The 115,343-nt window shown below is 52.0% G+C and carries 108 protein-coding genes and 4 pseudogenes (1 of these 112 running past the window's edge); 61 read left to right on the top strand and 51 right to left on the bottom strand.

Going from position 1 to position 115,343, the window contains the following annotated elements:
• On the top strand, positions 1 to 336 hold the final stretch of the coding sequence (locus ACLJZ5_RS19500; protein ID WP_024797952.1) for a glycerol dehydrogenase. Its footprint begins 768 nt before the window's first position; the window shows 336 of its 1,104 coding nt (coding positions 769–1,104); its start codon lies off the left edge, out of view; it ends in the stop codon at positions 334 to 336.
• Positions 337 to 594: 258 nt separating this feature from the next.
• The gene (locus ACLJZ5_RS19495) at positions 595 to 1,218 is read left to right on the top strand and encodes a DUF1287 domain-containing protein (protein WP_000666692.1); all 624 of its coding nucleotides are present in this window, start codon (positions 595 to 597) and stop codon (positions 1,216 to 1,218) included.
• Positions 1,219 to 1,275: 57 nt separating this feature from the next.
• Here the strand turns inward: ACLJZ5_RS19495 and katG are convergent, their stop codons facing one another.
• From katG to ACLJZ5_RS19480, 3 genes are all read right to left on the bottom strand, one after another.
• Positions 1,276 to 3,456, bottom strand: a complete 2,181-nt coding sequence (gene katG, locus ACLJZ5_RS19490; RefSeq protein ID WP_024797951.1) for a catalase/peroxidase HPI — start codon at positions 3,454 to 3,456, stop codon at positions 1,276 to 1,278.
• 164 nt (positions 3,457 to 3,620) lie between these two features.
• Positions 3,621 to 4,511, bottom strand: a complete 891-nt coding sequence (gene metF / locus ACLJZ5_RS19485; protein WP_000007507.1) for a methylenetetrahydrofolate reductase — start codon at positions 4,509 to 4,511, stop codon at positions 3,621 to 3,623.
• 194 nt (positions 4,512 to 4,705) lie between these two features.
• Positions 4,706 to 6,262 (bottom strand): bifunctional metallophosphatase/5'-nucleotidase, encoded by a 1,557-nt coding sequence (locus ACLJZ5_RS19480; protein ID WP_024798544.1) that lies wholly within the window; start codon positions 6,260 to 6,262, stop codon positions 4,706 to 4,708.
• A gap of 135 nt (positions 6,263 to 6,397) precedes the next feature.
• Between ACLJZ5_RS19480 and ACLJZ5_RS19475 the strand changes: the two genes are divergently transcribed.
• The 3 genes from ACLJZ5_RS19475 (at position 6,398) to mscS (ending at position 9,615) form a co-directional block, all read left to right on the top strand.
• The gene (locus tag ACLJZ5_RS19475; protein ID WP_024798176.1) at positions 6,398 to 7,522 is read left to right on the top strand and encodes a hypothetical protein; all 1,125 of its coding nucleotides are present in this window, start codon (positions 6,398 to 6,400) and stop codon (positions 7,520 to 7,522) included.
• A gap of 234 nt (positions 7,523 to 7,756) precedes the next feature.
• Positions 7,757 to 8,755, top strand: a complete 999-nt coding sequence (locus tag ACLJZ5_RS19470; protein WP_000406813.1) for a hypothetical protein — start codon at positions 7,757 to 7,759, stop codon at positions 8,753 to 8,755.
• 2 nt (positions 8,756 to 8,757) lie between these two features.
• Positions 8,758 to 9,615 carry a small-conductance mechanosensitive channel MscS gene (mscS, locus tag ACLJZ5_RS19465; RefSeq protein WP_024798177.1) on the top strand — a complete coding sequence of 286 codons (858 nt, stop codon included), beginning with the start codon at positions 8,758 to 8,760 and terminating at the stop codon, positions 9,613 to 9,615.
• Positions 9,616 to 9,730: 115 nt separating this feature from the next.
• Here the strand turns inward: mscS and metL are convergent, their stop codons facing one another.
• Positions 9,731 to 12,163, bottom strand: coding sequence for a bifunctional aspartate kinase/homoserine dehydrogenase II (gene metL, locus ACLJZ5_RS19460; RefSeq protein WP_000110807.1), 2,433 nt, complete (start codon positions 12,161 to 12,163; stop codon positions 9,731 to 9,733).
• A 2-nt stretch (positions 12,164 to 12,165) separates the two neighbouring features.
• Positions 12,166 to 13,326, bottom strand: a complete 1,161-nt coding sequence (gene metB / locus ACLJZ5_RS19455; protein WP_000197213.1) for a cystathionine gamma-synthase — start codon at positions 13,324 to 13,326, stop codon at positions 12,166 to 12,168.
• 264 nt (positions 13,327 to 13,590) lie between these two features.
• On the opposite strand from metB, the gene metJ reads away from it, so the two are divergent.
• The 3 genes from metJ (at position 13,591) to ACLJZ5_RS19440 (ending at position 17,018) form a co-directional block, all read left to right on the top strand.
• The gene (gene metJ / locus ACLJZ5_RS19450; protein ID WP_000852811.1) at positions 13,591 to 13,908 is read left to right on the top strand and encodes a met regulon transcriptional regulator MetJ; all 318 of its coding nucleotides are present in this window, start codon (positions 13,591 to 13,593) and stop codon (positions 13,906 to 13,908) included.
• A gap of 456 nt (positions 13,909 to 14,364) precedes the next feature.
• Complete coding sequence (locus tag ACLJZ5_RS19445; protein ID WP_000899639.1) at positions 14,365 to 16,155, top strand: aryl-sulfate sulfotransferase; 1,791 nt, start codon at positions 14,365 to 14,367, stop codon at positions 16,153 to 16,155.
• Between the two features lie 200 nt (positions 16,156 to 16,355).
• Positions 16,356 to 17,018, top strand: a complete 663-nt coding sequence (locus ACLJZ5_RS19440) for a TIGR02117 family protein (protein WP_024798178.1) — start codon at positions 16,356 to 16,358, stop codon at positions 17,016 to 17,018.
• A gap of 44 nt (positions 17,019 to 17,062) precedes the next feature.
• Here the strand turns inward: ACLJZ5_RS19440 and rpmE are convergent, their stop codons facing one another.
• Positions 17,063 to 17,275: a 50S ribosomal protein L31 gene (rpmE, locus tag ACLJZ5_RS19435; protein ID WP_000715284.1), complete on the bottom strand. Its 213-nt coding sequence runs from the start codon at positions 17,273 to 17,275 to the stop codon at positions 17,063 to 17,065.
• 203 nt (positions 17,276 to 17,478) lie between these two features.
• Between rpmE and priA the strand changes: the two genes are divergently transcribed.
• The 7 genes from priA to rraA all read left to right on the top strand — a co-directional run bounded on the left by priA (position 17,479) and on the right by rraA (position 25,465).
• Positions 17,479 to 19,677: a primosomal protein N' gene (gene priA, locus ACLJZ5_RS19430; protein WP_000109397.1), complete on the top strand. Its 2,199-nt coding sequence runs from the start codon at positions 17,479 to 17,481 to the stop codon at positions 19,675 to 19,677.
• 154 nt (positions 19,678 to 19,831) lie between these two features.
• Positions 19,832 to 20,857: a DNA-binding transcriptional regulator CytR gene (gene cytR, locus ACLJZ5_RS19425; RefSeq protein WP_000841339.1), complete on the top strand. Its 1,026-nt coding sequence runs from the start codon at positions 19,832 to 19,834 to the stop codon at positions 20,855 to 20,857.
• A 93-nt stretch (positions 20,858 to 20,950) separates the two neighbouring features.
• Positions 20,951 to 21,928 carry a cell division protein FtsN gene (ftsN, locus tag ACLJZ5_RS19420; RefSeq protein ID WP_000068809.1) on the top strand — a complete coding sequence of 326 codons (978 nt, stop codon included), beginning with the start codon at positions 20,951 to 20,953 and terminating at the stop codon, positions 21,926 to 21,928.
• A 91-nt stretch (positions 21,929 to 22,019) separates the two neighbouring features.
• Positions 22,020 to 22,550 (top strand): ATP-dependent protease subunit HslV, encoded by a 531-nt coding sequence (gene hslV, locus ACLJZ5_RS19415; RefSeq protein ID WP_000208240.1) that lies wholly within the window; start codon positions 22,020 to 22,022, stop codon positions 22,548 to 22,550.
• A gap of 9 nt (positions 22,551 to 22,559) precedes the next feature.
• On the top strand, positions 22,560 to 23,891 hold the full coding sequence (gene hslU / locus ACLJZ5_RS19410; RefSeq protein WP_001293360.1) for an HslU--HslV peptidase ATPase subunit: 1,332 nt from the start codon (positions 22,560 to 22,562) through the stop codon (positions 23,889 to 23,891).
• A 66-nt stretch (positions 23,892 to 23,957) separates the two neighbouring features.
• Positions 23,958 to 24,887 (top strand): 1,4-dihydroxy-2-naphthoate polyprenyltransferase, encoded by a 930-nt coding sequence (gene menA / locus ACLJZ5_RS19405; RefSeq protein ID WP_000139639.1) that lies wholly within the window; start codon positions 23,958 to 23,960, stop codon positions 24,885 to 24,887.
• Positions 24,888 to 24,979: 92 nt separating this feature from the next.
• Positions 24,980 to 25,465: a ribonuclease E activity regulator RraA gene (gene rraA / locus ACLJZ5_RS19400; protein WP_000872918.1), complete on the top strand. Its 486-nt coding sequence runs from the start codon at positions 24,980 to 24,982 to the stop codon at positions 25,463 to 25,465.
• A gap of 221 nt (positions 25,466 to 25,686) precedes the next feature.
• Here the strand turns inward: rraA and zapB are convergent, their stop codons facing one another.
• Positions 25,687 to 25,926 carry a septal ring assembly protein ZapB gene (gene zapB / locus ACLJZ5_RS19395; protein WP_000051370.1) on the bottom strand — a complete coding sequence of 80 codons (240 nt, stop codon included), beginning with the start codon at positions 25,924 to 25,926 and terminating at the stop codon, positions 25,687 to 25,689.
• A 398-nt stretch (positions 25,927 to 26,324) separates the two neighbouring features.
• Here zapB and ACLJZ5_RS19390 point away from each other — a divergent pair, with 398 nt between their 5' ends.
• The 4 genes from ACLJZ5_RS19390 (at position 26,325) to fpr (ending at position 30,664) form a co-directional block, all read left to right on the top strand.
• Positions 26,325 to 27,170: an MIP/aquaporin family protein gene (locus ACLJZ5_RS19390; RefSeq protein WP_000084285.1), complete on the top strand. Its 846-nt coding sequence runs from the start codon at positions 26,325 to 26,327 to the stop codon at positions 27,168 to 27,170.
• A gap of 20 nt (positions 27,171 to 27,190) precedes the next feature.
• Positions 27,191 to 28,699, top strand: a complete 1,509-nt coding sequence (gene glpK / locus ACLJZ5_RS19385; RefSeq protein WP_000136809.1) for a glycerol kinase GlpK — start codon at positions 27,191 to 27,193, stop codon at positions 28,697 to 28,699.
• A 111-nt stretch (positions 28,700 to 28,810) separates the two neighbouring features.
• Positions 28,811 to 29,821, top strand: coding sequence for a class II fructose-bisphosphatase (gene glpX / locus ACLJZ5_RS19380; RefSeq protein ID WP_001250624.1), 1,011 nt, complete (start codon positions 28,811 to 28,813; stop codon positions 29,819 to 29,821).
• 96 nt (positions 29,822 to 29,917) lie between these two features.
• The gene (gene fpr, locus ACLJZ5_RS19375) at positions 29,918 to 30,664 is read left to right on the top strand and encodes a ferredoxin--NADP(+) reductase (protein ID WP_000796289.1); all 747 of its coding nucleotides are present in this window, start codon (positions 29,918 to 29,920) and stop codon (positions 30,662 to 30,664) included.
• 109 nt (positions 30,665 to 30,773) lie between these two features.
• Here fpr and ACLJZ5_RS19370 read toward each other — a convergent pair whose 3' ends face one another.
• Positions 30,774 to 31,202 carry a DUF805 domain-containing protein gene (locus ACLJZ5_RS19370; RefSeq protein ID WP_000155238.1) on the bottom strand — a complete coding sequence of 143 codons (429 nt, stop codon included), beginning with the start codon at positions 31,200 to 31,202 and terminating at the stop codon, positions 30,774 to 30,776.
• Positions 31,203 to 31,302: 100 nt separating this feature from the next.
• Here ACLJZ5_RS19370 and ACLJZ5_RS19365 point away from each other — a divergent pair, with 100 nt between their 5' ends.
• Positions 31,303 to 31,899 carry a YiiQ family protein gene (locus ACLJZ5_RS19365; protein WP_000802241.1) on the top strand — a complete coding sequence of 199 codons (597 nt, stop codon included), beginning with the start codon at positions 31,303 to 31,305 and terminating at the stop codon, positions 31,897 to 31,899.
• Positions 31,900 to 32,011: 112 nt separating this feature from the next.
• Entirely contained in the window at positions 32,012 to 32,779 is a 768-nt protein-coding gene (gene tpiA, locus ACLJZ5_RS19360; protein ID WP_001216335.1) for a triose-phosphate isomerase, read from the top strand.
• 91 nt (positions 32,780 to 32,870) lie between these two features.
• Here the strand turns inward: tpiA and ACLJZ5_RS19355 are convergent, their stop codons facing one another.
• From ACLJZ5_RS19355 to lsrA, 7 genes are all read right to left on the bottom strand, one after another.
• Positions 32,871 to 33,635 carry an epimerase gene (locus tag ACLJZ5_RS19355; RefSeq protein WP_024798179.1) on the bottom strand — a complete coding sequence of 255 codons (765 nt, stop codon included), beginning with the start codon at positions 33,633 to 33,635 and terminating at the stop codon, positions 32,871 to 32,873.
• A gap of 9 nt (positions 33,636 to 33,644) precedes the next feature.
• The gene (lsrG, locus tag ACLJZ5_RS19350) at positions 33,645 to 33,935 is read right to left on the bottom strand and encodes a (4S)-4-hydroxy-5-phosphonooxypentane-2,3-dione isomerase (RefSeq protein ID WP_001543603.1); all 291 of its coding nucleotides are present in this window, start codon (positions 33,933 to 33,935) and stop codon (positions 33,645 to 33,647) included.
• An 82-nt stretch (positions 33,936 to 34,017) separates the two neighbouring features.
• Positions 34,018 to 34,893: a 3-hydroxy-5-phosphonooxypentane-2,4-dione thiolase gene (gene lsrF / locus ACLJZ5_RS19345; RefSeq protein ID WP_000774150.1), complete on the bottom strand. Its 876-nt coding sequence runs from the start codon at positions 34,891 to 34,893 to the stop codon at positions 34,018 to 34,020.
• A 28-nt stretch (positions 34,894 to 34,921) separates the two neighbouring features.
• Positions 34,922 to 35,944, bottom strand: a complete 1,023-nt coding sequence (gene lsrB / locus ACLJZ5_RS19340; protein WP_000090737.1) for an autoinducer 2 ABC transporter substrate-binding protein LsrB — start codon at positions 35,942 to 35,944, stop codon at positions 34,922 to 34,924.
• Between the two features lie 28 nt (positions 35,945 to 35,972).
• The gene (lsrD, locus tag ACLJZ5_RS19335) at positions 35,973 to 36,974 is read right to left on the bottom strand and encodes an autoinducer 2 ABC transporter permease LsrD (protein WP_000981826.1); all 1,002 of its coding nucleotides are present in this window, start codon (positions 36,972 to 36,974) and stop codon (positions 35,973 to 35,975) included.
• Entirely contained in the window at positions 36,971 to 38,014 is a 1,044-nt protein-coding gene (gene lsrC / locus ACLJZ5_RS19330) for an autoinducer 2 ABC transporter permease LsrC (protein WP_024798211.1), read from the bottom strand. The genes lsrD and lsrC overlap by 4 nt, the downstream gene beginning before the upstream one ends.
• A complete protein-coding gene (lsrA, locus tag ACLJZ5_RS19325; protein WP_001167248.1) occupies positions 38,008 to 39,543 on the bottom strand; it encodes an autoinducer 2 ABC transporter ATP-binding protein LsrA in 1,536 nt (511 codons plus the stop codon). The genes lsrC and lsrA overlap by 7 nt, the downstream gene beginning before the upstream one ends.
• Before the next feature lie 255 nt (positions 39,544 to 39,798).
• Here lsrA and lsrR point away from each other — a divergent pair, with 255 nt between their 5' ends.
• The 3 genes from lsrR (at position 39,799) to ACLJZ5_RS19310 (ending at position 42,801) form a co-directional block, all read left to right on the top strand.
• Entirely contained in the window at positions 39,799 to 40,758 is a 960-nt protein-coding gene (gene lsrR, locus ACLJZ5_RS19320) for a transcriptional regulator LsrR (protein ID WP_001283049.1), read from the top strand.
• Between the two features lie 86 nt (positions 40,759 to 40,844).
• On the top strand, positions 40,845 to 42,437 hold the full coding sequence (gene lsrK / locus ACLJZ5_RS19315; protein ID WP_000113084.1) for an autoinducer-2 kinase: 1,593 nt from the start codon (positions 40,845 to 40,847) through the stop codon (positions 42,435 to 42,437).
• A 13-nt stretch (positions 42,438 to 42,450) separates the two neighbouring features.
• Positions 42,451 to 42,801: a cupin domain-containing protein gene (locus tag ACLJZ5_RS19310; RefSeq protein WP_001173083.1), complete on the top strand. Its 351-nt coding sequence runs from the start codon at positions 42,451 to 42,453 to the stop codon at positions 42,799 to 42,801.
• An 89-nt stretch (positions 42,802 to 42,890) separates the two neighbouring features.
• Here the strand turns inward: ACLJZ5_RS19310 and ACLJZ5_RS19305 are convergent.
• The 11 genes and pseudogenes from ACLJZ5_RS19305 to cpxP all read right to left on the bottom strand — a co-directional run.
• A pseudogene (locus tag ACLJZ5_RS19305) lies at positions 42,891 to 43,031 on the bottom strand (CDP-diacylglycerol diphosphatase); the annotation flags it as partial.
• 51 nt (positions 43,032 to 43,082) lie between these two features.
• Positions 43,083 to 43,208 (bottom strand): annotated as a pseudogene (locus ACLJZ5_RS19300) (hypothetical protein); the annotation flags it as partial.
• Positions 43,209 to 43,305: 97 nt separating this feature from the next.
• Positions 43,306 to 44,028: a GntR family transcriptional regulator gene (locus tag ACLJZ5_RS19295; RefSeq protein ID WP_001528882.1), complete on the bottom strand. Its 723-nt coding sequence runs from the start codon at positions 44,026 to 44,028 to the stop codon at positions 43,306 to 43,308.
• Between the two features lie 62 nt (positions 44,029 to 44,090).
• A complete protein-coding gene (locus ACLJZ5_RS19290) occupies positions 44,091 to 45,131 on the bottom strand; it encodes an ADP-ribosylglycohydrolase family protein (RefSeq protein WP_024798212.1) in 1,041 nt (346 codons plus the stop codon).
• A 9-nt stretch (positions 45,132 to 45,140) separates the two neighbouring features.
• Positions 45,141 to 46,100 (bottom strand): aminoimidazole riboside kinase, encoded by a 960-nt coding sequence (locus ACLJZ5_RS19285; RefSeq protein ID WP_024798213.1) that lies wholly within the window; start codon positions 46,098 to 46,100, stop codon positions 45,141 to 45,143.
• A 10-nt stretch (positions 46,101 to 46,110) separates the two neighbouring features.
• The gene (locus tag ACLJZ5_RS19280; protein WP_001609359.1) at positions 46,111 to 47,445 is read right to left on the bottom strand and encodes an MFS transporter; all 1,335 of its coding nucleotides are present in this window, start codon (positions 47,443 to 47,445) and stop codon (positions 46,111 to 46,113) included.
• Positions 47,446 to 47,707: 262 nt separating this feature from the next.
• Entirely contained in the window at positions 47,708 to 48,463 is a 756-nt protein-coding gene (locus ACLJZ5_RS19275; protein WP_000750756.1) for a CDP-diacylglycerol diphosphatase, read from the bottom strand.
• Between the two features lie 100 nt (positions 48,464 to 48,563).
• Positions 48,564 to 49,553, bottom strand: a complete 990-nt coding sequence (locus ACLJZ5_RS19270; protein ID WP_024798214.1) for a sulfate ABC transporter substrate-binding protein — start codon at positions 49,551 to 49,553, stop codon at positions 48,564 to 48,566.
• 203 nt (positions 49,554 to 49,756) lie between these two features.
• Complete coding sequence (gene pfkA, locus ACLJZ5_RS19265) at positions 49,757 to 50,719, bottom strand: 6-phosphofructokinase (RefSeq protein WP_000591793.1); 963 nt, start codon at positions 50,717 to 50,719, stop codon at positions 49,757 to 49,759.
• 184 nt (positions 50,720 to 50,903) lie between these two features.
• A complete protein-coding gene (gene fieF / locus ACLJZ5_RS19260) occupies positions 50,904 to 51,806 on the bottom strand; it encodes a CDF family cation-efflux transporter FieF (RefSeq protein ID WP_001077321.1) in 903 nt (300 codons plus the stop codon).
• Between the two features lie 147 nt (positions 51,807 to 51,953).
• Positions 51,954 to 52,454, bottom strand: coding sequence for a cell-envelope stress modulator CpxP (cpxP, locus tag ACLJZ5_RS19255; RefSeq protein ID WP_001233463.1), 501 nt, complete (start codon positions 52,452 to 52,454; stop codon positions 51,954 to 51,956).
• Between the two features lie 150 nt (positions 52,455 to 52,604).
• Here cpxP and cpxR point away from each other — a divergent pair, with 150 nt between their 5' ends.
• A complete protein-coding gene (cpxR, locus tag ACLJZ5_RS19250; protein WP_001033731.1) occupies positions 52,605 to 53,303 on the top strand; it encodes an envelope stress response regulator transcription factor CpxR in 699 nt (232 codons plus the stop codon).
• Complete coding sequence (gene cpxA / locus ACLJZ5_RS19245) at positions 53,300 to 54,673, top strand: envelope stress sensor histidine kinase CpxA (protein ID WP_000580402.1); 1,374 nt, start codon at positions 53,300 to 53,302, stop codon at positions 54,671 to 54,673. Before cpxR ends, cpxA begins: the two co-directional genes overlap by 4 nt.
• 50 nt (positions 54,674 to 54,723) lie before the next feature.
• On the opposite strand, the gene ACLJZ5_RS19240 is transcribed toward cpxA, so the two are convergent.
• The 3 genes from ACLJZ5_RS19240 to sodA all read right to left on the bottom strand — a co-directional run bounded on the left by ACLJZ5_RS19240 (position 54,724) and on the right by sodA (position 56,510).
• A complete protein-coding gene (locus tag ACLJZ5_RS19240; RefSeq protein ID WP_000133441.1) occupies positions 54,724 to 55,119 on the bottom strand; it encodes a nuclear transport factor 2 family protein in 396 nt (131 codons plus the stop codon).
• Positions 55,120 to 55,130: 11 nt separating this feature from the next.
• A complete protein-coding gene (gene yiiM, locus ACLJZ5_RS19235) occupies positions 55,131 to 55,820 on the bottom strand; it encodes a 6-hydroxyaminopurine reductase (RefSeq protein ID WP_000559227.1) in 690 nt (229 codons plus the stop codon).
• 69 nt (positions 55,821 to 55,889) lie between these two features.
• Entirely contained in the window at positions 55,890 to 56,510 is a 621-nt protein-coding gene (gene sodA, locus ACLJZ5_RS19230) for a superoxide dismutase [Mn] (RefSeq protein ID WP_000122632.1), read from the bottom strand.
• 328 nt (positions 56,511 to 56,838) lie between these two features.
• Between sodA and ACLJZ5_RS19225 the strand changes: the two genes are divergently transcribed.
• Genes ACLJZ5_RS19225 through ACLJZ5_RS19215 form a run of 3 tightly spaced genes read left to right on the top strand, consistent with a single transcriptional unit; the run spans position 56,839 to position 59,656 of the window.
• Entirely contained in the window at positions 56,839 to 57,822 is a 984-nt protein-coding gene (locus ACLJZ5_RS19225; protein ID WP_000812816.1) for a TRAP transporter substrate-binding protein, read from the top strand.
• 18 nt (positions 57,823 to 57,840) lie between these two features.
• Complete coding sequence (locus tag ACLJZ5_RS19220; protein WP_001091413.1) at positions 57,841 to 58,356, top strand: TRAP transporter small permease; 516 nt, start codon at positions 57,841 to 57,843, stop codon at positions 58,354 to 58,356.
• The gene (locus ACLJZ5_RS19215; protein ID WP_000566800.1) at positions 58,349 to 59,656 is read left to right on the top strand and encodes a TRAP transporter large permease; all 1,308 of its coding nucleotides are present in this window, start codon (positions 58,349 to 58,351) and stop codon (positions 59,654 to 59,656) included. Before ACLJZ5_RS19220 ends, ACLJZ5_RS19215 begins: the two co-directional genes overlap by 8 nt.
• Positions 59,657 to 59,813: 157 nt before the next feature.
• On the opposite strand, the gene ACLJZ5_RS19210 is transcribed toward ACLJZ5_RS19215, so the two are convergent.
• Positions 59,814 to 60,497 carry an oligogalacturonate-specific porin KdgM family protein gene (locus ACLJZ5_RS19210; RefSeq protein WP_077914075.1) on the bottom strand — a complete coding sequence of 228 codons (684 nt, stop codon included), beginning with the start codon at positions 60,495 to 60,497 and terminating at the stop codon, positions 59,814 to 59,816.
• Between the two features lie 618 nt (positions 60,498 to 61,115).
• Here ACLJZ5_RS19210 and rhaT point away from each other — a divergent pair.
• Complete coding sequence (rhaT, locus tag ACLJZ5_RS19205) at positions 61,116 to 62,150, top strand: L-rhamnose/proton symporter RhaT (RefSeq protein ID WP_000063541.1); 1,035 nt, start codon at positions 61,116 to 61,118, stop codon at positions 62,148 to 62,150.
• On the opposite strand, the gene rhaR is transcribed toward rhaT, so the two are convergent.
• Positions 62,147 to 62,995 carry an HTH-type transcriptional activator RhaR gene (gene rhaR / locus ACLJZ5_RS19200; RefSeq protein WP_000013292.1) on the bottom strand — a complete coding sequence of 283 codons (849 nt, stop codon included), beginning with the start codon at positions 62,993 to 62,995 and terminating at the stop codon, positions 62,147 to 62,149. The genes rhaT and rhaR overlap by 4 nt on opposite strands.
• Before the next feature lie 152 nt (positions 62,996 to 63,147).
• Positions 63,148 to 63,984, bottom strand: a complete 837-nt coding sequence (gene rhaS / locus ACLJZ5_RS19195; protein WP_024798216.1) for an HTH-type transcriptional activator RhaS — start codon at positions 63,982 to 63,984, stop codon at positions 63,148 to 63,150.
• Positions 63,985 to 64,271: 287 nt separating this feature from the next.
• Between rhaS and rhaB the strand changes: the two genes are divergently transcribed.
• The 5 genes from rhaB (at position 64,272) to rhaM (ending at position 69,553) form a co-directional block, all read left to right on the top strand.
• Positions 64,272 to 65,741, top strand: coding sequence for a rhamnulokinase (gene rhaB, locus ACLJZ5_RS19190; protein ID WP_024798217.1), 1,470 nt, complete (start codon positions 64,272 to 64,274; stop codon positions 65,739 to 65,741).
• The gene (gene rhaA / locus ACLJZ5_RS19185) at positions 65,738 to 66,997 is read left to right on the top strand and encodes an L-rhamnose isomerase (RefSeq protein WP_024798218.1); all 1,260 of its coding nucleotides are present in this window, start codon (positions 65,738 to 65,740) and stop codon (positions 66,995 to 66,997) included. Before rhaB ends, rhaA begins: the two co-directional genes overlap by 4 nt.
• Positions 66,998 to 67,139: 142 nt before the next feature.
• Entirely contained in the window at positions 67,140 to 67,967 is an 828-nt protein-coding gene (rhaD, locus tag ACLJZ5_RS19180; protein WP_024798219.1) for a rhamnulose-1-phosphate aldolase, read from the top strand.
• A gap of 126 nt (positions 67,968 to 68,093) precedes the next feature.
• Entirely contained in the window at positions 68,094 to 69,242 is a 1,149-nt protein-coding gene (gene fucO, locus ACLJZ5_RS19175; protein WP_024798631.1) for a lactaldehyde reductase, read from the top strand.
• Complete coding sequence (gene rhaM, locus ACLJZ5_RS19170) at positions 69,239 to 69,553, top strand: L-rhamnose mutarotase (RefSeq protein ID WP_000619478.1); 315 nt, start codon at positions 69,239 to 69,241, stop codon at positions 69,551 to 69,553. The genes fucO and rhaM overlap by 4 nt, the downstream gene beginning before the upstream one ends.
• A gap of 88 nt (positions 69,554 to 69,641) precedes the next feature.
• On the opposite strand, the gene ACLJZ5_RS19165 is transcribed toward rhaM, so the two are convergent.
• Complete coding sequence (locus ACLJZ5_RS19165) at positions 69,642 to 70,190, bottom strand: helix-turn-helix domain-containing protein (RefSeq protein WP_001517951.1); 549 nt, start codon at positions 70,188 to 70,190, stop codon at positions 69,642 to 69,644.
• Positions 70,191 to 70,290: 100 nt separating this feature from the next.
• Between ACLJZ5_RS19165 and ACLJZ5_RS19160 the strand changes: the two genes are divergently transcribed.
• Both ACLJZ5_RS19160 and ACLJZ5_RS19155 read left to right on the top strand, forming a co-directional pair.
• Positions 70,291 to 70,950, top strand: coding sequence for an AzlC family ABC transporter permease (locus tag ACLJZ5_RS19160; RefSeq protein WP_000683586.1), 660 nt, complete (start codon positions 70,291 to 70,293; stop codon positions 70,948 to 70,950).
• The gene (locus ACLJZ5_RS19155) at positions 70,950 to 71,273 is read left to right on the top strand and encodes an AzlD domain-containing protein (protein WP_000527677.1); all 324 of its coding nucleotides are present in this window, start codon (positions 70,950 to 70,952) and stop codon (positions 71,271 to 71,273) included. Before ACLJZ5_RS19160 ends, ACLJZ5_RS19155 begins: the two co-directional genes overlap by 1 nt.
• Positions 71,274 to 71,628: 355 nt before the next feature.
• On the opposite strand, the gene ACLJZ5_RS19150 is transcribed toward ACLJZ5_RS19155, so the two are convergent.
• Both ACLJZ5_RS19150 and fdhD read right to left on the bottom strand, forming a co-directional pair.
• A complete protein-coding gene (locus tag ACLJZ5_RS19150) occupies positions 71,629 to 72,729 on the bottom strand; it encodes a YiiG family protein (protein WP_000828043.1) in 1,101 nt (366 codons plus the stop codon).
• Between the two features lie 192 nt (positions 72,730 to 72,921).
• Positions 72,922 to 73,758, bottom strand: coding sequence for a formate dehydrogenase accessory sulfurtransferase FdhD (gene fdhD, locus ACLJZ5_RS19145; protein ID WP_024798221.1), 837 nt, complete (start codon positions 73,756 to 73,758; stop codon positions 72,922 to 72,924).
• Between the two features lie 194 nt (positions 73,759 to 73,952).
• On the opposite strand from fdhD, the gene fdnG reads away from it, so the two are divergent.
• From fdnG to fdhE, 4 genes are read left to right on the top strand one after another with little or no spacing between them, the layout of a single operon-like run.
• Entirely contained in the window at positions 73,953 to 77,003 is a 3,051-nt protein-coding gene (fdnG, locus tag ACLJZ5_RS19140; protein ID WP_077910732.1) for a formate dehydrogenase-N subunit alpha, read from the top strand.
• A 12-nt stretch (positions 77,004 to 77,015) separates the two neighbouring features.
• Complete coding sequence (gene fdxH / locus ACLJZ5_RS19135; protein ID WP_000331361.1) at positions 77,016 to 77,918, top strand: formate dehydrogenase subunit beta; 903 nt, start codon at positions 77,016 to 77,018, stop codon at positions 77,916 to 77,918.
• Positions 77,915 to 78,550: a formate dehydrogenase cytochrome b556 subunit gene (gene fdoI, locus ACLJZ5_RS19130; RefSeq protein WP_000829025.1), complete on the top strand. Its 636-nt coding sequence runs from the start codon at positions 77,915 to 77,917 to the stop codon at positions 78,548 to 78,550. Before fdxH ends, fdoI begins: the two co-directional genes overlap by 4 nt.
• Positions 78,547 to 79,476 carry a formate dehydrogenase accessory protein FdhE gene (fdhE, locus tag ACLJZ5_RS19125; protein WP_410959009.1) on the top strand — a complete coding sequence of 310 codons (930 nt, stop codon included), beginning with the start codon at positions 78,547 to 78,549 and terminating at the stop codon, positions 79,474 to 79,476. Before fdoI ends, fdhE begins: the two co-directional genes overlap by 4 nt.
• 46 nt (positions 79,477 to 79,522) lie before the next feature.
• On the opposite strand, the gene ACLJZ5_RS19120 is transcribed toward fdhE, so the two are convergent.
• Positions 79,523 to 79,813, bottom strand: coding sequence for a helix-turn-helix domain-containing protein (locus ACLJZ5_RS19120; protein ID WP_000362050.1), 291 nt, complete (start codon positions 79,811 to 79,813; stop codon positions 79,523 to 79,525).
• Positions 79,814 to 80,125, bottom strand: coding sequence for a cytotoxic translational repressor of toxin-antitoxin stability system (locus ACLJZ5_RS19115; protein WP_001159630.1), 312 nt, complete (start codon positions 80,123 to 80,125; stop codon positions 79,814 to 79,816). It lies immediately after the preceding gene.
• Positions 80,126 to 80,342: 217 nt separating this feature from the next.
• On the opposite strand from ACLJZ5_RS19115, the gene ACLJZ5_RS19110 reads away from it, so the two are divergent.
• Entirely contained in the window at positions 80,343 to 81,257 is a 915-nt protein-coding gene (locus tag ACLJZ5_RS19110) for an alpha/beta hydrolase (RefSeq protein WP_001651165.1), read from the top strand.
• A gap of 25 nt (positions 81,258 to 81,282) precedes the next feature.
• Here the strand turns inward: ACLJZ5_RS19110 and fabY are convergent, their stop codons facing one another.
• The 6 genes from fabY to ACLJZ5_RS19080 form a co-directional block, all read right to left on the bottom strand.
• Positions 81,283 to 82,224, bottom strand: a complete 942-nt coding sequence (gene fabY / locus ACLJZ5_RS19105; RefSeq protein ID WP_001518251.1) for a fatty acid biosynthesis protein FabY — start codon at positions 82,222 to 82,224, stop codon at positions 81,283 to 81,285.
• 44 nt (positions 82,225 to 82,268) lie between these two features.
• On the bottom strand, positions 82,269 to 82,706 hold the full coding sequence (gene dtd / locus ACLJZ5_RS19100; RefSeq protein WP_000560969.1) for a D-aminoacyl-tRNA deacylase: 438 nt from the start codon (positions 82,704 to 82,706) through the stop codon (positions 82,269 to 82,271).
• Positions 82,703 to 83,575: a virulence factor BrkB family protein gene (locus ACLJZ5_RS19095; RefSeq protein ID WP_000921423.1), complete on the bottom strand. Its 873-nt coding sequence runs from the start codon at positions 83,573 to 83,575 to the stop codon at positions 82,703 to 82,705. Before ACLJZ5_RS19095 ends, dtd begins: the two co-directional genes overlap by 4 nt.
• Positions 83,569 to 84,168 carry a glucose-1-phosphatase gene (gene yihX, locus ACLJZ5_RS19090; RefSeq protein ID WP_000965695.1) on the bottom strand — a complete coding sequence of 200 codons (600 nt, stop codon included), beginning with the start codon at positions 84,166 to 84,168 and terminating at the stop codon, positions 83,569 to 83,571. Before yihX ends, ACLJZ5_RS19095 begins: the two co-directional genes overlap by 7 nt.
• 190 nt (positions 84,169 to 84,358) lie before the next feature.
• Entirely contained in the window at positions 84,359 to 85,162 is an 804-nt protein-coding gene (locus ACLJZ5_RS19085; protein WP_000059693.1) for a DeoR/GlpR family DNA-binding transcription regulator, read from the bottom strand.
• Between the two features lie 33 nt (positions 85,163 to 85,195).
• Entirely contained in the window at positions 85,196 to 86,092 is an 897-nt protein-coding gene (locus tag ACLJZ5_RS19080) for a sugar kinase (protein ID WP_024798558.1), read from the bottom strand.
• 164 nt (positions 86,093 to 86,256) lie between these two features.
• On the opposite strand from ACLJZ5_RS19080, the gene yihU reads away from it, so the two are divergent.
• From yihU to ACLJZ5_RS19025, 11 genes and pseudogenes are all read left to right on the top strand, one after another.
• Complete coding sequence (yihU, locus tag ACLJZ5_RS19075; protein ID WP_024798130.1) at positions 86,257 to 87,153, top strand: sulfolactaldehyde 3-reductase; 897 nt, start codon at positions 86,257 to 86,259, stop codon at positions 87,151 to 87,153.
• A gap of 22 nt (positions 87,154 to 87,175) precedes the next feature.
• On the top strand, positions 87,176 to 88,054 hold the full coding sequence (gene yihT / locus ACLJZ5_RS19070; protein ID WP_001067412.1) for a sulfofructosephosphate aldolase: 879 nt from the start codon (positions 87,176 to 87,178) through the stop codon (positions 88,052 to 88,054).
• Positions 88,055 to 88,069: 15 nt separating this feature from the next.
• On the top strand, positions 88,070 to 89,311 hold the full coding sequence (gene yihS, locus ACLJZ5_RS19065; protein WP_000870940.1) for a sulfoquinovose isomerase: 1,242 nt from the start codon (positions 88,070 to 88,072) through the stop codon (positions 89,309 to 89,311).
• Positions 89,312 to 89,397: 86 nt separating this feature from the next.
• Complete coding sequence (locus tag ACLJZ5_RS19060; protein WP_049826038.1) at positions 89,398 to 90,285, top strand: aldose-1-epimerase; 888 nt, start codon at positions 89,398 to 89,400, stop codon at positions 90,283 to 90,285.
• A gap of 88 nt (positions 90,286 to 90,373) precedes the next feature.
• Positions 90,374 to 91,249: a sulfite exporter TauE/SafE family protein gene (locus ACLJZ5_RS19055; RefSeq protein ID WP_000345334.1), complete on the top strand. Its 876-nt coding sequence runs from the start codon at positions 90,374 to 90,376 to the stop codon at positions 91,247 to 91,249.
• Between the two features lie 123 nt (positions 91,250 to 91,372).
• Positions 91,373 to 93,409 carry an alpha-glucosidase gene (locus ACLJZ5_RS19050; protein WP_024798128.1) on the top strand — a complete coding sequence of 679 codons (2,037 nt, stop codon included), beginning with the start codon at positions 91,373 to 91,375 and terminating at the stop codon, positions 93,407 to 93,409.
• A 45-nt stretch (positions 93,410 to 93,454) separates the two neighbouring features.
• Positions 93,455 to 94,837 (top strand): MFS transporter, encoded by a 1,383-nt coding sequence (locus ACLJZ5_RS19045; RefSeq protein ID WP_000084233.1) that lies wholly within the window; start codon positions 93,455 to 93,457, stop codon positions 94,835 to 94,837.
• 45 nt (positions 94,838 to 94,882) lie between these two features.
• Positions 94,883 to 96,301 (top strand): MFS transporter, encoded by a 1,419-nt coding sequence (locus ACLJZ5_RS19040; RefSeq protein ID WP_001112785.1) that lies wholly within the window; start codon positions 94,883 to 94,885, stop codon positions 96,299 to 96,301.
• 67 nt (positions 96,302 to 96,368) lie between these two features.
• Positions 96,369 to 97,061: a porin OmpL gene (gene ompL / locus ACLJZ5_RS19035; protein ID WP_000838828.1), complete on the top strand. Its 693-nt coding sequence runs from the start codon at positions 96,369 to 96,371 to the stop codon at positions 97,059 to 97,061.
• 156 nt (positions 97,062 to 97,217) lie between these two features.
• Positions 97,218 to 97,325 (top strand): annotated as a pseudogene (locus ACLJZ5_RS19030) (cytoplasmic protein); the annotation flags it as partial.
• Positions 97,326 to 97,397 (top strand): annotated as a pseudogene (locus tag ACLJZ5_RS19025) (hypothetical protein); the annotation flags it as partial. It lies immediately after the preceding pseudogene.
• A 54-nt stretch (positions 97,398 to 97,451) separates the two neighbouring features.
• Here ACLJZ5_RS19025 and typA read toward each other — a convergent pair.
• Complete coding sequence (gene typA, locus ACLJZ5_RS19020; protein ID WP_000572060.1) at positions 97,452 to 99,275, bottom strand: ribosome-dependent GTPase TypA; 1,824 nt, start codon at positions 99,273 to 99,275, stop codon at positions 97,452 to 97,454.
• 375 nt (positions 99,276 to 99,650) lie between these two features.
• Here typA and glnA point away from each other — a divergent pair, with 375 nt between their 5' ends.
• From glnA to ACLJZ5_RS19000, 4 genes are all read left to right on the top strand, one after another.
• Positions 99,651 to 101,060 carry a glutamate--ammonia ligase gene (glnA, locus tag ACLJZ5_RS19015; protein ID WP_001271699.1) on the top strand — a complete coding sequence of 470 codons (1,410 nt, stop codon included), beginning with the start codon at positions 99,651 to 99,653 and terminating at the stop codon, positions 101,058 to 101,060.
• 274 nt (positions 101,061 to 101,334) lie between these two features.
• On the top strand, positions 101,335 to 102,384 hold the full coding sequence (glnL, locus tag ACLJZ5_RS19010) for a nitrogen regulation protein NR(II) (RefSeq protein WP_000146189.1): 1,050 nt from the start codon (positions 101,335 to 101,337) through the stop codon (positions 102,382 to 102,384).
• 8 nt (positions 102,385 to 102,392) lie between these two features.
• Complete coding sequence (glnG, locus tag ACLJZ5_RS19005) at positions 102,393 to 103,802, top strand: nitrogen regulation protein NR(I) (protein ID WP_001188782.1); 1,410 nt, start codon at positions 102,393 to 102,395, stop codon at positions 103,800 to 103,802.
• 112 nt (positions 103,803 to 103,914) lie between these two features.
• Positions 103,915 to 104,025 carry a YshB family small membrane protein gene (locus ACLJZ5_RS19000; protein WP_001578131.1) on the top strand — a complete coding sequence of 37 codons (111 nt, stop codon included), beginning with the start codon at positions 103,915 to 103,917 and terminating at the stop codon, positions 104,023 to 104,025.
• 89 nt (positions 104,026 to 104,114) lie between these two features.
• Here the strand turns inward: ACLJZ5_RS19000 and hemN are convergent, their stop codons facing one another.
• The 3 genes from hemN to ACLJZ5_RS18985 all read right to left on the bottom strand — a co-directional run bounded on the left by hemN (position 104,115) and on the right by ACLJZ5_RS18985 (position 106,535).
• Positions 104,115 to 105,488, bottom strand: a complete 1,374-nt coding sequence (hemN, locus tag ACLJZ5_RS18995) for an oxygen-independent coproporphyrinogen III oxidase (RefSeq protein ID WP_024798127.1) — start codon at positions 105,486 to 105,488, stop codon at positions 104,115 to 104,117.
• Between the two features lie 188 nt (positions 105,489 to 105,676).
• A complete protein-coding gene (yihI, locus tag ACLJZ5_RS18990) occupies positions 105,677 to 106,192 on the bottom strand; it encodes a Der GTPase-activating protein YihI (protein WP_000743292.1) in 516 nt (171 codons plus the stop codon).
• 118 nt (positions 106,193 to 106,310) lie between these two features.
• Positions 106,311 to 106,535: a hypothetical protein gene (locus tag ACLJZ5_RS18985; protein ID WP_001541209.1), complete on the bottom strand. Its 225-nt coding sequence runs from the start codon at positions 106,533 to 106,535 to the stop codon at positions 106,311 to 106,313.
• A 239-nt stretch (positions 106,536 to 106,774) separates the two neighbouring features.
• Between ACLJZ5_RS18985 and yihA the strand changes: the two genes are divergently transcribed.
• A complete protein-coding gene (gene yihA, locus ACLJZ5_RS18980; RefSeq protein ID WP_000183331.1) occupies positions 106,775 to 107,407 on the top strand; it encodes a ribosome biogenesis GTP-binding protein YihA/YsxC in 633 nt (210 codons plus the stop codon).
• 334 nt (positions 107,408 to 107,741) lie between these two features.
• On the opposite strand, the gene polA is transcribed toward yihA, so the two are convergent.
• A complete protein-coding gene (polA, locus tag ACLJZ5_RS18975) occupies positions 107,742 to 110,528 on the bottom strand; it encodes a DNA polymerase I (protein ID WP_024798126.1) in 2,787 nt (928 codons plus the stop codon).
• Positions 110,529 to 110,915: 387 nt separating this feature from the next.
• Here polA and ACLJZ5_RS18970 point away from each other — a divergent pair, with 387 nt between their 5' ends.
• Positions 110,916 to 111,824 (top strand): acyltransferase, encoded by a 909-nt coding sequence (locus ACLJZ5_RS18970; protein WP_000196900.1) that lies wholly within the window; start codon positions 110,916 to 110,918, stop codon positions 111,822 to 111,824.
• A gap of 12 nt (positions 111,825 to 111,836) precedes the next feature.
• On the opposite strand, the gene dsbA is transcribed toward ACLJZ5_RS18970, so the two are convergent.
• From dsbA to ACLJZ5_RS18955, 3 genes are all read right to left on the bottom strand, one after another.
• Entirely contained in the window at positions 111,837 to 112,460 is a 624-nt protein-coding gene (gene dsbA, locus ACLJZ5_RS18965; RefSeq protein ID WP_000725364.1) for a thiol:disulfide interchange protein DsbA, read from the bottom strand.
• Positions 112,461 to 112,476: 16 nt separating this feature from the next.
• Positions 112,477 to 113,463, bottom strand: coding sequence for a serine/threonine protein kinase (locus ACLJZ5_RS18960; protein WP_000999260.1), 987 nt, complete (start codon positions 113,461 to 113,463; stop codon positions 112,477 to 112,479).
• A 76-nt stretch (positions 113,464 to 113,539) separates the two neighbouring features.
• Positions 113,540 to 113,809, bottom strand: a complete 270-nt coding sequence (locus ACLJZ5_RS18955; RefSeq protein ID WP_000649858.1) for a YihD family protein — start codon at positions 113,807 to 113,809, stop codon at positions 113,540 to 113,542.
• Positions 113,810 to 113,878: 69 nt separating this feature from the next.
• Between ACLJZ5_RS18955 and mobA the strand changes: the two genes are divergently transcribed.
• Positions 113,879 to 114,463, top strand: coding sequence for a molybdenum cofactor guanylyltransferase MobA (gene mobA / locus ACLJZ5_RS18950; RefSeq protein ID WP_024798125.1), 585 nt, complete (start codon positions 113,879 to 113,881; stop codon positions 114,461 to 114,463).
• Positions 114,460 to 114,975, top strand: coding sequence for a molybdopterin-guanine dinucleotide biosynthesis protein MobB (gene mobB / locus ACLJZ5_RS18945; RefSeq protein ID WP_010989085.1), 516 nt, complete (start codon positions 114,460 to 114,462; stop codon positions 114,973 to 114,975). The genes mobA and mobB overlap by 4 nt, the downstream gene beginning before the upstream one ends.
• The last annotated feature ends 368 nt before the right edge of the window (positions 114,976 to 115,343 follow it).

Genomic DNA, 115,343 nt, shown 5'->3' with positions numbered 1-115,343 from the left:
CATAACGGTTTAACGGCGATTCCGGATGCGCACCACTATTATCACGGTGAGAAGGTCGCTTTCGGTACGCTGGCGCAACTGGTGCTGGAAAACGCGCCGGTCGAAGAAATCGAAACCGTTGCGGCGCTGTGCCATTCCGTTGGCCTGCCGATTACGCTGGCGCAACTGGATATTAAACAGGATATCCCGGCCAAAATGCGCACCGTCGCGGAAGCCTCCTGCGCAGAAGGTGAAACTATTCATAACATGCCTGGCGGCGCAACGCCGGATGAAGTGTACGCCGCGCTGCTGGTCGCCGACCAGTACGGTCAACGCTTCTTGCAGGAATGGGAATAAGGTCTGAGCAATACTCCTGACGATAGTCAGGAGTATTTCAGCTTGCTGACCCAACAGAATTCATTTGCCAAATATCGACACAGGCACCTTATCTGGCCTTGTTATCCAATCATCCAGGCCGGGTAAGCGAAGCGCCATCATCAGGTATTCCATAGCCTGGAATCAGTCCATTTTGTCCTGAAATAGACTTTTTTATCACGCACCATTCTCTCCGCGGAAAGTCAAATGACGTACTGACACACTTCACGGACGAAGAAGATGAAATTCGCACAGGCACTTATCGGTATTCTTGCTGCTTTTTTTATTAGCCATACCTCTCATCATTCGCCACGCTCTGATACCAGACCAATAACCGTTCAGGCGCAAACTAATGCTGCAATCGCCCAAAGTGCCGGGACGCAAATAGGTAAGACGCTATTTTATGATGCTGCCTATGTTCGTCTGGATTATCCGAATGGCGATCTTCCGCTGGAGCGTGGCGTATGTGCAGATGTCGTCATCCGCGCGCTGCGCAGTCAGCAGGTTGATTTACAGAAACGGGTACATGAAGACATGCAGGCGCATTTCTCTGCCTACCCGAATAACTGGAAGCTGAAACGCCCGGACAGCAATATCGACCATCGCCGCGTTCCGAATCTGGAAACCTGGTTCCAGCGTCAAAACAAAGCGTTGCCGGTGACAGATAAATATAGCGATTATCAACCGGGAGATATTGTCTCCTGGCGACTGGATAACGGCCTTGCGCATATTGGCGTGGTATCCCTGAACGTCACGCCTGAAGGGGTGCCGCTGGTTGTGCATAACATAGGCGCGGGAGCACAGGAGGAAGATGTATTATTTAACTGGAAAGTAACGGGGCATTTTCGTTATTTTTCGCATTAAACGCGGAAAAAGTCAGCGACTACCGAATAGCAGCCGCTGACGAATTAACCTATCAGATTATTGCAGATCGAAACGGTCCAGGTTCATCACTTTCACCCATGCCGCGACGAAGTCCTTCACAAACTTCTCGTGCGCATCGCTACACGCGTAAACTTCCGCCAGCGCGCGCAGTACGGAGTTGGAACCAAACACCAGATCGGCGCGGGTCGCCGTGTATTTCACCTCGCCAGTCAGACGATCCCGGCCTTCGAACAGCTCATTAGATTCGTCGGTCGGTTTCCACTCGTAACGCATATCCAGCAGATTAGCGAAGAAGTCTGTGCTGAGCACGCCCGGTCTGTCGGTAAAGACACCGTTCTGGCTGCCGTCAAAGTTGGTTCCCAGCACACGCATCCCGCCAACCAGTACCGTCATTTCCGGCGCGGTCAACGTTAACTGCTGCGCTTTATCAATCAACAGCGATTCGGTCGTCGACACATCCAGACGCGCACGATAGTTACGGAATCCATCGGCAATCGGTTCAAGCAGCGAGAACATCTCGATGTCGGTCTGATCCTGACGCGCATCCACCCGGCCCGGCGCAAAAGGTACGCTGATGCTGACACCCGCAGCAGCGGCCGCCTGCTCGATACCGACCACGCCCGCCAGCACAATAATATCGGCCAGCGAGGCTTTATTCGTCGTTTTCTGGAGCGCTTCTAATACCGGCAGAACGCGAGCCGCAACAGCGTTAACATCCCAGTCGCGCTGAGGCGCTAATGCCAGACGCGCGCCGTTAGCGCCGCCACGCTTATCGCCGCCGCGGAAAGTAGACGCGGATGCCCAGGCAACCGAAACCATCTCGCTAATAGAAAGCCCGGATGCAGCGATCGCCGCTTTCAGGTTGATAATGTCTTCCTGCGTTGGCTGGTAGAGCGGTTGCGGCAACGGATCTTGCCAGATCAGATCTTCTTTCGGCACTTCCGGTCCGATGTAACGCGCTTTTGGTCCCATATCTCTGTGCGTCAGTTTGAACCAGGCACGAGCAAAGGCTTCATTAAAGGCCTGCGGATCGTTAAGGAAACGGCGGGAAATCTTCTCGAACTCCGGATCAAAACGCAGCGTCAGATCGGTGACCAGCATGGTTGGCTTACGTTTTTTCGACGGATCGAACGGGTCCGGGATGATATCCGGCGCGTCTACCGCTTCAAACTGGATAGCGCCAGCCGGACTACGGGTTTGTACCCACTCATATTTGAACAGGTTCTCGAAGAAATAGTTGCTCCACTGGGTCGGCGTCTGCGTCCAGACCACTTCCAGCCCGGAGGTGATAGCATCCGCGCCAACGCCGCTACCATAGCTGCTGGCCCAACCTAAGCCCTGCGCTTCAATCGGCGCGGCTTCCGGATCGGCCCCTACATGGGATGCCGCTGCCGCGCCGTGGGTTTTACCGAGGGTATGCCCGCCAGCGATCAACGCCACGGTCTCTTCGTCGTTCATCCCCATATTGCCAAAGGTAGCGCGAATGGCGGCGGCGGCAGAAAGTGGTTCGCCACTGTGATCCGGCCCTTCCGGGTTAACGTAGATAAGGCCCATCTCGGTCGCGCCCAGCGGCGCTTTTGCCAGCGCTTCAGGGTGTCGGTGAGTCAACCAGGCTTTTTCATCGCCCCAGTTCACATCCAGATCCGGTTCCCAGACATCTTCACGCCCGGCGCCGAAACCGAAGGTACGGAAGCCGGAGTTTTCCAGCGCCACGTTACCCGCCAGAATAAACAGGTCGGCCCAGGAAATTTTCTGGCCATATTTCTGCTTAATCGGCCACAACAAACGACGCGCCTTATCCAGGCTGACGTTATCCGGCCAGGAGTTAAGCGGCGCAAAACGCTGTTGACCACGACCTGCGCCGCCACGACCATCAATAGAACGGTAGGTGCCAGCGCCATGCCAGGCCATACGAATAAACAAACCGACATAGCTGCCCCAGTCGGCGGGCCACCACGGTTGTGAATCGGTCAGCAGCGCCTTGAGATCCCCTTTCAGAGCGGAGTAGTCTAACTTGCTAAACTCTTTGCGGTAGTCAAAGTCTTCACCCAACGGATTAGAACGGTTGGAATGTTGATTCAAAAGATCCACGCGAAGTTGGTTCGGCCACCAGTCGCGGCTGGCTGTCCCTGCGCCTGCGCTTCGGTCATGCCCCCCATGATGGAAAGGACATTTTCCAGCGGATAACGTGTTATGGGTATCGTCGGTCGTGCTCATATCTCAGCTCCCTTTTAAAGTGTTACCGTTACGATATACACCAGGAGCAAATAGATATAGTTGAATTAATCCACAGATTCGATAGCTAATACCTTTTATATTTTTAGTTACAGAGATGTAGATCAATATGAGGTGTAATAAAGCTCCCGGCAGGGAGCTGGAGATTATAAACCGGGTCTTACGCCCAGCGTGTGGCAAATGGCATAACTCATTTCCGCACGATTCAACGTGTAGAAGTGGAAATCCTTCACTCCTTCGCGGCTTAAAATTTTCACCATGTCCATCGCAATGTTAGCGCCCACCAGCTTGCGGGTTTCTGCGTCATCATCCAGCCCCTCAAACATCAGTGACATCCAGGACGGAATGCGGACATTGGTCATATCGGCAAATTTTTTCGCCTGTTTAAAATTAGACACCGGTAAAATGCCGGGAATAATTTCTACGTCGATACCGGCGGAAACACAGCGGTCACGAAAACGCAGATAGCTTTCCACATCGAAGAAAAATTGGGTTATCGCGCGGTTAGCGCCAGCATCCACTTTACGCTTCAGATTAAGCAGATCGGCCTGCGCGCTTTTCGCTTCCGGATGTACCTCCGGATAGGCCGCTACTGAAATATCGAAATCGGCCACCTCTTTGAGCAAACCAACCAGATCGGCGGCGTACATCTCCGGCTTACCGCTGCCCGGCGGCAAATCGCCGCGCAAAGCAACAATGTGGCGGATACCGTTATTCCAGTAGTCGCGGGCGATGGTGCGCAGCTCATCGCGCGTGGCGTCAATACAGGTAAGGTGCGGCGCGGCCTCAAGCCCAGTACGCTCTTTAATGCCTTTAATAACGCTATGAGTGCGGTCACGTTCTCCAGAGTTGGCGCCATACGTTACCGAAACAAACTTCGGTTTCAGACTGCTCAGGCGATCGATGGAGTTCCACAGGGTTTGCTCCATTTCACTGGTGCGCGGCGGGAAAAATTCAAACGAAACGTTAATCTGACCCTGTACTTCCGCCAGGCTCTGATTCAGGGCTTCCCGCTGGTTGGCGTGAAAAAAGCTCATACCTTACCTCATCAATCGCATGTTATTATTTGTTGTGTTGTAAACATCTATCCGTTTAGACGTCCAGATGTAAAAATGACGGAAAAGCAGAAGGACGTCAACTGAAAAATCACGCCAAAGAATGAGGAATATTCAGCAAAGTTGAATTTTCTTCATGTCACGCCGCGACACTGAACGCGCCGCGGCAGGGGAAATTACTTCTTCACATCCGCAACGCGCATCCCTTTGAGCTGCTCATCCGTGATGGTGTTGCCCGCCTTAAAGTAATCAACTATCGCATTCGACACATAGTAGCCGCCGGAGGTATTCCGCGCCTGGCCTTCCGTGAACGCCGCAAAACCATCGCCGCCGTCGGCAAGGAAGCTGTTGGTGGCGATGTGATAAACCGCCGCATCGTCAATCGGTTTGCCATTGAGCGTCAGCACGGTAACCCGCTGGCCGACAGGTTTGCTGCTGTCATACTTCATCTCCAGCCCTTTAGACACCTGCAATACGCCGTTGCTTAATCCAGCGCCATGCTCCATCAGGCTGCGCAATTGTTTACCGGTTAAATCCATCGTGACCAGTTCATTAGGGAACGGGAAGGTACTGATTACCGCCCCCATCGTCACCGCGCCAGCCGGGATTTCGTTGCGGATACCACCAGAGTTAGTAAGCGCTAACTGGGTGTCTTTCCCCGCCGTAAAAAGCAGCGCATCCGCCGCCAGATTCCCCAGCGACGACGATTCGCCATACGCGCGGGTCAGCTCAACCGGCGATTGCGCCACCGTCTGCTGCACGACTTCATCCAGCTTTTTATTCCAACCGTCAATCACCTGCTTCGTTTGCGGATCGGGCTTCCACTCATCAGCAAAAATGGTCTTCAGCTCGAAGTTCTTTACGGTAAACTGATGCGGCTTTTCCTGGTAGTCCAGCACCAGTTTGCCGACATCAATGCCGCCACTGTCCGTTGAAAGAATCAGCGTATTGCCGACTTTAATCGGTTCCGGCGTACCGACATGCGCGTGGCCGGTAATCAAAATATCCAGCCCTTTGACCTGACTTGCGGTCTGAATATCTTTATCCAGCGCGCGTCGCACATCGGTATTCCCCATGCTGGACTGGCGGGCCGGGGTGCCTTCGTGGATCAGCGCGACGGTCAGATCGACTTTACCTTTAAGTTCATCAATGTAACGTTGCAGCCACTTAATCTCATCGCGTGCCTCAATGCCCACGCGCGTCGCGGCAGATACCGTATCATTAAAAGCAAAGACACCGTGTAAGCCGATTACGCCAATCTTGACGCCATCTTTTTCAACAATGGTGTACGGCTTATCCCAGAAGGATTTACTGCTGTCCTCATAAAAAATATTGCCCTGCACGATAGGGAATTTTGCCCGGCTCAGTTGCAACAATGTATTGTCCCAGCCATGATCGAACTCATGATTACCGATAGTGGCAGCGTCATACTGCATGGTATTCAAAATATCGATAATCGCTTTACCCTTCGTCAGGCTACTGATATACGGTCCGGTAAAGTAATCTCCGGCATCAAAAAACCACGTCGCCTTATTTTTAGCTTTTTCCTGCTTCACCAGCGTAGTGATATTGGCCCAACCGCCAATATCGCGTTTACCGTCAGCAATCCACGGCACTTTATAAGGCTCCACATGGGCGTGTAGATCGTTGGTGTAAATAATGGTGACATCTTTGGCGCAGGCCCAGAACGGCAGCGTGAACAAAATACCGGCAGCAAGCAGTTTTACTTTCATAAATAAGTCCCTTTCAGTCATATAAAGATTCGCTACGTTACGTTCTGAAAGGTTTTTTTATGTGAGAGTCCTCACACCCGCGTACCGTTTTATGAAGGCAGAATCAACGACCTGCCAAAATCGTTGGTAAAATGTATGCCGCCTCTGTTCACCATTAATGCCTGCAAAAGCGCTGGTTGTCGCAATCTTGGGCTGCCTGACTCGCCGGATTATGTGTGGCCGGACTATCGTCTGGGTTATCCGGCATTGCATTGTCGAGCCTGCGGCAGCTATCCGCCGCTCTTCAACGAGGGGGAATTTCGCCGCTGGGCGTCTGCTTATATCGCGCAATATGCCAAAGAGCATGGTCACTTTTGCCCCGACTGCTATCAAAAAACATGGATTCGTTATGGACGTAATCCCGGCGGAACGCAGCGACTTCAGTGCCAGTACTGTAAGAAGGTCTGGACGCCAAAACAGCACGCGCTGAATGCCGCCGAAACGCCGGAACAGATTTGCAGTATTCCGCTGCTCGTACCGTTTCAGGGAGCGAATGCCTTCCAACAATTGTACTTTTTATTCAGTTTTGACGCTGTTCGCGGCAATGTTCTTCACCTTTCCAGCAATTTCACGTTACTTTCTGCCGGAAAGAGTTTGCATTACCACTGGAAAGGAATTGCGCCGCCCGAGGGTGAGAATGGCGATATTATTCACCGTATCGCCATTAAAGAACGGCAATTTTTACAGCGCAGCCAGTTCGATGAGATTCAGTATGGCCCGGCGGCGCTTAAACGTAACGCGCAAGGGACAATACTTCGCCCGGTCATTACGGCGCATGGTCATTTTCGGGTGCTGAAAAACCGCTTTCCTGATGTCGCGACACACATCATTGCCCATGAGTGTTTTTTGCGCGGCGCGGTCATTACGGCATGGGCGGAGCGGTTTCGCCAGCGTCTCTCCTCGCTGTGGTTCGTTGAGGAAGAGATAAACGATGACGATTGCCGCGCAGAGTGGCAACTGTTAGGCAAAACATGGCAGGGATGGTGGCAAAATCAGTGGCAACTCTGGGGGCAAGGTCACAACCGCAAAATGGTCTGTTCGTTAACCGGTTCCCACTTAGAACAAGGTGTCGCCGTTAATCTGGCGGCCAGTCGCCGCTTTGTTACCTGGCTATGGCAACAACCTGAATTCCAGCAAAGCGCTCACTATTCCGCCAAACGCGTCACGCAAATTCTGTATTTGCTGACGGAAAAATATAACTCACAATGGAATCACATTTAACCCAATGATGTAATGCCACGCATAAAAAATCACAGATTATCATTCAGAAGGCGCTATAGATTTAATCACCTCACATCCTGCTTTTATACGCTGAAAAAGAATAGAACTATTTGATAAAATGGCCCTTCGTTTTAAGTTAAAATCGGCTATAAACGTTATTCACATAATCAATATTTATTATCAATTTAAATAGTTCTATACATTCTTATTTTCTATGGAAAACAAGGGATAAATATGGAAATTACTTTACCGTCAATGTCAGATAAAAAATGGACCTGCGCCGATCTCCTGAGTAGCTATCGATTCTGGGGGATCACTTTTTTCTTTTTGGTGCTCTCTTTTATCGGTTCGCTGGGATCGTCGTATGGTGTTTATTTTTGGAGTAAATCTCTGTCTATTCCAGCCGATCGTATTGGCGCCATTCTCGTTGGCGGCCAACTGGGATACCTCCTGGGTATGGTTGCCAGCTGGTTTGTCTGCCGTATAAAAAATTGTTACCCCTTCTACTTTGTTGCGCTCCTGTTAATCATTGGCGTGGTCTGTTCCTTCTGCATAAATGGCCCGTCTGACGTAGTCAGGCTTATCATAGCGCAGTTTTTAATTAATCTGGGTGTGGGGATCATAACGCTGTTAGTCCCCATGCTGCTTTTCAGCGCTATCGGCAGTGCTCAGACATTTGTTATTTTATTTAGCCTCTGCTTACTGTTCAAATTTATCATCGCTGGCTATCTGTCTATATTTATATACTCAATTCCTTATATAGGAATAATCGTAATTACTTTAGCGGTTATCGCGCTTTTGCTACTATTACCGCTCAAAAAAGAACTTTTCTATATTGCACCGCCCAAAAGGTTCTCATCAACCCAGCGACCTGAGTGCGCAGAACCCGTTGTCGTCGCATTATTGGCCTTTTTCATTCCATTTTATATTATTTATTGGTTCTTCAGAATTCACCGGGAAATGCAATTTGTGGCGCCTTCGCCCCGACTCATGACCGCATGTGGCGCGGGATGGCTGTCAGCAATTATGCCGTTTGGCACAGCCATATTGTGTCTGACGCTTAGCGATGAAATCCGCGCTCTGCTGGCGAATAAAAACGAAGATGGCGGAATACGAACCGGCTGGACACTATTCTGGGCGTTACTGCTACCACCCGTCGGCGCGGCGATTATCCAGGCAAAAATGAACCGTTTTATTACCGCTAATACCGCGGATACTGCTGACAGAGGATAAACATGGAAGGTTTTGAGTTATTTCCAAAAATTAAAGGCGCGATCAAATGGATGGCCGAGCACAGTGACTCGGTAATTCATTTTGGCTGGAATGTTGTTGCCGCCATCATTCTACTTTTCATCGGTAAGTTAATAGCTCGCTTACTATCGAGGGGGCTGGAAAAATTACTTCTCAGGCGGCAAGTGGATGCCACTATTGTCCACTTTTTCTCCGCGCTGGTTCGCTACATCACGATAGCTTTCACGGCAGTAGCCGCTCTTGGCCGTGTCGGTATAGAAACCTCCTCAATTATTGCCGTTATCGGCGCGGCGGGTTTAGCCATTGGTCTGGCGTTGCAAGGGTCACTTTCCAACTTTGCCGCAGGCGTACTGTTTGTCTCCCTGCGCCCTTTCCGCGCCGGGGAAATTGTACAAATTGGCCTGGTTATCGGCACAGTAGAAAAGGTCCATATTTTCTCCACCACTCTGCTCACTGCGGATAGCAAAGAAGTTGTCATCCCGAATGGTAAAATTATTGCTGATAATATTATCAACTATTCACGACACCCCTATCGACGTATTGATCTGATTATTGGCGTGGATTACCAAAGCCGTATTGCTGACGTAAAAAGCGTGATACATCGTATTATTGAACAAGATCATCGCATTGATAAAACCCGCGATATTACGGTCCGCCTGGGCGAACTTGCGCCCTCTAGCCTGAATTTCTATGTTCGCGTATGGGTGCCCAACGCTCAGTACTGGAGTACTTACTACGATCTTCTGGAAAATATCAAGGAAGCAATGGATGAAAACGGCATCAATATTCCTTACCCCCGGATGGATGTCCGGGTTGAGAATGTAAAAAGCATCACGCCATAATGTTTCGTCAGCAATCGGATAGCGCTTCGTATATCAGTATCTACAGAATGACTGCATAACGTATTGATGAGGGAGCGAAGCGCAACCTGGCGCTTCGCTCACGAACTTGCCTTTATTACAGCAACTGCGCCAGGCGGTTGATATCCGACTGAATCGCCCCGGCGGTCACATCGCGACCCGCGCCCGGCCCACGGATCACCAGCGGGTTATCGCGATACCAGCGGCTTTCAATAGCAAAGACATTATCGCACGGCAGCAGCGCCGCCAGCGGATGCTCCGGACGCACCGCTTCAACGCCGACGCGCGCTTTGCCATTGGCGTCGAAACGCGCCACGTAACGCAACACCAGCCCCAGTTCGCGGGCTGCCTCCAGACGCTGCACCATCTGTTCATTCAGCGCGTCGCCGTTTTCGAAAAAGTGATCGATAGACCCTTCTTCACAATGCGCCGGCACCAACGATTCTACACGCACCTGATCCGGCTCGATGTCGTATCCCGCCTCGCGCGCCAGAATCACCAGCTTACGCATGACATCTTTTCCGGAAAGATCGACGCGCGGATCGGGTTCCGTCAACCCCTGCTGCCAGGCCTGATCCACCAGATCGGTGAACGGCACCGTACCGTCAAATTGCAGGAACAGCCAGGATAGCGTCCCGGAGAAGATCCCGCTGATCGAGAGAATCGTATCGCCGCTGTCAATCAGATCCCGCACAGTGTGGTTGATCGGCAATCCCGCGCCCACGGTGGCGTTATACAGCCAGTAACGCCCGGTTTTTTCAAACGCGTCATGAATCTGGCGATACTTATCGCTGGCGCTTGCGCCCGCCAGTTTATTGGCGCTAATCACATGAAAACCGTGGCTGGCGAAATCAAGGTACTGATCGGCCAGTTGCTCGCTTGCTGTCACATCCAGCACCACTAAATCATCATACGGATGCGCACGCATCCACAGGAATAGCGACTCTTCGTCCTGCTCAACGGCTTCATCATCAAAGAATGCCAGCGCGCGGCTGGCGTCCAGCCCTTCATAATTCAACAGGCTACGGCGGCTATCCACCACGCCCGCCAGCACAAATTCAAAACCAGTACGCGCGGAAAGCGTGCTTTGTTCACGGGCAAATAGTTCCAGCCAACGGGAGCCGATGTTCCCCTTACCGAACAGCATCAGGCCAATGCGTTTTTCGGCGCGGAAAACAGACTGGTGCAGCCCCTGAATCAGGCTCTCAGTCGGGCCGGTACGCAGCACCGCCACCAGACTGATGCCCTCCTCCGACTGCCAGGTAAACTCCACTGGCTGACCTTTCAACTGCTGCCAGAAGCGATGGCAGTGTAGCGGATTGCGAGTAACGCCCGCACCGACCATCGCCACCAGCGCCAGCCCCTGCCGCAGGCGCAATTCGCCCGGCAGCCCGACATCGTCGAGGAGTTTCAGTACGCTATCCGCTACCTCGGCGGTATAGCAGAACTGTAATAACTGGCGATCGCGATGCACGCCCACCGCCAGCGGACGCACCTGCGCCCGTTTTAAAATGTGGTCGAGCTCTTTATGCGCCAGCCTGAAATCCTGGCTGGCAGGCACCTGAAACTCAATCAGACAGATATCATCGTGACTGGTCACGATACGCGCGCCCGTCCCGGAAGCCAGCACTCGTTCAATTCGGGTTGACCCTTGATCCGGCGTGTAGCTACAGCGCAACTGCAAATCGATATCGCTGCCGGACACTGGCTGTAGCGTACGGGCGTGCAGAACAGGCGCCGCCAGACGCGCCAGCTCGCTGGCTTCGTCCAGACGCAGCAACGGCAGCAGGCAGGCATCTTTCACTTTGCGCGGGTCGGCGCTATAAACGCCCGCGACATCGCTCCAGATGGTCACGCGGGAAACGCCCGCCAGCGCGCCGATTTGCGTGGCGGAATAGTCGGAACCGTTCCGGCCTAACAGGACTGTTTCGCCGTCGTGATTGCGGCTGATAAAGCCGGTCACGACCAGACGTTTGCCAGGATGCTGCGCCAGTAGCTGTTGCAATAAAGGATAAGATAGCCCTTCATCAACCTGCGGCTGTGCGGCGCGTTCGGCGCGTAAAAATGCGCGCGCGTCCAGCCAGGCGGCATCCAGACCCTGCTGATTCAGGACGGCGGACATCAATCTCGCCGACCAAATTTCGCCGTGTCCGACGATCTCAGCATAGACGGCATCCGTTACGCCGCCGTCGAGCAAGGCGGCAAGACGTTCCAGATCGCTGATAAAAGCGCTGGTTAAGTCATCTGCCGCGTCGGCGGGAAGCAGCCCGCTAATCAGATCGCACTGGTAGCGGCGTAACGTCTGTAATACCTGATGCGCAGAAAGGCGATCGGTCTGGCTTAACTTGAGCCAGCTAATCAACTGGTTGGTGGTACTGCCTGCGGCGGACACTACCATCATATCGTCAGGCTGCGAATACTCCGCCATAATGCCTGCGACACGCAGGTAACACTTCACATCCGCCAGACTACTGCCGCCAAATTTATGCAGTTGACGACCTTTCGCCCCTGCCTGCGCAATCACACTCATGTTTACCCCTTGTTTGCAGCCCGGAAGCCATTTTCCAGGTCGGCAATTAAATCTTCGCCATCTTCAATACCGGTGGAGATACGCAGTAGCGTTTCGGAGATCCCGGCGGCGGCACGCGCCTGCGGCGACATACCGGCATGCGTCATGGTGGCGGCGTGAGAGATCAAACTTTCCACTCCCCCTAAAGATTCCGCCAGCGTAAACAGCGACAGCCCGCCCAGAAAACGACGCAGCGTCTCCTCATCCCCATCCAGTTCAAAACTCAACATTGCGCCAAAGCCTTTTTGCTGGCGCGCGGCAATTTCATGCCCCTGATTTTCCGGCAGCGACGGGTGATACAGTTTTTTCACCAACGGCTGGGTTTGCAGATATTTCACAATCGCCTGCGCGTTGCGCTGCGCCAGCTCCATACGCGGCACCAGAGTTCGCAAACCGCGCAGCAGCAGATAGCTATCAAACGCCCCGCCGGTCACGCCAATATTATTCGCCCACCACGCCAGTTCAGTGACCATTTCCGGATCTTTAGCAATCACCACGCCGGCCACGACATCCGAATGACCGTTGAGATATTTCGTGCATGAATGCAACACCAGATCGGCACCCAACGCCAGCGGATTTTGCAGCGCCGGGCTTAAAAACGTGTTATCAACGACGCTCACTGCGCCCGCCTCGCGCGCCAGCCGACAGATTTTCGCAATATCCACCACGCGTAACAATGGATTACTTGGACTTTCTACCAGTACCAGCTTCGGTTTTTCTTCCAGCGCCGCCTGTAAGGCGCGTTCATCGCCCTGATCGACAAACCGCACACGATAACAGCCGCGTGTCGCCAGACTGTCAAACAGACGATAACTGCCGCCGTAGCAATCATGCGGCGCGACCAGCAGATCGCCCGGCTTGAGGAAAACGGTGGTGACCAGATGAATCGCCGACATGCCGGTATTCGTCAATACCGCGCCCGCGCCGCCTTCCAGTTCCGCTAATGCGCGCTGAACAACATCACGCGTGGGATTACCGCGGCGGGAATAATCATGCGCGCGCGGCTCATTGAAACCGGTAAAGTTATAGGTACTGGAGAGATGGATTGGCGGCACAACGCAGCCGTATTGTTCGTCATCGTTTAATCCGCTACGCACTGCGATAGTGGCCTGTTTACGCGTCATATGAAGATATTCCTGGCTGAGTCGGTGAAAGTCAGGCCACAGATTAACCACTACCACAATAGACGTCAATACATCTGGACATCTAAACTTCTTTGCGTATAGATTGAGCAAACCGCAAATAGCCGTTAAAATTATATGCATTAGCGCACATCTGCGACCGCTAACTTCGTGTCAGGGCCGCGCCACTACGGTAAACTACGCGCGATTATGGTCCGGGCTCAGGTTCAGACCTCAATATTAATGACGAAGAGGATTAAGTATCTCATGGCTGAATGGAGCGGCGAATATATCAGCCCATACGCTGAGCACGGTAAGAAGAGTGAGCAAGTCAAAAAAATTACGGTTTCCATTCCTCTGAAGGTGTTAAAAATCCTCACCGATGAACGTACGCGTCGTCAGGTGAACAACCTGCGCCACGCCACCAACAGCGAGCTGTTGTGTGAAGCATTTCTGCACGCCTTTACCGGGCAACCCTTGCCGGATGATGCCGATCTGCGAAAAGAGCGCAGCGATGAAATCCCGGAAGCGGCAAAAGAGATCATGCGTGAGATGGGGATTGACCCGGAAACGTGGGAATACTGATAGCAAAGCATGCGGTCAGAACGCCTCTGGCCGCGCTTTTTTAACGATTCCCCCTGTACACGGCTATCTCCGACATTTTTCTAAACGTTCATCTTCCACAATAGCCCTCGGTGGATAAATTTGTCAGACATGATAAGTTTCTCTTCGTTATTTTCCTGAAAAAAATTCCCGACATGCCATAACCGATATAATTTTATTATATTTAAACTTCCAATATTTATTTAATGTTTCACGTAGCAAAGCGTACATTAATAATAATACACCGCCATATATTTACTGAACAAATAGTATAACGATGAGTATTGTTAAAAAGACCATGGACACCTCATATTTGTGACCAACATCATTATTCCCCTCCGCGGATTGTTTTACTTTTTTAAATGTTTTTTCATCTCCAATAAATAAGAAGGTTAATATACATTCATTTTATCGATAATATCGAATGGGGAAATAAATATGTTATTTACAAGGAAAGTCTTACCTGTATTATGCTGCCTGTGTTTGAGCGGCAGCGTTTTGGCCTCAGGCGTTTTAGACCCAAACAGACCAATGGTCGCATCAGCAGATGTCATTCCAGTACATGAAGGGCCATTAGGTATGGTCGATGTCGCCCCCTACGGCGGCGTTTTCCCATTAACAGCAATCATTAATAAAGCCAATCATAATGTACAGGACGTGAAGGTTACCGTTTTAGGGAAAGGGGAAAAAGGCATCCCGATCAGTTATGATGTCGGCCCGCAGGCTATAAATACCCATGACGGCATACCTGTATTTGGCTTGTATCCAGATTATGTCAATAAAGTTAAAGTTGACTGGACTGAAGAAGGTAAAAAACAAACTTATACGTGGTCCATTTACGCCGCACCGGTATCATTACCCTCTACTACCGGACAAACTGCCGTTCTTCCTACAGTAGAACCGGTTAAAGTCGATAGCTCGCTTAAAAATCGCTTATATCTTTTTAACCATATAACAGGGATGCCAAGAGCCGGCCACATTATGCATGTCGCAGGCGGCGCGGCGAACTGGGATTATACCGGTATCAACTGGATTAGCGATACGAATGGCGATGTTCGCGGCTATATGAATATTGATAAATTCCGTAACCAGGATGATATAACGCGCTTTGGTTCCATGATGAGCTTCCATCAGGTTAACGATGGCAATCTTATTTTTGGCCAGGGTCAACGTTACTTTAAATATGATTTCTTAGGCCGCGTTATTTCCGATAAACGACTGCCAAAAGGATTTATTGATTTTTCGCACGCCATTACCGAAACGCCGAAAGGCACCTACCTGCTGCGTGTCGCAAAAGAAAATTATCCATTAAATGGTAAATACACCATCAATACGGTGCGTGATCATATTCTTGAAGTTGACCAGAACGGCGATACCGTCGATTACTGGGATCTGCCAAAAATCCTCGACCCCTATCGTGACGACGTTATTCTGGCGATGGATCAGGGAGCGGTATGTTTGAGCGTCGATGCCGAACATTCCGGTCAGGTCATGACCAAAGAGCAGCTTGCAAAACAACCCTTCGGCGATATCGCGGGCTCCGGCCCGGGCCGCAACTGGGCGCATGTTAACTCCGTCAGCTACGATCCTCGCGACGACAGCATTATCATTAGCTCGCGCCACCAGTCTGCCATCATCAAAATTGGCCGCGATAAAAAAGTGAAATGGATACTTTCCGATCCATCCGGCTGGAAAGGCGAACTGGCGAAAAAAGTGCTGAAACCCGTAGACAGCAACGGTAAACCACTAACCTGCGAAGCGCACCACTGCGACGGTGGATTTGACTGGACATGGACACAACATACCGGTTGGTTAGTGCCATCCAAAAGCACCGGAGGTAAAACCGTCGTGACCGCCTTTGATAACGGCGATGCGCGCGGCATGGAACAACCGGCCATGCCATCAATGAAATATTCCCGCGGCGTGGAATATCAGATTGACGAAAAAAATATGACGGTTTCCCAAATGTGGGAATATGGTAAAGAGCGCGGTTTTGACTGGTACAGCGCCATTACTTCCGTCACGGAATATCGCCCGGAAACCAAAACGATGTTCATGTACTCGGCTACAGCGGGAATGAGCGGTACAAAACCGATCGTTTCCGTTCTGGATGAAGTCAAAGACGGTACTCAGGATGTGATGCTGGAGCTAAAAGTACACAGTAACCGTGCCGGTATGCTGGGTTATCGGGCGCTGATTATCGATCCAGAGCAGATGTTTAAAAAATAAAGCGAGATAGTAAAAGTAAAACAGGCGGAAGCTAACTTCCGCCTGAATGGTTAAAACGTATTGTAGTTATGACATTCGCTTTATTACCCTCGAAGAGGAATGCAAAAATATCAATGAATTACCAATCCGGCACCGACCCGATAAGCGCAGCGTCATTAGACAAACGCCACAACATACCGCGCCTTTGCTGGTGATATGTCATGAAAAATCTCTTTATCGCCTGGTCAAGTTTACTGCTATATGGCTGCACAACCTTTCCACAAGCCGTAAAACCTACGACAGGCGGACAGCCCTCCCCGACGGAAATCTATATCGTCAGTCATGGCTGGCACACGGGAATTATTGCGCCGGCCCATGATGTTAATACCGTTTTGCCACAGCTTAAAAAACGGTTCGCTCAGGAGACGCAGTGGTATGAAATCGGCTGGGGCGATAAGGGCTTTTATCAGTCACAAGAAATAACCACCGCGCTTACGCTCCAGGCCATGTTCTGGTCATCCGGTGCGGTTATGCACATCGTCGCCTTTTCCGGTAAACCAGAACGCTATTTCGCCGGTAGCGAGATAAAATCACTGCTCCTGCACACAAACCAGCGTAACAGTCTGATGCGTTATCTGGGCCGCAGCTTTGCGCGTGACGAAGAGGGTAATCTGATTCCGTTAAAACAAGGAATTTACGGCGATAGCCAGTTTTACGCCGCGAATGGCCGCTACGGCATACTCAATACCTGCAATAAATGGACAGCGAAGGGGCTGGAAAGCGCGGGACTGACTATAAATCCTGCGTTAAAACTCACGGCAGGAAGCGTAATGAAAGCGATTACGGATCACAGAATGTGTCTGAACAAATACTGTTATCCCTAGAAAACAAAAAAAGCGCCCTGCGGCGCTTTTTTTCTGGCGGTAACTTATTTGCTGCCAGGGATGCTGAAGCGCTTGTTGAAGCGCTCAACACGACCACCGGTATCAACAACACGCTGCTTACCAGTGAAGAACGGGTGGCATTTGCCGCACACGTCCAGGTTCAGGTCGTGACCCACGGTAGAGTGGGTTTTGATAACATTACCGCAAGAACAGGTTGCAGTAATTTCTACGTAATTCGGGTGAATACCTTTTTTCATGGGGAACCTCAGTGTAAGGCCGCGTCGCTCTTCCAGCCCTAACGCCAGACACCACGCGAAGTTAATAGTAAAGGGTTTGATGCTCACAACACGCACCAAAGGCGGCGAATCATACAGAATTTGACCACCGTATGCAAACTGATCCGCGCTCCCTTATCGTAATGTGTATACTACCCGACGAAATTTCAAGTCAGGAAGATGCTATGTCCGTCGCGCACGTTGCCTTGCCCGTTCCGCTTCCCCGAACCTTTGATTACCTGCTGCCGGAAGGCGGGGTCGCCAAAGCCGGGTGCCGCGTGCGCGTGCCGTTCGGCAAGCAGCAAGAGCGCGTGGGCATTGTCGTCTCGGTTAGCGACCACAGCGAATTGCCGCTCGATGAATTAAAATCGGTCATTGAAATCCTGGATAACGAGCCAATCTTTTCTCCCTCCATCTGGCGCTTACTCCTCTGGGCGGCGGATTACTACCACCATCCCCTCGGCGACGTTCTGTTTCACGCTCTGCCGGTTTTACTGCGTCAGGGAAAACCAGCCAGCAACGCGCCCCTATGGTATTGGTTCGCCACCGAAGAGGGGCAAGCCGTCGACATCAACAGCCTGAAACGCTCCGCCAAACAACAACAGGCGCTGGCGGCGCTGCGGCAAGGAAAGATCTGGCGCTATCAGGTAGCCGAGCTTGATTTTACTGACGCCACGCTGCAAACGCTGCGGCGTAAGGGGCTTTGTGAGCTTGCCAGTGAAACGCCCGCGTTTACCGACTGGCGGGAGCGTTATGCCGTCGCAGGAGAGCGCCTGCGGCTGAATACCGAACAGGCGACAGCAGTCGGCGCGATTCACAGCGCGTCGGACGGTTTCTCCGCCTGGTTGCTGGCAGGCGTAACCGGTTCCGGCAAGACCGAAGTGTATCTGAGCGTGCTGGAAAACGTCCTCGCCCAGGGCAAACAGGCGCTGGTGATGGTGCCGGAAATCGGCCTGACGCCGCAAACGATCGCCCGTTTTCGCGAACGTTTTAACGCGCCGGTGGAAGTGCTGCATTCCGGGCTAAACGACAGCGAGCGTCTTTCGGCATGGCTGAAAGCGAAAAACGGCGAAGCGGCGATTGTCATCGGCACGCGTTCCTCGCTGTTTACGCCGTTTAAAAATCTTGGCGTAATTGTCATCGACGAAGAGCACGACAGCTCTTATAAACAGCAGGAAGGGTGGCGCTACCATGCCCGCGATTTGGCAGTGTATCGCGCCCATAGCGAGCAGATCCCGATTATTCTCGGCTCCGCCACCCCAGCCCTGGAAACGCTATGCAACGTGCGGCAGAAAAAATACCGGATGCTGCGTCTGACGCGGCGCGCAGGCAACGCCCGCCCAGCCCTGCAGCATGTGCTGGATTTAAAAGGCCAGCGTCTTCAGGCGGGACTGGCGCCCGCCCTTATCGCCCGTATGCGCCAACATCTCCAGGCCGACAATCAGGTAATTTTATTTCTTAACCGCCGGGGATTCGCGCCCGCGCTGCTTTGCCACGACTGCGGCTGGATTGCGGAGTGCCCGCGTTGCGATCACTACTACACGCTGCACCAGGCGCAGCATCATTTACGCTGTCATCACTGCGACAGCCAACGTCCGGTACCGCGTCAGTGCCCCTCCTGCGGCTCCACACATATGCTACCGGTTGGGTTAGGGACGGAACAGTTGGAGCAGGTGCTGGCGCCCTTCTTCCCCGGCGTGCCGATCTCACGAATCGACCGTGATACCACCAGTCGTAAAGGCGCGCTGGAGCAGCATCTGGCGGAAGTTCACCGCGGCGGAGCGCGCATTCTGATAGGCACACAAATGCTGGCGAAAGGCCATCACTTCCCGGACGTCACGCTGGTGGCGTTGCTGGACGTCGATGGTGCGCTTTTTTCCGCAGATTTTCGTTCGGCGGAACGCTTCGCCCAGCTCTATACTCAGGTTTCCGGCCGCGCCGGGCGCGCGGGCAAACAGGGCGAAGTGGTGCTCCAAACGCACCATCCTGAGCATCCCCTGCTGCAAACGTTACTGTATAAAGGCTATGATGCATTTGCGGAGCAGGCGCTGGCGGAACGGCAAACGCTCCAGCTTCCGCCGTGGACCAGCCACGTCATTATTCGCGCAGAGGATCACAACAATCAGCAGGCGCCCGTCTTTCTCCAGCAGTTGCGTAATCTGATTCAGGCCAGCCCGCTATCAGACGATAAGCTGTGGATCTTAGGTCCGGTTCCGGCCCTCGCGCCAAAACGCGGCGGCCGCTATCGCTGGCAAATTTTACTTCAGCATCCTTCACGGATTCGCCTGCAACACATCATCAGCGGCACGCTGGCGTTGATCAATACGCTCCCGGAAGCGCGGAAAGTTAAATGGGTTCTGGACGTCGATCCGATTGAAGGATAGTCCTCACGATGCGAGGCGGATCGTAAAATTAAAGATCCATCACACTTTTTATGAAAATTCTGTAACCGCTTCCACGCACTATCTGATAAAAATGTTTTCGATGAGTGTTACCAGGGATAGATCTGCGCCAGCAGTTCCCAGGCGAGGAGAAAGAGTGAAATCGAACAAGCAGGTTACTGCCGCTACGATGAAGGATGTTGCGTTGAAGGCGAAAGTCTCTACGGCAACCGTATCCCGCGCGTTAATGAACCCCGATAAAGTCTCCCAGTCGACCCGTAGCCGGGTTGAACAGGCCGCGCTTGAAGTGGGTTATTTCCCGCAGTCGATGGGGCGAAATGTAAAACGCAATGAATCCCGTACGATTCTGGTGATTGTCCCGGATATTTGCGATCCCTTCTTCAGTGAAATTATCCGCGGTATCGAAGTGACCGCGGCAGAACAGGGGTATCTGGTGCTGATTGGCGATTGCGCCCATCAAAACCAGAAAGAAAAAACCTTTCTTAATCTCATCATCACCAAACAGATCGACGGCATGGTACTTCTCAGTTCCCGACTGCCCTTTGACGCCAGCGTTGAGGAGCAGCGCAATTTGCCTCCGATGGTGATGTCGAATGAGTTTGCGCCGGAGCTTGAACTGCCGACGGTACATATCGATAACCTGACCGCCGCGTTCAATGCCATGAACTACCTGTTGGATTTGGGCCACAAGCGGATTGGCTGTATTGCGGGGCCGGAAGATATGCCGCTCTGTCACTATCGCTTACAAGGTTACGTACAGGCATTAAGACGCAGTGGCATTGTGGTCGATCCGCATTACATCGCCCGTGGCGACTTTACCTACGAAGCCGGGGCAAACGCATTAAAGCAGTTGCTTGAGCAACCGTTGCCGCCTACCGCCGTCTTTTGTCATAGCGACGTAATGGCGCTGGGCGCCCTCTCCTGGGCCAAGCGCCAGGGTCTGAAAGTGCCTGACGATCTGTCGATTATCGGCTTTGACAATATCGCGCTAGCCGAGTTTTGCGACCCTCCGTTGACAACCGTGGCGCAGCCGCGTTTTGACATTGGTCGCGAGGCGATGCTGCTGTTGCTCGATCAGATGCAGGGGCAAAATGTGAGCAGCGGCTCGCGTTTAATGGATTGCGAGCTGATTATTCGCGGTTCTACGCGCGCTTTACCCTAAAGTAAATAGCTTTAAGACTCACCTGTCTGGTCAAAGGCCCGCCGCTTCAGTAACATGACGGGCTGACGAACGAATAAATACAGCGAAACGATAGTGGCACAACGAGATTATGTACGTCGCGGCCAACCGGCTCCTTCGCGGCGCAAAAAGAGCACCTCACGGAACTCACGGAAGAAGCAAAGCAACATGCCTGCCGTCTCGCCGGCAATGGTCGCGATTGCGGCAGCCGTCCTTGTGACCTTTATCGGCGGTCTGTACTTCATTACTCACCATAAGAAAGAAGAGTCCGAAACGCTACAAAACCAGAAAGTCACCGGCAATGGGCTTCCGCCAAAACCGGAAGAGCGCTGGCGTTACATCAAAGAGCTGGAAAGTCGCCAGCCGGGCGTGCGCACGCCAACGGAACCGTCCGCCGGCGGCGAAGTCATGAATCCGAATCAGCTCACCAGCGAGCAGCGTCAACTCCTGGAGCAGATGCAGGCGGATATGCGTCAGCAGCCGACGCAACTTAACGAAGTGCCGTGGAACGAGCAGACGCCAGAACAACGCCAGCAAACGCTACAGCGCCAGCGTCAGGCGCAGCAGCAGCAGCAGTGGGCTCAAACGCAGCCTGTTCAGCAACCACGTACGCAGCCGCGGGTAAACGAGCAGCCGCAAACACGCACGGTACAGTCCGCCCCGGCGCAACCCGCGCGCCAAAGTCAGCCGCCGAAGCAGACGGCCTCGCAGCAACCTTATCAGGATTTGCTGCAAACGCCGGCGCATACCAGCGCGGCAGCGCCGAAAGCCGCACCAATTACGCGCGCGCCTGAAGCGCCGAAGGCGACAGCAGAGAAAAAAGATGAGCGTCGCTGGATGGTGCAATGTGGTTCATTCAAAGGCGCCGAGCAGGCAGAAAGCGTCCGCGCTCAGCTGGCGTTTGAAGGCTTTGACTCCAAAATTACCACCAATAACGGCTGGAATCGCGTGGTTATCGGGCCGGTGAAAGGTAAAGAAAATGCCGACAGCACCATTAACCGTCTGAAGATGGCGGGCCATACAAACTGCATTCGACTCGCCACCGGGGGTTGAAACCCTCAAAATCTCCCCCATCTATACTTGCATTATGCCCCGTACGCCGTACGGGGCCGCAATTCAGCATTAGTAACCAAGGGGTCTGCTCGTGACAACAATAGTAAGCGTACGCCGTAACGGCCACGTGGTAATCGCCGGTGATGGTCAGGCCACACTGGGTAACACAGTAATGAAAGGCAACGTGAAGAAAGTCCGCCGCCTCTACAACGACAAGGTCATTGCGGGCTTTGCGGGCGGTACTGCGGATGCATTCACGCTGTTCGAGCTGTTTGAACGTAAACTGGAAATGCATCAGGGGCACCTGGTCAAAGCCGCCGTTGAACTGGCGAAAGACTGGCGTACCGACCGTATGCTACGCAAACTGGAAGCGTTGCTGGCCGTCGCGGATGAAACCGCCTCGCTCATCATCACGGGTAACGGCGATGTCGTGCAACCTGAAAACGATTTAATTGCTATCGGCTCCGGCGGTCCTTATGCCCAGGCTGCCGCTCGCGCTCTGTTAGAAAATACCGAGCTCGGCGCGCGCGAAATTGCTGAAAAGGCGTTGGATATTGCAGGCGATATCTGCATTTACACCAACCATTTCCACACCATTGAAGAATTGACCGCCAAAGCGTAAGGACCTCTCATGTCTGAAATGACCCCACGCGAAATTGTCAGCGAACTGAACAAACACATTATCGGCCAGGATAACGCTAAGCGTTCCGTGGCGATTGCATTGCGTAACCGCTGGCGTCGTATGCAGCTTGATGAAGAGCTGCGCCACGAAGTAACGCCGAAAAATATTCTGATGATTGGCCCGACCGGCGTCGGTAAAACCGAAATCGCCCGTCGTCTGGCAAAACTCGCCAACGCGCCGTTCATTAAAGTTGAAGCCACCAAATTCACCGAAGTGGGCTATGTCGGGAAAGAAGTGGACTCTATCATCCGCGATCTGACCGATGCCGCTGTGAAAATGGTTCGCGTACAGGCTATCGAGAAAAACCGCTATCGTGCGGAAGAGTTGGCGGAAGAACGTATTCTCGACGTACTGATCCCACCCGCAAAAAATAACTGGGGCCAGGCCGAACAGCAGCAGGAGCCTTCTGCCGCCCGTCAAACGTTCCGCAAAAAACTGCGCGAAGGCCAGCTCGACGATAAAGAGATCGAGATTAACCTCGCCGCCGCGCCGATGGGCGTAGAGATTATGGCGCCTCCGGGCATGGAGGAAATGACCAGCCAGTTGCAGTCTATGTTCCAGAACCTGGGCGGTCAGAAACAGAAACCGCGTAAGCTGAAAATTAAAGACGCGATGAAACTGTTGGTTGAAGAAGAAGCTGCTAAGCTGGTCAACCCGGAAGAGCTGAAACAGGACGCTATCGACGCGGTTGAACAGCACGGCATCGTGTTTATCGATGAAATTGACAAAATTTGTAAGCGTGGCGAAACCTCCGGCCCGGATGTTTCACGCGAAGGCGTACAGCGCGACTTACTGCCGCTGGTAGAAGGCTGCACGGTTTCAACCAAACACGGGATGGTCAAAACGGATCATATTCTGTTTATCGCCTCTGGCGCGTTCCAGGTGGCGAAGCCGTCTGATCTGATCCCGGAACTGCAGGGCCGTCTGCCGATTCGCGTTGAACTTCAGGCGCTGACCACCAGCGATTTCGAACGCATTTTGACCGAGCCAAACGCGTCCGTCACCGTGCAGTATAAAGCGCTGATGGCAACTGAAGGCGTCAATATCGAGTTCACCGATTCCGGTATTAAACGTATTGCCGAAGCCGCCTGGCAGGTTAACGAAACCACCGAAAACATCGGCGCGCGCCGTCTGCATACCGTACTGGAGCGTCTGATGGAAGAAATTTCCTATAACGCCAGCGATCTGCACGGCCAAAACATCACAATTGATGCGGAATATGTGAGCAAACATCTGGATGCGCTGGTCGCAGATGAAGATCTAAGCCGTTTTATCTTATAATCGCGTCCAATGCATTTTCATCACTGTTGATGGGGCTGAAAAGCCCCATTTTTATTGGCGCTAAATATGACTGAACAACAACAAATTAGCCGCACCCAGGCCTGGCTGGAAAGCTTACGACCCAAAACCTTACCCCTCGCCTTCGCGGCGATTATCGTCGGTACGGCCCTGGCATGGTGGCAAGGCTATTTCGATCCTCTGGTCGCACTGCTGGCCCTTATCACCGCCGGGCTGCTGCAAATTTTATCCAACCTCGCCAACGATTACGGCGACGCTGTCAAAGGCAGTGATAAACCGGATCGCATCGGGCCGCTGCGGGGGATGCAAAAAGGCGTCATCACCCGGCAGGAGATGAAGCGGGCGTTAATCATTACCGTCGTGCTGATCTGTATCTCCGGACTGGCGCTGGTGGCGGTCGCGTGCCATACGTTAACCGATTTTGTCGGCTTCCTGATTTTGGGCGGGCTGTCGATTATCGCCGCCATCACCTACACCGTGGGTAATCGGCCCTACGGCTATATCGGGCTGGGTGATATCTCTGTCCTGGTATTCTTTGGCTGGCTAAGTGTCATGGGGAGCTGGTATCTCCAGGCGCATACGCTGATTCCGGCGCTAATTCTCCCGGCCACCGCCTGCGGTTTACTGGCGACGGCGGTGCTGAATATTAATAACCTGCGCGATATTAATAGCGACAGAGAGAACGGCAAAAATACCCTTGTGGTACGACTGGGCGATGTCAACGCGCGTCGTTATCACGCCTGCCTGTTGCTAGGTGCGCTGCTCTGTCTGGCGCTGTTTAATCTGCTCTCGCTACACAGTCCGTGGGGATGGTTGTTTATTCTGGCCGCACCATTGCTCATTAAACAAGCGCGCTACGTAATGCGCGAAAGGGAGCCTGCGGCAATGCGCCCGATGCTTGAACGTACCGTTAAAGGCGCGTTGTTAACCAACCTGTTATTTGTGATTGGGATACTCTTAAGTCAGTGGGCCGTTTAACTGACAAATATCAATTAACAATTGATGATTTTGCCAACAGTATACTTAGCGCGATATACTAAAAATTCTCGCAGCAACTGAACGTTAAGCCTATGAAATACGATACTTCCGAGCTTTGTGACATCTATCAGGAAGATGTCAACGTCGTGGAACCACTGTTCTCTAATTTTGGAGGGCGGTCGTCGTTTGGCGGACAAATCATCACGGTAAAATGTTTCGAGGACAACGGGTTGCTGTACGATCTGCTCGAACAAAATGGCCGTGGTCGGGTTCTGCTGGTCGATGGCGGCGGTTCTGTCCGCCGTGCATTAGTCGATGCGGAGCTGGCGCGTCTGGCCACGCAAAATGAATGGGAAGGGCTGGTTATCTATGGCGCGGTGCGTCAGGTGGACGATCTGGAAGAGCTGGATATCGGCATTCAGGCGATCGCCGCCATTCCGGTTGGCGCCGCAGGTGAAGGCATTGGGGAAAGCGATGTGCGCGTCAATTTCGGCGGCGTGACGTTCTTCTCCGGCGATCATCTCTATGCCGACAACACCGGGATTATCCTTTCCGAAGACCCGCTTGATATCGAGTGATCAAAAAAGGCGCCGTAAGGCGCCTTTTTTATGCGTTGTCGCTGATTGCCGGATAGCAGCTTACGCCTTATCCGGCCCACCGGTATCCGCATTCTAAATCCTCTATAGATTTCGCGTCAGGGCAAGGCGGCAAGTAAGTGAATCCCCAGGAGCATAGGCCACTATGTGACTGGGGTGAACGCACGCAGCCAACGCCGCCATAACGTGAAATATGACGAGGATTAGACTTCTTCCATACGACCAAGCAGCGCCTGCAAACGTTCCTGCCAGCCGCTCTGCTGTTCCTTCAGAGAATTATTTTCACGCTCGAGTTCTTCACGCTGATGCTGTGCAGACTGCACTTCCTGCGTCAGGCTGTTGTTCTTTTCTTTCAGCTCTTCAATTTCCATCTGTAACAGGGTGATGGTGTCAATCGCCTGCTGTACTTTTGCTTCCAGTTTCTCAAACACTTCTAAAGACATGATCTTACCTCTCCTGAATTGCAAGGCGACGCTTCACGTAAACGCGCACAATATATAGTGTCGATTGTATGAAGCCCCGCTCTCGCTGTCCAGCGACATACCGCGTAGATCGCGGTTTGCAGCAATTTTCATCCATCTCCTGGTAACATTCATTCAATAACTTAAAAGTGTTAACATATTGGTTAATGAAATGATTCAATTCACTCTCTTCTGCTGTCTCAAAATGCGCCTCATGGCGCGATAACGCTCATTTTATTGACGCAGTACACACATTTTGATTTCGATATTTCTCGTTTTTGCTCGTTAACGATAAATTAACAGTGTGCCTACAGGGCATCGTGGATGTCCATGACCTCCTCGCATACCAATAATCATTACATACTCTTCAGGATCCGATTATGAGTCAAACATCAACCTTAAAAGGCCAGTGCATTGCTGAATTCCTCGGTACCGGGTTGTTGATTTTTTTCGGTGTGGGTTGTGTCGCTGCGCTTAAAGTTGCCGGAGCTACTTTTGGACAGTGGGAAATCAGCGTCATCTGGGGTCTGGGGGTAGCGATGGCTATCTACCTGACGGCAGGTGTTTCTGGCGCACACCTGAACCCGGCAGTGACCATCGCACTCTGGCTATTTGCTTGTTTCGACAAACGTAAAGTTGTTCCTTTTATTATTTCTCAAGTTGCCGGCGCCTTTTGCGCAGCGGCGTTAGTTTACGGGCTTTATTACAATCTTTTTGTGGACTTCGAACAAACCCACCATATCGTCCGTGGCAGCGTTGAAAGTCTCGATCTCGCAGGCATTTTCTCAACTTACCCGAATCCTCATATCAATTTTGTGCAGGCCTTCGCGGTTGAAATGGTGATTACCGCTATTCTGATGGGGCTGATTCTGGCGCTGACCGACGACGGTAACGGCGTACCTCGCGGTCCGCTTGCGCCACTGCTCATTGGTTTACTGATCGCCGTTATCGGTGCCTCTATGGGGCCGTTGACCGGGTTTGCGATGAATCCGGCGCGTGACTTTGGCCCCAAAATGTTCGCCGGGCTTGCCGGTTGGGGTGAAATTGCATTTACCGGCGGTAGAGACATTCCTTACTTCCTGGTGCCGCTGTTTGGCCCCATCGTCGGCGCCATTCTGGGCGCGTTTGCTTATCGCAAATTTATTGGCCGTCATTTGCCGTGCGATACCTGCGTCGTGGAAGAGAAGGACTCCACCGCGACCACACAACAAAATGCTTCGCTGTAATCTGATTACGGGACAAAATTATGACTGAAAAAAAATATATCGTTGCGCTCGACCAGGGCACCACCAGCTCCCGCGCGGTCGTTATGGATCATGACGCGAATATCGTCAGCGTATCACAGCGCGAATTTGAGCAAATTTATCCTAAGCCAGGCTGGGTAGAACACGACCCGATGGAAATTTGGGCATCCCAAAGCTCAACGCTGGTAGAAGTGCTGGCCAAGGCCGATATCAGTTCCGATCAGATTGCCGCTATCGGTATCACCAACCAACGTGAAACCGCGATCGTCTGGGAACGTGAAACCGGCAAACCGATATACAACGCTATTGTCTGGCAGTGCCGTCGTACCGCCGATATTTGCGAACAGCTTAAACGCGACGGCCTGGAAGATTACATCCGCGACAATACCGGTCTGGTCGTCGACCCGTACTTCTCTGGCACTAAAGTGAAATGGATCCTTGACCATGTGGAAGGTTCGCGCGAACGCGCGAAGCGTGGCGAGCTGCTGTTCGGTACGGTGGATACCTGGCTTATCTGGAAGATGACGCAGGGCCGCGTCCACGTTACGGATTACACCAACGCCTCACGAACCATGCTGTTCAACATCCATGATTTGGACTGGGACGATAAGATGCTGGACGTGCTGGATATCCCACGCGCGATGCTGCCCCAGGTACGTAAGTCCTCCGAAGTCTACGGCCAGACCAATATTGGCGGTAAAGGCGGTACACGTATTCCTATCGCCGGGATTGCCGGGGATCAGCAGGCCGCGCTATTCGGCCAACTGTGCGTAAAGGAAGGAATGGCAAAGAATACCTACGGCACCGGCTGCTTTATGCTGATGAACACCGGCGAGAAAGCGGTAAAATCGGAAAACGGCCTGCTGACCACCATCGCCTGCGGCCCAAGCGGCGAAGTCAACTATGCGCTGGAAGGCGCGGTGTTTATGGCGGGAGCGTCCATTCAATGGCTGCGTGATGAAATGAAGCTCATCAGCGACGCGTTCGACTCCGAATATTTCGCCACGAAAGTGAAAGATACCAACGGTGTCTACGTGGTTCCAGCCTTCACCGGTCTGGGCGCGCCGTACTGGGATCCGTATGCCCGCGGCGCCATTTTTGGCCTGACCCGCGGCGTGAACTCCAATCACATTATCCGCGCGACGCTCGAATCCATCGCTTACCAGACCCGCGACGTACTGGAAGCGATGCAGGCCGACTCCGGTATCCGCCTGCACGCTCTGCGTGTGGACGGCGGCGCAGTGGCCAACAACTTCCTGATGCAGTTCCAGTCAGATATTCTCGGCACGCGGGTGGAACGCCCGGAAGTGCGCGAAGTGACCGCTCTGGGCGCCGCCTATCTGGCTGGTCTGGCCGTCGGTTACTGGCAGAACCTGGACGAGCTGCAGGAAAAAGCCGTCATTGAGCGAGAATTCCGCCCCGGCATTGAAACCACCGAGCGTAACTACCGTTACAGCGGCTGGAAGAAAGCGGTTAAACGCGCAATGGCGTGGGAAGAACACGACAAGTAAGGTCGCCATCCGGCAAAATCTTTGTGCGGGGGCAACTCCGCACACACATCAATTATTCCCTCCTTCCCCTGTGCTACACTGCGCGCCACTCCTTTTTGCTACGAGTTTTTTATGAGACGAGAACTTGCCATCGAATTTTCCCGTGTGACCGAAGCGGCAGCGCTGGCTGGCTACAAATGGCTGGGACGCGGCGATAAAAATACCGCGGACGGCGCGGCGGTCAACGCCATGCGTATCATGCTCAACCAGGTCAACATTGACGGCACCATCGTGATTGGCGAAGGCGAAATCGACGAGGCCCCGATGCTCTATATCGGCGAGAAAGTCGGTACCGGCCACGGCGATGCGGTAGATATCGCCGTCGATCCGATTGAGGGCACGCGCATGACGGCGATGGGTCAGGCGAACGCGCTGGCGGTGCTGGCGGTCGGCGATAAAGGCTGTTTCCTGAATGCGCCCGATATGTATATGGAAAAACTGATTGTCGGTCCGGGCGCCAAAGGGGCGATCGATCTCAATCTGCCGCTGGCGGATAACCTGCGCAACATCGCGGATGCGCTGGGTAAACCGCTTGGCGATCTGACCGTGACCATTCTGGCAAAACCGCGTCATGACGAGGTCATCGCAGAGATGGCCAAACTGGGCGTACGCGTGTTTGCCATTCCTGACGGCGACGTCGCGGCCTCAATTCTGACCTGTATGCCGGATAGCGAAGTCGACGTGCTGTACGGGATTGGCGGCGCACCAGAAGGCGTGGTATCCGCAGCGGTGATCCGCGCGCTGGACGGCGATATGCAGGGGCGTCTGCTGGCGCGCCATGATGTGAAAGGCGACAGCGAAGAAAACCGCCGCATTGGCGAACAGGAACTGGCGCGCTGCAAAGCAATGGGCATTGAAGCGGGCAAGGCGTTATGCCTGGGCGATATGGCGCGTAGCGATAACGTTATTTTCTCCGCGACCGGCATCACGAAAGGCGATCTGCTGGAAGGAATTAGCCGGAAAGGCCATATTGCCACGACGGAAACGCTGCTGATCCGCGGCAAATCACGCACCATCCGCCGCATTCAGTCTATCCACTATCTTGATCGTAAAGATCCGGATGTACAGGCGCATATCCTCTAGCGCATTTGTTAGTTAGAGCCTTCCAGCCTCGCGGGGCTGGAAATCTTTCTCCTGACGAACGAAGATAAGGTTAGCGATTCAGAACAGGAGAAAACCATGGCCGATTGGGTAACAGGTAAAGTCACTAAGGTGCAAAACTGGACTGACGCACTGTTCAGCCTGACCGTTCACGCCCCCATTAATCCTTTTACTGCAGGCCAATTTACCAAACTCGGACTGGAGATCGATGGCGAGCGCATTCAGCGCGCGTATTCCTATGTGAATGCGCCTGACAATCCGAATTTAGAGTTTTATCTGGTGACGGTGCCGCAAGGAAAGCTCAGCCCGCGGCTGGCGGCGCTAAAACCTGGCGATGAGGTGCAAGTGGTCAGCGACGCGTCGGGTTTCTTTGTACTGGATGAAGTGCCTGACTGCGAGACGCTATGGATGCTGGCGACCGGAACCGCTATTGGCCCGTATTTGTCTATTCTGCAATATGGGCAGGATGTCGCGCGCTTTAAAAATCTGGTCTTGGTCCACGCCGCACGCTTCGCCGCCGATTTAAGCTATCTGCCGCTAATGCTGGAACTACAACAGCGTTATGAAGGCAAGCTGCGCATCCAAACGGTGGTCAGCCGGGAGAGCGTGCCAGGCTCGCTTACCGGGCGCGTGCCTGCGCTCATTGAAAACGGCGAGCTGGAAAAAGCCGTTGGATTGCCGATGGATAAAGAGACCAGCCACGTCATGCTGTGCGGGAACCCGCAGATGGTGCGCGATACGCAGCAACTGCTGAAAGAGACCCGACAGATGACTAAACATCTGCGCCGCCGACCGGGGCATATGACGGCTGAACATTACTGGTGATGTTTTACCGAATGGCGGCTGGGGCTTATCCGGCCTCCTGCAAATCATCACCAATCTGTGGGCCCGGTAAGCGTCAGCGCCACCGGGCAAATTACGGTTTACCGCCCGTTTACGATTCTGCTTTAAACTTCACGTCCTGTGTCGCTTTCCCAAACTTATTTTCCCCCTGAACACCGACAAACGCGCCCAGATCGATAAGCATCATCACCAGGATCAGCGTCGGAATAAATCGCCCGACGACCCACTGCCACATCCCCGGCAGCATCACCCAGTTTCCGGCCAGCAGCATCCACGCCAGAATCATTAGCAACGCCCACGCGCCGGAACGTCCCCGGTCATGCAGACGTTTGACCATGACGGCGGCGGTCGGCCACAGCAGGCACACCAGGCAAAATGCCGCCGTTTGGATATCAAGCAGATTTTTCCCCGCCAGCGAAAATAGCGCCAGCATCCCGGCAAACCAGAGGCCGATCCAAATCCAGAAATCACGGCGTCCGATACGCCCTTTAAATGAGAATAACCATTGCTGTATGGTCATGTAAGTTCCTTATATTTTGCCTTCCGCTACAGTTTACCCTTTTGACAAGCCCGACAGTTATCGTTTTAATCGTGAGCAGTCCTAACGAAAGGTAAGATTGATGAAGCCAGGATGTACTCTGTTTCTACTGTTGTTTTCTGCTCTCACCGCCAGCATAACGGCGCACGCGCAGCTCTCTTCATCGACCACGACAGCGCCCTATCTGCTGGCGGGCTCGCCAACCTTTGATCTTTCTATTAGCCAGTTTCGTGAGAACTTTAACCGCCAGAATCCCGATCTGCCGCTCAATGAATTTCGCGCCATTGAGAATAGCCGCGATAAGGCGAATCTGACCCGCGCCGCCAGTAAGATTAACGAAAATCTGTATGCCTCCACGGCGCTGGAGCGCGGTACGCTCAAAGTGAAAAGTATGCAGATTACCTGGCTGCCCATTCAGGGGCCGGAACAGAAAGCGGCGAAAGCGAAAGCGCTGGAATATATGGCCGCCATTATTCGCACTGTCGCCCCGTTACTGACAAAAGAGCAAAGCCAGAAAAAACTGCAAAAGATGCTTATCGCCGGTAAAGGTAAACACTATTACGCCGAGACCGAAGGCGCGGTACGTTATGTTGTCGCAGATAACGGCGAAAAGGGGCTGACCTTCGCGGTTGAACCGATTAAGCTGGCGTTATCTGAAAATCTGGAAGGGGCGAATTGATGACAAAAAGCAAAGCCTTTCCGGGGATGAATCTCTATACTGTTTCACAGACCATGCTGCTCTGACGAGCGGCCATCTTCCTTAATTCGCTGACTAAGCGTGGAGAAATGAAATGCGACATCCTTTAGTGATGGGTAACTGGAAACTGAACGGCAGCCGCCACATGGTAAACGAACTGGTGGCTAACCTGCGTAAAGAACTGGCGGGCGTAGCAGGCTGCGACGTGGCAATCGCTCCGCCGGAAATGTATATCGATCTGGCGAAACGCGCTGCTGCCGGCAGCCACATCATGCTGGGCGCGCAGAACGTTGATCTGAACCTGTCTGGCGCATTCACCGGTGAAACTTCGGCTGAAATGCTGAAAGATATCGGCGCGCAGTACATTATTATCGGCCACTCCGAGCGTCGTACTTATCACAAAGAATCTGACGAGCTGATCGCCAAAAAATTCGCCGTACTGAAAGAACAAGGTCTGACGCCGGTACTGTGCATCGGTGAAACCGAAGCGGAAAACGAAGCGGGCAAAACAGAAGAAGTGTGCGCACGCCAGATCGACGCGGTACTGAAAACGCAGGGCGCGGCAGCCTTTGAAGGCGCGGTTATCGCTTACGAACCCGTATGGGCGATCGGTACCGGTAAATCTGCAACTCCTGCGCAGGCGCAGGCAGTGCACAAATTCATCCGTGACCACATTGCTAAAGCTGACGCGAAAATCGCTGAACAGGTCATTATCCAGTACGGCGGTTCTGTTAATGCGTCCAACGCAGCCGAACTGTTCGCGCAGCCGGACATCGACGGCGCACTGGTAGGCGGCGCTTCTCTGAAAGCTGACGCTTTCGCGGTGATCGTGAAAGCAGCAGAAGCTGCTAAACAGGCTTAATTGCCAATCAATGTCTGATGGCGCTGCGCTTATCAGGCCTACCAGCCGAGTGCTTATGTAGGCCTGATAAGGTAAAGCCGCCATCCGGCATTTATGCTGTGGAGGGTAAGAAAGTAGTATCCCCGGCAACCTTAAACATCGCCCTCCAGCTCCGCGTATTCTCAACCAGCCGATCATCACGAAATAACGCACTACCAGAAACAACACGATCGATGCCCTGTGCAATCAGCGAAGGCAATTGATCCTGCGTTAACGACCCATCAATAACGATAATTTTACCTTCGCGTTTATCACCAAGTAGACAGAGAAGCTGCGCCACGCGCTCGTGCAAATCACTGGAGCGCATTTTACTGCCGTATCCAGGGTTCACTGCCAGTAGTTGAATAACCTCGACGTCGCTCAGAATAGGGATAATGACATCCAGAGGCGTTGTCGGGCATAAACTAATCCCCCGGATCACCGGCATTTCACCGCCAATAACGGGCACGGTCTGCTGACCAAGCCAGCTTAGCGTATGATGCAGATGAATATCGCCTTCAGCCTGAAGCGTGATGCAGTGTGCGCCCGCCTTCACGCAGGCTTGCGCCGCCGTCCATTGATCCGCTACCATCAAATGAACATCTTTGATAAAGGTTTGCGGCAGTTGCCCAACTGCCCATGGCCCAACGGTAAACTGCGGGCAAAATTGACCATCCATCAAATCCAAATGCAACAGCGGCTGGTTTAACGCTTCCAACTGTTGCAGATAGCGATGCAACGCAATCCACTGCCCTGCCAGAATACCCACACTAAGCGGATATGACGCTAACAATGCCACACATGCTTCGCGCGTTAATCCGGCAAACTGGCTGTTCATGAGCGCTCCTTAAGGCATCAAACCCATAAAAACTTTTTTTGTCCGCGGACCGGTCATCAACGGTTCAAGCTGCTCCACGCAAGTTTTATAGTGTGGCGTTGTCTTATGAAAAGCGACGGCCTGTTCATCAACGTAGGCTTCATAAATATAAAATCGCGTAGGCACCTGCGGATCCTGCAGAACATCAAAACGCAAGTTACCCGGCTCTTTAATTGAGCCCAGATGATTTTGCCGAAAAACATCGATAAATTGTTCAACCTTGTCATCATGAACGTTAATTTCAACCAGCGTAACGTGCATCATTAACCCCCTGATTATTCCAAATAAAATAACAGTCATCCCCATCTCCTCGCATCGGTAAAAGATGGGGAAGCGATCTCATTTAACCTTTCTCACTCAAAAACAGCTCATAAGCACGCTCTGCTGTTTCGTTATGATGAACGACAGCATGTACCGCTTTAATCATGGCTACCGGATCTTCTGACTGGAATATATTACGCCCCATATCTACGCCAGAAGCCCCCTGGTCAATCGCCTGATAGCACATTTCCAATGCTTCACGTTCAGGCAGTTTTTTACCGCCGGCGATGACAATCGGCACCGGACAACCTGCCGCAATACGCTCAAAACCTTTATCGACATAATACGTTTTGATAATTTGCGCCCCCATTTCCGCAGCGATACGCGTTGCCAGTGAAAAATAACGCTGGTCGCGAGCCATATCTTTACCCACCCCGGTTACTGCCATTATTGGCATCCCGACGCGTAACCCGGCATCAATCAGTTGAATAATATTTTTAATCGACTGATGTTCATGCTCACTACCAATATAAACCTGTGCGGCAGCAGCACAGCTATTCAACCGCACAGCGTCATCCATCGCCACCGCAACCGCCTCATTGCTTAATTCAGTGAGAATAGAATTCGCCCCGGACGCGCGTAAAACGACTGGTTTATTAATTGCCGGAGGTACCACACTGCGTAATATGCCGCGAGTACACATTAAGACATCAGCATATTCAAAGAGCGGCGCAATATTGATATCAATACGCTCAAGTCCGGTTGTCGGCCCCTGGAAATATCCATGGTCAAAGGCCAGCATGACCGTTTTTCTGGTCCTGGGATTAAAAATCCTCGCCAGTCTGGACTGCATTCCCCAATCCAGCGCGCCACAGCCTTTTAATGCGAACAAAGTGTTAGTTTGTGGTTTATCGGTATGAAAATCTTTGCCATCTTTAATATCATCTAAATCAGCCATTCTTTACTCCGTCGATACATAACAGTTATCAGAAATCATATTTGTCGATATTGTCTTTGTTGAAAATGACACGCTCCGGCAATAACACAATGCCGTTACCTTTTGCCTCATAGTGATATCCCTGCTCACTATTAGGTGAAACGGTAACTTTGCCGATGCCGGGAATATCCAGTGAATCACCGACATTCATTGGCATATTTTTCAGCAACGCGTTGGCGACATATACGGAAATTTTTCCCTGTTGGACGACATCCCACAGGCCAAACTCTTTAACAGTGCCGCGCTGAACATAAGGGCGCATTACATTCGGCGTACTAAAACCAACAATCGCGAGATTATTGCGTTTAAGGTTCTCCGCCGCCTGTGCCGCAGCAGGTAAAGCGTTAGCGTCAGGCGCGATGATGGCATCCAGATCGGGATACGCTTTGATGATACCTTCCGCCGTCTGGAGCGATTTCGTGGCATCGTTATAGCCAAACTGGGTAGTGACTATCTCCCACCCCGGATGTTCCTGGCTAATTTTGGCTTTAGCTTCTTTTACCCACTGGTTCTGGTCGGTCACCGTTGGGCTGGAATAGAAGAAAGCGACTTTCGCTTTCTCTTTGTCCACCTGATGAGCGGCCATCTCTACCAGCATGCTGCCGAGCTGTTTTGGCGTCCCTTGATTGATATAGTAAGAACGGCACTCCGGCTTGGTATCGGAGTCCCAGGTTAATATTTTCACGCCTCTTTGCATTGCCCGCTTCAACGCCGGGCACAGGCCATCAGGCGAAACGGCAGAAACGATAATGGCGTCATACCCCTGATTGACAAAGTTATTCACCAGTTGAACCTGGCCTGAGACGCTGGGCTCTGTAGGGCCATCGTAAGTTACGTCAATGCCCAGCGCTTTTCCCGCTTCCTGCGCGCCATTGCCGCCGCTGGTAAAAAAGCCCACGCCAACCAGTTTGGGAATAAAAGCAATCCGCTCTGCCGCCTGCACGGTCATTGCCGCAGATGCCAGACCAAACGCAGTGAGTAAGGCGATCATTTTAATGCTGTGTCTTGCCATTTTTTTCTCCATAAATTTCAAAAGGAAATCATGCCTGATGCGCATTGCGACGGCGTGAGTACCATTCAAGGATTTGGTGACGATGCAAACTGACGGAACGACCAACGACAACAACAATGAGAAGCGCACCGGACAATGCGCTGGAAATTTGATTCGGCACTCCGGCCATCTGTAGCCCCTGCTGTAAAAATCCCACCAGCAGCGCCGCCAACGCGGACCCCATAATCGACCCGGAGCCGCCATAAATATTGGCGCCTCCCAGCACAACCGCCGTAATGGCCGGCATCAGGAAAGAGGCGCCCAGATCCGAACGTGCGGAGCCAAAGTAAGAAACCAGTAATACGGCTGCGATCGCGGAGGCGCATCCGGTCATGGCATACACTGTATACAACGTGCGATTCACCGGGATCGCGCTGTACTGCGCGACACGGGCGCTCTGGCCAATCAGGAAAACGTTGCGTCCCATATGCGTGCGATGCATGAGCAGCCAGAAAAACAGACAGCACACAAGAAAAAAAATAAGCGGCATGGGAATACCAAGAAATGAAATATTGGCAAAGTCAGTGAACGCTGTGGGAAATCCACCAATACCTTCATAACCTGTGGCGCCAGCCATACCAGATAACAATAATGCGCTACCACCAAATAAATACATGGTTCCCAGGGTAATCACCAACGGGTTTACGCCGGTATAAATAATAAGTCCGGCATTTATCAGCCCACATATTGCGCCAAGTAGTAGGGTAATAATAATCGCTAAAGGTAGCGGCATACCGAGCTGAAACAGCACACCCAGGGTAATCGCGCATAGCCCGATTGTAGAACCAAATGAAATATCCATACCACCGCTGACAATAACCATTGTTAGCGGCAAAGCGACAATACCGATACAAATAAAATCGCTAGTGCTAAAAAGTAAGACATTAATATCTAATAAACGTGGATTAATCAGACCGAAAGCCAGAATTTCAAAGATCAATAAGGCTGCCAGCGCAATTTCCCAGCTATAGCGTCGCCATGGATTCATCATGCCACCTCTTTGTTTTTATTCTGTTGTGCGTGCGTTTTTGCTTCCGCCTGTAGTGGAGTGGGTGGTGATATAAAACGGGCATATTTCTGGCGGCGCAGATTGCGTTGTAATGCGCAACGCAGCCGCCCATCGAATACCAGTACGCCCAACAATACCAGGCCGGCAATAAAATCGTTCCACCAGGCGGGAATACGCAGCAGCACTAACACACTATCGATTTGCGTAAGAAAATAAGCGCCGAGAATAGCGCCGATGACCGTGCCTGACCCGCCTAACAGGCTAATTCCCCCCAATACGCAGGCCGCGATGGCTTTCATTTCCAGCCCCGTGCCAGTTTGATTGGGAATGAAGCCAATCTGCGAGGCAAACACGATTCCAGCCAATGCCGCCATACCGCCATTAAGTGAAAATGCCATGATGCGTACCATCTCGGTACGGACACCCAATTGCCGGGCGCCCTGCAGGTTATCGCCGGTGGCGTAAAAATTGCGGCCAAAGGCGGTTTTCGCCAGGAGCCAGGCCATAAGCAGCGCTAACACCAGGGTAAACCAGCCGATTGCGGAAATTCCCAGAAACACCGGAGCAGAGAGTTGCTTTAAGTCTGCGGGTAATCCTTCAATCCATTTCCCCCCTGTCCATAGCAGCATGATCCCACGATACAAGCCCAGCGTTCCCAGAGTGGCGACAATGGCGGGTATCTTCAACCAGGCAACCAGTACGCCATTAAAAAATCCGGCGACAATTCCTAATATTAGTGTGGCCAGGCAGGCGACCGGCAGGCTATAGCCGGCGTTTAACATCACTCCCAGCAATACCGCGCACATGCCTGTCGTCGAGCCCACCGATACATCAATATTGCGGGTGAGCATTACCATCGTCGCGCCAATCGCCAACAGCATCAAAATTTGCGCGCTACTGAAAACCATTGTCAGCGTTTGCACGCTCAAATACTGGCTATCCAGCGCGCCAGGAAACACGAATAAACAGACTATTGCCAGCAGCGCCGTCGCTTCCCGATTATTTTGGATGAATTTCAACATGTTGCCTCCGACGCACCATGTTCGCCAAACGCAACGTGCATGATGGTATCAACGTTAATTTCCTCGCCGCATAACGCAGGCCCCCCCAGTTCCCCCTGGTGCATGACATATACGCGATCGGCCATCTGCTCTATCTCTTCCAGATCGGAGGAAATAAACAGCACTGCGACATTTTGTTGCGCGATACTGCGCAACAGCTGATAAATATCGCTGCGGGCGGAGACATCGACACCGCGGGTCGGTTCATCGACAATCAGTAATTGCGGAGAGGCTTCCAGGCATTTGGCAATCAATACTTTTTGCTGGTTACCGCCGGATAAAGTACGCGCCGCCTGTTCGGCATTATTGAGTTTGATATTTAACGCGCGGTGGTAACGTTCAAGGGTGGCGTTATCCCGCTGGGGCTTTATCCAAAATCCTTTTTGGTTGTGGGTCAGCGAACAGACATTCCATGCCAGGGAAGCGTCAAGATACAGCCCGGATGACTGCCGATCTTCCGGCAAATAGACCAGGCCGAGCTGCAACCGCTGTTGGGTTGTCAGGGCGTTAATTTCTTCACCATTGAACAGCATCCGCCCCGCATTGACCGGTCTAATACCGTACAGCGTTTCAGCCAGTTCTGTGCGTCCCGCGCCGACCAACCCGGCCAGACCAAGGATTTCGCCTGCCCGCACCTCAAGGTTGATATTCATAAAACCTTCGCCCGTCAGTGACTCCAGCGCTAATACCGTCGCGCCGCGTTCGTTCTGCGGGCGGCTGCCAGGCAATTCCAGCCACAACTTTTGATTCGCGGAAAGACTGACGCCCTGCGTTGCCGGGGTGATAGCTTGAATAATCTCGTCGGTAGAAAGGTCATGCGTTTTTCCGAATAATGCGATTTTACCGTCACGCATCACGCTAACACAGTGAGCTAACTGTCTAATTTCTGGTAGCTTATGAGAAATAAATACAATTCCGACACCCTTTTTCAGCAACTCTTGCAGACGCGTAAATAACCGATCAGTTTCGGCTGGCGTTAACGACGCCGTGGGCTCATCAAGAATTAAGATTCGCGAGTCGCGCATCAAGCCGCGCATAATTTCAACGATCTGGCGGTCTGCAACATCAAGCGTACCCGCAGCGCTCGCCGGATCAAGTTGGCATCCCATCGCCTTTAATAGCTGCTGCATTTTTTCCGTGGAGGCCTGACGTCCCTGCAAGCCAAACAAGATATTTTCCCGCACAGATAAACTCGGAAATAACAGAGGCTCCTGGGGAACCAGGTAAATGCCATACTGGTGCGCCTTCAGAGGCGTTAAATGACTGCAACGCACACCAGCAATATCGATAGTCCCTCCATCTGGCGGGACTATACCGGCAATAATCTTCATTAATGTTGATTTACCCGCACCATTGCCGCCAAGCAATGCGTGCACCTCTCCCGCATGCAGAGTAAAGTCAATTCCCTTTAGTACTTCGACGCCGGAATAACTTTTATAAATGTTCTGCACACAAATCAGAGGGGATGCAGTATTGTGACTGATTTGCATGTTGCCTCCGCTCCCTCAATGTTGACTGACGGGACTGAACAAATGTTTTTTGAAAAAGAAATTGTTCAAAACGGTAGTAGTTATTTGGTCAAAAAACTCTCATCCAGATCACGTTTTCTGAATAAATGAATTTTTAGATGATAAATGTTCAGATTTGACGCGTTTTTGTGGCGTTAATCACGGTTATTTCGGAGTGATAACTGAACAATTGTGTTAATGATTTAGAAATGTTCAAAGTAAAGCCAGGTTATGACAATGAGCGATAATACGTTGGTATCTGATTATGGAATGTGCGAAGAAGAGCAGGTGGCGCGTATTGCCTGGTTCTACTATCACGATGGATTGACGCAGAGTGAAATCAGCGAGCGTCTGGGGCTAACCCGGCTGAAGGTTTCTCGTCTGCTGGAGAAAGGGCATCAGTCCGGTATTATTCGCGTACAAATCAACTCCCGCTTCGAAGGGTGTCTTGAGTATGAAAATGCCTTGCGCAACCACTTCGCATTGCAGAATATCCGCGTGCTGCCGGCATTACCCGATGCCGATATTGGTCTGCGCTTAGGAATCGGCGCCGCCCATATGTTGATGGAGTCACTGCGGCCACAGCAACTGCTGGCCGTCGGCTTTGGCGAAGCCACGATGACCACATTAAAACGCCTCAGCGGATTTATCTCGGCGCAACAAATCCGACTGGTCACGTTATCCGGCGGCGTGGGGCCGTATATGACCGGAATAGGCCAGCTTGATGCCGCTTGTAGCGTAAGTATTATGCCCGCGCCGCTGCGCGCATCATCGCAGGAAATTGCCTGCACGCTGCGCAATGAAAATAGCGTGCGGGATGTGATGCTCACAGCGCAAGCTGCCGATGCCGCCATCGTGGGGATTGGGGCAATTAACCAGAAAGATCAAGCCAGTATCTTAAAATCCGGTTATATCACTCAGGGTGAACAACTCATGATTGGCCGCAAAGGCGCAGTAGGCGATATTCTGGGCTATTTTTTTGATGCTCATGGCGAAATTATTCCAGACATCAAAATCCATAACGAATTAATTGGCCTGAAGTTAAATTCACTTTCCACGATCCCAACCGTGATTGGCGTCGCCGGCGGCGAACAAAAAGCAGAAGCTATTATTGCCGCTATGCGCGGTAACTATATCAATGCGCTGGTTACCGATCAGAAAACCGCAGGAAAAATAATTCAACTTATTGAAAAATAAAAAATAAAATAACACTTACCTCAATTCAATAAACAATAACTGACAGGATTTTATGTAACGATGTAAAAATAGCCGAGGATAAAAAAATGGCTCGACTCTGTACCCATACTGAATCAGGACATTACCTGATGGCTCTTGACGCCGGTACCGGTAGCGTCAGAGCAGTAATTTTTGATCTACAAGGAAAGCAAATAGCTGTCGGTCAAGCGGAATGGCAGCATCTGGCCGTGCCGGATGTGCCTGGTTCGATGGAGTTTGATCTTGCCAAAAACTGGCAACTGGCTTGCCAGTGTATCCGTCAGGCACTACAGAAAGCCGCCATCCCTGCAACGGCTATCGCTGCCGTATCGGCCTGCTCGATGCGTGAAGGCATTGTTATTTATGACAGTAACGGCGAACCCATTTGGGCCTGCGCTAATGTTGACGCCCGCGCGGCGCACGAAGTCAGTGAATTAAAAGAGCTGCACGATAACACCTTTGAGGAGGAAGTTTATCGTTGCTCCGGGCAAACGCTGGCGCTCAGCGCTATTCCGCGTCTGCTCTGGCTTGCCCACCATCGTCCGGATATTTATCATCGCGCATCAACCGTCACTATGATCAGCGACTGGATGGCCTTTATGCTCAGCGGCGAACTGGCGGTCGATCCCTCCAACGCAGGCACGACGGGGTTATTGGATCTGGTGACCCGCAACTGGAAACGTAGCCTGTTACAGATGGCGGGCCTGCGTTCTGACATTCTCTCGCCGGTAAAAGAAACCGGGACGCTGCTCGGTCACATTTCACAGAAAGCGGCTGAACAGTGCGACCTGCAAGCGGGTACGCCGGTCATCGTTGGCGGCGGCGATGTGCAGTTAGGCTGTCTGGGGCTGGGCGTCGTACGCCCGGCGCAAACGGCCGTGCTGGGCGGAACCTTCTGGCAACAGGTCGTCAATCTTCCCGCGCCGGTCACCGACCCAAACATGAACGTTCGCATCAATCCTCATGTGATCCCCGGTATGGTACAAACCGAGTCTATTAGCTTTTTTACTGGGTTAACGATGCGTTGGTTCCGCGACGCCTTTTGCGCCGAGGAAAAACTAATCGCTGAAAGGTTAGGTATTGATGCGTATTCCCTGCTGGAAGATATGGCCAGCCGGGTGCCTCCCGGCGCGTACGGTGTGATGCCCATCTTCTCTGACGTTATGCGTTTTAAACGCTGGTACCATGCCGCGCCGTCGTTTATCAATCTGTCTATCGATCCTGAAAAGTGTAATAAAGCGACCCTATTTCGCGCGCTGGAAGAGAATGCCGCCATTGTTTCCGCCTGCAATTTACAGCAAATTGCCGCGTTTTCCGGCGTACAGGCCGACTCGCTGGTTTTTGCCGGCGGAGGATCTAAAGGCAAATTATGGAGCCAAATCCTTGCCGACGTTACGGGACTCACCGTTCACGTACCTGTCGTCAAAGAAGCTACCGCGTTAGGGTGCGCTATTGCCGCAGGCGTTGGCGTGGGTATCTGGCCATCGCTGGCGGAAACGGGAGAAAAGCTAGTGCGATGGGATCGGGAGCATAAACCTAATCCTGAAAATTTCGCTGTCTATCAGCAGGCCAGAGAAAAATGGCAGGCCGTTTATCAGGATCAACGCGCGCTGGTCGATGGTGGCTTAACGACATCCCTCTGGAAAGCGCCAGGCCTGTAACAGGAGAATAAGCATGCAAAAAACGAATGAGAAGAATCATGAATACCGCTTTGGCGATAATGGCCCTAAATACTTAATCCGTGGGCCGGGCTGCGATATGGGCGTCGTCATACTACAACCAGGGCAGTCATTCCCTAACCATCGCCATAATACCGCTTGTGAGGTTTTTTATACCCTAAGCGGTGAAGTGTGCCTGTATCTGGAAGGAACACCTCATATCCTGCAAACTGGAGATGTTTTACAGTGCGAACCTGGGGAGGCGCATTATCTCATTAATAACGGCGATAAACCCTGGAAAGGCGTGTTTATTAAATCGCCGCATCTGGAAAATGACAGCCACCCCGCAGATCCACCAGCCTGGTAACGCCCGCGCCATCGCCAGATTTTGCCGGATAGCGCCACGAGAGCCTTGTCCGGCCTCCAAACGGCATTCGTTAATGCAATATCAAGCTGTCATTTGATGACCTGTTGGTTCAAGATATCACACTGATGATCCTGAATTTCCTCGGCAGAAGCGCGATTGAAGATCAGTAAATTACGCTCGGTCGCCAGCAGGACAAAAGAGCCATCGCTTTGGCGTACCACCGCCAGCGCGATACATCACAGCATCCCCGCCCGCGCAGGAACTTTCCCTGGTCCCATCGCCACCACAGCAGCAAAAAACAGCAGTGCGGTCATAAACTCCGGCAGTGGCGAAGTCGCCCACAGAAGGATAGTAATGCCAACCATGATGAAAGGAAGGAACAGAGGATGGGGCAACCAGAGCGACATACCTGTCTCCTGACGATTTTTTCAGCAAGAATACGGCGGACAGTCAGGCAGGTAAACGCCAGATATAGTGGGGTTATCGCAAGATTAAGCGGACAGATCAGTGATAATGAATTTCACCAAAGTATTCAGACAGCACGTAATAGCGGCAATACTCAAAAGGGCTGTCCTTCCCGGCCTGAAACGTCTGTCTGGCGACGGATAACAGCGGTTTATTGGCGGCGATTTGCAATTTTTCGCACAGGTCAGCGGAAGGTAAAATCGCCTCAACTTTTTCTATCGCCGAGTCGCTTGTGACGTTTAATAACGAATAAAGCGACGTATGCTCCAGCGCCTGCGGTGTGAGCTGCAGATCGGGAAAGAAGCTCAGATCGAGATAGATCTTTTCATGGTTAAACGGACGGTTATTCAGGCAACGAATACGCGAAATATAGAGATAGTGATGCTGTGCGGGCAGGCTCAAGCCGTCTGCCTGAGCGTCGCGCGCGCGGCGCGGCGCGATTTCCAGAATACGGTTCTCAATCGCCACGCTGGCGTCCTGGAGATCGCGGGTAATACCGCGAAACGTGTGCCCGTAGCTCACGCCTTCCGGCACCGAGCACACCACCGAACCACTCCCGCGCTGCGACGAAATAATGCCCGCATTGATTAATTCGCTCCAGGCCTGTTTAACCACAATCAGCGAGACGTTGTAGGATCTGGCAATCTCTTTTTGCGTCGGTAGTTGGCTACCCAAAGGCAAAGACCCGTTCTGGATCTGCTGACAGATGATAAAAAATAGTTGCTTATAAAGCGGAGTAAAGCTCGTTTTATCAACCTGCAAGCTGCGCACCTCACGTCTTCGCCAGCAGGGGACGTTTTACCGTCCCCGGCAGGGTGAAGTCGCTACCCTGCGATTTGCCTGGCCAGTTCTGCCAAATCGAAATGATTCATACGATCCAAAGTCGTTAAATAATCGGCGGGAAAAGCCTCCACGCCATGGAATGCGCCGGAAATCGCCCCAACCATGGTGGCGACAGTATCAGTATCATTGCCGATATTAACGCCGGAGATAATAGCATCTACGGCAGAATTCGGACAACACGCGAACAGGCCAAAGGCCGCCGGCACCGCTTCACTCACGTGCAGCCCGGAGCCAATAATATCGGCAATATCCACTATCGCCGTTTCCCAATGGCGATGACGTTTACCGATATCTACGGCCAGCTCAATGCGTCGGGCAACGGAAGGACCTGCCACCATCATCGCACCTTGCTCCTGCGCCAGCAGATAACCTCTTTGCGCACCGTAAATACCGGCGGCAATAATGCTGTCTGCGTTGGTCTGCGCTCTTAACGCCTCGCTGGTTGCCGCCGCCATCGCCGCTGCGCCGGACATCGCCAGCACGTTATTATGGGTAAAGCGGCAAATCTGCAGCGCGCAGTCAATCGCCGCGTCAATATCACCCGGATGCAGCACCGCCGCTGGCCAAATCTTCATGGCCGCGCCGTTGGTGGCTTCGGCATTACCCTTATTAATGATCTGTACCGATTGTTTTTCGCCTTCCAGCTCGCCCTGCAAAGAGGCGCGATTATCATTAAATATCGCTTTCATTGCCGCACGCGTCGTCGGACCGGTAAAGTTGGCGTAGAAAGGATAATCCAGCCACTGCTGGAAAGCCTCGCGCATCGCTTCGTCGCTGACTTCACGCTGATGGCGCAGCAGCGCGTCCATAATGTACTTAGCCTGAATAAAATCATCCGTGCACATACCCGCTTCATTGCAGCGGCCAAACGTGTCCGCAGGCGGTTTTTGAAAGGTCGTCACCCAGCCGCCAAAATAGTCTTTTATCTGCTGCTGGGTGCGTACTTCCGTCGCGGCTCCCATCGCATCCGCCGCAGCGGCACCCACCAGGCATCCCAGTATTTTGTTTTGATCAACGTGCATGATGACTCCTTATTTCACGGTCATGGCTTGTGCCAGCGAATGGCTGGACAGAAAAGTGTTTAGCTGGTCGGGAAACGGCAGAGCGGTCATTGCGCCTTTTGCCGTCACCGCCATAGCGCCGCAGGCATTGGCATTGCTGATGGCTTCCGCCAGCAGGGCATGATCCCAGCAATTTGCGCGGGAAAGGGTGAACAGCAGGCCGCCGACAAAAGCATCGCCTGCCCCGGTGGTATCGACGACATCGACGCGCGGTGCGGGAAAATGGAGCTCCCCCTCGGCGGTAATCAACAGCGCGCCATCGGCCCCCAGCGAAATGATGGTGGTGTCGCAGCCCAGATCGCGCAGGTAATAACGCGCATCCTGCCAGTGACTGGCCCCGCTGAGCTGGCACAGCTCATCTGCCGAGACTTTGCAGATAGAAGCCAGCGCGGCGGACCGGGCGATCAGTTCAGGGATTTCATCAGTATTCCCCCACATTTTGCTGCGCAGATTGACGTCAAACAGTACGTAACCACCCGCTTCACGCATTCTTCTCGCTCCCTCAAGGCACGCCTCGCGAGCGGGCCTGTCGGTGAGGCCAATTGAGCTGAAGTAAAACCATTCGTGCTGCCTGAACGGCGGCAGGTCCTGCGGCGAGACGTAGGTATCGGCACCCGGATGCACCAGATAGGTAAAGCTGCGCTCCCCATCAGCCGTCAGGTTGACGATCAGCACCGCGCTGGTCAGGGCCGGATCCATGCGTAGAAAAGAGACATCCACACCGTTATCCTGAAAAACCTGGCGCAGGAAACGGCCGGCGTCATCGTCGCCAAGACAGCCAATAAAACCGCACTCTCCGCCCAGCCTGGCAACGCATACCCCCACATTCGCCGACGCTCCGCCGGGGCATTTCAGATAGCTGTTCTGTTTTTCCGGCACCAGATCAACGGAAGCATCGCCGATAACCCAAACCTTATTCATGGCCTTCATTTGCGCCTCCTTATGCCTGTTTCTGCGCCAGGGCAAGCTGAATATCACGATAATATTCGTTGTTAATCAGATACTTTTTCATAAGCAGTCCAACCGCAAGGTGGAACAGAGCAGGAATGAGCGTCATCATCAGCGCAATACCGGTGAGCGAACGTGCGGTCTGTTCAACATCGGCCTGATAGCCAAAGTGGCTCAGCAGGAATCCGAGTATCCCGCCCGCGATCCCCATCCCAAACTTTTGGAAGAAGAGGATGCCGCCAAACGCCAACCCGGAAACGCGCAGACCGGTTTTCTTTTCTCCGTAATCCACCGCTTCGGCGATAGAGGACCAGAACACCGGCATTTGCATATCGCAGAAGAAATTAATAAGAAAATAGAACGCAAACGCCAGGACAAGGTTTTCACGCCCGACGGAGAAATACATCAGCGCGCTCAGGACAAAGGTAATAATCTGGGTGTAGCGGAACATCTTAATTTTGTCCCAGAACTTGGTTATCCAGGTGGTGGCGATCATCGCTAAAATAGAGGCAACGACGCCGGTAGTCAGGAAGGGTGAAATCAGGCTATCTCCGCCGTTCAGATAATACTTAGCGTAATAAGCGGCAACGGAACCGCGAATAACATAACCGCACATCAGCAGCAGAATAACAACGCCGAGAATAATCCACTGATCGTTACGTAACAGATATTTAAACTGTTTCCCCACCGATAGCGAGGTAATTTCCGGCTCGCTGCGTTCACGCGTGGTAAGAAAACAGAAGATAAACAGCAAGGCGCCCATCGCCCCCATCAGCCCCATCGAAAACTGGTAACCCAGCGCCTTGTTGCCCTGCCCCAGCCAGACGGCAAGCATCGGTACGACGATAGTCACCAGGAAAGCGGCAATCTTGGTCATCACAAAACGATAGCCGTTGGCGCTTAACCGTTCGACGGGATCGCTGGTAATGACGCCAATCATCGAAATATAGGGAATAGTGATCGCGGTATAGACCAGGGTCATAAGAATATAGGTGCCATAGGCCCACGCCAGCTTGGCCATATAAGCCATGTCAGGCGTAATAAACATCAAATACACGGCGAAACCAAAAGGAATGGCAAACCACAGCAGCCACGGGCGGTAACGTCCCCAGCGCGTATTCAGTTTATCGGTCAGAACCCCCATGGCCGGATCGATAATGGCATCAATCATCCGCACAACCACAAACAGTACGCCAACATCAGCGGCGCTCAGGCCGTAGATATCGGTATAGAAATAGGCGAGGAGCAGCTGCATGGCGATAATCACAACGTTTATCGCCATATCTCCCGCGCCGAAGCCGATTTTTTCCACGATAGAAAGTTTCATGTTGATATTCCTTTACGCTTAACAGCGCAAATCTGGTGAACAATTAATGATGTCACTACATGAAATAAAAACGTTTTTATATAAGCCATCCACCAGACAATCTATGGAGGCTATGAAGAGAGTGTAACTAACCATCAAAAGATATAAAGGTATACCTTTATATCTTTTGATCGGTTTCACATATTTTTATAGACACGACCTTACCCCGGTTTTAAACCGGGATAAGAATCAATAAGATAATGAGCAGGGGGTGTAACGAAAATCAGCGGGAAGACAAAATGGCGCAACTATGGTCCTGAATTTCTTCCGCCGATGCGCGATTGAAGGTCAGTAAATTACGCTCGGTCGCCAGCAGGACAAAAGAGCCATCGCTTTGGCGTACCACCGCCAGCGCATAGCGTCCCATATGATCGCGCGCTTCCGGCACCTCTTCCGCCAGCATCATAAACGGACTACGCTGCGCCAGTTCGCTCTCGGTTACCCGGCGCGCCAGGTATTCATGCCCCATCAGGTCGCCCGGTAGCGGAAGCCAGCGAGTGCTGATACGCGTGAGATCGTTATCCAGTTGTTCCCGAACGTCAGGACGGATGCAAGAAATATGGATATGCAAATGGTCCTGTGAACGACCAAGCCGCGAATTAATCGCCAGCGAGACCGCGCTATCCGGAATATCATGCCCGTATTTTTTACTCATATAGCCGCGAGCCTGCCAGGCCAGCCAGAAAAAGTTGGGCGTAGCGGGTTCCAGCAATAGCGGGCTTTCTGTACCGTTGATACGGTAGGTGGGCATCAATAAATATTGCAACGGACCGTGACGATCTTTAAAGACGACATAGCCGGCGCGAGGTTTGACTTCCGCGCAAGGCGCTGGATTTTGATGCTGTAACTGATCGGGCAGGCATTGTTCAAGCACGATTTCCCGTAATGCATCAGGATTGCCGGAAAATTTCCAGTAACCGACGCCCGCCGCGGCAACAATCACTATCACCGCCAGTAAAAAGTAACCTGTTTTTTTCATGTTATGCGTTCCCTGTGACCCATAGACGGGGAAGAGTAACGCAAAATTGTGGCAAAGAAAAAACCCGGTAACATAATACGTTACCGGGTTTATAAACGGTTTAGCGTTTGCTGATTTGGTCGAACGTACCACCATTAGCGAAGTGATCTTTTTGCGCCTTCGCCCAGCCGCCAAACACCTCGTCAATGGTGAAAAGCTTCAGCTTCGGAAACGCATCGTCGTATTTTTTCACCACGTCAGCATCGCGCGGACGGTAGAAGTTTTTCGCTGCTATCTCCTGCCCTTCCGGCGAGTAGAGATACTTGAGATACGCTTCCGCTACCGCTTTGGTGCCTTTCTTTTCCACCACTTTGTCGACCACGGAAACGGTCGGCTCTGCGAGAATAGATTCACTCGGGGTCACTATCTCGAATTTATCTTTACCCAGTTCATTCGTCGCCAGTAGCGCTTCGTTTTCCCAGGCGATCAGCACATCACCGATACCGCGTTCAACGAAAGTATTGGTTGAGCCACGCGCACCGGAGTCCAGCACTTCAACGTTTTTAAACAGGGCTTTGACAAAGTCCTGCGCTTTGGCCTGATCGTTATTGTTGTGGTGCAGGGCGTAGCCCCATGCCGCCAGATAGTTCCAGCGTGCGCCGCCAGAGCTTTTCGGGTTTGGCGTAATAACGGACACGCCCGGTTTAATCAGATCGTTCCAGTCATGAATTTGTTTTGGATTGCCTTTACGGACCAGGAAAACGATGGTGGAGGTGTAAGGTGCTGAGTTATCCGGCAGACGCTTAATCCAGTTTTTATCGATACGACCACGTTCAGCAATAGCGTCCACATCGTAAGCCAGCGCCAGCGTCACGACATCGGCTTCAATGCCGTTAATAACGGAAGTCGCCTGTTTACCCGAACCGCCGTGCGATTGGCGGATCACGACGTTGTCGCCGGTTTCCTGCTTCCAGTGCGCGCTAAACGCTTTGTTGTACTGCTCGTACAGCTCACGCGTTGGATCATACGATACGTTAAGTAACTGAATATCCTTTGCCAGAATGCTGGTTGACGCCAGCAATAATGTGAACCCCACGCCCCACTTTTTCATCGCCCGACTCGCTTATGTTGTGTTGTGATGAGCAAAGCGTGCCAGAAAGAGATCCAAACATTAAAGAATAAAAAAAGATTGGCTATAACTTCAAGGAATAAATCTGAGGGATTGCCGGATGGCGGCTAGCGCCTAATCCGGCCTACACGTTTCTGCAACCTGTAGGCCTGATAAGCGTAGCGCCATCAGGCGCGCAAAAACAATCAGTACAGTTTTTTCGCGCACTCCATCCAGTCGCTTTTGAACGGACGCTTCATGTTTTCAATCGCATCGATGATGTCATGATGAACAAGCTGCTCGTTCTGGATACCGACACAACGACCGCCATGGCCTTCCAGCAGCAGGTCAATAGCATACGCGCCCATACGGGAAGCCAGAATGCGATCGTAAGGTACCGGGGAACCACCACGCTGAATGTGGCCGAGCACCGTCGCACGCGTTTCACGGCCCGTTTCTTTTTCAATAAAGTGCGCCAGCTCGTCAACATCGCACATATGCTCAGTAATAGCGACGATAGCGTGTTTTTTCCCTTTCGCGATCCCGGCTTTGATTTCGGCCACCAGATCTTCGCGATTAAATTCAACTTCCGGCACCACGATAAACTCACAGCCACCAGCAATAGCCGCCGCCAACGTCAGGTCGCCGCAATAACGACCCATCACCTCAACGATAGAGATACGCTGGTGAGAAGAGGAGGTGTCACGCAGACGGTCAATCGCTTCCACTACAGTGCCGAGAGCAGTGAAGTAGCCGATAGTGTAGTCGGTGCCTTTGATGTCGTTATCGATAGTGCCTGGCAGACCGATGCACGGGAATCCCATTTCAGTCAGACGTTTTGCACCCATATAAGAACCGTCGCCGCCAATAACTACCAGCGCATCGATACCGCGTTTTTTCAGGTTTTCGATCGCGACAGCGCGAATATTTTCGTCACGGAATTCCGGGAAACGGGCGGAACCGAGGAAAGTACCGCCACGGTTGATCATGTCAGATACGCTGTAACGGTCAAGTTGCACCATACGATCTTCATACAGGCCCAGATAGCCGTCATAAATGCCCATGACTTCCAGCCCTTCCGTCAACGCTGCGCGCACAACACCGCGGATTGCCGCGTTCATGCCCGGCGCATCACCGCCGCTTGTCAACACACCGATTTTCTTAATCATGACTACCTCTGAACTTTGGAATGCAAAATGAAATCTATTGCCGGAAGCCGATTTCGCACTTCGAAACGATCCAACGAATATACAGATAGTATAACAATCCCTTCCTGCTGAATTGATTCAGGTCAGGCCAAATGGCGGTAATTTATACACAAAATGCTGGCCTGGCTCACTTTTTAACAATCAATTATACAAGCTCGAACTTCCTGCCTTCCCTGGGGACGACTGAACAGGGATCCTGATGAATAATGACATCTGAACCCGGAAAACGCCGCAAAATCGCCTGCTCTACCTGGTCAGCCACAAAATGCGCCTGAACGAGCGGCAGATTATCTTCCATTTCCAAATGAATCTGAATAAAGCGAGTCGGCCCTGACTGCCGCGTGCGGAGATCGTGCGCGCCGCTGACTCCCGGCCATGACGTCACGATATCAATAATTTCCTGTCGTTCCGCATCGGGCAGCGCGCGATCCAATAATGACTGCACCGCCTCATACCCCATACGTAACGCGCTATACAAAATATAGATGCCGATACCTAACGCAAACAGGGCATCCGCACGATGCCAACCGTACCAGGATAACCCAAGCGCGATAAGAATCGCTCCGTTCATCATAACATCAGACTGATAATGAAGCATATCCGCCCGTACCGCCTGACTTTGGGTCTTGCGTACCACCCAGCGCTGAAACGTGACCAGTATAATAGTGCATATCAGAGCGATGACGGTAACGCCAATCCCCACGCCGGGGTCGTTCATTGGCGTCGGCTTAATCAGATTCTGGATACTGGTCAAAAACAGAAACAACGCCGAACCGGAAATAAACATACTTTGCGCCAGCGCCGCCAGCGACTCCGCTTTACCGTGACCAAACGTATGTTCATCATCTGCGGGTTGCAGCGAATAACGCACGACCAACAAATTCGTCAATGACGCGGCAATATCCACCAGCGAGTCCACCAACGCCGCCAGAATACTCACCGATCCCGTATACCACCACGCAAAAATTTTGATCAAAAGTAACGCTGATGCCATCGCCGTTGCCGCGATAGCCGCCCGGCTAACCAGCCGTCCATAGGTTTGATTCATAAATACTCCCGCTATCTTCTGCCGGTAGTATAACGGATGGTTTAAAACAGTAAGCTAATAACAGAATGACAAATTAGAGACAAAAAAAACCCCCACATCATGTGGGGGAAGACAGGGATGGTGTCTATGGCAAGGAAAACAGGGTTGTTACTGGGAACGTGAGTTGCTACTACTCAATAATTTCAACGATGAACTTTTTTGCCATTGCGCCACGTCGCGCAGTTGCTCCATTCGTTGCTGATGCTTTTCATTCAAAACCGCTTGCTGCTCCGGCGTTAACAGGCGATACATCTGGTTACGCACGCGGGCCATTTCGACCTGGCGGGCAACCTGCTCTTGCGCCATTTTTTCTGCCTGAGCGCGCACAGCGCTTTCATCAAATTTTTCTGCGGTGACAAGCCGATGCATTGTCTCCATTTCGCTAACATTAACAGGAGGCTGTTCGTGCCTTGCCTGTTGCATAAGATCTCGCATCTGCTGACGCTGATGTTCGGTTAAACTTATGCCGTCAAACATATGATTTTGCGCGCTACGCTGCGTGGCCCCGTCACCGGGGTGCCAGTTATCGCTTGTAACAACTTCAGCTGCGTGGCTTAAAAAACTGAATGCCAGCGTTGAGGCCATAACAGCAGCGGTAACTTTGCGCATCGCTTGCTCCCAAAATCTTTTCTGTCGCGATTCAACGAGAGACAGTTTACGATTCGGGCTGCAAACATGCGTCAGGGGGTGTAAAACAACGTAAAGTCATGGATTAGCGACGCCTGATGACGTAATTTCTGCCTCGGAGGTACGTAAACAATGAATAAAATCCTGTTAGTTGATGATGACCGAGAGCTGACTTCCCTGTTAAAAGAGCTCCTCGAAATGGAAGGTTTTAATGTCCTGGTGGCCCACGACGGCGAGCAGGCGCTTGAGCTTTTGGATGACAGCATCGATTTACTTTTGCTTGACGTCATGATGCCGAAGAAAAACGGTATCGATACGTTGAAAGCGCTTCGCCAGACACACCAGACGCCTGTCATTATGCTGACCGCGCGCGGCAGCGAGCTGGATCGCGTTCTCGGCCTTGAGCTGGGCGCGGACGACTATTTGCCCAAACCGTTTAACGACCGCGAGCTGGTAGCGCGCATCAGGGCTATTTTGCGCCGTTCCCACTGGAGCGAACAGCAGCAGAGCAGCGACAACGGCTCGCCGACGCTGGAAGTCGATGCGCTAAGCCTTAATCCGGGCCGCCAGGAAGCCAGTTTCGATGGCCAAACGCTGGAGCTGACCGGTACGGAGTTCACCCTGCTCTATTTGCTGGCGCAACACCTCGGCCAGGTGGTTTCCCGTGAACATTTAAGTCAGGAAGTGCTGGGCAAGCGCCTGACGCCGTTCGATCGCGCTATTGATATGCATATTTCTAACCTGCGCCGCAAACTGCCGGAACGCAAAGACGGTCACCCGTGGTTTAAAACATTGCGTGGTCGCGGCTATCTGATGGTTTCCGCTTCATGATAGGAAGTTTAACCGCGCGCATCTTCGCCATCTTCTGGTTGACGCTGGCGCTGGTGCTAATGCTGGTACTGATGTTGCCCAAGCTCGATTCACGCCAGATGACCGAGCTGCTGGACAGCGAGCAGCGCCAGGGATTGATGATAGAGCAACATGTAGAAGCTGAACTTGCGAACGATCCACCCAACGACCTGATGTGGTGGCGTCGCCTGTTCCGCGCGATCGATAAGTGGGCGCCGCCTGGACAGCGGTTATTACTGGTGACCTCTGAAGGACGCGTGATCGGCGCTGAACGCAGCGAAATGCAGATCATTCGTAACTTCATTGGTCAGGCGGATAACGCCGATCATCCGCAGAAGAAAAAATATGGCCGCGTAGAGATGGTGGGGCCGTTCTCCGTTCGCGACGGAGAGGATAATTACCAGCTTTACCTGATTCGACCGGCCAGCAGTTCGCAATCCGATTTTATTAATCTGCTGTTTGACCGCCCGCTCCTGTTGCTCATTGTCACGATGCTGGTCAGTTCGCCGCTCTTACTATGGCTGGCATGGAGTCTGGCGAAACCGGCGCGTAAGTTGAAAAACGCGGCTGATGAAGTGGCGCAAGGCAACCTGCGTCAGCATCCGGAGCTGGAGGCGGGTCCGCAGGAGTTCCTCGCCGCTGGCGCCAGTTTTAACCAGATGGTGACGGCGCTGGAACGGATGATGACCTCGCAGCAGCGTTTGCTGTCAGACATCTCCCATGAGCTGCGAACGCCCCTTACGCGCCTGCAACTGGGTACCGCGCTGCTGCGTCGTCGTGGCGGCGAAAGCAAAGAGCTGGAGCGTATTGAAACCGAAGCGCAGCGTCTGGACAGCATGATCAATGACCTGCTGGTGATGTCGCGTAACCAACAGAAAAACGCGCTGGTCAGCGAAACGATGAAAGCCAATCAGCTATGGGGCGAAGTGCTGGATAACGCCGCCTTTGAAGCCGAACAGATGGGCAAGTCGTTAACGGTAAATTATCCGCCGGGGCCGTGGCCGCTCTATGGCAACCCAAACGCGCTGGAAAGCGCGCTGGAAAATATTGTTCGTAATGCGCTGCGCTATTCACATACGAAGATTGAAGTCGGCTTCTCGGTGGATAAAGACGGTATTACGATCACGGTCGATGACGACGGGCCGGGCGTCAGCCCTGAAGACCGCGAGCAGATCTTCCGTCCGTTCTATCGCACTGATGAGGCGCGCGACCGTGAATCCGGTGGTACTGGCCTGGGTCTGGCGATTGTCGAAAGCGCCATGCAGCAGCACCGCGGCTGGGTTAAGGCTGACGATAGCCCGCTCGGCGGGTTGCGGCTCACGCTGTGGCTACCGCTGTACAAGCGAACCTAAAAACCATCGGCCTGCGAATGCAGGCCGATTTTTTATCTCGCCGTCGAGATTTACCGGGAAATGTCTGGCGCTAAAATCCACTCGGCGCTGTCATTCCACACGTCCATCCGGGTAATTTTGCCATCGCGCACTTCGAAGCGGTCGATAAAGCGGTTATCGGCAAACGGGCGACCGTCGGGCCATTCGCCATACAACGTACCGTTGGAATAAATCACAACGTAATCATCATGCTGCACCGCATCAAACTCGCCCAGCGCCTTCTTCACCCACTTGTAGCGAGCGCCGTTAAACTGCGCGATATCTGCCGCGCCCGCCATCGCCCGGCCTCCGGTGAAGGTAATTTTCACCTCCGGGTGCATATACGTTGCGGCGCGTTCAGCATCAGGAATCATCGAGGCCACCAAAAATTCTTTTACAATCGCCACCGCATTTTCAGCTTCAGTCATAACCCTTCCTTTCATTTTGGCGGAGTTTTATCACCCCACAGCCGTCTGGCGCTATCTTCAATTTTGCCGCTCAAACGACGCTTCTGCATGGTACGGCTCCAGCTCGCCGACAGCCCGGCGGCGCTCAGCAGCCGATGATATTGTTCGTCATCAAACGGCATAGACCAGGCGATAACACCCGCTTCATGAACCGAGACATCGCTCAGACGCGACGCCAGTTCCAGCGGCGCATCGCTGGAGACTTTACCTGGCGCAATGACCCGATACAGCCAGCCGGTTTTTCCGCTGTTCTGCATAAGGAGGGCCATGTCGCTGATGGCAAAGTGGAAATTAAGTTTAAAGCATGGAGAGCGCGGCTGAGTGACCTGGATCAACGCCTCGCCCCAGCGGTAGATGTCGCCAATAAACACGTTGTATTCGGTCATTCCGTCCGTCGACAGATTCTCGCCAAACGCCGGGGCGCAAAACAGCGTCGCCTGCTCGGGGAACTGGCGAATCCAATCAGCATAGTGTTCGCGGGGGTAATGGCATAGCGCGCGGTCGGGGCCGCCATGGATTTTCTTTTCGGCCTGCTGATCGCCTGCCAGACCCAGCTCGGTCAGCATAAGTTCGCCGTCGATTTGCACCTTGGCGATAGCGCTCGGGCGGCTGCCGTCATAGTCACGAATTTTGCCAATAAACACGTCAACCGGATAATGCATCTGCTGCTCCTTACGCGGATACAAAAAAAGCGAGTCATCAGACTCGCTTCTACAGACGTGCAATGCAAATTATTTTTTAGCGGCGAAACGCGCTGCTGCTTCGTCCCAGTTCACCACGTTCCAGAACTCTTTGATGTAGTCCGGGCGGCGGTTCTGGAATTTCAGGTAGTAAGCGTGTTCCCACACGTCCAGACCCAGGATCGGGAAGCCGGAAGCGCCGGAAATGGCTTCACCCATCAGCGGGGAATCCTGGTTTGCGGTAGAAACCACAGCCAGTTTGTCGCCTTTCAGCACCAGCCACGCCCAGCCGGAGCCGAAACGGGTTGCTGCTGCTTTTTCGAATTCAGCTTTGAAGTTGTCAACGGAACCGAAGTCACGCTCGATAGCCGCTTTCAGATCGCCCTGCAGAGTGGTGCCTTTTTTCAGCCCTTTCCAGAACAGGCTGTGGTTAGCGTGGCCGCCCGCGTTGTTACGCAGCACGGTTTTTTTGTCCGCTGGCACCTGGTCCAGTTTAGTAATCAGTTCTTCAACCGGCAGGTCAGCAAACTCAGGCAGGTTTTCCAGCGCCGCGTTAGCGTTGTTGACATAGGTTTGATGGTGTTTGGTGTGGTGAATCTCCATCGTCTGCTTATCGAAGTGCGGTTCCAGTGCATCATAAGCGTACGGCAGGGATGGCAGTGTATAACTCATAATCATCTCCATTATTGTCGAGCGGCACAGTGTTAACGCCGCGTAAGCAGTTGGTTCATTATAGTTAATTAAATGATATTGAAAATGATTATCAATGCCGTACTTTTTCCAGGGTTATAAACGTTACGGCATCCGCTGAAAAAAACCGTTTTTTACGCCTCCAACCGAAACCGTCTGTTGATGAATTCCTGGAAATCATGAAATGTGAAACAGGGTTTCAAAATCTTTCTTTTGGTGCCAAATTTTGTCATCGGTGGCAAAATCAAGAAGGTTATAATTTCACCATGCAATTACATTCCCGGTAAATTATTACAATTGCGAGGGAATTATGAAGCAACCTGGTTTTATACGTCTGGCTACGTTGGCCTTACTCTCCACACTCTCTTTCTTCTCCCACGGCGAAACCATTTTGCGCCTGGCCTACGCTGAAAATAGCCAGCCGGTAAAAGATGCGTTGCACTTCCTGGGGCAGCAAGTTGAAGAGAAAACGGGCGGCGATATCAAAGTACAGTACTTCCCGGACGGACAGCTTGGCGGCGAGCGCGAACTGGTGGAGTTGACGCAGGTCGGCGTCGTCGACATCACTAAAGTGTCGTCCGGGCTAATGGAGAGTTTTTCGCCTGAGTACGGCGTGTTCTCACTTCCCTACCTGTTTGCCACCGTCGATGAATACTACCGCGTAATGGATAACCCACAGGTGATGGAGCCTGTTTATCAGTCCACCGCCGCACAGGGGTTTGTCGGCGTAGGCTGGTATGATTCCGGCGCGCGTAATTTTTATATGAGCAAAGCGCCGGTTAAACGCATTGAGGATTTACGCGGGAAGAAGATCCGCGTCATGCAGAGTGAGACGGCGATCCAAACTCTCAAACTGCTGGGCGCTTCGCCTATCGCCATGAGCCAGGCGGAGGTCTATACCTCGTTACAACAAGGCATTCTCGACGGCGCGGAAAACAATGAGTTCGCTCTCACCATCGCCCGCCACGGCGAAGTCGCCCGTTATTACACCTACGATATGCACACCCGCATTCCCGATATCCTGCTAATGAGTACCCTCACGCTGGAAAAGCTGACGCCGGAACAGCAGCGCATCGTCGAAGCCGCCATCAAGGCGTCGATCGAATTTGAGAAAGCCGCATGGGACAAGGAAATAGAGAAAACCAGGCTGGCGGCGGTAAAAGATTTCAACGTTGAATTCTACGAGATCGACAAAAAGCCCTTCCAGAAGGCAGTACAGCCTATTTACGACGGTCTGAAAAACAAGCCGCGGCTTTACGGGCTGTATCAACGTATCCAGACAGCAAAAAATTAATCTAATCAGGAAATTAAGATGAACACATTCAGAAAAGGACTTGATTTATTGCTGGGCGCTATCTGTTGCCTGGTGCTGGCGATAATGGTTGGCATCGCCTGCTGGCAGGTGGTGAGCCGCTACATTCTGGGCGTTCCCAGCACCCTTACCGAAGAGATGCTGCGATTTCTCCTGGTGTGGGTATCAATGCTGGGCATGGCTTTTGTCGCCGGTCAGAAACAGCATATCAGCCTGACTCTCTTACTGGATAAGGTGTCGCCGACGATTCGCGGCTGGTGGGATATTATTCTGCAGGTCATCTTTATCGCGTTTTCCATTTGGGTATTGATTATCGGCGGCTTAAAGATTTCTGCGATTTCTATGCTGCAAATCTCCCCTGCGCTGGGCATTCCGATGGGGAAAATTTATTACGCGCTCCCCTGCGCGGGCGTACTGATCATCCTCTATGGGCTGCTAAATATCGTTGACGCCCTGAAAGCTATCCATTCCGCCACGGATACCACTGAGCACACTCTGGAGAAATCACATGATTGACCCTATTTTTGCGTCCTGTACGCTAATTGCCGTCTTTGTTGTTTTACTGGCCATGGGCGCGCCTATCGGGATCTGCATCGTTATCGCCTCTTTCAGCACCATGATGCTGGTACTGCCTTTCGATATTTCGATGTTCGCCACCGCGCAAAAAATGTTCTCCAGCCTGGACAGTTTTGCCTTGCTGGCCGTGCCGTTCTTCGTTTTGTCCGGGGTGATCATGAATAGCGGGGGAATTGCCGCCCGACTGGTCAATTTTGCCAAACTGTTTACTGGCAAACTGCCCGGCTCGCTCTCTTACACCAACATCGTCGGCAATATGATGTTCGGTGCAATTTCCGGATCGGCAATTGCCGCCTCAACCTCTATCGGCGGCGTGATGGTGCCGATGAGCGCGCGCGAAGGTTACGATCGCGGCTTTGCGGCCGCGGTGAATATCGCCTCCGCGCCGACGGGAATGTTAATTCCACCCACCACGGCTTTTATCCTTTATGCGCTGGCAAGCGGGGGAACATCGATTGCCGCTCTGTTCGCTGGCGGTCTGGTCGCGGGAGTGCTGTGGGGCGTTGGCTGTATGCTGGTCACGCTGGTGGTCGCTAAGCGTCGAAATTATCGGGTTTTCTTCACCGTCCAAAAAGGCATGGCGCTAAAAGTTGCCGTTGAGGCCATTCCCAGCCTGCTGCTGATCGTGATTATTGTCGGCGGCATTGTGCAGGGGATTTTCACCGCCATTGAAGCCTCCGCGATTGCCGTGGTGTATACGTTATTGCTGACGATGGTGTTTTACCGCACGCTGAAAATTAAGGATTTGCCTTCGATTTTGCTCCAGACAGTGGTAATGACCGGGGTCATCATGTTCCTGCTGGCAACCTCTTCGGCGATGTCCTTCTCGATGTCGATCACCAATATTCCTGCGGCGCTGAGCGATATGATCCTCGGTATTTCCGCCAATAAACTGGTTATCCTGTTAGTCATTACCGTTTTTTTGTTGATTATCGGCGCATTTATGGATATCGGTCCGGCCATTCTGATTTTTACGCCAATTCTGCTGCCGATCATGGCTAAACTGGGCGTCGATCCGGTGCATTTCGGCATTATCATGATCTATAACCTGGCGATTGGCACCATTACGCCGCCAGTTGGCAGTGGTTTATATGTCGGGGCGAGCGTCGGTAAGGTCAAAGTTGAGGAAGTGATTAAACCGTTGCTGCCTTTTTACGGCGCGATTATCGGCGTTCTGTTATTAATTACCTACATTCCGGAAATCACACTGTTTTTACCCCGTCTACTGGGCATCATGTAAGCGCATAGTTTCCTGCGCATCTCGTTGCCGGATGGCGATTCGCGTCTTATCCGGCCAACGCGCGATAATAATTATCCGCAGGTCATCACCAGGTAAAAAAAACCGGCTACCTATAAAGTAGCCGGAAAAGGGAATAAATAATAAACAGGGATAATGATTAGAATGTGTAGCCTATACCCACGCGGAAACGGGTTTGTCTTTCATCGCTGTTGCTATTGACGGAAACATTACCTACCTCAACGAATGGCGACCATTGATCAATAATATAGGCAGTTCTGAAGTTATATTCATAGTTATCTTTGCCGCCATCGTAAAGATCATATTTATCAGCTTTCTTATAAATTCCTTCGATTGTCCAGTCAAAGTTGTTCCATTTATAACCCGCCCAGACATCCATACGATTGATGGTATCATCATCACGGATATCAGAAGAACGGCGTACATATTCAAAACGATAGCGCGCGCCAACCCACCAGCTTTCATTTAATGTCCACGTCGCGCGGAAGTAAGGCTTATAGGTAGAGTAACCGTTGCCTGTTTCCAGCACAAAACCCGGTTGCCAGGCGACATCACCGATTTTAAATTGGTAGCTTATCGTATATTCGTTACCCTGTGTTTCCAGGTCATTAAACGCTTTATTGGTGTCATCCCCGCCTGATTTTGAGATAGCTTCTATCGCAAAACCAACACCATTCGCAAACCGATGAGAAATATACGCACGGTCATAGTTAGCTTTACTATCATCAAGATATTCATGACGAACATCAACATATACTGCATGCGCATTTGTTACAACAAGAGGTAATAGTAAGAAAAGAGATTTTCTCATAACAGAATCCATTTAATTTAAAATTAAAACGTTGTTTTATGTCAGGCCGTTACAACCATAATACGCAATGTGAATGGCGACAATATAGGCAAAGATCTTTAATTTAAAATTGGGATAATGTTCAAAAAGCAAAATAAAATAAATGAAATTTATATTCGCCATATAACATAAAAATCAAAACACCATCAACAAAGCCAATATAGGGATTTCCCTATATTTATATTTCATTGATTCCTAACGTTAATTTCAATATATTTAAATTGTAAATACAAATAAAACAACTAAATAATTACTGTATAACTACCCTTTTATCAAACGGTAAGTCAGACTATTCCCATTATGTGATCTCACGCAGTGTTTTCTTTGCATTGTTGCCAGCTAAGTCGTTTCGTGTCGTTATGATGAAGGTATTTTAGAAAACCAATATTACCCACTGATTTAAATAACATCCAGACGGTCATGATGCGCTCCGACTTTTTTAAAACGTGAAGTTAATCACTTCATTAACGTGCTGATTGCCAGAATACACCCAACGGCGGCAATCGTTATAAGGTTACCAGGCGGCGTAATTTTTAAACTCATGCAAACGGAAGGGGTATCCCGTCCATAAAAAATAATGAGGAACATGTCATGAGTAACGCGATTACGATGGGTATTTTCTGGCATTTGATAGGGGCGGCCAGTGCAGCCTGCTTCTATGCTCCGTTCAAGCAAGTGAAACAGTGGTCATGGGAAACCATGTGGTCAGTGGGCGGCATCGTCTCCTGGCTTATTCTGCCGTGGACAATTAGCGCTCTGTTACTGCCTGATTTCTGGGCCTATTATGGACAGTTTAACCTCTCCACCCTTTTACCGGTTTTTCTGTTCGGCGCCATGTGGGGCATCGGCAATATTAACTACGGTCTGACCATGCGTTATCTCGGGATGTCGATGGGTATCGGCATCGCTATCGGCATTACGCTTATCGTCGGCACGCTGATGACGCCTATCATCAACGGTAACTTCGATGTGTTAATCCATACCGAAGGGGGACGCATGACGCTACTTGGCGTTTTTGTCGCGCTGATCGGCGTCGGGATTGTGACGCGCGCCGGACAGTTAAAAGAACGCAAAATGGGCATTAAAGCGGAGGAGTTCAATCTGAAGAAAGGGCTTCTGCTGGCAGTGATGTGCGGTATTTTCTCGGCGGGGATGTCTTTTGCCATGAACGCCGCGAAACCGATGCATGAAGCTGCTGCCGCGCTTGGCGTTGACCCGCTCTATGTCGCGCTGCCGAGTTACGTGGTGATTATGGGCGGCGGCGCGCTGGTGAACCTCGGTTTCTGTTTTATCCGCCTGGCAAAAGTGCAAAATCTGTCGATAAAAGCCGACTTCTCGCTGGCAAGACCGTTGATTATCAGCAATATTCTGCTGTCCGCGCTTGGCGGTCTGATGTGGTATTTACAGTTCTTTTTTTATGCCTGGGGTCACGCGCGCATTCCCGCGCAATATGACTACATGAGCTGGATGCTGCACATGAGCTTCTATGTGCTGTGCGGGGGGCTTGTCGGTCTGGTGCTAAAAGAGTGGAAAAATGCTGGCCGCCGTCCCGTTGCCGTATTAAGCCTCGGCTGCGTGGTAATTATTATCGCGGCGAATATTGTCGGTTTAGGCATGGCCAGTTAATCGCTTTGATTACTGAGATGACGCCATTGGCTCGGCGTCATCCCGGTTTCCCGCGTGAACACCACTGAAAAATAATTACTATCTTCAAAACCGCACTGCATCGAAATCTCGCTAATCATCAGCGGGCTATGCTGAAGCAGATACTGCGCGTGGCAAATACGGACCTGGCGTAAATATTGATTAATCGTCATCCCGGTTTGGGCGCGAAACTGCTGCCGCAGCACCCGTTCGCTGCATTGTTCCTGCTGGCAAAACGCATCCAGCGCAAAGGGACGCTCAAGGCTATTAGCCAAAGCGGTAATTAATTTATCCAACAGGGTTTCTCTGGAGGTTGCCGGAAGATCGTCGGTCGCGTAGCGATGCCGTTTTAACGTCATCACCAGTTGACCAAACAGCAATTCCGCCATCTCATTCGCCAGCGGATCGCGCCCATTACTCTCATGTTCAAGCTGGTTAATGACCTGCCGCGCCTGATTCATTCCCATACTGCCCAGCCGCCAGTGAGGATGCCACTGCGCTCCCTGAAAGCCGGGAATCATCGCCTGCCAGTTTACATTGAGTTTCAAACGCTCCGGGCAGTAAATGATATTTTGCAGCACCAGATCGTTAACGGAGGTATAGGAGTGTTTGTCTTCAGCACGAATGTAAAACAGATCGCCGCGGGTAATTCTGTATGGGCGCTCATTAAGAACGTGTAGGCCATTGCCCCGCCAGACCATCACCAGTTCACAAAACTCATGCGTATGTTCCGCAAAAACATCCTGTGGATAGCGATCGGCAACCGTAACGGCCTGCTGCTCATCAGTAAAAAAATCTTTTTTCAAAAGGATTAACTGATTTGCCACCGCAGCACCTCATGTTGAATGCTTGCCGGATGGCGCTACGCTTATTCTGTCTACCGCTCGCCGCCGTAGGCCAGGTAAGGCGCAGCCGCCATCCGGTATTAAAGGGTATAATTATCAGCATATTGGCGACGAAAACGTTGATAGCGTTCGCGTTACTGGATTATCGCATCGCGTCCCTGACGGATATCCCGCGGCGACCAGTTAAATTCTCGGCGAAACAGAGTCGAAAAGTGGTTACTGTCGCCAAAACCGCAGCGGTACGCGATTTCTGTCACGCTATGATCGCTATGGCGTAATAAATGCCGGGCTTTGATCAAACGCAGGCGATTAAGGTAACGTTGCGGCGTCAGCCCGGTATGCTGTTTAAGCTGACGATGCAGCGTGCGTAGCGACAGCGAAAACTGTTCAGCTACCGCCTCCCAGCAGACCTCCTCCGCAAAATGGTCTTCCAGCCATGCCATCAGTTGGTTGAGTTTGGCGTCGTTATTGGTCGCGCCTTCCATCAGGCTACTGCGGCGTAACAACACCAGTAGTTGCATAAACAAAATTTCGCGATTCGCCACCGCAGGCGCATCCATGCTGTCTCCGGCGCGCTCCATCAGACCGACCAACTGGCGCACCTGCTGCAACACACTCTGATTCACCCGCCAGTGCGAAGGATAGTAACCATCCTGCTCCTGCGGCAGCAATTGATCCAGCCCCGCCAGGAATTGGAAAGCGTCCGGCGAACGCCACAGTACATTCGTCAGGCATAGGTTGTCGGTATGTTCATATAAATGCCGGTCGTGATCGCGAACAAAACACACGGTACCGCCGCTGATGGTATACGGCTGCCCGTTGAGTACATGAATGCCCGTACCGTGTTCCACAATCACGATTTCATGAAAATCATGATGATGTTCAGGGAAAGCGGCTTGCGGCAGACGGGGTTCAATCGCCACGGGCGCTTTACCTGATGGAAAAAAATCCACGCTATGCAGTACGGTCATGGTTGCTTCCTCCTGAATTCAACATGTCCGAATAGTAATTAAGGGCTATCGGCCTCACCTTAAATTTTTGACGCTAAAGCGCGCAAACATGGTCTTTTTTTCAAGAAAAGGCGGGAAAAAGCGGGAAATGCGGACGACATCACACCGGCCTATTAGTAGAAACTGTGAACGCTATCACGTTCATCTTTGCCTTGTTGCCAGCGGCTCATTTTCCTGTCAGTAACGAGAAGGTAGGTCTTTGAGGGCTTTTTTAGACTGTGCGCAATGACTCTAAGAAGGACCTGATTATGACTTTTCGCCATTGTGTCGCGGTTGATCTCGGCGCATCCAGCGGGCGCGTGATGCTGGCGCGTTACGACAGCAAACACCGTACCCTGACGCTACGTGAAATTCACCGTTTTGTGAACTGCCTACAAAAAACAGACGGGTTTGACACCTGGGACATCGACAGTCTGGAAAAGGATATCCGTCTTGGTCTGAAGAAAGTCTGCAATGAAGGCATTCTTATCGACAGCATCGGCATCGACACCTGGGGCGTCGATTATGTCCTGCTGGATAAACAAGGTCAGCGTGTCGGCCTGCCGGTCTCCTACCGCGATAACCGTACCACGGGCATCATGTCGCAAGCGCTGGTCCAGATCGGCAAAAGCGAAATCTATCGCCGCAGCGGGATTCAGTTTCTGCCGTTTAACACCATCTATCAGCTACGCGCGCTGACGAAACAACAGCCTGAGTTAACAGCGCAGGTCGCTCATGCGCTGCTGATGCCCGATTATTTCAGCTACCGCCTGACCGGTGAAATGAACTGGGAATACACCAACGCCACGACCACCCAGTTGGTCAATATCAATACCGATGACTGGGACGAGACCCTGCTGACATGGACTGGCGCGAAAAAGAGCTGGTTCGGTCGCCCCTCGCACCCTGGCAATGTTATCGGCGACTGGATTTGCCCGCAGGGCAACCGTATTCCGGTGGTAGCCGTCGCCAGCCACGATACCGCCAGCGCCGTTATTGCCTCTCCGCTGGCAAATAAACATAGCGCTTACCTGTCTTCAGGCACCTGGTCGTTGATGGGTTTTGAAAGCAAAATGCCCTACACCACTGACGAGGCGCTGGCTGCCAATATCACCAACGAAGGCGGCGCGGAAGGGCGTTATCGGGTACTAAAAAACATTATGGGTTTGTGGCTGCTCCAGCGTGTGCTGAAAGAACGGCGCATTACCGATCTGCCTGCGCTTATCGCCCAAACAGAAGCGCTGCCGGCCTGCCGTTTCCTGATTAACCCGAATGACGATCGCTTTATCAATCCTGACGATATGAGCGCCGAAATCCAGGCCGCCTGTCGCGAGACCGACCAGCCCGTTCCCGTCAGCGATGCCGAACTGGCGCGCTGCATTTTCGACAGTCTGGCGCTGTTGTATGCCGACATTTTGCACGAACTGGCAAATCTGCGCGGCGAAAAATTTACCCAACTGCATATTGTCGGCGGCGGCTGCCAAAACGCGCTACTCAACCAGTTGTGCGCCGATGCATGTGGTATTCGCGTGATGGCCGGGCCGGTTGAAGCCTCCACCCTTGGCAATATTGGTATTCAGCTTATGACCCTCGACGAATTAAACAACGTCGATGACTTCCGTCAGGTCGTCAGCGCTAACTACGACCTGACAACCTATATCCCTAATCCTGATAGTGAAATTGCCCGCCACGTTGCGCAGTTTCAACCCAAACGACAGACAAAGGAGCTTTGCGCATGACCACTCAACTGGAACAAGCCTGGGAACTGGCAAAACAACGTTTCGCCGCAGTAGGTATTGATGTCGAGGAGGCGCTGCGCCAGCTCGATCGCCTGCCGGTTTCCATGCACTGCTGGCAGGGCGACGATGTTGCCGGATTCGAGAACCCGGAAGGTTCGTTGACGGGCGGAATTCAGTCAACCGGCAACTATCCGGGCAAAGCGCGTAACGCCACCGAACTGCGCGCCGATCTGGAACAGGCGCTGCGTCTGATCCCAGGACCAAAACGGCTGAACCTGCACGCCATTTACCTTGAGTCGGATGCGCCGGTTGCCCGCGACCAGATCAAACCGGAGCATTTTAAAAACTGGGTGGAGTGGGCGAAAGCGAACCGGCTGGGGCTGGATTTCAACCCCACCTGTTTTTCTCATCCACTGAGCGCTGACGGTTTTACCCTCTCTCATCCCGACGCGAAAATTCGCCAGTTCTGGATCGATCACTGCAAAGCCAGCCGCCGCGTCTCGGCATACTTTGGTGAGCAGCTCGGTACGCCGTCGGTGATGAACATCTGGATTCCGGACGGCATGAAAGACATTACCGTCGACCGTTTAGCCCCGCGCCAGCGCCTGCTGGAAGCGCTGGATGAGGTCATTAGCGAGAAATTCGACCCGGCGCACCACATCGACGCCGTTGAGAGCAAACTGTTTGGCATCGGCGCGGAAAGCTACACCGTCGGCTCCAATGAGTTCTACATGGGCTACGCCACCAGCCGTCAGACCGCTCTGTGCCTGGATGCGGGCCACTTCCATCCCACTGAAGTGATTTCCGACAAAATTTCCGCCGCCATGCTCTACGTGCCACGGCTGCTGCTGCACGTCAGCCGCCCGGTACGCTGGGATAGCGACCACGTGGTGCTCCTGGACGATGAAACCCAGGCAATTGCCAGCGAAATCGTCCGTCATAACCTGTTCGACCGTGTGCATATCGGTCTGGATTTCTTCGACGCCTCTATCAACCGTGTCGCCGCGTGGGTTATCGGTACCCGCAACATGAAAAAAGCGCTGCTGCGCGCTCTGCTGGAACCCACAGATCAACTGCGTCAGCTTGAGGCCAGCGGCGATTACACCGCGCGTCTGGCGCTGCTGGAAGAGCAAAAATCTCTGCCGTGGCAGGCCGTCTGGGAAATGTATTGCCAGCGTCACGACACGCCGGCTGGCAGCCAGTGGCTGGACAGCGTTCGCGCCTACGAAAAAGAGATCCTGAGCAAACGTAGCTGACAGCGACACCTGATCTGTAGGCCGGATAAGACGCCCGCGTCGCCATCCGGCAATAAATGAAACACGATTGCCGGATGGCGCTGCGCTTATCCGGTCTACGTAAGACCCGAATAACCTTCGGGCAATAAATGGGAACACGAACATGCAAAATATTACCGATTCCTGGTTTGTCCAGGGCATGATTAAAGCCACGTCTGATGCGTGGCTGAAAGGGTGGGACGAACGTAATGGCGGTAACCTGACGCTGCGTCTGGATGAAGCAGACATCGCGCCTTTTGCGGCTAATTTCCACGAAAAACCACGCTATATCGCGCTAAGTCAACCCATGCCGCTGCTGGCGAATACGCCGTTTATCGTTACCGGTTCCGGCAAATTCTTCCGCAACGTGCAGCTCGATCCGGCAGCTAATTTAGGCGTGGTCAAAATCGACAGCGACGGCGCAGGCTACCACATTCTGTGGGGCTTAACCCACGACGCGGTCCCCACCTCTGAACTCCCGGCGCATTTCCTCTCCCACTGCGAACGCATCAAAGCCACCCACGGCAAAGACCGCGTCATTATGCATTGCCATGCGACTAACCTGATCGCCCTCACCTACGTACTGGAAAACAACACTGCGCTGATCACCCGCAAACTGTGGGAAGGCAGCACCGAATGCCTAGTGGTATTCCCGGACGGTGTCGGCATTCTGCCGTGGATGGTGCCAGGCACCGATGAAATCGGCCAGGCCACCGCGCAAGAAATGCAGAAACATTCGCTGGTGCTGTGGCCGTTCCACGGCGTGTTCGGAAGCGGACCTACGCTGGATGAAACCTTCGGTTTGATAGATACCGCAGAGAAATCCGCTGAGGTATTAGTCAAAATCTATTCGATGGGCGGTATGAAGCAGACCATCACGCGCGAAGAACTGGTCGCACTCGGCAAACGTTTTGGCGTGACACCGCTGGCCAGCGCCGTAGAGCTGTACTGATACCTCCCAACTCAACGCCGGATGCGGCTTTGCCTTATCCGGCCTACAGGCCGGTGCGCATTTTACCGTAGGCCCGATAAGCGTAGCGCCATCGGGCAACAGGGAATTTTTTTAAGGAGAATAGTGATGAGCTTTATGTTGGCACTGCCAAAAATTAGCCTGCATGGCGCTGGAGCGATTGCCGATATGGTGAACCTTGTGGCGAATAAGCAATGGGGCAAAGCGCTGATCGTTACCGATGGTCAACTGGTAAAGCTGGGCCTGCTGGATAGCCTGTTTAGCGCACTGGATGAACATCAAATGTCTTACCACCTGTTTGATGAGGTGTTCCCAAACCCGACAGAAAAGCTGGTGCAGAAAGGTTTTGCGGCGTATCAGAGCGCAGAATGTGACTACATTATCGCCTTCGGCGGCGGCAGCCCGATCGATACCGCTAAAGCGGTGAAAATTCTGACCGCCAACCCAGGTCCATCTACCGCCTACTCCGGCGTCGGCAAAGTGAAAAACGCCGGCGTACCGCTGGTAGCGATTAACACTACGGCAGGTACCGCGGCCGAGATGACCAGCAACGCGGTGATTATCGACTCTGCCCGTAAGGTCAAAGAGGTGATCATCGACCCGAATATCATCCCGGATATTGCCGTGGATGACGCCAGCGTCATGCTGGAAATCCCGGCGTCTGTGACCGCCGCAACCGGCATGGATGCCCTGACCCATGCGGTGGAAGCCTATGTCTCCGTTGGCGCGCATCCGCTCACCGACGCTAACGCGCTGGAAGCGATTCGCTTAATCAATTTGTGGCTACCGAAAGCGGTTGACGATGGCCATAACCTCGAAGCCCGTGAGCAAATGGCATTCGGCCAGTACCTGGCGGGTATGGCGTTCAACAGCGCTGGTTTGGGGCTGGTTCACGCACTGGCGCACCAGCCAGGCGCAACCCACAATCTGCCGCACGGCGTCTGCAACGCTATCCTGCTGCCAATTGTCGAGAACTTTAACCGTCCGAACGCCGTCGCGCGTTTTGCCCGCATCGCACAGGCGATGGGCGTGGAGACGCGCGGTATGTCTGACGAAGCCGCAAGTCAGGAAGCGATTAACGCTATCCGTACGCTGAGCAAACGCGTCGGCATTCCAGAAGGTTTCAGCAAGCTGGGCGTCACAAAAGAAGATATCGAAGGCTGGCTGGATAAAGCCCTCGCCGACCCGTGCGCGCCGTGTAACCCGCGCACCGCCAGCCGCGATGAAGTTCGCGAGCTGTACCTGGAGGCGTTATGATCCGCAAAGCCTTTGTGATGCAGGTAAATGCCGACGCGCACGAGGAGTATCAGCGTCGTCATAACCCAATCTGGCCGGAGCTGGAAGCCGTATTAAAATCTCACGGCGCGCATCACTACGCGATTTATCTCGATCAGGAGCGCAATCTGCTGTTCGCCACCGTTGAGATTGAATCCGAGGAGCGCTGGAATGCCGTTGCCAGCACCGACGTTTGCCAGCGTTGGTGGAAACATATGCGTGACGTTATGCCCGCGAATCCGGATAACAGCCCGGTCAGCGCAGAGCTAAAAGAGGTGTTCTATCTGCAGTAAGTCGTGTGCCCGGTGGCGCAAGCTTACCGGGCCTACGGTTTTATTTTTTGTCGGCCGGATAAGGCGGTTACGCCGCCATCCGGCAATTTCAATTCTGCTCCGCTACCAGGATAGCCTGAGTATCCGGTTCCAGCGCTTTAAAGATATGCGCCTGGTCGCCGGGATAACAAATGTAATCGCCCTCCGCCAGCTCTTCCGGCGCCTCGGTTAAGCCGACGAGGGCTTTTCCCTGCGTAACAATAATATGTTCCACCGACCCCGGCGGATGCGGGTGAGAGATCCGGTCGGCCCCCGGCTGCGTCAACAGCAGATAGATATCACGCCGCGCGCCGGGCGGACACGCCGCCAGTAATATCGCCTGATAATGCGCCTGCTCCGCCACGACTTTGGTGCCCTCTCCGCGGCGAATCACCTGCGTTTTTTGTACCTGCGGCTCCAGCAGCCTGGCAAAGGGAATGTCGAGCGCGACGCATAGCGACCATAACGTCTCCAGACTGGGGTTGCCGTTCCCTGCTTCCAGTTGTGAAAGCGTAGATTTAGCGATGCCTGCGCGCCGCGCAATCTCCGCCAGCGACAGTCCGGTTCGCTGGCGTTCGCGTACCAGACTTCTGGCAATGACGCTAATAGGTTGTGTCATAAAGCATCCAACGTTCACTATAACGAACGAAATGTTCGTCTTGTAAAGCAAATCTGTTCCGTTCATTATAATGAAAATTCGTTCGATATGACTAAAGAAGATGAAACACTATTTTTCCTGTCTCAAGGGAGACACGATAAAAGCGATATTTTTAGTGTGCCTGGCCGTGGGCGTCGTCGGCATGTCCTATGGCTCACTGGCGATGGCCTACGGTTTCCCTCTGTGGGTGCCGTTTGTCCTCTCTATTTTTGTGCTGGCGGGCGCGTCCGAATTTATGTTTATCGGCATTGTTGCCAGCGGCGGCAATCCGTTAGCGGCGGCGGCGGCAGGACTGCTGGTGAATGCGCGCCACGTGCCGTTTGGCGTAACGGTGCGCGATTTGGTTGGCACCCGCGCCGCCAGCTTTTTCGGCTGCCATATTATGAATGATGAGAGCGTGGTGTTCGGCCTGTCGCAAAAAACACCCGAACAACGTAAAGCCGCCTACTGGCTATGCGGTCTTGGCGTCGCCCTATTCTGGCCGATTGGCACACTGATTGGCGCAGGTGTCGGCAAACTGCTCCCTGCCCCAGAAACCATCGGTCTGGATGCCGTATTTCCGGCAATCTTACTGGCGCTGGTGATCCCGGCGTTTAAAAACCGCACCACATTGATTCGTGGTTGCAGCGGCGCCGCGCTGTCGCTTGCCGCCGTTCCCTTTGTGGCTGCCGGATTGCCGGTGTTGCTTTCGCTGCTTGGCCTACTGGCGAGGAAAAAATAATGGGCAATATGACGCTATTTATTATCGGTATTGCTCTTTTGTCTGCGGGAACCTATTTGATGCGCCTCGGCGGCGCGAAACTTGGCAGCCGTCTGGCGCTGTCTGAGCGTTCACAGGCGCTGCTCTCGGATGCGGCAACGGTGCTGCTATTCTCCGTCGCGCTGGCGACCACCTTTTACGAAGGCGAACATTTTGCCGGAATGGCGCGCGTTCTTGGGGTTGGCTTCGCCGTATTTTTAGCCTGGCGTAAAATGCCGCTTATTGTGGTGATTATCGCCGCTGCGGTAGTGACCGCGTTATTACGAATGGCGGGTATTAATTAACGTCTTACAGAACAGTTGGACGTGACACCCTATAAGTGATGAAGGCTGGGCCGCCCTATGCTGAAGTGGCTCAGAATTTTCGCATCAGGCGGGATAAATGCTTTCCATATAAATGCCGATCCTCAATTACACTACCAGTACCTTCCAGCGTGACGTCAACATCTTATGATAGCTTCAGATTACTGGTTTTTCTAATAGCTCTCTTTAGTTAATGTTTACGTCAGCTATTTTTACGGATATTGCCTGATGAAGAATACATAAACGAAAAAAGCGCCTGATCGGCGCTTTTTATTGGCGTTATAGCGTAATTTTATAGGCGCTTGCGCCAGCCTGCACGCAGTTAATGCGCCATCACTCAACGCAGGCGGTTATAATCATCCACCATCTCGTTATAACTTCTCAACGACGCCGGATAAGAATCCGCAACCATCCATCCTGTTGCAGGGTCCTGCACCCGTTTCTTTTCAAAATCAGAATACTCAACATTGTCTCTGATGCGACGAATATATTTTTTAGCTTGTAGCTGATAATCAGCCGCAGAGCTGATGAAAGAAGAATTACGGCCATCAGTATTCACTTCTTTCAATTGCGCAATCATTGTTTCCAGTTCCGCGACTTTTTTCATCATCGCTTCGGCATCAAAGGTATCGGCAGAAATAACCTTGTTGATCTGCTTTGCCGAGATCATGACAGCCAGAGAATAATAGTTAAATGTTTTACCTTCCGCTTCTTCTATTCTCTTCAACTGTGTCAATTGCCGCCTGTCATTTATCTCCTGAATAGCCTCATGATATTTTTCCGAGACGGGTTTAAAATCCTCGATATTCTTCAGTAATGTCTGATGCAGCGCCTTACCTTTAGCAAAGGCATCATCTTTATAGTTTTCCTGGGTATAATATTTTTCCATTTCGTTAATGGTATTACCCAGCGCGGCGGCGCTATCAATATAGCTAACGGCAACGCCATCAATAGGCTCAAGTAATGGCGTTAAGGCGGCCACCTGTTTCATCTCTTTCTGGCAATTCGTTATGTAAGACTCCGTAATACCATAAATGCCATAAACCAGGCTCTCTTTCCCTGTCGGACCTTTTTTAAAGTCTTTCACCCAATCCGCGTAACGCGCCAGACTGTGCTGAACGGGCAATTGAAGTTTATTAAAACAATCGATATAGACATCCATTTTTTCACTATAAACTTCTTCAGCGTCAACCTCCGGCTGAGCTGGCGTTTCTGGCTTCGCCGCCGGGGGCTGAGTTGCCGTTTCTGGCTTCGCTGCTGGGGGCTGCGCTGGACTTTCGCCAGATTGCGTTTCCGGCGTCTGAGAAGGCGCTGGCGTCGCAGGCTGACTGCTGGCGGCCGGCGTCGCCTCGGTTTTAACATTATTGTCATCACATCCTGTTGCGCCCAGGGTCATTAGCGCAATGATTATCGCTGAGGATAATAAATTCCTTTTCATTTAATTGCCTTCTGTATATTTACGTTAGGGTTCTCTTATTTTAACGAAAATATGGCCTCGCCACTATACGTCATTCCGTTATTAAGAGAGGCTGTAAAATCCAGAAAATATATATTTCATACACCATCATTCTACATAAAATATATATTAAATTAATAATATATATTTTACGCAAATGTAGAGGGTACTATTTTAGTCTGCGATTAACCGCTGCGGATGGGTATAAATCGTCGCCCGACCCGGCTTACAGAACCCCACCAGCGTAAGATTACACCGTTCAGCGACGTCAACCGCGAGCGTGGTGGCAGCAGAAACCGCAAACAAAATTTCTACACCGCACATCGCCGACTTCTGCACCATTTCGTAACTTGCGCGACTGGAAACCAGCACCGCGCCTTGCCGCCATTCCTCACCTTCCGTAGCGCGGCGGCCGAGCAGTTTATCCAGCGCAACGTGGCGTCCGACATCTTCATGGCCCCCCGCCAGTTCACCCGACGGCATGACCCACGCCGCAGCGTGCGTACAACCCGTCAGCTTACCCGTCGGTTGAAAATCATTCAGATGTTTTAACGCGCGATCAAGGTTACCGAGATTAAACGTTTGGCTAAACGGCAGGGGTTGCACCGGCTTACCGATGTCATTGAGCTGTTCCACGCCACACACGCCGCAACCGGTGCGTCCGGCCAGCGCGCGACGACGCGCTTTCAGCCCCATAAATCGACGGCTGGAAAGATCAATCTGCACTTCAAGTCCGTTACAGGACGGTACAACGTCCATGCCATAGATTTCACGCGGGCTGTCAATGATCCCTTCCGACAGAGAAAACCCCATTGCAAAATGCGTCAGATCTTTTGGAGAGGCCATCATAACGACATGCGAAATACCGTTATACACCAGTGCCACAGGCACTTCCTCGGCAACATCATCAAGTTGGGGGGACTGCAAATCCTCGCGTTTCCAGAGAGCCAACTGGCGTGAGGTTGTGAAATCAGTCACATTTAGGACTTCTTCAGACAGTATATTGTTCACTTTCTTTTAACCATATAAGAACACACACACCAACATTATGGTATTCTGTTACAACTCCTCCCGGATGGAGGAAAATTTATCCAATTCTGAACCTTTGCGGGCCCGTCCGCAAAGAAAAATAACAACCACTCCCTGAGCGTTTCGGATAGAGAAATGTGAAAGAGAAGTGACAATGTCGAAACAAGGAGCAAACCATGCAGGTCAGCAGAAGGCAGTTCTTTAAGATCTGCGCTGGCGGTATGGCAGGCACCACGGCGGCGGCACTGGGCTTCGCGCCCGGCGTAGCGCTAGCGGAAACACGGCAATATAAACTGCTGCGCACCCGCGAAACCCGTAACACCTGCACCTACTGTTCCGTTGGCTGCGGGCTGTTAATGTACAGCCTCGGCGACGGTGCGAAAAACGCCAAAGCATCTATTTTCCATATCGAAGGGGACCCGGATCATCCGGTAAGCCGTGGCGCGCTGTGCCCGAAAGGGGCCGGTCTGGTGGACTTTATCCACTCTGAAAGCCGCCTGAAATTCCCGCAATACCGCGCGCCGGGTTCAGATAAGTGGCAACAGATCAGTTGGGAAGAAGCCTTTGACCGCATCGCTAAACTGATGAAGGAAGATCGCGACGCCAACTATCAGGCGCAGAACGCCGAAGGCGTTACCGTTAACCGCTGGCTCACCACCGGGATGCTGTGCGCTTCCGCATCCAGTAACGAGACGGGTTATTTAACGCAAAAATTCTCCCGCGCGCTGGGTATGCTCGCGGTCGACAACCAGGCGCGTGTCTGACACGGACCAACGGTAGCAAGTCTTGCTCCAACATTTGGTCGCGGTGCGATGACCAACCACTGGGTCGACATCAAGAACGCCAACCTCGTCGTGGTGATGGGCGGTAACGCCGCAGAAGCTCACCCGGTCGGGTTCCGCTGGGCGATGGAAGCCAAAATTCACAACGGCGCGAAGCTGATTGTGATCGATCCGCGCTTTACGCGTACCGCGTCGGTGGCCGATTTCTATGCGCCAATACGCTCTGGTACTGACATTGCCTTCTTGTCAGGCGTGATGCTGTATCTGCTGACCAACGAAAAATACAACCGTGAATACACCGAGGCCTATACCAATGCCAGCCTGATCGTGCGTGAAGATTTTGGCTTCGATGATGGTCTGTTCACCGGCTACGACGCAGATAAGCGGCAGTACGATAAAACCAGTTGGCACTATGAGCTGGACGAAAACGGTTTTGCCAAACGCGATACGACACTGCAACACCCGCACTGTGTCTGGAATCTGTTGAAACAGCATGTCTCACGCTATACGCCGGACGTGGTAGAAAATATCTGCGGTACGCCGAAAGCGGACTTCCTGAAAGTGTGCGAGTACATTGCAGAAACCAGCGCAAAAGATAAAACCGCGTCGTTCCTGTACGCGCTGGGCTGGACGCAGCATTCCATCGGCGCGCAGAACATCCGTACTATGGCGATGATCCAGCTTCTGCTCGGTAACATGGGGATGGCGGGCGGCGGCGTTAACGCCCTGCGCGGTCACTCCAATATTCAGGGACTGACCGACTTAGGACTGCTGTCGCAAAGTCTGCCGGGCTACCTGACGCTGCCGAGCGAAAAACAGACCGATTTGCAAACCTATCTGGCTGCCAATACGCCGAAGCCATTGTTGAAGGATCAGGTCAACTACTGGGGTAACTATCCGAAATTCTTCGTCTCAATGATGAAGGCCTTCTTTGGTGATAAAGCGACAGCGGAAAACAGCTGGGGCTTCGACTGGCTACCGAAGTGGGACAAAGGCTACGACGTGTTGCAGTACTTCGAGATGATGAAACAGGGCAAGGTCAACGGCTATATCTGCCAGGGCTTTAACCCGGTGGCCTCATTCCCGAACAAAAACAAAGTGGTCGCGTCGCTTTCCAAACTGAAGTACCTGGTGACTATCGATCCGCTCAACACCGAAACGTCCACCTTCTGGCAAAACCACGGTGAGTCGAACGACGTTGATCCCGCGAAAATCCAGACCGAAGTGTTCCGTCTGCCTTCCACCTGTTTTGCCGAGGAAAATGGTTCCATCGTTAACTCCGGTCGCTGGTTACAGTGGCACTGGAAGGGCGCGGACGCCCCGGGAATTGCCATGACCGACGGCGAAATCCTCGCCGGTATCTTCTTACGCCTGCGTAAGATGTACTCTGAACAGGGCGGCGCCAACCCGGAACAGGTGTTGAATATGACCTGGAACTACACCAAACCATACGAACCCGCCTCTGAAGAAGTGGCGATGGAAAGTAACGGTAAAGCGCTGGCCGATCTTATCGACCCGGCAACCGGTGCGGTGGTGGTGAAGAAAGGTCAACAGCTCAGTTCGTTCGCGCAACTGCGTGATGACGGTACGACGTCCAGCGGCTGCTGGATTTTCGCCGGTAGCTGGACGCCGGAAGGCAACATGATGGCGCGTCGTGATAACGCCGACCCGTCTGGTCTCGGCAACACGCTGGGCTGGGCATGGGCATGGCCGCTTAACCGCCGTATTCTGTATAACCGCGCTTCCGCCGATCCGCAGGGTAACCCCTGGGACCCGAAACGTCAGCTACTGAAATGGGAAGGCGGAAAATGGGCCGGATGGGATATTCCGGACTACAGCGCCGCCGCGCCAGGCAGCGACGTCGGACCGTTTATCATGCAGCCGGAAGGGATGGGTCGCCTGTTTGCCATCGATAAGATGGCGGAAGGGCCGTTCCCGGAACACTACGAACCGTTTGAAACGCCGCTGGGCACTAACCCGCTGCACCCGAACGTTATCTCTAACCCTGCCGCCCGTATCTTTAAAGACGATGCCGACGCGCTGGGTAAAGCGGATAAGTTCCCGTATGTCGGAACCACTTACCGTCTGACCGAGCACTTTCACTACTGGACCAAGCACGCGTTGCTTAACGCTATCGCCCAGCCGGAACAGTTTGTGGAAATTGGCGAGAAGCTGGCGAATAAGCTCGGCATCGCGCATGGCGATACCGTGAAGGTCTCCTCAAACCGCGGCTATATCAAAGCCAAAGCGGTGGTGACCAAGCGTATTCGCACGCTGAAAGCGGACGGCAAGGATATCGATACCATCGGTATTCCTATTCACTGGGGCTACGAAGGCGTGGCGAAAAAAGGCTTTATCGCCAATACGTTAACGCCTTTCGTCGGTGATGCGAACACGCAAACGCCGGAGTTTAAATCCTTCCTTGTGAACGTGGAAAAGGTGTAACGGAGACGACCTATGGCTTATCAATCGCAAGACATCATTCGTCGTTCCGCCACTAACGGTTTCACCCCCGCGCCCCAGGCGCGGGACCACCAGGAAGAGGTGGCGAAACTCATCGACGTCACCACCTGTATCGGCTGTAAAGCGTGTCAGGTGGCGTGCTCCGAGTGGAACGACATCCGTGATGAAGTGGGCAATAACGTCGGGGTGTATGACAACCCGGCGGACTTAACCGCGAAATCCTGGACGGTGATGCGCTTCTCGGAAGTGGAACAGAACGACAAACTGGAGTGGCTGATCCGTAAGGATGGCTGTATGCACTGCGCCGATCCCGGCTGCCTGAAGGCCTGTCCGGCGGAAGGGGCGATCATTCAGTACGCTAACGGTATTGTCGACTTCCAGTCCGAGCAGTGTATCGGCTGCGGCTACTGTATCGCTGGCTGCCCGTTCAACGTGCCGCGCCTCAACCCGGAAGACAACCGCGTCTATAAATGTACGCTGTGCGTCGACCGCGTGACCGTGGGGCAAGAACCGGCCTGCGTGAAGACCTGTCCAACCGGCGCCATTCATTTTGGCTCGAAAGAGGATATGAAAACGCTGGCGGGCGAGCGGGTGGCGGAACTAAAAACCCGTGGTTATGACAACGCGGGTCTGTACGATCCGGCGGGCGTAGGCGGTACGCATGTCATGTACGTGCTGCATCATGCCGACAAGCCGAATCTGTATCACGGTCTGCCGGAGAACCCGGAAATCAGCGAAACCGTTAAGTTCTGGAAAGGCGTCTGGAAACCGCTCGCCGCGTTCGGTTTTGCCGCGACCTTTGCCGCCAGCGTCTTCCACTATGTCGGCGTCGGCCCGAACCGTGCGGAAGAGGAAGATGACAACCTGCATGAAGAGAAAGACGAGGTGCGCAAATGAAACGACGTGACACCATCGTGCGCTATACGGCGCCGGAACGCATCAACCACTGGATCGTCGCCTTCTGCTTCGTGCTGGCGGCGGTGAGCGGGCTGGGCTTTTTATTCCCATCCTTCAACTGGTTGATGCATATCCTGGGCACCCCACAACTGGCGCGAATTCTGCACCCGTTTGTGGGCGTGGTTATGTTTGCCTCGTTCATCATCATGTTTTTCCGTTATTGGCACCACAATCTAATCAATCGGGATGATATCTTTTGGGCGAAGAATATTCGTAAGATCGTCGTCAACGAGGAAGTGGGTGACACCGGGCGTTATAACTTCGGTCAGAAATGCGTATTCTGGGCGGCGATTATCTTCCTGGTGCTGCTGCTGGTAAGCGGGGTAATTATCTGGCGTCCGTACTTTGCGCCTGCTTTCTCAATCCCGGTGATCCGATTCGCGTTAATGTTGCATTCTTTTGCCGCAGTAGCGTTAATTGTGGTTATCATGGTGCATATCTACGCCGCCCTTTGGGTGAAAGGCACCATTACCGCGATGGTGGAAGGCTGGGTAACCCGGTCGTGGGCGAAGAAACATCACCCACGCTGGTACCGAGAAGTCCGCAAGACAACGGAAAAAGAAACTGAATGAGTATTCGCATAATCCCGCAAGATGAGCTGGGGTCGAGCGAGAAACGTACGGCGGATATGATTCCGCCGTTATTGTTCCCCCGACTCAAAAACGTCTACAACCGCCGCGCCGAACGTCTGCGCGAGCTGGCTGAAAATAACCCGCTGGGCGATTACCTGCGCTTTGCCGCGCTTATCGCGCACGCGCAGGAAGTGGTGCTGTACGACCATCCGCTGGAGATGGATCTGACCGCACGTATTAAAGAAGCGAACGACCAGGGCAAGCCGCCGCTGGATATCCACGTGCTGCCGCGTGATAAGCACTGGCAAAAACTGCTGCATTCGTTAATTGCCGAGCTAAAACCCGAGATGAGCGGCCCCGCGCTGGCGGTGATTGAGAACCTGGAGAAAGCCTCAGAGCAGGAGCTGGAGCAGATGGCCAGCGCGCTGTTTGCCTCGGATTTTGCCTCCGTCAGCAGCGATAAAGCCCCGTTTATCTGGGCCGCGCTCTCCCTTTACTGGGCGCAAATGGCCAGCTTGATTCCAGGCAAAGCCCGCGCGGAATACGGTGAAGCGCGCCAGTATTGCCCGGTGTGCGGTTCGATGCCGGTCTCCAGCATGGTGCAAATCGGCACCACGCAGGGGCTGCGTTATCTGCACTGTAACCTGTGCGAAACCGAATGGCACGTCGTGCGCGTAAAATGCAGTAACTGCGAACAGAGCCGCGACTTACACTACTGGTCGCTGGAAAATGAGCAGGCTGCGGTGAAAGCCGAAAGCTGCGGCGATTGCGGGACTTACCTGAAGATTCTGTATCAGGAAAAAGACCCGAAAGTGGAAGCCATGGCCGACGACCTCGCCTCGCTGGTGCTGGACGCGCGCATGGAACAGGAGGGCTTCGCCCGCAGTTCCATCAACCCGTTCCTGTTCCCGGGGGAAGGGGAATAAGTTCTCTGGTATACCGGCTAGCAATCTACGTTAGCCGGATCATTGCTCAATAACGCAATGCTTGTATAACGTTTCTCGGGTCGTTGGCAATGGCGCGAAGTAACGCTTTGGCTGGCCCTGTCGGTGAACGTCTTCCTTGCTCCCAGTTGCGCAGCGTATCCACGTTGACCGAAATCAGTTCTGCAAACTTAGATTGCGACAACCCAGATGCCTGCCGTATTTCTTTAATCTTCATTGCATCAATATGAAAGGTACGAGAAGGCTCACGGGTCCCTTCAATGATTTCATTCATTTGAGACATACTTTGAGTTAATCGCTCAAATAACACTTTATCCATCTACCACCTCTCATTCAGCATACGAAGCACCGCTTTTTCCTGCGGCGTGAGATCATCTTTAATGCCTTTTTGATAAATCAGAAGCAAGCGAATCTCATACCGTTGACTACGGTGAAAATAGATAATTCGCACGCCACTACGCTTTCCTTTGCCTCGCGCTCCCCAGCGCATTTTTCTCAGGCCGCCCGTTTCCTGAATGACATCACCACAATCTGGATGCTGAGCCATAAAAACCTGAAGCTTATGGTATTCATCATCATCGAGCAGTTTTTTAACATCTTCAGTAAAGAGTTCCGTTTCTATAAATTGCATATTCCATACGCCATTGGCTTATAGTAGTGAAAATAATCTATACGTCAATGGCGTATAGCATCATCATTTCACAGTACAAAAATTAAAAACCCAGCGCCAACCGCATTCCATTTTTTGCGAACCTCTATCCAGAATCATCATCCCCTCGTTTCACCACTTTCCATCCCCAACGAACCAGGTTATAAACTGTACATACATACAGTCAAAGGAGCGTTATATGCCACTGGAAAAAGGAATTGCCGAACTGGTCGCTGGGTTTATCGCCGCGGGCCGCCCCTCTTCACGAGAGCAGAATATTGATGACCGGAGAGCGGGCTATATTGCCAGCACGACGCTGGCGGGTGAGAAAGAAATTCGGGTGAGTTCGGAAGATATCGTGCTGGAAGGGATGACATTTCGCGTCGTTTCGCCGCCAAACGCATCCGGTTCTCTACCCTGTATCCTCTACTATCACGGCGGCTGTTTTGTTAGCGGCGGCTTTCTGACTCATGACCCCCAGCTACGGCAACTGGCCTGGAAAAGCGGCTGTAAGGTGATTGCCATTCAGTATCGCCTTGCGCCAGAGCACACCTTCCCTGCGGCTCATGACGACGCTGAACGCGGGGCCAATATCGTCCATCAATACGCGGAGCAGTTAGGCATCGATCGTGAACGTATCACGCTTGCTGGCGACAGCGCAGGCGGGCACCTGGCATTGGTCAGCGCGCTACGCCTGAAATCCACCGCCCACTGGTCTCCGGCGAAGCTGCTGTTGATCTACCCGATGCTTGACGCTACTGCCAGTTTCCCCAGCTATGCCAGCAACGGGCAAGACTACATCATCACCCGCGATACGCTGTTATCGGGTTTCGAAATGTATCTCCAGGATACCGACCTCCGCCACCCGGAAGCCAGTCCGATATGGCGTGAAGATTTTGCCGGTTTACCGCCGGTGCATATCCTCACCGCAGAGTTCGACCCACTGCGTGATGAAGGCGAAGCGCTATATCACCGTCTGAACGACCAGGGCGTGGCGTGTACTTGCCAGCGCTATCTCGGCGTTATCCACGGTTTTTTCCAATTGGGCGGCGTGAGCAAGACGGCGCGGGACGCAATACGCGACGTGGCCTGGCGCGCGGCCACTCGTGAATAAATAGCATCAGGAGTGCGGGCTCACACTACTCCTCCTCATTCCCGCCCTCTTCATACGGGCCGAACGGTTTCGCAGGTAGTACGATATAAATGCCTTCGAAAATTGCTCCGGCGGTCTCGCCGCCCAACAGTTCAACCTGCAACTGGACACGCGCTTTTTTACCCCGCGCCAGCCTGTCCAAATCACCGCTTAGCGACCCCAAATCAGCCACGGCGTTTGGCTTTCCGCTAATCGGTTTACTGTAGCGAATATGGGCGTCAGCAAGAATAATCGTCCCGCCAAGATGGCGTTCACGGAGCATCAGCCAGATAAGTCCCCATCCGGTCAGCGTCGCCAGGGAGAACAGGCTGCCGGCAAACACCGTGTGATGCGGATTTTGATTACCGGTTTCCGGCATCGTGGTGATAAATTTTTGCCCAGTGTACTGCTGAATGCGCACCCCCATCTTTTCACTCAATGGAATGTGCTCATACCAGGCCTGCTGAAGCTGCCCGCACCAGTCGCCGCGATGCAGGATATCATCCAGCGATGCTACCGGTTTAATCATTAGAAAATGGCGGATTGGCGTGGTTGTGGGCGTAGTAATCTCCCCCTGATTGACAAATCCGAGTTTGGCAAAGAACTCAACCGCATCTTCGCGCGCGCTGCAGGTGACGCGCTTAACGCCTTCCTGGCGGGCAACAGACTCCAGGGTCATCGCCATTAATGTCCCCAGCCCTTTATCCTGCACCGAGGGATGTACAGCCATAAAACGAATAGACGCCTCGTTATCTGCATTGATATACAGGCGGCCCACTGCAACTAAATTTCCTTCTTCGTCCACCACCATTTGATGGTGCGCCAACGCATCCCAGCCATCCCGTTCCGACCCTTTCGGCTGGTGCAGCGGTTTACGCAGCATCTCCCAGCGAAACTGGTAGTAACGTTCTAATTCTTCTTCTGTTTGCGGAACTCGAAGGTGATACATAGCCGTACTCTCTCTTGTTATCCGCGGCCACGCCGGAAGCTGGCTCATACCTGGAGCCAGAATGTCACGGGACCGTCATTAACCAGCTCAACCTGCATATCGGCAGCGAAGCGTCCGGTTTGCGTGTTTATCGCCTGCTGGCGGCAGCGTTCGACAAAATATTCATAAAGCGCCTGCGCGCGATCCGGCGCAGCCCCGCCGGAAAAGCTTGGCCGCATACCGCGTTCGGTATCTGCCGCCAGCGTAAACTGCGACACCACCAGCACGCTGCCGCCAGCCTGTTGTACATTCAGATTCATCTTGCCGTCAGCATCGCTGAAGATACGGTATCCCAGCACGCGCTCGCACAGACGATTCGCTTTTTGTTCGTCATCTTCTTTTTCGACACCCAATAACACCAAAAGTCCTGGGCCGATTTCACCCGTCACCTCGTCCTCCACGGTGACGCTGGCACGGGTTACGCGTTGAATTAATGCAATCATGGTTGGTCAGCTTCTTCTTGTTCTGCGGCTTGTTTGAGTTTTCGGTATTCCCCGAGAGTGACAGTTATTTCTGCGCCAAGCAAGACTATACACCAGGTCCAGTATACCCAGACAAACAGGATAGGGATCACTGCCAGTACGCCATAAATGAGCTGATATGACGGGAACATGGTGATATAAAGCGCGAAGCCTTTCTTTCCGGCCTCGAACAGCAACGCTGCGACAAACGCGCCGACAAGGGCGTCACGGTTCGGTACGCGAGTTGTTGGGACAATACTGTAAAGTAACCAGAATGAGATCCACGAAAGCAGCAGCGGAAGGATGCGCAATACATTGTCGATGACCGTATTCAGATCGCTGGCCCAGCGTAAAGAAAGCAGGTAGGAGCTGATCGCCAGGCTGGCACCGGCGAGAAGCGGGCCGAGCGTGAGGATCATCCAGTACACCGCAAAAGAGTACACTTTTGGCCGTGTGCGTTTGCTGCGCCAGATAGTGTTTAAGGCGCTATCAATGGCGTACATCAACAGCAATGCCGTCACAATCAGTCCACAGGCGCCCACCGCCGTCATTTTGTTGGAGTTAGCGACAAACTGCTCAATATAGCGCTGAATCACGTCTCCGGTGGCTGGCATAAAGTTAGCAAAAATAAAATGGCGTAACTGAATGCTGACATCAGAAAACATCGGAAAAGCAGCGAAAAGGGCAAAAACGACGGCAATAAGCGGTACTAAGGAGAGTAATGAGACATAGGCGAGGTTTCCCGCCAGAGTCGTCATATTATCCTCATCGATACGCTGCCATAATAGCTTGAGCCAGGCCCGAACAGGGCGCGTATGGCGTCCAGCTTTTTGGTGAACGGTTTTTAGCATAACAGCTTCGCGAAATAGTCAGGGATGGTGGCTTTATCCTTCACCAGAATGCTGGTGATCCCCAACTGGTTGGCCCCTTCTATATTATCGGCATTGTCGTCGAAAAAGACCGCATCGGCAGCGGAAAAACCTTCTTTCTGCAGGACGTGCTGATAAATACGCGCTTCCGGCTTACGCATTCCCAAATCCTGCGATAAATAGATATGGTCGGCGGCAGCGCGCACCTCCGGGTATTCCTCCGGCCAGAAGTGGGTATGCAGTCGGTTAGTATTGGATAGCACCACCACGCGATGCCCCTGCTCGCGCAGTTTATGCATGATAGCAATCACTTCGGGCCGTAATCCGACAAATACCGCCTGCCAGCCGTGCGCAAATTGTTCATAACTGAGCGATAACGCCATTTCATGACAGAAAGCTTCAGCAAACGCTTCGTCCGTTATCTCACCGCGTTCATGTTGGTGAAAAGTCTCGCCCATCGTAAATTTTTGCTTCAGCGAAGCCAGCGGTACTCGACTCAGATCGCTCCACACACCTAATACGCGGTTAAAGTCGATGTCGACAATCACATTACCTAAATCAAAGATGTAGAGCATGTCATTCTCCTTGCTAACCGGGGATGAATAACTGTAGCGGGAAAGGAGAAGTTTGACTATGTATCCCTTTATAAATCAATTAACAAAAAGACAATAGAAACGCAGACGATGCCCAATATCGCCTGCATCACAGCGCCGTTTTACTGGCCGGATAAAGCGCTGACGCGACCCTCCGGCGCAAGGGCGCTTGTCACGCTGAAACGGCGTCGTCCAGCGAAGGACTCACCTGAACCACTTCGATTTGCTGGGATTGAAGTAAATTCTGTAATGCCGGACCGGGATACTCGTCCGTAAACAGAGCGGTAATCTGTGACACATTGCCGATCTCAACCGCCGCAGAAGCATGGTATTTCGTATGATCGGCGGCCAGCAGAATATGTCGCGAGTGGGCCATCATGGTTTTCACTACGCTGGCTTCGTTGACATCAAACTCCAGTAACGCGCCATCGCTCTCTATCGCGCCTACGCTGGTGACGAGATAGTCAGCCCGGAACCCCGCCACAAACGCCGCCGCGGATGGCCCGATAATGCCGCTATTATGCGGGCGCAGCGTGCCGCCAGGCACCATCACTTCAAAACGAGGGTTATTATAAAGAATGTGCGCGACGCGCAGGCTATTGGTGATAATGCGCAGATGATTATGGTTGAGCAGCGCGCGCGCCACCTGCTCAACCGTCGTTCCAATCGTGATAAATATCGTGGAGCCATCCGGAATATAGTCAGCCACGGCTTCCGCAATGGCTTTTTTCTCTTGCGTCCAGGAGACCTCTCGCTGCTCAAAGGCGGTATTGACCACACTGGACGCTCTGCCGGCGCCGCCGTGATGACGCGTAATCAGCCCCTGCTCGCTTAATTTACGAATATCGCGGCGAACCGTCTGGGTAGAGACCTCCAACAAACTGGCTAACTCATCGATATTCATATAGCCGCGTTCATCAATTAGCATTAACAGCCGATCGTGTCGCGGATTACCGGTCAGTTCGGTAAGACTCATGAGCATTCCTCTAAAAGCTTCCTACTGCTCATATTATACAAAAAGTGACAAGAAAGATCGGGTTTGCTCACAATCAGGGATACCCGCCCGGCCACCCGGGCGTGTACACTTCAGCGCGGCAACGCCGCTGGCGAATCTGACAGCCTCTTCGATGGCGTATCCGCTTGCCAGGCTAAATGCCAGTGCGCCATGAAAAACATCGCCCGCGCCGGTAGTATCCACCACCTCCACGGTAAAACCCGGTTGGTGGCGTACCGCCGCTTTTTCCAACCAGTTGCAGCCTTCACTGCCTCGCGTGACATAGACATGTCCATTTGTGAGCATTTGTGCTTTTTTTAGCGCATCAATGGCTTCGCTCATCCCCGTCAGGCGTGCCAGCCCTGGCTCGGAGAAGGCGGCGTGGTCGCTTAACGCCACCAGCTCGCTAATATCCTGCGGCGTAATATCGCCATCAAGAACAGTCATGACGCCAGCCTGACGCGCCAGCGTAAACGCCTGTTTTGCGCCGTCATGCCAGCGCACATCCGCCAACACCACATCCCACTGCGAAAAATCGATGTCGTTAAGCCAGTCGGCGTCAGGTAATAAATCCGGGCTGGGATAATTAACGATAATCCGCTCTCCTTTGGCATCCACCATAATCGCTGACTGCGACGACATGGCCTGCGTGTAGCGGCGGGTATAACGGGTATTTACCCCCAGGGATTCCAGTTCCGCCAGCAGGCTGTTTCCGGTGTCGTCATCGCCCACACGGCCAATAAAGTCCACCTGCGCGCCCAATTTCGCCGCAGCCACGGCAGCGGTCGCCGCAGGCCCGCCGCCCACTTCCGTATAGCGCTTCGCCACATATTTACCCCCTTCTGTCGGTAATCCTTCCACGTAATAGATGCGATCCATCACGGTAATACCTACACAAGCAATACGAACCATGGTCATTCCTCAAGCATTTTCGATGTGCTCATTTTAATTTCACGAAATGTTTAAAAAGTGACGGCTGTCAATTTTTTGACTATAAATTACAAATACGATCACAAACAGACATAAAAAGGCTCATTAATGACAAAAAATGACACCACCGTGTTCAGGAGAACGATATGGCAGTTATAGCATTTATCGGGTTGGGACAGATGGGCTCCCCTATGGCGAGCAATCTGCTAAAGCAGGGCCATCAACTCAGCGTCTTCGATGTTAATCCCGGCGCCGTACAGCGTCTGGTGGACAAAGGCGCGCAACCTGCAAGCAGCCCGGCTCAGGCAACCATCGGCGCTGAATTTGTTATCACCATGCTCCCGAACGGCGATCTGGTTCGTTCCGTTTTGTTTGGCGAGCAAGGCGTTTGTGAAACCCTTTCCCGTGAAGCGCTGGTCATTGATATGTCCACTATTCATCCGTTGCAAACCGATAAGCTGATTGCCGACATGCAGAGCAAAGGGTTCAGCATGATGGATGTGCCGGTAGGCCGGACATCAGACAACGCGATTACCGGCACATTGTTGCTGCTGGCAGGCGGTACGGCGGAGCAAGTAGAGCGTGCTACCCCTGTTCTGATGGCGATGGGTAATGAGCTGATCAACACCGGCGGCCCGGGAATGGGTATTCGCGTAAAACTGATCAACAACTACATGAGTATTGCGCTAAATGCGCTCTCCGCCGAAGCCGCCGTGCTGTGTGAAGCGCTGGGGCTTTCCTTCGACGTGGCTTTAAAAGTGATGAGCGGCACTGCCGCAGGCAAAGGGCATTTCACCACCACCTGGCCGAATAAAGTGATGAAAGGGGATCTGTCTCCCGCCTTCATGATCGATCTGGCGCACAAAGATCTTGGCATCGCGTTGGATGTCGCCAATCAACTGCACGTACCGATGCCGCTCGGCGCCGCCTCCCGTGAAGTTTATAACCTGGCGCGGGCCGCAGGCCGCGGTCGGGAAGACTGGAGCGCCATCCTGGAACAGGTGCGCATCAGCGCCGGGCTGACCGCCAACGTAAAAAAGTAACGACTGTATAAAGGAAAATTGAATGAACAACTACACCATCAAAGACATTACGCGAGCGTCCGGCGGGTTTGCCATGCTGGCTGTCGATCAGCGCGAGGCGATGCGTTTAATGTTTGCTGCTGCTGGTGCGAAAACACCCGTTGCCGATAGCGTGCTGACGGATTTCAAAGTGAATGCGGCGAAAATTCTTTCCCCGTATGCCTCTGCTGTTCTGCTGGATCAGCAGTTCTGTTATCGCCAGGCCGTAGAACAAAACGCGGTCGCTAAAAGCTGCGCCATGATCGTCGCGGCGGATGATTTCATCCCGGGCAACGGTATTCCCGTTGATAACGTGGTCATTGATAAAAAAATTAATGCGCAGGCGGTAAAACGGGATGGCGCGAAAGCCTTAAAACTGTTGGTGCTGTGGCGCAGCGACGAAGACGCGCAGCAGCGTCTGGATATGGTCAAAGAATTCAATGAATTATGTCACTCCAATGGTTTGCTGAGCATTATCGAACCGGTTGTACGTCCGCCGCGCTGCGGCGATAAGTTCGATCGCGAGCAGGCGATTATCGATGCGGCCAAAGAGCTGGGCGACAGCGGCGCCGATCTTTACAAAGTTGAAATGCCGCTCTACGGCAAAGGCGCGCGTTCCGATCTTCTTACCGCCTCACAACGCCTGAATGGGCATATCAATATGCCGTGGGTCATCCTCTCTTCCGGTGTGGACGAAAAACTGTTCCCTCGCGCGGTCAGGGTCGCCATGGAAGCTGGCGCATCCGGGTTCCTGGCGGGACGCGCGGTCTGGTCATCAGTGATTGGTCTACCGGATACCGAGCTGATGCTACGTGATGTTTCCGCGCCTAAATTGCAACGTTTAGGTGACATTGTCGATGAAATGATGGCTTGTCGCCGCTAATACGAGGATGAAAGAATGAAATGGTTTAACACATTGAGCCACAACCGCTGGCTGGAGCAGGAAACCGACCGCATCTTTAATTTCGGTAAAAACGCCGTGGTGCCGACAGGCTTCGGCTGGCTGGGAAATAAAGGGCAAATTAAAGAAGAGATGGGCACCCATCTTTGGATCACGGCGCGTATGCTGCACGTTTATTCCGTGGCGGCGTCGATGGGCCGACCGGGCGCTTATGATCTGGTCGATCATGGCATCAAAGCCATGAACGGCGCACTGCGCGACAAAAAATACGGCGGCTGGTATGCCTGCGTTAATGATCAGGGCGTGGTAGATGCCTCTAAACAGGGTTATCAACACTTCTTCGCCTTGCTGGGCGCGGCCAGCGCCGTCACGACCGGGCATCCTGAAGCCAGGAAATTGCTGGATTACACCATAGAAGTGATTGAGAAATACTTCTGGAGTGAAGAAGAGCAGATGTGCCTGGAGTCCTGGGACGAAGCCTTTAGCAAAACCGAAGATTACCGTGGCGGTAACGCCAATATGCACGCCGTCGAAGCGTTCCTGATTGTTTATGACGTTACCCATGACAAAAAATGGCTGGATCGCGCTATCAGAATCGCATCAGTCATTATTCATGATGTAGCCAGAAATAATCATTACCGTGTTAATGAACATTTCGATTCACAGTGGAATCCTATCCGCGACTATAACAAAGAAAATCCAGCACACCGTTTCCGTGCATTTGGCGGTACTCCAGGTCATTGGATCGAATGGGGTCGTTTAATGCTGCATATCCACGCAGCACTGGAAGCCAGATGCGAACAACCCCCTGCATGGCTGCTGGAAGACGCGAAAGGTTTGTTCCACGCTACGGTACGTGATGCCTGGGCTCCGGATGGAGCAGACGGCATTGTGTATACCGTTGATTGGGAAGGGAAACCCGTTGTACGTGAACGTGTACGCTGGCCAATTGTAGAAGCGATGGGGACAGCCTATGCCCTCTATACCGTAACAGGGGATCGTCAATACGAAACCTGGTATCAAACATGGTGGGATTACTGCATTAAATACCTGATGGACTATGAAAATGGTTCCTGGTGGCAAGAATTGGATGCTGACAACAAGGTGACCACTAAAGTCTGGGACGGTAAGCAGGATATATACCATCTTCTGCACTGTCTGGTAATTCCACGCATCCCGCTCGCTCCAGGGCTGGCACCAGCCGTAGCAGCAGGTTTGTTAGATATCAATGCGAAATAAATAAGCCTGGTAACGACGGCATATCAGCAAATAAACATTGCATATGCCGTTGTTTAGTAAGGGTATCTAATATTAAGGTGATATGTATGCATAGTGGTGGGAATACGATATTACTCGCTGCAGGTGATTACCGGGCGCAAATAGTTTCAGTGGGTGCCGGTCTTGCCGAATTAACCTGGCAGGGCAAGCATCTGGTTATACCTCATAAACCAGAAGAGATGCCTCTTGCTCATCTTGGTAAGGTATTAATCCCTTGGCCAAATCGTATTGCCAATGGTATCTATCAGCATGATGGGCATGAGTATCAGTTGCCGATTAATGAACATGGCTCTAACGCCGCTATTCACGGCTTGCTTGCATGGAGAGACTGGCAAGTTGATGAATTAACAGCCACAAAAGCCTCGTTCTCCATATTTTTACCGCCAAGCTATGGCTACCCATTCGCATTGATTTCGCAGGTTATTTACTCACTGGACGCAACAACAGGGCTGTCCGTTGAAATAATTAGCCAAAATATCGGCGATAAACCAGCACCTTATGGCGTCGGTGTTCACCCCTATTTAACCTGTGACTTAGCACCTGTTGATGATTATACGCTGCAACTTCCTGCAAAAGAGGTTTTTGCTTTCGATACACAGTCTAACTCATCAACGTTACTACGCGTCGATGAGCTGAATCTGGACTATTCCATCCAACAAAAAATTGGTGATAAACGGATTGATCATACTTTCAAAACTTACAGCGAGCGATGGGAGGCGAAAATTATTAACCATCAACACGAACTGGCTGTTAGTTTATGTTCCGATCAACCGTGGCTTCAGGTCTATAGTGGCGAAAAGTTGAATCGCCGGGGATTAGCTATCGAACCGATGAGTTGTCCGCCGAATGCCTTTAATTCTGGGATCGACTTACTATTACTTAAACCAAAACAACAGCATATATTGTTTTTTAATATTTGTGGTGAATGCATATAGTTCATGTATTTATTTGTGCAGGATACCTATTACCCTGACTTAAAACAGTCAAAGTAATATTTTAGAATTTGATAATGAAGGAATTATAATGGATTTCTTTAATTTATTTACACCTGATGGCGTGATGTTGGAACCTGGTGTTATATACACCGTTATCGCCTTAATGTTTCTTTATACATTCGTAGGAATATGTGCTGGCTTTGGTGGTGGATTGACTACCATGCCGCTCATAACCCTAATGCTACCTGTAAAAATGGCAACACCACTTTCTGTTATTGTCGGAACAGCGACCGCCATTTATGCCACATGGTTATCTCGTAAAGAAACGGACTGGCGATCGGCTGCCGTTCTTATCGGCTTCTCTTTTCTTGGCATTCCGGTAGGTTTATATGCACTTTCCTATCTACCTGATCACATAATGAAAATAGGATTGGGTGGTTTTCTTATTCTCTACTCATTCTACAGTATGTTTATTCCCCGTCTACCCATCTATGACAGACGTTGGATTGCTGCACCGTTAGGGGCGATAGCTGGGGCGCTAGGAGCGGCCTTTTCCACAAATGGACCGCCAGTTGTGATGTATGGAATGCTACGTAACCTTGGCCCAGCCGCTTTTCGCGGTACGCTGAATGCATTCTTTACGGCAAACAATATTGCAGTTGTCGGCGGCCTGGCAACCAGTGGAATATTAACAATTTCAACATTTAAACTGGTTATTTTCTGTATCCCTACCATGATACTCGGTTCCTTAGTCGGGCAATATGTTCATAAGCGTATTTCGGTAAAAGTATTCCGCGTTTTAGTATTTTTATTATTAATTGCTTCGGGTGCAATGTTAATAAAAGGTGCATTAGGTGTTTCAGCGGCTACTGCGCTTCTACCACCATTTGTACTGTTGGCAATATTACAAATACTTTTAGGCAAAAAAATTGCTGAGATTCGTAAAGTGGATGCCAGCAAATAATAAGTGCTTGCTTTGTTCAGGCGCTACTTCAAGAGTAGCGCATAACTATTTAAGGCTAATGAATAATAACGAATCATAAACAATCAGTATGCTCGCGTTCCTCAATTTCATGGAGAATATTTTATGAGCACGCAAAGTAAGCATTTATCCTCTGTCCTGATAGAAAAGAACATTGAGGGCTTTACGCTGACGTACCACCAGCGCCTGATTTTACGCCACAGCGCCGAAAACCCCTGTCTGTGGATTGGCGAGGGCGTTGCCGACATTGATATGTTCCGCGGCAACTTCAGCATCAAAGACAAACTTAACGAGAAGATTGCATTAACAGAGGCCACGGTCAGCGAGCTACCCGACGGCTGGCTGGTACAATTCAGCCGTGGCGCAACAATTAGCGCCACCCTTCGCATCTCCGCCGATGAGGCGGGACGCCTGACGTTGGATCTGCAAAACGACGACCTGCACCATAACCGTATCTGGTTACGCCTCGCGGCTAATCCAGACGACCATATCTACGGCTGCGGCGAACAGTTCTCTTATTTCGATTTGCGCGGCAAGCCGTTCCCGCTGTGGACCAGCGAACAGGGCGTTGGCCGTAATAAAACCAGCTATGTCACCTGGCAGGCAGACTGTAAAGAGAATGCCGGCGGCGACTATTACTGGACCTTCTTCCCGCAACCGACCTTTGTCAGCACGCAGAAGTATTACTGCCACGTCGATAATAGCTGCTATATGAATTTCGACTTCAGCGCGCCGGAGTATCACGAACTGGCGCTGTGGGAAGATAAAACTACGCTGCGTTTTGAGTGTGCCGCCACCTACATCGCCCTGCTGGAAAAACTGACTGCGCTGTTAGGCCGCCAGCCGGAGCTGCCGGACTGGGTTTACAACGGCGTCACGCTAGGCATTCAGGGCGGTACGGAAGTTTGCCAGCAAAAACTGGATACCATGCGCAACGCAGGCGTAAAAGTGAACGGTATTTGGGCGCAGGACTGGTCCGGTATCCGCATGACCTCCTTTGGCAAGCGCGTGATGTGGAACTGGAAGTGGAATAGCGACAACTATCCACAGCTGGATAGCCGGATCAAACAGTGGAAAGAAGAAGGCGTACAGTTCCTCTCTTATATCAACCCATACGTCGCCAGTGATAAAGACCTCTGCGCTGAGGCGGCGAAACACGGCTATCTGGCGAAAGACGCCACGGGCGGCGACTATCTGGTCGAGTTTGGCGAATTCTATGGCGGCGTGGTCGATCTGACCAATCCTGAAGCTTACGACTGGTTCAAAGACGTCATCAAAAAGAACATGATCGCGCTCGGCTGCAGCGGCTGGATGGCGGATTTCGGCGAATATCTGCCGACCGACACGTATCTGCACAACGGCGTCAGCGCCGAGATCATGCATAACGCCTGGCCTGCGCTGTGGGCGAAATGTAACTACGAAGCGCTACAGGAGACCGGCAAACTCGGCGAGATCCTGTTCTTTATGCGTGCGGGTTACACCGGCAGTCAGAAATATTCCACCATGATGTGGGCAGGCGACCAGAACGTTGACTGGAGCCTTGATGATGGTCTGGCCTCTGTAGTGCCTGCGGCATTGTCGCTGGCGATGACCGGCCATGGTCTGCATCACAGCGATATCGGCGGCTACACCACCCTGTTTGACATGAAACGCAGCAAAGAGTTGCTGCTGCGCTGGTGCGATTTCAGCGCCTTTACGCCGATGATGCGCACCCATGAAGGCAACCGCCCCGGCGATAACTGGCAGTTTGACGGCGACGCGGAAACTATTGCCCACTTTGCCCGCATGACCACCGTCTTTACCACGCTGAAACCGTATCTCAAGCAGGCGGTGGCGCAAAACGCGGCTACCGGTCTGCCGGTCATGCGTCCGCTATTCCTGCACTACGAGAACGATGCCACAACCTACACCCTGAAATATCAATATCTGCTCGGTCAGGATCTGCTGGTCGCGCCGGTTCACGAGCAGGGGCGTTGCGACTGGACGCTGTACCTGCCGGAAGATCACTGGGTGAATATCTGGACCGGCGAAGTTCACCACGGCGGTGACATTACCGTGGATGCGCCCATTGGCAAGCCGCCGGTCTTCTATCGCGCAAAGAGCGAGTGGGCTTCACTTTTTGCTTCTTTACGGAATATCTAATACGGCTCGCCCGCAGGGAAACCTGCGGGCAGATGGAGAAAAATAATGAGTCAGACCTCTGCTGATCCGGCAACGCTACGCCTGCCGCTTAAAGAAAAAATAGCTTATGGCATAGGCGATCTGGGTTCCAATATTCTGCTGGATATTGGCACACTCTATTTGTTGAAATTCTACACAGATGTCCTCGGTCTTCCGGGAACCTATGGTGGGATTATTTTCTTAATCGCTAAATTCTTTACCGCATTTGCCGATATGGGCACTGGTATTGTGCTCGACTCGCGGCGAAAAATAGGACCGAAAGGTAAATTTCGCCCGTTCGTTCTGTATGGCTCATTCCCAGTAGCACTGTTGGCTACAGCCAACTTTATAGGAACACCGTTAGAAATTACGGGCAAAACGGTCGTCGCAACGCTGCTGTTTATGCTGTATGGATTATGCTACAGCCTAATGAACTGCTCTTATGGCGCGATGGTGCCAGCTATAACCAAAAATCCAAATGAACGTGCCTCGCTGGCAGCCTGGCGCCAGGGCGGATCCACCTTAGGCCTTCTCATTGGCACCGTTGCTTTTGTACCAGTAATGAATTTGATTGAAGGCAATCAACAATTGCAATATGGCGTAACCGCTGCTCTTTTCTCGTTATGCGGGCTGCTATTTATGTGGCTTTGCTATGCGGGTGTCAAAGAGCGTTATGTCGAGGTCAAACAGGCTGATTCCGCACAAAAAGCAGGAATTTTGCAATCCTTTCGCGCCATCGCCGGTAACCGCCCGTTGTTTATTCTGTGCGTCGCCAACCTTTGCACCCTTGCGGCATTTAATGTCAAACTGGCGATTCAGGTCTACTACACCCAGTACGTGCTGAACGATCCGATTCTGTTGTCCTATATGGGATTCTTCAGTATGGGTTGTATCTTCATCGGCGTATTTTTAATGCCTACCGCTGTACGCCGTTTTGGTAAGAAAAAAGTCTATATCGGCGGACTGCTAATTTGGGCCGTGGGTGATTTGCTTAACTACAGCTTCGGCGACAGTTCGGTGAGCTTCGTGGCCTTCTCCTGTCTGGCATTCTTTGGTTCAGCATTCGTCAACAGCCTGAACTGGGCGCTAGTCTCGGACACAGTGGAATATGGTGAATGGCGTACAGGTGTTCGTTCCGAAGGGACGGTCTATACCGGGCTCACCTTCTTTCGCAAAATGTCCCAAGCGTTGGCTGGATTTTTTCCCGGATGGATGCTTACTCAAATTGGCTACATACCCAACGTGGTGCAATCAACCAGCACTGTTGAAGGATTACGTCAGTTGATCTTCATATATCCTTGTGCCCTCGCAGTGTTGGCCATGATTACAATGGGCTGTTTTTACAACCTTAACGAGAAAATGTACATACGTATCGTTGAGGAAATAGAAGCACGTAAACGTACTGCTTAACAATAATAATGACTGATGCCCTTCGGGGCGTTGTAAGGAGTGGTTATGCCTGACCATGATCCGCTAACGCTAAAACTAAGCTTGAGAGAAAAACTCGCTTACGGTGCGGGTGATATTGGCTCTAATCTAATGCTAAGCATTGGCACATTATATTTGCTCAAGTTTTACACAGATGAGCTAGGAATGCCTGCATATTATGGCGGGGTTATTTTCCTCATAGCAAAATTCTTTACTGCATTTACAGATATGCTAACCGGATTTCTTCTCGATTCTCAAAAAAACATTGGAATCAGAGGGAAATTTAGACCTTTCATTCTGTATGCAGCAGTACCATCAGCAATTATTGCGACAGTTCAGTTTATTGCTACAACATTTAGTCTGCCGATAAAGACCGCTATTGCTACCGGTCTATTTATGTTATTCGGACTGTTTTACAGTCTAATGAACTGTTCATATGGCGCTATGATCCCAGCAATAACAAAAAATCCAAATGAACGCGCACAACTGGCAGCTTTTCGGCAGGGAGGGGCAACAATAGGATTATTAATCTGTACGGTTGCTTTTATTCCACTTCAATCTTTATTCTCTACAACTACCATTGGTTATGGTTATGCAGCCTTAACTTTCTCTATCTTTGGTTTCATTTTTATTATGTTATGTTATAAAGGAACCAAAGAACATTACATTGAGCCCCCATCGCCGGGACATAAGGCAAGCATCATCAAATCATTTTGTGCAATTTTTCACAACCCACCACTATTAGTTCTATGCATTGCAAATTTGTGTACACTAGCAGCATTTAATATCAAGCTCGCTATTCAGGTTTATTATACCCAATATGTACTAAATGACATTAACCTATTATCCTGGATGGGTTTTTTTAGTATGGGCTGTGTAATTATTGGTGTTTTGTTAGTTCCCTGGACCGTAAAATGCTTTGGCAAGAAACGCGTGTATTTAGCAGGTATGCTTTTATGGGCCGCGGGCGATGTTTTAAATTATTTTTGGGGTTATAACTCCTTTTATTTTGTCATTTTCTCTTGTATCGCCTTCTTCGGTACTGCTTTCGTCAACAGCCTGAACTGGGCGCTGGTTCCGGATACGGTTGACTACGGTGAATGGAAAACGGGTATTCGCGCTGAAGGCTCGGTGTATACGGGTTATACCTTTTCCCGCAAAATTTCCGCTGCGCTTGCTGGCTTTTTGCCAGGTATTATGCTGACGCAAATCGGTTATATCCCCAACATAGCTCAAAGTGACACCACGTTGCTTGGTTTGCGTCAGCTCATTTTTTTATGGCCTTGCGGTCTTGCCATTATCGCAGCACTAACGATGGGCTTTTTTTATAAGCTCAATGAACAACGTTTCGCTTTTATTATCGAGGAAATTGCCCAACGAAAGAAAACAGGTAATCAAATTGTCGCGACTAATAATAAACAAAGTATTTCTACTGTAAATAATTAAACGACGCTTGCCGCTTTATCCATCCCGATGGATGGCGGCTTCCCTATATTTGAAAAATGGATTTATTATGAAATCTCTGAATACTCTAGTGATATTAACTTCAGTAATATCCACCTCTGTTTTTGCTGGCGCTTATGTAGAAAACCGTGAGGCCTATAACCTGGCGTCTGACCAAATGGAGTTTATGCTGCGCGTCGGCTATAACTCCGATATGGGGGCCGGAATTATGTTGACCAATACCTATACGCTACAGCGTGATGATGAATTAAAGCACGGTTATAATGAGATTGAGGGCTGGTATCCATTATTTAAACCTACAGATAAATTAACCATCCAGCCTGGCGGGTTAATAAACGACAAAAGCATTGGTTCCGGCGGCGCCGTCTATCTGGATGTTAACTATAAATTTACCCCGTGGTTTAATCTTACGGTACGTAACCGATATAATCACAATAATTATAGTTCAACCGATTTGAATGGCGAACTGGATAATAATGACAGCTATGAAATCGGTAACTATTGGAATTTTATCATTACCGATAAATTTTCTTATACCTTTGAACCACACTATTTTTATAACGTTAATGATTTTAATAGTAGTAATGGTACGAAGCATCATTGGGAAATCACCAATACCTTCCGTTATCGTATCAATGAACACTGGTTGCCCTATTTTGAATTACGCTGGTTAGATCGTAACGTGGGCCCCTACCATAGAGAGCAAAACCAGATTCGTATCGGGGCGAAGTATTTCTTCTGATATTATCGCCTCTATTTTCCGAATCTGCATCACAGCGGGTAGTTGTTCTGCCCGCTCACTCATCCTGAATCAGACTCCCGATATCCCGCCCCTAAGCGCCATGATAATATTCACAAAGCGTTTTACCATATTCATGCTTATAGAGAAGGGAAACAAATAAATAAGCGATTTAATATTGATTGGGACAATGAATTAACCCAGGAACAGCTCATTAATTTGATTTTAACCGATGAAGATCTGCCAAAGCTTCGCTCACTGACCATTGTCATTGGTCGGCATAATACGCCAGCGATTGCTGATTTTTTGACGACCTTATCTCTTTATCAATGTGAATAAAAAAACCCCGCCGAGTTTTCATTTCGGCAGGGTTTTTATCCGTAAGAGCGTTAATTACTCTTCTTTCTGACCACGGTTCGCACGGCGGCGATCGTTTTCCGTCAGGTGACGTTTACGGATACGGATAGAGGTTGGGGTAACTTCTACCAGTTCGTCGTCATCAATGAACTCCAGCGCTTGCTCAAGGCTCATTTTAATTGGCGGAACCAGAATCACCGCTTCATCCGTACCGGACGCACGCATGTTGGTCAGTTTCTTACCGGTCAGGCAGTTTACCGTCAGGTCGTTGGAGCGACTGTGAATACCAATAATCTGGCCTTCGTAAACTTCCGCGCCGTGACCCAGGAACAGCTTACCGCGATCCTGCAAACCGAACAGCGCAAACGCCACCGCTTTACCCTGACCGTTGGAGATCAGTACGCCGTTCTGACGCTGGCCCACTTCACCCGGACGAATATCGTCGTAATGGCTGAAGGTGGAGTACAGCAGACCCGTACCGGAAGTCATGGTCATGAATTCTGAACGGAAACCAATCAGCCCACGGCTTGGGATCACGTAGTCGAGACGTACGCGGCCTTTACCGTCCGGATTCATGTTTTTCAGGTCGCCTTTACGCTCGCCCAGCGCCTGCATGACAGACCCCTGGTGCTGCTCTTCGACGTCCAGCGTCACGTTTTCGTACGGCTCTTGTTTACGACCGTCGATTTCACGGAAGATAACTTTCGGACGGGAAACCGCCAGTTCGAAACCTTCACGACGCATATTTTCAATCAGCACGGACAGGTGCAGTTCGCCACGACCGGATACACGGAACGCATCCGCATCTTCGGTTTCTTCAACGCGCAGCGCCACGTTATGCACCAGCTCTTTGTTCAGACGGTCAAGAATCTGACGAGAAGTCACAAACTTACCTTCTTTACCGCAGAACGGCGAGGTGTTAACGCAGAAGAACATAGACACGGTCGGCTCATCAACGGACAGCGCCGGCAGCGCTTCAACGTTCTGCGGGTCGCAGATGGTGTCGGAAATGTTCAGCTCGCCCAGACCGGTGATCGCAATGATATCGCCCGCTTCGGCGATATCGCTGTCGATACGCTCCAGACCCAGATGCGTCAGCACTTTACCTACTTTCGCGTTACGGGTTTTCCCTTCACTATCGATGATAGTGACCTGCTGGTTCGGCTTCACTTTGCCGCGTTTGATACGGCCGATGCCGATAACGCCAACGTAGTTGTTGTAGTCCAGCTGGGAGATCTGCATCTGCAACGGACCATCGAGGTCAACGTCCGGCGCCGGAACATGATCAATGATCGCCTGATACAGCGGGGTCATGTCTTCCGCCATATCTTCGTGGTCCAGACCCGCGATACCGTTCAGCGCCGAAGCGTAGATGATCGGGAAGTCCAGCTGTTCGTCGGTCGCGTCGAGGTTAACAAACAGGTCGAATACCTGGTCAACAACCCAGTCAGGGCGCGCGCCAGGACGGTCAACCTTGTTGATAACCACAATAGGTTTCAGGCCATGAGCAAAGGCTTTTTTGGTCACGAAGCGCGTTTGCGGCATCGGGCCGTCAAATGCGTCAACCACCAGCAGCACAGAGTCAACCATGGACATGACGCGCTCTACTTCACCACCGAAGTCAGCGTGCCCGGGAGTATCAACGATGTTGATACGGTAATCATTCCATTTAATAGCGGTGTTTTTAGCGAGGATAGTAATACCACGCTCTTTCTCCAAATCGTTGGAGTCCATCACTCGCTCTTGAGTTTCGGCACGCGCGTCGAACGTACCGGATTGCTGGAGCAGCTTATCAACCAGGGTAGTTTTACCATGGTCAACGTGCGCGATGATGGCGATGTTACGCAAATTTTCGATCACAACTTTGCCTCAGGCATTAGAAATAGCGCGTTATTGTACACGGATTAATCGCACTACAAAACAGGATCACAAACATCCTCCGCAAACAAGTATTGCAGAGTCTCTTTGTGATCGCTTTCACGGAGCGTTAAAAGGGTGGCTTGCGTTCTATTGCACCAATGTGGTGCTCAATGTTCACATTAAAGCACTATTTTGGTGCAACATAGTCACCGTGGTGCAGCCCTTTTGCACGATGGTACGCATGATAACGCCTTTTGGGGGCAATGTGAAAGTTGGCACAGATTTCGCTTTATATTTTTACGGCGACACGGCCAGCAGAATTGAAGATCTCGTTACCACGACGACCGACCATGACCAATCCGGGAGAGTACAAGTATGTCCGCTGAACACGTTTTGACGATGCTGAACGAGCACGAAGTGAAGTTTGTCGATCTGCGCTTCACCGATACCAAAGGCAAAGAACAGCACGTCACGATTCCTGCTCATCAGGTAAATGCCGAATTCTTTGAAGAAGGCAAAATGTTTGACGGCTCCTCTATCGGCGGCTGGAAAGGCATTAACGAATCCGACATGGTGCTGATGCCAGACGCATCCACCGCAGTGATTGACCCGTTCTTCGCGGACTCTACCCTGATTATCCGTTGCGACATCCTGGAGCCTGGCACTCTGCAAGGTTATGACCGTGACCCACGTTCCATCGCAAAACGTGCGGAAGACTACCTGCGCGCGACCGGTATCGCCGATACCGTCCTGTTTGGGCCGGAACCTGAATTCTTCCTGTTCGACGACATCCGCTTCGGCGCATCTATCTCCGGCTCACATGTTGCGATTGACGATATTGAAGGCGCCTGGAACTCCTCTACCAAGTACGAAGGCGGCAACAAAGGCCATCGTCCGGGCGTGAAAGGCGGTTATTTCCCGGTTCCGCCAGTCGACTCCGCGCAGGATATCCGTTCTGAAATGTGTCTGGTCATGGAGCAGATGGGCCTGGTCGTTGAAGCGCACCACCACGAAGTAGCGACCGCAGGTCAGAACGAAGTGGCGACCCGCTTTAACACCATGACCAAAAAAGCCGACGAAATTCAGATTTACAAATATGTCGTACATAACGTGGCTCACCGCTTCGGTAAGACCGCGACCTTTATGCCAAAACCGATGTTCGGCGATAACGGTTCCGGTATGCACTGCCACATGTCGCTGGCGAAGAACGGCACCAACCTGTTCTCTGGCGACAAATATGCCGGCCTGTCTGAACAAGCGCTGTACTACATCGGCGGCGTCATCAAACACGCCAAAGCCATCAACGCCCTGGCGAACCCGACCACCAACTCCTACAAGCGTCTGGTCCCGGGTTACGAAGCGCCGGTGATGCTGGCCTACTCCGCCCGTAACCGTTCCGCCTCCATCCGTATTCCGGTGGTGGCGTCTCCGAAAGCGCGCCGTATCGAAGTTCGCTTCCCGGACCCGGCGGCTAACCCGTATCTGTGCTTTGCCGCCCTGCTGATGGCCGGTCTGGACGGGATTAAGAATAAGATTCACCCGGGCGAAGCCATGGACAAAAACCTGTATGACCTGCCGCCGGAAGAAGCGAAAGAGATCCCACAGGTAGCGGGTTCTCTGGAAGAAGCGCTGAACGCGCTGGACCTGGACCGCGAGTTCCTGAAAGCAGGCGGCGTGTTCACTGATGAAGCGATCGATGCGTATATTGCGCTGCGTCGCGAAGAAGATGACCGCGTGCGTATGACCCCGCACCCGGTAGAGTTTGAGCTGTACTACAGCGTTTAATCGTATATTAAAAATCCGACGAATTTCGCGTTGCTGCAAGGCGGCAACTGAGCACATCCCCAGGAGCATAGATAGCGATGTGACCGGGGTAAGCGAAGGCAGCCAACGCAGCAGCAGCGTGAAAGGCGTCAGGAGTTTTTGAGTTGCCGTGGAAACTTTCAGCCCATCCCAGGATGGGCTTTTTTCTCCACCAACAATCTGATCTCACGCGCTTTTTAGTGGTAAAAAGCTATAATGCACTAAAATGGTGCAACCTTTTCCAGGAGACTGCTGAATGGCAAGCGGCATACAGCCCGATGCTGGGCAGATCCTCAATTCGTTAATCAACAGCGTGCTGGTGGTCGACGACGCGCTGGCAATCCATTACGCCAACCCTGCCGCGCAGCAGTTGCTCGCGCAAAGCTCACGCAAACTGTTCGGGACGCCGTTACCTGAACTGTTGAGCTATTTTTCGTTAAACATTGACCTGATGCGCGAAAGTTTAGCGGCAGGGCAAGGCTTTACCGATAACGAAGTGACGCTGGTGATTGATAGTCGCTCGCATATTCTCTCTTTGACCGCCCAACGTCTGCCCGACGATTTTATACTGCTCGAAATGGCGCCGATGGATAACCAGCGTCGTCTGAGTCAGGAGCAGTTGCAGCACGCGCAGCAAATCGCCGCCCGCGATCTGGTGCGCGGTCTGGCGCACGAAATCAAAAATCCGCTCGGCGGCCTGCGCGGCGCGGCGCAGCTACTCAGCAAGGCGCTGCCCGACCCGGCGCTAATGGAATATACCAAAGTCATCATTGAACAGGCCGACAGGCTACGCAACCTTGTCGATCGTTTGCTGGGGCCGCAGCACCCGGGAATGCACATTACCGAGAGCATACATAAAGTCGCGGAGCGCGTGGTGGCGCTGGTGTCGATGGAACTGCCGGATAATGTCCGGCTTATCCGCGATTACGACCCCAGTCTGCCAGAACTGCCGCACGATCCGGAACAAATTGAGCAAGTACTGCTGAATATTGTCCGCAATGCCTTGCAGGCGCTGGGGCCGGATGGCGGCGAAATTACGCTGCGTACCCGTACCGCCTTCCAGTTAACGCTGCATGGCGAACGCTATCGCCTGGCGGCGCGTATAGACGTTGAAGACAATGGGCCGGGCATTCCTCCCCATTTACAGGATACGCTGTTCTACCCGATGGTCAGCGGTCGCGAAGGCGGCACCGGGCTTGGGTTATCTATCGCCCGCAATCTTATCGATCAACACGCCGGCAAAATTGAATTTACCAGTTGGCCGGGGCATACCGAGTTTTCGGTTTACCTGCCGATTCGGAAATAGAGGTGTTTATGCAACGAGGAATAGTCTGGGTCGTCGATGATGATAGTTCCATCCGTTGGGTGCTTGAGCGTGCTCTCGCCGGGGCAGGGTTGACCTGTACCACCTTTGAGAATGGTAATGAAGTACTGGCTGCGCTGGCCAGTAAAACGCCGGACGTCTTGCTGTCGGATATCCGAATGCCGGGAATGGACGGGCTGGCGCTATTAAAGCAGATTAAACAGCGTCACCCGATGCTTCCGGTCATCATTATGACCGCGCATTCCGATTTAGATGCCGCCGTGAGCGCCTATCAGCAGGGGGCGTTTGATTATCTGCCTAAACCGTTTGATATTGATGAAGCCGTCGCTCTGGTCGAGCGCGCGATTAGCCACTATCAGGAGCAGCAGCAGCCGCGTAATATCGAGGTTAACGGCCCGACAACAGACATGATAGGCGAAGCGCCCGCCATGCAGGATGTGTTTCGCATTATTGGTCGGCTGTCGCGTTCTTCGATTAGCGTGCTGATTAACGGCGAATCAGGAACCGGGAAAGAACTGGTCGCCCATGCGCTTCACCGCCATAGCCCACGCGCCAAAGCGCCGTTTATCGCACTCAATATGGCGGCCATCCCGAAAGATTTGATTGAATCCGAACTGTTTGGCCATGAGAAAGGCGCTTTTACCGGGGCGAATACCATCCGGCAGGGCCGTTTCGAGCAGGCTGACGGCGGCACGCTGTTTCTGGACGAAATTGGCGATATGCCGCTGGATGTCCAGACTCGTCTGTTACGCGTGCTGGCTGACGGACAGTTCTACCGCGTGGGCGGGTACGCGCCGGTAAAAGTGGATGTGCGCATTATCGCCGCCACCCACCAGAACCTCGAACGACGCGTTCAGGAAGGGAAATTCCGCGAAGACCTGTTCCACCGCCTGAACGTGATTCGTATCCATCTTCCGCCGTTGCGTGAACGCCGTGAGGATATTCCGCGCCTGGCGCGCCATTTTTTGCAGGTCGCCGCCCGTGAATTAGGCGTGGAAGCCAAATTATTACATCCAGAAACCGAAACGGCGTTAACACGCCTGGCATGGCCTGGTAACGTGCGTCAGTTAGAAAATACCTGCCGCTGGCTCACCGTCATGGCCGCCGGACAGGAGGTATTGATCCAGGATTTACCAGGCGAACTGTTTGAAGCCTCGGCGCCGGATAGCCCGTCTCACCTGCCGCCGGATAGCTGGGCGACATTACTGGCGCAATGGGCGGACCGCGCCTTGCGATCCGGTCATCAAAACCTGCTTTCTGAAGCGCAGCCAGAACTGGAAAGAACGCTACTGACCACGGCGTTACGCCATACGCAGGGTCATAAACAGGAAGCCGCCAGGCTGCTCGGTTGGGGGCGAAACACCCTAACGCGGAAGTTGAAAGAGCTGGGAATGGAGTAAACATTACCCGCGAGTGTAAAGATTAATAATTGAGCGCAAAACGCTGCTATTTTGCGCTTTACTGTTCCGATGAGTTCAGTATGATCATGCCCGGCAAACGGGGGGATTCATTATGTTAGAATCTATTATTAATCTGGTATCGAGTGGAGCGGTCGACAGCCACACGCCACAAACTGCGCTAGCCGCCGTGTTGTGTGCCGCGCTGGTAGGACTGTTCAGCTGACAGTGTGCCGGATGGCGCTAATGCTTATCCGGCCTACAGGTTGTCGCAACGTGTAGGCCCGGTAAGCGCAGCGCCACCGGGCAACCCGGCTAAATGACGCGCGAGAACTGCTGCATCCGCGCTTTCTGGCGCAGATACGCGTCAAAGCACATGCAGATATTGCGGATCAGCAAACGACCTTTCGCCGTCACCTGAATTCCCTTCTCGCTAATATCCACCAGCCCATCTTTCGCCAGCGGCGACAGTAACTGCAAATCTTCGGCAAAATACTCAGCGAAATGCAAACCCCACTGCTGTTCGACAGCGTTAAAATCCAGGCGGAAGTTACAAATCAGCGCCTTGATAACATCACGACGAATGCAATCATCACGGGTCAGCGTAATACCACGCCATAGCGCATTGCCCCGCTCATCCACTTGCTGGTAATAACGCTTCAGCTCTTTCTGGTTCTGCATGTAGCCATCGCCAATCATGCTGATAGCAGAAACCCCCATCCCCAGCAGATCGGTATCGCCCTGGGTCGTATAGCCCTGAAAATTACGGTGCAGCACGCCTTCGCGCTGCGCGACGGCCAGTTCGTCGTCCGGACGGGCAAAATGGTCCATCCCGATAAACTGATAACCAGCCTGAGTAAGCGATACGATGGTCTCCTGCAAAATATCCAGTTTCTGCTGCGCGCTGGGTAAATCGGCATCTTTAATTTTACGCTGGGCGGCAAAAAGCGTTGGCAGATGCGCATAGTTAAAGACGCTCAAACGATCGGGGTTCAGTTCCGTCACACGCTTCAGCGTGAAAGCGAAGCTTTCCGGCGTCTGTTTCGGTAGACCGTAGATCAAGTCGATATTGGTCGAGGTAAAGCCGATATCGCGGGCGTGATTAAGCAGCGCAAAGATGAATTCTTCATCCTGCTCGCGGTTAACCAGGCGCTGCACCTCTTTATTAAAGTCCTGCACGCCCATACTCAGGCGGTTAAAACCTTCCGCACGTAAATGATCGAGCACATCCAGCTCAATTTCACGGGGATCGACTTCGATCGAGATTTCCGCGTCGGTATTAAAGTGGAAATTTTCACGCAACAGCGTCATTAAGCGGCTGATTTGCGCTTTATTCAGGTAAGTAGGCGTACCGCCGCCCCAGTGAAGCTGGCTGACATGACGGTCTGCAAACAGCGGCGCGCGATAGCGAATTTCCTGCTCAAGCGCGTCAAGATACTGGTCAGCTTTATGCTGTTGGCGGGTGACAATCTTGTTGCAGCCGCAGAAATAACACAACTTGTGACAAAACGGGATATGCACATACAGCGAGAGCGGACGTTCAGGATAACGCGCCACAGCCTGCAAGAATGCGGCGTCCTCGAAGTCTTCAGAAAACTCCAGCGCGGTTGGGTACGAGGTATATCGTGGCCCGGAATAGTTATATTTCTGGATCAGGGCCAGATCCCAGTCTATTTGCTGTTCAGACATGCTCACTCCTTCCGATGGCGTCTCTGGCGAGTACGGCGTACCGGCTTCACGCCATGACGGGCGGCAAGCCGGCTGCGCAGCCATTTCTGTCGCCGCGACAATCGCTGTAGTTTAACGAATAACCACACCAGATAACATATAACCGGAAGGGTTATAAGCAGGACGGGCAAGCCCACGGTGTAAACCCGTTAGTTGCCGCCTCTTAGCAGGCGCATCATATCTTCCTGCTTCTCGTCCTCTTCGTCGTCTTCTTCGTCGTCATCGTAAGACAGACCAAGCTTCTGCATCAGTTCATCAATACGATCCAGTTTGGCATCTACCCAGGCTTGATCTTCCGCACTCAGGGTTTCGCCCGCTTCCAGACGTTCTAACAGCGCATCCAGGCGCTCATCCGTTTCCAGTAAATCCAACTCCGCCTGCGGTGAAAGCATAGGTTTCTCACTTTTCGGTTTATGCTGTTGGGTCACTTTTTCAGTCACGCCCAATGGAACAGGTGTTTTACTGCCAATACGTGGATCTTTTTGTTGATTCTGATTGCCGCCGCCCGAAGCGGAATTGCCGCCCGCCGCGCGACTTCCCGGCGCATGACCGCGATGTTTTTTCAGGCGTTTACGGTCGCGCGCCTCCTGGTTTAACTCTTCACGCGTTTTACGACGCTGTTTGCCAAAGGCTTTACTGCGCGGTGCAGAGGTTGGTTTTTTCATGATGTCAGATCTTTAAGCCGTTTTATTCAGTATAGAATTGAGGCGGAATCTAGCAGAAAGCAAGCAAAGAAAAAAGGCGACAGATTACTCTGCCGCCTTTTTTCTTGACTCACGACCCTTAACGGGTTCCACCATCCCTGTTGGCTATCAACACGCCCTGTTTTTCCCTTAGCCTGGAACATTCCATGTTGTTTCCATTTCCTTTTACTAACGTCTCCGGACGTTTGTCTTCCTGACAATCCTGTGTCTTCGCCTCCTGGCGCTCCTGACCCTCATCCTGAGTCGTTGATCCTGTTAGCGTCCTCGCTATGTGCATTACTTTACTCTTTTGGGGTAAACTCACAAGATACCGACACGGCAAATCCCTTTTTTTCAGACAATTACCTTTCTATAAATTCATGATTTAACTATATTAACTGGCTTTGAGCCAGACAACGACTCTGTCATGTCGCATAAGTGCAATGGTCAATGTCTCACAAAGCGTATGGCTTTTACTTACAGCACCGCCGCGCCGAAAAATCCGTCTTTTGCTGGCGTTCAGGTATAATCGCCACAATGCTTTGACTGACGGAGACGACCGCTTTGACTAACCTGAATTATCAACAGACGCATTTTGTGATGAGTGCGCCTGATATTCGCCATTTACCTTCCGATTGCGGAATTGAAGTGGCTTTTGCTGGCCGTTCCAATGCAGGCAAATCCAGCGCCCTGAACACGTTGACCAACCAAAAAAGCCTGGCGCGCACCTCTAAAACGCCGGGCCGTACCCAATTGATTAACCTGTTTGAAGTCGTAGAGGGCAAACGGTTGGTCGACCTGCCGGGCTATGGCTATGCGGAAGTCCCGGAAGAGATGAAACGCAAGTGGCAACGCGCGCTGGGGGAATATCTGGAGAAACGTCAAAGCCTACAGGGCTTAGTCGTTTTAATGGATATCCGCCATCCGTTGAAAGACCTCGACCAACAGATGATCCAGTGGGCTGTAGAGAGCAATATCCAGGTTCTGGTTCTACTGACCAAAGCGGACAAACTGGCCAGCGGCGCGCGCAAGGCGCAGTTGAATATGGTACGTGAAGCCGTGCTGGCTTTTAATGGCGATGTGCAGGTAGAAGCGTTTTCCTCGCTGAAAAAGCAGGGCGTGGATAAGTTACGTCAGAAGCTGGATAGCTGGTTTAGTGAACTGGCACCGGTCGAAGAGATTCAGGACGGGGAATAATCACCCGCTATGCCGGATGGCGCCGCTGCGCGTCTTATCCGGCCTACGGTGTGAGCGAAACTTTTCTTGCGCACAATAAAAAACGCCCCAGTCATAAACTGACTGGGGCGGCTAAAATATTCAGCCAAATCCGATTACGTGAAGTAAAAGGTCTGAAAGATAGAACATCTTACCTCTGTACCCTACGTGAATAACTTTACTCTTTTTTGAGCAACACAGAAAGACCTTTTCGTAATTTTTTTTCATTCTTTACATAGGGAATTCTAATACCCATCACAAAACCCCCGTGCTTATGTTGCTTAATTACGAAAAAAGCGCGTTATTCCTTAAATGCTTAGTGCGCTTGATCCCAATTTTCCCCGCTACCGACTTCTACCAGCAACGGCACATCAATACGCGTGCAGTTTTCCATCAACTGATGGATACGTTTTGCTACCGCATCTAAGTCGTCTTTATGCACCTCGAACACTAATTCATCGTGTACCTGCATAATCATCCGCACGCGCGGCTGCTCGGCCTGTAGCCAGGCATCGACGGCAATCATGGCGCGCTTGATGATATCGGCAGCCGTTCCTTGCATGGGAGCATTGATCGCCGCGCGTTCCGCCCCCGCGCGCCGCGCCGCGTTGCTGGATTTAATATCCGGCAGGTAAAGGCGGCGTCCCTCCAGCGTTTCCACATAGCCTTGTTCTTTTGCCTGAGCGCGGGTGCGCTCCATATATTCCAGCACGCCAGGGTAGCGTTCGAAGTAGAGATCCATATACTTCCGCGCCTCTTTACGCGGAATATTAAGCTGGCGAGAAAGACCGAAGGCGCTCATCCCGTAAATCAGGCCAAAGTTAATGGCTTTCGCACTTCGGCGCTGTTCCCCGGTCACGCTATCCAGCGGCAAGCCAAAGACTTCCGCCGCCGTTGCGCGGTGAATATCCTTCCCTTCGGCGAACGCCGTGAGCAGTCCTTTATCCCGGGAAAGATGCGCCATAATACGCAGCTCAATCTGTGAATAGTCCGCAGACACGATGAGATAATCCTCAGGCGCAATAAATGCCTGACGAATGCGACGGCCTTCTTCATTGCGCACCGGAATATTTTGCAGGTTCGGATCGGTGGACGATAAACGTCCCGTCGCCGTTACCGCCTGATGATAGGACGTATGGACGCGCCCGGTTTTCGGGTTAATCATCAGCGGCAGCTTATCGGTATAGGTGGATTTTAGCTTCGCCAGACCACGATACTCCAAAATCACTTTCGGCAGCGGATAGTCCAGCGCCAGCTCTTCCAGCACCTCTTCCGACGTTGACGGCGCGCCGCCAGGCGTTTTCTTCAACGGCTTAATACCCTGCTTTTCAAACAGGATAGTCTGCAACTGCTTCGTCGAGGACAGGTTGAACGCTTCGCCCGCAATGTCATGCGCTTTCTTTTCCAGTTCCGCCAGACGTAGTGTGATTTCTTCCGAATGTTTGTGCAGGACGGCAGGATCGATTTTTACGCCATTGCGCTCAACGCGTGACAGTACCGGCACCAGCGGCATTTCGATGTTTTCGAAAACATTCAGCGGGCCTTTGTGCTGCTGGAGCTCAGGCCACATTTTGAGATGCAACTGTAACGTGACATCCGCATCTTCTGCCGCATAGCGCCCCGCTTCCTCCAGTGCGATCTGGTTAAAGGTGAGCTGGTTTTTACCTTTACCGGCAATGTCTTCAAAGGTGATAGTTTTGTGCTTCAGCCAACGATCGGACAAGCTGTCCATATCATGGCGTCCGGCGACGCTGTTCAGAATGTAAGACTCAAGCATGGTATCGAAGGCGATACCGCGCAGCTCAATACCGTAATTTTGCAAGACGCCGCGATCGTACTTGAGGTTTTGCCCCACTTTGCGCACTTTTTCATCTTCCAGCAGCGGCTTCAGCAGTTCCAGAGCACGCTGGCGGGAGATTTGATCCGGAGCGTCCAGATAATCATGCGCGACAGGTACATACGCGGCAACGCCAGGTTCGATGGCAAACGAGAGGCCCACCAGGTTGGCGGCGATATTATCCAGGCTGTCGGTCTCCGTGTCGAAAGCAAAAACTGGCGCTTTTTTCAGCTTTTCAATCCAGCTTTCCAGCGTAACGTCGTCCAGAATCGTGACATAATTTTCATAAGAGAGCGCCGCTGCCGGTTCGCTGGGCGATTCATCAATAACGACCGTTTCCTGCGGTTTGGCCGCCGGTTTCGCGCCCTTTGCCTGTAGCCACTTGCCTGACTCAACGTCTGCCGTCCAGCGCTTAAACTCATATTTTTTAAACAGGCCCAGCAGTTCATCCGCAATCGGCTGCTGCACTTCAAGCTGTTCGCAGGTCAGCTCCAGTTCAACATCCGTTTTAATGGTGGCGAGTTTATAAGACAGGTACGCTACGTCTTTATTCTGCGCTAATTTAGCGGCCATCGTTTTGGCGCCGCGGAAAGTGAGACCGGCAATTTTTTCCGGCTCGGCGTACAGCGTATCCAGGCCGCCCAATCCCTGAAGCAAGGCTTGCGCCGTCTTCTCACCCACGCCTGGTACGCCCGGAATATTATCCGAGGAGTCCCCCATCAGCGCCAGAAAGTCGATAATCAGCTCAGGCGGCACGCCGTACTTATTAACGACTTCATCCGGGCCGAGGATGGTGTTAGTCATGGTGTTGATCAGCGTAATATTCGGCGTCACCAACTGTGCCATATCTTTATCGCCGGTGCTGATTAATACCGGACGCCCCACCTTCTCCGCTTCTCGCGCCAGTGTACCGATAACGTCATCCGCTTCTACGCCAGAGACCGCCAGCAGAGGTAACCCCATGGCTTTAACCATGGCATGTAACGGCTCTATTTGCGCACGCAGATCATCCGGCATCGGAGGACGATGCGATTTGTAGTGTTCAAAGAGCTCATCACGGAAGGTTTTTCCTTTGGCGTCAAACACCACCGCAGCATGCGTCGGCTGATACTGCATGATCAGGCTGCGCAACATGTTGAGGACACCATACATTGCGCCCGTAGGTTCTCCCGCGCTGTTGGTTAACGGCGGAAACGCATGATAGGCGCGATAGAGATAGGATGAGCCATCTACGAGAATAAGTGGGTTTTCTGGGATCTGAACCATAATGTCCGTGCCTGTTTAACAGATTATGGTTAAAGGATGCCACATACAGGAGGAAAACTTGAGTTTTTCGCCGCATTTGCGGAAAAGTTTTGTCGATCTTCAGGATCGCTCGCAAAACAACCTGTGGATAACTTTGTGTGTAAATTCTTACCATTACTTTAAAATCAGCGCGATAGCCTTCTCATCTTAATAATTACCCATTATTTTCAATGAGTTGTTAACATCACGTTTTTCTGATTATCTGATTCATGCCGTTATCATAATGTGGATAGTTGTTACGAGTGTTTCTATTTCACTCAGCGCCATCATTAGCATCGTTTTCTGATAGAATCAGCCCCTTGCGCCCTTTTCGCGCACCGTTTATGGCTAACTTTTGAATAATTTATTATGACGAGAATACTCGCGGCTATCACGCTCCCATTGAGTATCGTATTGACCATCCTGGTCACTATTGTTTGCTCAGTACCGATCATCGTTGCCGGTATGGTAAAGCTCCTTTTGCCTGTTCCCGGTATCTGGCGCAAGGTCTCCATTTTCTGCAATTTCATGATGTATTGCTGGTGTGCTGGTCTTGCAGCGCTGTTACGCCTTAATCCGCACTTGCAATGGGATGTAGAAGGGTTAGAAGGGCTGAGCAAGAAAAATTGGTATTTACTGATTTGTAATCATCGCAGCTGGGCCGATATCGTTGTGCTTTGCGTTCTGTTCCGCAAGCATATCCCAATGAATAAGTACTTTCTTAAACAGCAATTGGCCTGGGTGCCGTTCATCGGCCTGGCGTGCTGGGCATTAGATATGCCGTTTATGAAGCGCTACTCCCGTAGCTACCTGCTCCGACACCCCGATCGACGCGGCAAAGATGTTGAAACAACTCGTCGCTCTTGCGAAAAGTTTCGTCGGTATCCCACCACTATCGTTAACTTTGTTGAAGGCTCGCGATTTACGCATGAGAAACGTCAGCAAACGCATTCACCTTATCAACATCTGTTGCCGCCAAAAGCAGCCGGTATTGCAATGGCGATTAATGTTTTAGGCTCACAGTTCGATAAGCTGCTTAATATTACGTTGTGTTACCCAAACAACGATCGTCACCCCTTCTACGATATGCTAAGCGGTAGGCTGACGCGTATTATTGTTCGGGTGCAACTGGAACCCATAAATGAAGAACTGCACGGCGATTACGTGAACGACAAAACATTCAAACGCCGTTTTCAACGTTGGCTTAATACGCTGTGGGATAAGAAAGATATACAGATAGAAGAGATTAAAACATCTTATAAAAACGCCGGTCAGTGACCGGCGTTCTTTTTATTTTTTATCAACCAAATATTTCACAGTATCAGCATACTGCTGAACAAAAACATCCATGCTGCTGGTATCCATGCCTTGTGGGTTAATCTGGTATTTGCCATTGACGAACATCGCCGGAACGCCCTGCAGTTGCAGGTCAGCCGCGGCTTTCTCCTGTTGCGCAACCAGTGATTTCACCACGAAGCTGTTCCATGCCGCATCGTAATCTTCGCCTTTGACGCCCGCATCAACGAACACTTTACGGATATCCGCGGCAGATTGTACTGTCTGGGTTTTCTGTACGGCTTCAAACAGCGGGACCGTGACTTTATCTTCTACACCCAACGCCATCGCCACCGCCCATGCCTGGGTGAGCTCCTTGCCCAACGGCCCCAGGAACTCAACGTGGTACTTGGTCATTTTGGTGCCTTCCGGCAGCTTTTTCTTCACATTGTCAGACACATGAAGCACTTCTTCAAACTGATAACAATGTGGGCAGTAGAAGGAGAAAAACTCCAGTACCTGGGGTTCGCCAGCGACCGGTTTATCCAGCGTGATATACTGTTTACCGTCGCTGATCTGTGCTGCCGAGGCGCTAAAAGCTAAAACCATACCAGCCAGCGCCAGCCAAATCTTTTTCATGATCAACTCTCTCCGATTAATACATTGGCGTTAATTGTAAAGGGGGTTCGTGCAAAATTTTAGTCTGCTCAATAAAAGTCGTTGTCTGTCGCTGCCAGTAATCTTCCCCTGTTAACCAGGGAAAGTTTTTTGGAAACGCAGGATCGCCCCAACGACGAATCAACCAGGCAAGATAATAAACTAAACGCATGGCGCGTAAAGGTTCAATGAGACCAATTTCAGCCGTATCGAACTCACTAACTTCTTCATAAGCTTCAATAATGGTTTCAAGCTGCATTCGCTGTTCGGCTTTGTCGCCATTCAGCAGCATCCATAAATCCTGTATCGCCGGGCCGTTACGGGCATCATCTAAATCGACAAACAGCGGTCCATCACGCCATAGAATGTTGCCGGCATGACAATCGCCGTGCAATCGCAGCGTGGCGAAATCGGGGCGCCAGCATTCGGTAACTGCAGACAGTAGAGTATCAGTGGCTTTCAGGAAAGCCGCTTTTTGCCCGGAGGGAATCAGTGCGGCATCTTCGAATACCTGGCGAGGTTCAAAAAGATACTCTGCAAGCCCAATGTCAGGCCGGAAAGTGAAAGGACGTTTTCGCCCCGTCTGATGCAATCGACCAAGATAACGCCCTACCGCCTCCATCTGATCGATATTATCTGCTTCAAACTGACGACCGCCTACGCTGGGGAAAATGGCATAATGATAGCCCTGATGCGCTAACAGTGTCTGGCCATTAAACGCGAGCGGAGCAGCAACCGGAACCTCATCCTTCACCAGTTCAAGCGCGAATTGGTGTTCTTCCCGAATTTGATCAACAGACCAGCGTTCAGGACGATAAAACTTAACGACAAAACGTCGACGGTCTTCATCCTGAAACTGATAGACGCGGTTTTCATAACTGTTTAGTGGAGTCAGCCCGGAATCCACCCTGATCCCCTGTTCAAACAGCGCATCCATGATGGTTTCCGGGTGTAGCGTCTGGAAAGTAAAAGCGTTGTCGTTCATCCCATCATCCGGAAAATACTACGAATGATTCAGGATATCATTTCGTGACGATTTCGGTGGCGCCGCTTACAAGGTTTTACTCTTTAATAACGCCGCGGGCGCGTAAAAGCGCCGTTTTAAAGTCCTCTTCATAGTCTTTTTGAATCCCTGGAATGGCGGCGTCTTTGGCGGAATCACGCATTTTCAGATGGTAGATCAGGATATCATCAGTTAAATCTTCCAGTTTGCCGTCAAAACCTGACTCTTTCGCCAGTTTCTGCAAAAATTGCGTCAGATTAAGATCAGGCTCTTTCTGCCAGGCTGGCTGGAGGAGTTCAATGACTTCATTCAGGCGTTTACATTTCATAGCTGTGCTCCTTATTCTTGATACAGACACGGTAGCAGGGTCAATCCCACAATAAAAGAGGCGATATCGGTGAATCTGGATGAAGTAATAACCGGCGTGGTGCTGGCAGGCGGTAAAGCCCGGCGGATGGGAGGTGCGGATAAAGGTCTGCTTGAACTGGGCGGGAAACCGCTCTGGCGACACGTTGCCGACGCGCTCGCGCCACAACTTACTACGGTCGTCATTAGTGCTAATCGCCATCTGGATATCTACCAGGCCAGCGGCCTGAAAGTCATTCCGGATTCAATCGCTGACTTTCCCGGTCCGCTGGCGGGTATGCTTTCCGTTTTTCAGCAGGTAGCAGGCGACTGGTTTCTGTTTTGCCCCTGTGATAATCCCTGTATCCCCCACAACCTGGTCGATCGTTTAGCAGCGCAGCGTCATGGCGCACCCGTGGTTTGGGTTCATGATGGAGAACGCGATCATCCAACGATCGCGTTGATTAATCGTGCCGTTGAGCCCCAGTTGACAGATTATTTGCAAGCAGGCGAGCGGCGGGTAATGATTTTTATGCGCCAGGTAGGCGGACACGCCGTTGATTTCAGCGATTGTAAGGAGGCATTTGTGAACGTCAACACGCCGGAGGAACTCGCGCAATGGCAAAAGAGACCATGATACCGCTACTCGCCATTGCCGCATGGAGCGGCACGGGAAAAACAACACTGCTGAAAAAACTGATCCCAGCACTTTGTGCGCACGGTATTCGGCCAGGGTTGATTAAGCATACCCATCATGATATGGATGTCGATAAACCGGGTAAAGATAGCTACGAATTACGTAAGGCCGGGGCGGCACAGACGCTGGTTGCCAGTCAGCAGCGCTGGGCGTTAATGACTGAAACGCCGGGGCAAGAAGAGTTGGATCTGGCATGGCTGGTGAGTCGGATGGATGCATCAAAACTGGATATGGTGCTGGTAGAAGGGTTTAAACACGAAGCAGTTGCGAAGATCTTACTTTTTCGCCAGGGATGTGGGCACAGCGAGGAAGAATTAATTCTTGATGAGCATGTTATTGCGGTTGCCAGTGATATTCCACTTGCCGTAGCGGTACCCGTTTTGGATCTTAATGATGTATCGCAGATTTCTGCCTTCATTTTGCGGTGGTTAGAGAAAGCACGTTCCTTGTAGGCCGGATAAGGCGAAGCTGCCATCCGGCGGTGCCGGTTGCCTGATGGCGCTGCGCTTATCAGGCCTACATTTTTACAGTTACCACACACGCAAAAAAGCCCGTCCGTCTGGATGGGCTTCTTCACTAAATTGATGCCTGGCAGTTTATGGCGGGCGTCCTGCCCGCCACCCTCCGGGCCGTTGCTGCGCAACGTTCAAATCCGCTCCCGGCGGATTTGTCCTCCTCAGGAGAGTGCTCACCGACAGACCACAGATAAAACAAAAGGCCCTGTCTTCCGACAGGGCCCTTCGTTTTATTTGATGCCTGGCAGTTCCCTACTCTCGCATGGGGAGACCCCACACTACCATCGGCGCTACGGCGTTTCACT

Origin of the sequence: Salmonella sp. 5800 (assembly GCF_046558195.1) — a bacterium.
Classification (GTDB): Bacteria; Pseudomonadota; Gammaproteobacteria; order Enterobacterales; family Enterobacteriaceae; genus Salmonella; species Salmonella enterica.
Note: the sequence above shows the minus strand (reverse complement) of the source record. Positions and strands in the feature narration are given on the sequence as shown.

Coding starts and splice junctions, on each gene's coding strand:
- ACLJZ5_RS18955 (WP_000649858.1), bottom strand. CDS start 113,809: ATGAAATGTAAACGCCTGAATGAAGTCATTGAACTCCTCCAGCCAGCC.
- ACLJZ5_RS19000 (WP_001578131.1), top strand. CDS start 103,915: ATGTTAGAATCTATTATTAATCTGGTATCGAGTGGAGCGGTCGACAGC.
- ACLJZ5_RS19040 (WP_001112785.1), top strand. CDS start 94,883: ATGCCTGACCATGATCCGCTAACGCTAAAACTAAGCTTGAGAGAAAAA.
- fdxH (WP_000331361.1), top strand. CDS start 77,016: ATGGCTTATCAATCGCAAGACATCATTCGTCGTTCCGCCACTAACGGT.
- ACLJZ5_RS19225 (WP_000812816.1), top strand. CDS start 56,839: ATGAAGCAACCTGGTTTTATACGTCTGGCTACGTTGGCCTTACTCTCC.
- ACLJZ5_RS19390 (WP_000084285.1), top strand. CDS start 26,325: ATGAGTCAAACATCAACCTTAAAAGGCCAGTGCATTGCTGAATTCCTC.
- cpxR (WP_001033731.1), top strand. CDS start 52,605: ATGAATAAAATCCTGTTAGTTGATGATGACCGAGAGCTGACTTCCCTG.
- ACLJZ5_RS19285 (WP_024798213.1), bottom strand. CDS start 46,100: ATGAAGGCCATGAATAAGGTTTGGGTTATCGGCGATGCTTCCGTTGAT.
- lsrR (WP_001283049.1), top strand. CDS start 39,799: ATGAGCGATAATACGTTGGTATCTGATTATGGAATGTGCGAAGAAGAG.
- lsrD (WP_000981826.1), bottom strand. CDS start 36,974: ATGATGAATCCATGGCGACGCTATAGCTGGGAAATTGCGCTGGCAGCC.
- lsrA (WP_001167248.1), bottom strand. CDS start 39,543: ATGCAAATCAGTCACAATACTGCATCCCCTCTGATTTGTGTGCAGAAC.
- metF (WP_000007507.1), bottom strand. CDS start 4,511: ATGAGCTTTTTTCACGCCAACCAGCGGGAAGCCCTGAATCAGAGCCTG.
- ACLJZ5_RS19060 (WP_049826038.1), top strand. CDS start 89,398: ATGCATAGTGGTGGGAATACGATATTACTCGCTGCAGGTGATTACCGG.
- cpxP (WP_001233463.1), bottom strand. CDS start 52,454: ATGCGCAAAGTTACCGCTGCTGTTATGGCCTCAACGCTGGCATTCAGT.
- priA (WP_000109397.1), top strand. CDS start 17,479: ATGTCCGTCGCGCACGTTGCCTTGCCCGTTCCGCTTCCCCGAACCTTT.
- glnL (WP_000146189.1), top strand. CDS start 101,335: ATGGCAAGCGGCATACAGCCCGATGCTGGGCAGATCCTCAATTCGTTA.
- fieF (WP_001077321.1), bottom strand. CDS start 51,806: ATGAATCAAACCTATGGACGGCTGGTTAGCCGGGCGGCTATCGCGGCA.
- rraA (WP_000872918.1), top strand. CDS start 24,980: ATGAAATACGATACTTCCGAGCTTTGTGACATCTATCAGGAAGATGTC.
- ACLJZ5_RS19470 (WP_000406813.1), top strand. CDS start 7,757: ATGGAAATTACTTTACCGTCAATGTCAGATAAAAAATGGACCTGCGCC.
- ACLJZ5_RS19495 (WP_000666692.1), top strand. CDS start 595: ATGAAATTCGCACAGGCACTTATCGGTATTCTTGCTGCTTTTTTTATT.
- ACLJZ5_RS19365 (WP_000802241.1), top strand. CDS start 31,303: ATGAAGCCAGGATGTACTCTGTTTCTACTGTTGTTTTCTGCTCTCACC.
- fpr (WP_000796289.1), top strand. CDS start 29,918: ATGGCCGATTGGGTAACAGGTAAAGTCACTAAGGTGCAAAACTGGACT.
- glnG (WP_001188782.1), top strand. CDS start 102,393: ATGCAACGAGGAATAGTCTGGGTCGTCGATGATGATAGTTCCATCCGT.
- ACLJZ5_RS19355 (WP_024798179.1), bottom strand. CDS start 33,635: ATGAACAGCCAGTTTGCCGGATTAACGCGCGAAGCATGTGTGGCATTG.
- ACLJZ5_RS19210 (WP_077914075.1), bottom strand. CDS start 60,497: ATGGATTCTGTTATGAGAAAATCTCTTTTCTTACTATTACCTCTTGTT.
- ACLJZ5_RS19475 (WP_024798176.1), top strand. CDS start 6,398: ATGCCGCCTCTGTTCACCATTAATGCCTGCAAAAGCGCTGGTTGTCGC.
- ACLJZ5_RS19160 (WP_000683586.1), top strand. CDS start 70,291: ATGAAACACTATTTTTCCTGTCTCAAGGGAGACACGATAAAAGCGATA.
- ACLJZ5_RS19310 (WP_001173083.1), top strand. CDS start 42,451: ATGCAAAAAACGAATGAGAAGAATCATGAATACCGCTTTGGCGATAAT.
- ACLJZ5_RS19165 (WP_001517951.1), bottom strand. CDS start 70,190: ATGACACAACCTATTAGCGTCATTGCCAGAAGTCTGGTACGCGAACGC.
- rhaS (WP_024798216.1), bottom strand. CDS start 63,984: ATGACCGTACTGCATAGCGTGGATTTTTTTCCATCAGGTAAAGCGCCC.
- pfkA (WP_000591793.1), bottom strand. CDS start 50,719: ATGATTAAGAAAATCGGTGTGTTGACAAGCGGCGGTGATGCGCCGGGC.
- yiiM (WP_000559227.1), bottom strand. CDS start 55,820: ATGCATTATCCGGTTGACGTGTTTATTGGCAAAATTCGTGACTATGAC.
- ACLJZ5_RS19080 (WP_024798558.1), bottom strand. CDS start 86,092: ATGGTTCGTATTGCTTGTGTAGGTATTACCGTGATGGATCGCATCTAT.
- ACLJZ5_RS19045 (WP_000084233.1), top strand. CDS start 93,455: ATGAGTCAGACCTCTGCTGATCCGGCAACGCTACGCCTGCCGCTTAAA.
- ACLJZ5_RS19280 (WP_001609359.1), bottom strand. CDS start 47,445: ATGAAACTTTCTATCGTGGAAAAAATCGGCTTCGGCGCGGGAGATATG.
- fucO (WP_024798631.1), top strand. CDS start 68,094: ATGAGCTTTATGTTGGCACTGCCAAAAATTAGCCTGCATGGCGCTGGA.
- yihS (WP_000870940.1), top strand. CDS start 88,070: ATGAAATGGTTTAACACATTGAGCCACAACCGCTGGCTGGAGCAGGAA.
- ACLJZ5_RS19115 (WP_001159630.1), bottom strand. CDS start 80,125: ATGCAATTTATAGAAACGGAACTCTTTACTGAAGATGTTAAAAAACTG.
- ACLJZ5_RS19120 (WP_000362050.1), bottom strand. CDS start 79,813: ATGGATAAAGTGTTATTTGAGCGATTAACTCAAAGTATGTCTCAAATG.
- fdoI (WP_000829025.1), top strand. CDS start 77,915: ATGAAACGACGTGACACCATCGTGCGCTATACGGCGCCGGAACGCATC.
- ACLJZ5_RS19215 (WP_000566800.1), top strand. CDS start 58,349: ATGATTGACCCTATTTTTGCGTCCTGTACGCTAATTGCCGTCTTTGTT.
- ACLJZ5_RS19055 (WP_000345334.1), top strand. CDS start 90,374: ATGGATTTCTTTAATTTATTTACACCTGATGGCGTGATGTTGGAACCT.
- tpiA (WP_001216335.1), top strand. CDS start 32,012: ATGCGACATCCTTTAGTGATGGGTAACTGGAAACTGAACGGCAGCCGC.
- ACLJZ5_RS19445 (WP_000899639.1), top strand. CDS start 14,365: ATGTTATTTACAAGGAAAGTCTTACCTGTATTATGCTGCCTGTGTTTG.
- rhaT (WP_000063541.1), top strand. CDS start 61,116: ATGAGTAACGCGATTACGATGGGTATTTTCTGGCATTTGATAGGGGCG.
- glnA (WP_001271699.1), top strand. CDS start 99,651: ATGTCCGCTGAACACGTTTTGACGATGCTGAACGAGCACGAAGTGAAG.
- yihU (WP_024798130.1), top strand. CDS start 86,257: ATGGCAGTTATAGCATTTATCGGGTTGGGACAGATGGGCTCCCCTATG.
- fabY (WP_001518251.1), bottom strand. CDS start 82,224: ATGTATCACCTTCGAGTTCCGCAAACAGAAGAAGAATTAGAACGTTAC.
- mscS (WP_024798177.1), top strand. CDS start 8,758: ATGGAAGGTTTTGAGTTATTTCCAAAAATTAAAGGCGCGATCAAATGG.
- ACLJZ5_RS19155 (WP_000527677.1), top strand. CDS start 70,950: ATGGGCAATATGACGCTATTTATTATCGGTATTGCTCTTTTGTCTGCG.
- ACLJZ5_RS19150 (WP_000828043.1), bottom strand. CDS start 72,729: ATGAAAAGGAATTTATTATCCTCAGCGATAATCATTGCGCTAATGACC.
- metB (WP_000197213.1), bottom strand. CDS start 13,326: ATGACGCGTAAACAGGCCACTATCGCAGTGCGTAGCGGATTAAACGAT.
- glpX (WP_001250624.1), top strand. CDS start 28,811: ATGAGACGAGAACTTGCCATCGAATTTTCCCGTGTGACCGAAGCGGCA.
- lsrK (WP_000113084.1), top strand. CDS start 40,845: ATGGCTCGACTCTGTACCCATACTGAATCAGGACATTACCTGATGGCT.
- sodA (WP_000122632.1), bottom strand. CDS start 56,510: ATGAGTTATACACTGCCATCCCTGCCGTACGCTTATGATGCACTGGAA.
- dsbA (WP_000725364.1), bottom strand. CDS start 112,460: ATGAAAAAGATTTGGCTGGCGCTGGCTGGTATGGTTTTAGCTTTTAGC.
- metL (WP_000110807.1), bottom strand. CDS start 12,163: ATGAGTGTGATTGCGCAGGCAGGGGCGAAAGGTCGTCAACTGCATAAA.
- rhaB (WP_024798217.1), top strand. CDS start 64,272: ATGACTTTTCGCCATTGTGTCGCGGTTGATCTCGGCGCATCCAGCGGG.
- ACLJZ5_RS19370 (WP_000155238.1), bottom strand. CDS start 31,202: ATGACCATACAGCAATGGTTATTCTCATTTAAAGGGCGTATCGGACGC.
- ACLJZ5_RS19110 (WP_001651165.1), top strand. CDS start 80,343: ATGCCACTGGAAAAAGGAATTGCCGAACTGGTCGCTGGGTTTATCGCC.
- hslU (WP_001293360.1), top strand. CDS start 22,560: ATGTCTGAAATGACCCCACGCGAAATTGTCAGCGAACTGAACAAACAC.
- ACLJZ5_RS19440 (WP_024798178.1), top strand. CDS start 16,356: ATGAAAAATCTCTTTATCGCCTGGTCAAGTTTACTGCTATATGGCTGC.
- fdhE (WP_410959009.1), top strand. CDS start 78,547: ATGAGTATTCGCATAATCCCGCAAGATGAGCTGGGGTCGAGCGAGAAA.
- yihT (WP_001067412.1), top strand. CDS start 87,176: ATGAACAACTACACCATCAAAGACATTACGCGAGCGTCCGGCGGGTTT.
- ACLJZ5_RS19085 (WP_000059693.1), bottom strand. CDS start 85,162: ATGAGTCTTACCGAACTGACCGGTAATCCGCGACACGATCGGCTGTTA.
- ACLJZ5_RS19240 (WP_000133441.1), bottom strand. CDS start 55,119: ATGACTGAAGCTGAAAATGCGGTGGCGATTGTAAAAGAATTTTTGGTG.
- glpK (WP_000136809.1), top strand. CDS start 27,191: ATGACTGAAAAAAAATATATCGTTGCGCTCGACCAGGGCACCACCAGC.
- lsrF (WP_000774150.1), bottom strand. CDS start 34,893: ATGGCTGATTTAGATGATATTAAAGATGGCAAAGATTTTCATACCGAT.
- ACLJZ5_RS19095 (WP_000921423.1), bottom strand. CDS start 83,575: ATGCTAAAAACCGTTCACCAAAAAGCTGGACGCCATACGCGCCCTGTT.
- dtd (WP_000560969.1), bottom strand. CDS start 82,706: ATGATTGCATTAATTCAACGCGTAACCCGTGCCAGCGTCACCGTGGAG.
- ACLJZ5_RS18970 (WP_000196900.1), top strand. CDS start 110,916: ATGACGAGAATACTCGCGGCTATCACGCTCCCATTGAGTATCGTATTG.
- hemN (WP_024798127.1), bottom strand. CDS start 105,488: ATGTCTGAACAGCAAATAGACTGGGATCTGGCCCTGATCCAGAAATAT.
- katG (WP_024797951.1), bottom strand. CDS start 3,456: ATGAGCACGACCGACGATACCCATAACACGTTATCCGCTGGAAAATGT.
- cpxA (WP_000580402.1), top strand. CDS start 53,300: ATGATAGGAAGTTTAACCGCGCGCATCTTCGCCATCTTCTGGTTGACG.
- yihI (WP_000743292.1), bottom strand. CDS start 106,192: ATGAAAAAACCAACCTCTGCACCGCGCAGTAAAGCCTTTGGCAAACAG.
- lsrG (WP_001543603.1), bottom strand. CDS start 33,935: ATGCACGTTACGCTGGTTGAAATTAACGTTCATGATGACAAGGTTGAA.
- ACLJZ5_RS19480 (WP_024798544.1), bottom strand. CDS start 6,262: ATGAAAGTAAAACTGCTTGCTGCCGGTATTTTGTTCACGCTGCCGTTC.
- ACLJZ5_RS19220 (WP_001091413.1), top strand. CDS start 57,841: ATGAACACATTCAGAAAAGGACTTGATTTATTGCTGGGCGCTATCTGT.
- polA (WP_024798126.1), bottom strand. CDS start 110,528: ATGGTTCAGATCCCAGAAAACCCACTTATTCTCGTAGATGGCTCATCC.
- lsrC (WP_024798211.1), bottom strand. CDS start 38,014: ATGTTGAAATTCATCCAAAATAATCGGGAAGCGACGGCGCTGCTGGCA.
- rpmE (WP_000715284.1), bottom strand. CDS start 17,275: ATGAAAAAAGGTATTCACCCGAATTACGTAGAAATTACTGCAACCTGT.
- rhaM (WP_000619478.1), top strand. CDS start 69,239: ATGATCCGCAAAGCCTTTGTGATGCAGGTAAATGCCGACGCGCACGAG.
- yihX (WP_000965695.1), bottom strand. CDS start 84,168: ATGCTCTACATCTTTGATTTAGGTAATGTGATTGTCGACATCGACTTT.
- ACLJZ5_RS19290 (WP_024798212.1), bottom strand. CDS start 45,131: ATGCACGTTGATCAAAACAAAATACTGGGATGCCTGGTGGGTGCCGCT.
- metJ (WP_000852811.1), top strand. CDS start 13,591: ATGGCTGAATGGAGCGGCGAATATATCAGCCCATACGCTGAGCACGGT.
- lsrB (WP_000090737.1), bottom strand. CDS start 35,944: ATGGCAAGACACAGCATTAAAATGATCGCCTTACTCACTGCGTTTGGT.
- ACLJZ5_RS19275 (WP_000750756.1), bottom strand. CDS start 48,463: ATGAAAAAAACAGGTTACTTTTTACTGGCGGTGATAGTGATTGTTGCC.
- ACLJZ5_RS19270 (WP_024798214.1), bottom strand. CDS start 49,553: ATGAAAAAGTGGGGCGTGGGGTTCACATTATTGCTGGCGTCAACCAGC.
- mobB (WP_010989085.1), top strand. CDS start 114,460: ATGATACCGCTACTCGCCATTGCCGCATGGAGCGGCACGGGAAAAACA.
- ompL (WP_000838828.1), top strand. CDS start 96,369: ATGAAATCTCTGAATACTCTAGTGATATTAACTTCAGTAATATCCACC.
- ACLJZ5_RS18960 (WP_000999260.1), bottom strand. CDS start 113,463: ATGAACGACAACGCTTTTACTTTCCAGACGCTACACCCGGAAACCATC.
- rhaD (WP_024798219.1), top strand. CDS start 67,140: ATGCAAAATATTACCGATTCCTGGTTTGTCCAGGGCATGATTAAAGCC.
- zapB (WP_000051370.1), bottom strand. CDS start 25,926: ATGTCTTTAGAAGTGTTTGAGAAACTGGAAGCAAAAGTACAGCAGGCG.
- ACLJZ5_RS19050 (WP_024798128.1), top strand. CDS start 91,373: ATGAGCACGCAAAGTAAGCATTTATCCTCTGTCCTGATAGAAAAGAAC.
- menA (WP_000139639.1), top strand. CDS start 23,958: ATGACTGAACAACAACAAATTAGCCGCACCCAGGCCTGGCTGGAAAGC.
- rhaA (WP_024798218.1), top strand. CDS start 65,738: ATGACCACTCAACTGGAACAAGCCTGGGAACTGGCAAAACAACGTTTC.